This is a genomic window from Rhizobium sp. AC44/96, assembly GCF_001692185.1.
Classification (GTDB): Bacteria; Pseudomonadota; Alphaproteobacteria; order Rhizobiales; family Rhizobiaceae; genus Rhizobium.
This window is the reverse complement of the sequence record NZ_LXKO01000025.1, coordinates 57,037-172,379: the sequence shown is the minus strand read 5'-3', so window position 1 is coordinate 172,379 and position 115,343 is coordinate 57,037. Positions and strand designations below refer to the sequence as shown.

General features: G+C 60.6%; 103 protein-coding genes and 3 pseudogenes (2 of these 106 only partly in view). 70 read left to right on the top strand and 36 right to left on the bottom strand.

Annotated elements, in window-relative coordinates; translation table 11 throughout:
• From guaD to A6U87_RS18335, 8 genes are all read right to left on the bottom strand, one after another.
• Nucleotides 1–815 carry the 5' portion of a guanine deaminase gene (guaD, locus tag A6U87_RS18370; protein ID WP_065692979.1) on the bottom strand. 553 nt of this gene lie to the left of the window's left edge, so only the first 815 of its 1,368 coding nucleotides appear in the window; the start codon lies at nucleotides 813–815; the stop codon falls past the left edge of the window.
• Nucleotides 816–831: 16 nt separating this feature from the next.
• Complete coding sequence (locus A6U87_RS18365) at nucleotides 832–2,163, bottom strand: amidohydrolase (RefSeq protein ID WP_065692729.1); 1,332 nt, start codon at nucleotides 2,161–2,163, stop codon at nucleotides 832–834.
• Between the two features lie 4 nt (nucleotides 2,164–2,167).
• Nucleotides 2,168–3,025, bottom strand: a complete 858-nt coding sequence (locus A6U87_RS18360) for an aromatic ring-hydroxylating dioxygenase subunit alpha (protein WP_065692728.1) — start codon at nucleotides 3,023–3,025, stop codon at nucleotides 2,168–2,170.
• Between the two features lie 13 nt (nucleotides 3,026–3,038).
• Nucleotides 3,039–4,439 carry an 8-oxoguanine deaminase gene (locus A6U87_RS18355; RefSeq protein ID WP_065692727.1) on the bottom strand — a complete coding sequence of 467 codons (1,401 nt, stop codon included), beginning with the start codon at nucleotides 4,437–4,439 and terminating at the stop codon, nucleotides 3,039–3,041.
• A 15-nt stretch (nucleotides 4,440–4,454) separates the two neighbouring features.
• Nucleotides 4,455–5,390: an ABC transporter permease gene (locus A6U87_RS18350; protein ID WP_065692726.1), complete on the bottom strand. Its 936-nt coding sequence runs from the start codon at nucleotides 5,388–5,390 to the stop codon at nucleotides 4,455–4,457.
• Between the two features lie 10 nt (nucleotides 5,391–5,400).
• Nucleotides 5,401–6,444: an ABC transporter permease gene (locus tag A6U87_RS18345; RefSeq protein ID WP_065692725.1), complete on the bottom strand. Its 1,044-nt coding sequence runs from the start codon at nucleotides 6,442–6,444 to the stop codon at nucleotides 5,401–5,403.
• Between the two features lies 1 nt (nucleotide 6,445).
• Nucleotides 6,446–8,020 carry an ABC transporter ATP-binding protein gene (locus A6U87_RS18340; protein ID WP_065692724.1) on the bottom strand — a complete coding sequence of 525 codons (1,575 nt, stop codon included), beginning with the start codon at nucleotides 8,018–8,020 and terminating at the stop codon, nucleotides 6,446–6,448.
• A 74-nt stretch (nucleotides 8,021–8,094) separates the two neighbouring features.
• On the bottom strand, nucleotides 8,095–9,216 hold the full coding sequence (locus A6U87_RS18335; RefSeq protein ID WP_065692723.1) for a BMP family ABC transporter substrate-binding protein: 1,122 nt from the start codon (nucleotides 9,214–9,216) through the stop codon (nucleotides 8,095–8,097).
• Nucleotides 9,217–9,656: 440 nt separating this feature from the next.
• Here A6U87_RS18335 and A6U87_RS18330 point away from each other — a divergent pair, with 440 nt between their 5' ends.
• From A6U87_RS18330 to A6U87_RS18270, 13 genes are all read left to right on the top strand, one after another.
• On the top strand, nucleotides 9,657–9,902 hold the full coding sequence (locus A6U87_RS18330; RefSeq protein ID WP_244499529.1) for a hypothetical protein: 246 nt from the start codon (nucleotides 9,657–9,659) through the stop codon (nucleotides 9,900–9,902).
• A gap of 13 nt (nucleotides 9,903–9,915) precedes the next feature.
• Nucleotides 9,916–10,584, top strand: a complete 669-nt coding sequence (locus tag A6U87_RS18325) for a Rieske (2Fe-2S) protein (protein WP_065692722.1) — start codon at nucleotides 9,916–9,918, stop codon at nucleotides 10,582–10,584.
• The gene (locus tag A6U87_RS18320; RefSeq protein WP_065692721.1) at nucleotides 10,584–11,216 is read left to right on the top strand and encodes a glutathione S-transferase family protein; all 633 of its coding nucleotides are present in this window, start codon (nucleotides 10,584–10,586) and stop codon (nucleotides 11,214–11,216) included. Before A6U87_RS18325 ends, A6U87_RS18320 begins: the two co-directional genes overlap by 1 nt.
• Nucleotides 11,217–11,235: 19 nt before the next feature.
• Nucleotides 11,236–13,038 (top strand): adenine deaminase, encoded by a 1,803-nt coding sequence (locus A6U87_RS18315; RefSeq protein WP_065692720.1) that lies wholly within the window; start codon nucleotides 11,236–11,238, stop codon nucleotides 13,036–13,038.
• Nucleotides 13,038–13,967 (top strand): LysR family transcriptional regulator, encoded by a 930-nt coding sequence (locus A6U87_RS18310; protein WP_065692719.1) that lies wholly within the window; start codon nucleotides 13,038–13,040, stop codon nucleotides 13,965–13,967. The genes A6U87_RS18315 and A6U87_RS18310 overlap by 1 nt, the downstream gene beginning before the upstream one ends.
• Nucleotides 13,968–14,060: 93 nt before the next feature.
• The gene (locus tag A6U87_RS18305; RefSeq protein WP_065692718.1) at nucleotides 14,061–14,561 is read left to right on the top strand and encodes a thiamine pyrophosphate-binding protein; all 501 of its coding nucleotides are present in this window, start codon (nucleotides 14,061–14,063) and stop codon (nucleotides 14,559–14,561) included.
• Nucleotides 14,558–15,166 carry a thiamine pyrophosphate-dependent enzyme gene (locus tag A6U87_RS18300; RefSeq protein ID WP_065692717.1) on the top strand — a complete coding sequence of 203 codons (609 nt, stop codon included), beginning with the start codon at nucleotides 14,558–14,560 and terminating at the stop codon, nucleotides 15,164–15,166. Before A6U87_RS18305 ends, A6U87_RS18300 begins: the two co-directional genes overlap by 4 nt.
• 31 nt (nucleotides 15,167–15,197) lie before the next feature.
• Entirely contained in the window at nucleotides 15,198–16,760 is a 1,563-nt protein-coding gene (locus tag A6U87_RS18295; protein WP_065692977.1) for a GMC family oxidoreductase, read from the top strand.
• A gap of 44 nt (nucleotides 16,761–16,804) precedes the next feature.
• Nucleotides 16,805–18,187, top strand: a complete 1,383-nt coding sequence (locus A6U87_RS18290) for an amidohydrolase family protein (protein WP_065692716.1) — start codon at nucleotides 16,805–16,807, stop codon at nucleotides 18,185–18,187.
• Nucleotides 18,188–18,197: 10 nt separating this feature from the next.
• Nucleotides 18,198–19,067, top strand: a complete 870-nt coding sequence (locus A6U87_RS18285; protein WP_065692715.1) for an aromatic ring-hydroxylating dioxygenase subunit alpha — start codon at nucleotides 18,198–18,200, stop codon at nucleotides 19,065–19,067.
• A 2-nt stretch (nucleotides 19,068–19,069) separates the two neighbouring features.
• Nucleotides 19,070–22,216, top strand: coding sequence for a molybdopterin cofactor-binding domain-containing protein (locus A6U87_RS18280; RefSeq protein ID WP_065692714.1), 3,147 nt, complete (start codon nucleotides 19,070–19,072; stop codon nucleotides 22,214–22,216).
• Nucleotides 22,213–22,731: a (2Fe-2S)-binding protein gene (locus A6U87_RS18275; RefSeq protein ID WP_244499528.1), complete on the top strand. Its 519-nt coding sequence runs from the start codon at nucleotides 22,213–22,215 to the stop codon at nucleotides 22,729–22,731. Before A6U87_RS18280 ends, A6U87_RS18275 begins: the two co-directional genes overlap by 4 nt.
• On the top strand, nucleotides 22,728–24,242 hold the full coding sequence (locus tag A6U87_RS18270; RefSeq protein ID WP_065692713.1) for an aldehyde dehydrogenase: 1,515 nt from the start codon (nucleotides 22,728–22,730) through the stop codon (nucleotides 24,240–24,242). Before A6U87_RS18275 ends, A6U87_RS18270 begins: the two co-directional genes overlap by 4 nt.
• On the opposite strand, the gene gcvA is transcribed toward A6U87_RS18270, so the two are convergent.
• A complete protein-coding gene (gcvA, locus tag A6U87_RS18265) occupies nucleotides 24,206–25,147 on the bottom strand; it encodes a transcriptional regulator GcvA (RefSeq protein WP_065692712.1) in 942 nt (313 codons plus the stop codon). The two genes, A6U87_RS18270 and gcvA, sit on opposite strands and share 37 nt — an antisense overlap.
• 124 nt (nucleotides 25,148–25,271) lie before the next feature.
• On the opposite strand from gcvA, the gene A6U87_RS18260 reads away from it, so the two are divergent.
• From A6U87_RS18260 to A6U87_RS18245, 4 genes are all read left to right on the top strand, one after another.
• Nucleotides 25,272–25,976, top strand: a complete 705-nt coding sequence (locus tag A6U87_RS18260) for an SDR family oxidoreductase (protein WP_065692711.1) — start codon at nucleotides 25,272–25,274, stop codon at nucleotides 25,974–25,976.
• Between the two features lie 202 nt (nucleotides 25,977–26,178).
• On the top strand, nucleotides 26,179–26,742 hold the full coding sequence (gene ahpC, locus A6U87_RS18255; RefSeq protein ID WP_065692710.1) for an alkyl hydroperoxide reductase subunit C: 564 nt from the start codon (nucleotides 26,179–26,181) through the stop codon (nucleotides 26,740–26,742).
• Between the two features lie 102 nt (nucleotides 26,743–26,844).
• On the top strand, nucleotides 26,845–28,425 hold the full coding sequence (ahpF, locus tag A6U87_RS18250; protein WP_065692709.1) for an alkyl hydroperoxide reductase subunit F: 1,581 nt from the start codon (nucleotides 26,845–26,847) through the stop codon (nucleotides 28,423–28,425).
• Nucleotides 28,426–28,432: 7 nt separating this feature from the next.
• On the top strand, nucleotides 28,433–29,350 hold the full coding sequence (locus A6U87_RS18245) for a LysR substrate-binding domain-containing protein (RefSeq protein ID WP_065692708.1): 918 nt from the start codon (nucleotides 28,433–28,435) through the stop codon (nucleotides 29,348–29,350).
• Between the two features lie 19 nt (nucleotides 29,351–29,369).
• Here A6U87_RS18245 and A6U87_RS18240 read toward each other — a convergent pair whose 3' ends face one another.
• Together A6U87_RS18240 and A6U87_RS18235 are read right to left on the bottom strand one after the other, a co-directional pair.
• Nucleotides 29,370–29,897 (bottom strand): hypothetical protein, encoded by a 528-nt coding sequence (locus A6U87_RS18240; protein ID WP_065692707.1) that lies wholly within the window; start codon nucleotides 29,895–29,897, stop codon nucleotides 29,370–29,372.
• Nucleotides 29,898–30,335: 438 nt separating this feature from the next.
• Nucleotides 30,336–31,136: an inositol monophosphatase family protein gene (locus A6U87_RS18235; RefSeq protein ID WP_065692706.1), complete on the bottom strand. Its 801-nt coding sequence runs from the start codon at nucleotides 31,134–31,136 to the stop codon at nucleotides 30,336–30,338.
• A 226-nt stretch (nucleotides 31,137–31,362) separates the two neighbouring features.
• Here A6U87_RS18235 and A6U87_RS18230 point away from each other — a divergent pair, with 226 nt between their 5' ends.
• From A6U87_RS18230 to A6U87_RS18175, 12 genes are all read left to right on the top strand, one after another.
• On the top strand, nucleotides 31,363–32,367 hold the full coding sequence (locus tag A6U87_RS18230) for a LacI family DNA-binding transcriptional regulator (protein ID WP_065692705.1): 1,005 nt from the start codon (nucleotides 31,363–31,365) through the stop codon (nucleotides 32,365–32,367).
• Between the two features lie 124 nt (nucleotides 32,368–32,491).
• Nucleotides 32,492–32,740 (top strand): type II toxin-antitoxin system ParD family antitoxin, encoded by a 249-nt coding sequence (locus A6U87_RS18225; RefSeq protein WP_065692704.1) that lies wholly within the window; start codon nucleotides 32,492–32,494, stop codon nucleotides 32,738–32,740.
• The gene (locus A6U87_RS18220; protein WP_065692703.1) at nucleotides 32,740–33,033 is read left to right on the top strand and encodes a type II toxin-antitoxin system RelE/ParE family toxin; all 294 of its coding nucleotides are present in this window, start codon (nucleotides 32,740–32,742) and stop codon (nucleotides 33,031–33,033) included. Before A6U87_RS18225 ends, A6U87_RS18220 begins: the two co-directional genes overlap by 1 nt.
• A gap of 88 nt (nucleotides 33,034–33,121) precedes the next feature.
• Complete coding sequence (locus A6U87_RS18215; RefSeq protein WP_065692702.1) at nucleotides 33,122–35,482, top strand: LuxR C-terminal-related transcriptional regulator; 2,361 nt, start codon at nucleotides 33,122–33,124, stop codon at nucleotides 35,480–35,482.
• Nucleotides 35,483–35,695: 213 nt separating this feature from the next.
• Nucleotides 35,696–37,264 (top strand): ABC transporter substrate-binding protein, encoded by a 1,569-nt coding sequence (locus tag A6U87_RS18210; RefSeq protein WP_065692701.1) that lies wholly within the window; start codon nucleotides 35,696–35,698, stop codon nucleotides 37,262–37,264.
• Nucleotides 37,265–37,369: 105 nt separating this feature from the next.
• Complete coding sequence (locus A6U87_RS18205; protein WP_198928726.1) at nucleotides 37,370–38,434, top strand: ABC transporter permease; 1,065 nt, start codon at nucleotides 37,370–37,372, stop codon at nucleotides 38,432–38,434.
• Nucleotides 38,434–39,321 carry an ABC transporter permease gene (locus A6U87_RS18200; RefSeq protein WP_065692700.1) on the top strand — a complete coding sequence of 296 codons (888 nt, stop codon included), beginning with the start codon at nucleotides 38,434–38,436 and terminating at the stop codon, nucleotides 39,319–39,321. The genes A6U87_RS18205 and A6U87_RS18200 overlap by 1 nt, the downstream gene beginning before the upstream one ends.
• The gene (locus tag A6U87_RS30485; protein WP_065692699.1) at nucleotides 39,321–40,163 is read left to right on the top strand and encodes an ABC transporter ATP-binding protein; all 843 of its coding nucleotides are present in this window, start codon (nucleotides 39,321–39,323) and stop codon (nucleotides 40,161–40,163) included. The genes A6U87_RS18200 and A6U87_RS30485 overlap by 1 nt, the downstream gene beginning before the upstream one ends.
• The gene (locus A6U87_RS30480) at nucleotides 40,160–41,086 is read left to right on the top strand and encodes an ATP-binding cassette domain-containing protein (protein WP_065692698.1); all 927 of its coding nucleotides are present in this window, start codon (nucleotides 40,160–40,162) and stop codon (nucleotides 41,084–41,086) included. The genes A6U87_RS30485 and A6U87_RS30480 overlap by 4 nt, the downstream gene beginning before the upstream one ends.
• Nucleotides 41,083–42,627, top strand: coding sequence for a hydantoinase/oxoprolinase N-terminal domain-containing protein (locus A6U87_RS18185; protein ID WP_065692697.1), 1,545 nt, complete (start codon nucleotides 41,083–41,085; stop codon nucleotides 42,625–42,627). Before A6U87_RS30480 ends, A6U87_RS18185 begins: the two co-directional genes overlap by 4 nt.
• Nucleotides 42,620–43,699, top strand: coding sequence for a DUF917 domain-containing protein (locus A6U87_RS18180; RefSeq protein ID WP_065692696.1), 1,080 nt, complete (start codon nucleotides 42,620–42,622; stop codon nucleotides 43,697–43,699). The genes A6U87_RS18185 and A6U87_RS18180 overlap by 8 nt, the downstream gene beginning before the upstream one ends.
• 14 nt (nucleotides 43,700–43,713) lie before the next feature.
• Nucleotides 43,714–44,796 carry a DUF917 domain-containing protein gene (locus A6U87_RS18175; RefSeq protein ID WP_065692695.1) on the top strand — a complete coding sequence of 361 codons (1,083 nt, stop codon included), beginning with the start codon at nucleotides 43,714–43,716 and terminating at the stop codon, nucleotides 44,794–44,796.
• A 74-nt stretch (nucleotides 44,797–44,870) separates the two neighbouring features.
• Here A6U87_RS18175 and A6U87_RS18170 read toward each other — a convergent pair whose 3' ends face one another.
• Complete coding sequence (locus tag A6U87_RS18170; protein WP_065692694.1) at nucleotides 44,871–45,608, bottom strand: EF-hand domain-containing protein; 738 nt, start codon at nucleotides 45,606–45,608, stop codon at nucleotides 44,871–44,873.
• A 457-nt stretch (nucleotides 45,609–46,065) separates the two neighbouring features.
• On the opposite strand from A6U87_RS18170, the gene A6U87_RS18165 reads away from it, so the two are divergent.
• The 6 genes from A6U87_RS18165 to A6U87_RS18140 all read left to right on the top strand — a co-directional run bounded on the left by A6U87_RS18165 (nucleotide 46,066) and on the right by A6U87_RS18140 (nucleotide 52,918).
• A complete protein-coding gene (locus A6U87_RS18165; protein WP_065692693.1) occupies nucleotides 46,066–46,956 on the top strand; it encodes a substrate-binding domain-containing protein in 891 nt (296 codons plus the stop codon).
• A 112-nt stretch (nucleotides 46,957–47,068) separates the two neighbouring features.
• Nucleotides 47,069–48,586, top strand: coding sequence for a sugar ABC transporter ATP-binding protein (locus A6U87_RS18160; RefSeq protein ID WP_065692692.1), 1,518 nt, complete (start codon nucleotides 47,069–47,071; stop codon nucleotides 48,584–48,586).
• A complete protein-coding gene (locus tag A6U87_RS18155) occupies nucleotides 48,583–49,545 on the top strand; it encodes an ABC transporter permease (RefSeq protein WP_065692691.1) in 963 nt (320 codons plus the stop codon). Before A6U87_RS18160 ends, A6U87_RS18155 begins: the two co-directional genes overlap by 4 nt.
• 22 nt (nucleotides 49,546–49,567) lie before the next feature.
• On the top strand, nucleotides 49,568–50,512 hold the full coding sequence (locus A6U87_RS18150; RefSeq protein ID WP_065692690.1) for a sugar kinase: 945 nt from the start codon (nucleotides 49,568–49,570) through the stop codon (nucleotides 50,510–50,512).
• Between the two features lies 1 nt (nucleotide 50,513).
• Nucleotides 50,514–51,794 carry a D-tagatose-bisphosphate aldolase, class II, non-catalytic subunit gene (locus A6U87_RS18145; protein WP_065692689.1) on the top strand — a complete coding sequence of 427 codons (1,281 nt, stop codon included), beginning with the start codon at nucleotides 50,514–50,516 and terminating at the stop codon, nucleotides 51,792–51,794.
• 107 nt (nucleotides 51,795–51,901) lie between these two features.
• On the top strand, nucleotides 51,902–52,918 hold the full coding sequence (locus tag A6U87_RS18140) for a LacI family DNA-binding transcriptional regulator (protein ID WP_065692688.1): 1,017 nt from the start codon (nucleotides 51,902–51,904) through the stop codon (nucleotides 52,916–52,918).
• 67 nt (nucleotides 52,919–52,985) lie between these two features.
• On the opposite strand, the gene A6U87_RS18135 is transcribed toward A6U87_RS18140, so the two are convergent.
• On the bottom strand, nucleotides 52,986–53,696 hold the full coding sequence (locus tag A6U87_RS18135; protein WP_065692687.1) for an SDR family oxidoreductase: 711 nt from the start codon (nucleotides 53,694–53,696) through the stop codon (nucleotides 52,986–52,988).
• Nucleotides 53,697–53,779: 83 nt separating this feature from the next.
• Here A6U87_RS18135 and A6U87_RS18130 point away from each other — a divergent pair, with 83 nt between their 5' ends.
• The gene (locus A6U87_RS18130; RefSeq protein ID WP_065692686.1) at nucleotides 53,780–54,700 is read left to right on the top strand and encodes a LysR family transcriptional regulator; all 921 of its coding nucleotides are present in this window, start codon (nucleotides 53,780–53,782) and stop codon (nucleotides 54,698–54,700) included.
• 89 nt (nucleotides 54,701–54,789) lie between these two features.
• Here the strand turns inward: A6U87_RS18130 and A6U87_RS18125 are convergent, their stop codons facing one another.
• Entirely contained in the window at nucleotides 54,790–55,218 is a 429-nt protein-coding gene (locus A6U87_RS18125; protein WP_065692685.1) for a plastocyanin/azurin family copper-binding protein, read from the bottom strand.
• Between the two features lie 1,089 nt (nucleotides 55,219–56,307).
• Here A6U87_RS18125 and A6U87_RS18120 point away from each other — a divergent pair.
• Nucleotides 56,308–59,169: an IPT/TIG domain-containing protein gene (locus tag A6U87_RS18120; RefSeq protein ID WP_158007286.1), complete on the top strand. Its 2,862-nt coding sequence runs from the start codon at nucleotides 56,308–56,310 to the stop codon at nucleotides 59,167–59,169.
• Nucleotides 59,170–59,264: 95 nt separating this feature from the next.
• Here the strand turns inward: A6U87_RS18120 and A6U87_RS18115 are convergent, their stop codons facing one another.
• Nucleotides 59,265–60,470: a DUF3422 domain-containing protein gene (locus A6U87_RS18115; RefSeq protein ID WP_083199535.1), complete on the bottom strand. Its 1,206-nt coding sequence runs from the start codon at nucleotides 60,468–60,470 to the stop codon at nucleotides 59,265–59,267.
• A 235-nt stretch (nucleotides 60,471–60,705) separates the two neighbouring features.
• Complete coding sequence (locus A6U87_RS18110) at nucleotides 60,706–63,093, bottom strand: hypothetical protein (protein WP_065692682.1); 2,388 nt, start codon at nucleotides 63,091–63,093, stop codon at nucleotides 60,706–60,708.
• 128 nt (nucleotides 63,094–63,221) lie between these two features.
• On the opposite strand from A6U87_RS18110, the gene A6U87_RS18105 reads away from it, so the two are divergent.
• Nucleotides 63,222–63,716 carry an Lrp/AsnC family transcriptional regulator gene (locus tag A6U87_RS18105; protein ID WP_065692681.1) on the top strand — a complete coding sequence of 165 codons (495 nt, stop codon included), beginning with the start codon at nucleotides 63,222–63,224 and terminating at the stop codon, nucleotides 63,714–63,716.
• A 37-nt stretch (nucleotides 63,717–63,753) separates the two neighbouring features.
• Here A6U87_RS18105 and A6U87_RS18100 read toward each other — a convergent pair whose 3' ends face one another.
• The 3 genes from A6U87_RS18100 to A6U87_RS18090 form a co-directional block, all read right to left on the bottom strand.
• Entirely contained in the window at nucleotides 63,754–63,975 is a 222-nt protein-coding gene (locus A6U87_RS18100; RefSeq protein WP_065692680.1) for a hypothetical protein, read from the bottom strand.
• A 126-nt stretch (nucleotides 63,976–64,101) separates the two neighbouring features.
• Nucleotides 64,102–65,328, bottom strand: coding sequence for an enhanced intracellular survival protein Eis (eis, locus tag A6U87_RS18095; RefSeq protein WP_083199533.1), 1,227 nt, complete (start codon nucleotides 65,326–65,328; stop codon nucleotides 64,102–64,104).
• 111 nt (nucleotides 65,329–65,439) lie between these two features.
• The gene (locus A6U87_RS18090) at nucleotides 65,440–66,573 is read right to left on the bottom strand and encodes an LLM class flavin-dependent oxidoreductase (protein WP_065692679.1); all 1,134 of its coding nucleotides are present in this window, start codon (nucleotides 66,571–66,573) and stop codon (nucleotides 65,440–65,442) included.
• Between the two features lie 581 nt (nucleotides 66,574–67,154).
• Between A6U87_RS18090 and A6U87_RS18085 the strand changes: the two genes are divergently transcribed.
• The 10 genes from A6U87_RS18085 to A6U87_RS30700 all read left to right on the top strand — a co-directional run bounded on the left by A6U87_RS18085 (nucleotide 67,155) and on the right by A6U87_RS30700 (nucleotide 81,326).
• Nucleotides 67,155–68,912, top strand: coding sequence for an ABC transporter substrate-binding protein (locus A6U87_RS18085; protein ID WP_065692678.1), 1,758 nt, complete (start codon nucleotides 67,155–67,157; stop codon nucleotides 68,910–68,912).
• A gap of 5 nt (nucleotides 68,913–68,917) precedes the next feature.
• Complete coding sequence (locus A6U87_RS18080) at nucleotides 68,918–70,531, top strand: ABC transporter ATP-binding protein (protein ID WP_065692677.1); 1,614 nt, start codon at nucleotides 68,918–68,920, stop codon at nucleotides 70,529–70,531.
• Nucleotides 70,521–71,453: an ABC transporter permease gene (locus tag A6U87_RS18075; protein ID WP_065692676.1), complete on the top strand. Its 933-nt coding sequence runs from the start codon at nucleotides 70,521–70,523 to the stop codon at nucleotides 71,451–71,453. The genes A6U87_RS18080 and A6U87_RS18075 overlap by 11 nt, the downstream gene beginning before the upstream one ends.
• Before the next feature lie 2 nt (nucleotides 71,454–71,455).
• Nucleotides 71,456–72,457, top strand: a complete 1,002-nt coding sequence (locus A6U87_RS18070; RefSeq protein ID WP_065692675.1) for an ABC transporter permease — start codon at nucleotides 71,456–71,458, stop codon at nucleotides 72,455–72,457.
• Between the two features lie 108 nt (nucleotides 72,458–72,565).
• Nucleotides 72,566–73,816: an acyl-CoA dehydrogenase family protein gene (locus A6U87_RS18065; RefSeq protein ID WP_065692674.1), complete on the top strand. Its 1,251-nt coding sequence runs from the start codon at nucleotides 72,566–72,568 to the stop codon at nucleotides 73,814–73,816.
• Nucleotides 73,817–73,828: 12 nt separating this feature from the next.
• Nucleotides 73,829–74,752, top strand: a complete 924-nt coding sequence (locus A6U87_RS18060; protein ID WP_065692673.1) for an LLM class flavin-dependent oxidoreductase — start codon at nucleotides 73,829–73,831, stop codon at nucleotides 74,750–74,752.
• Between the two features lie 22 nt (nucleotides 74,753–74,774).
• A complete protein-coding gene (locus A6U87_RS18055) occupies nucleotides 74,775–76,064 on the top strand; it encodes an NtaA/DmoA family FMN-dependent monooxygenase (RefSeq protein WP_065692672.1) in 1,290 nt (429 codons plus the stop codon).
• 264 nt (nucleotides 76,065–76,328) lie between these two features.
• The gene (locus tag A6U87_RS18050) at nucleotides 76,329–79,301 is read left to right on the top strand and encodes an autotransporter domain-containing protein (RefSeq protein ID WP_065692671.1); all 2,973 of its coding nucleotides are present in this window, start codon (nucleotides 76,329–76,331) and stop codon (nucleotides 79,299–79,301) included.
• 271 nt (nucleotides 79,302–79,572) lie between these two features.
• Complete coding sequence (locus tag A6U87_RS18045; protein WP_141683992.1) at nucleotides 79,573–80,034, top strand: hypothetical protein; 462 nt, start codon at nucleotides 79,573–79,575, stop codon at nucleotides 80,032–80,034.
• 896 nt (nucleotides 80,035–80,930) lie between these two features.
• A complete protein-coding gene (locus A6U87_RS30700) occupies nucleotides 80,931–81,326 on the top strand; it encodes a DUF6678 family protein (protein ID WP_354666053.1) in 396 nt (131 codons plus the stop codon).
• Here A6U87_RS30700 and A6U87_RS29365 read toward each other — a convergent pair.
• Nucleotides 81,297–81,560 carry a helix-turn-helix domain-containing protein gene (locus A6U87_RS29365; protein ID WP_083199530.1) on the bottom strand — a complete coding sequence of 88 codons (264 nt, stop codon included), beginning with the start codon at nucleotides 81,558–81,560 and terminating at the stop codon, nucleotides 81,297–81,299. The two genes, A6U87_RS30700 and A6U87_RS29365, sit on opposite strands and share 30 nt — an antisense overlap.
• Before the next feature lie 104 nt (nucleotides 81,561–81,664).
• Between A6U87_RS29365 and A6U87_RS18035 the strand changes: the two genes are divergently transcribed.
• Nucleotides 81,665–82,552, top strand: a complete 888-nt coding sequence (locus A6U87_RS18035) for a LysR family transcriptional regulator (RefSeq protein WP_065692668.1) — start codon at nucleotides 81,665–81,667, stop codon at nucleotides 82,550–82,552.
• 256 nt (nucleotides 82,553–82,808) lie between these two features.
• Nucleotides 82,809–83,108, top strand: a complete 300-nt coding sequence (locus A6U87_RS18030; protein WP_065692667.1) for a transcriptional repressor TraM — start codon at nucleotides 82,809–82,811, stop codon at nucleotides 83,106–83,108.
• Nucleotides 83,109–83,113: 5 nt separating this feature from the next.
• Here the strand turns inward: A6U87_RS18030 and traR are convergent, their stop codons facing one another.
• Complete coding sequence (gene traR, locus A6U87_RS18025; RefSeq protein WP_065692666.1) at nucleotides 83,114–83,818, bottom strand: transcriptional regulator TraR; 705 nt, start codon at nucleotides 83,816–83,818, stop codon at nucleotides 83,114–83,116.
• Nucleotides 83,819–84,189: 371 nt separating this feature from the next.
• On the opposite strand from traR, the gene A6U87_RS18020 reads away from it, so the two are divergent.
• Together A6U87_RS18020 and A6U87_RS18015 are read left to right on the top strand one after the other, a co-directional pair.
• Nucleotides 84,190–84,369 carry a hypothetical protein gene (locus A6U87_RS18020; RefSeq protein WP_065692665.1) on the top strand — a complete coding sequence of 60 codons (180 nt, stop codon included), beginning with the start codon at nucleotides 84,190–84,192 and terminating at the stop codon, nucleotides 84,367–84,369.
• Nucleotides 84,366–84,989 (top strand): hypothetical protein, encoded by a 624-nt coding sequence (locus tag A6U87_RS18015; RefSeq protein WP_065692664.1) that lies wholly within the window; start codon nucleotides 84,366–84,368, stop codon nucleotides 84,987–84,989. The genes A6U87_RS18020 and A6U87_RS18015 overlap by 4 nt, the downstream gene beginning before the upstream one ends.
• A gap of 17 nt (nucleotides 84,990–85,006) precedes the next feature.
• Here A6U87_RS18015 and A6U87_RS18010 read toward each other — a convergent pair whose 3' ends face one another.
• The 4 genes and pseudogenes from A6U87_RS18010 to traA form a co-directional block, all read right to left on the bottom strand.
• Nucleotides 85,007–85,624: a TraH family protein gene (locus tag A6U87_RS18010; protein WP_065692663.1), complete on the bottom strand. Its 618-nt coding sequence runs from the start codon at nucleotides 85,622–85,624 to the stop codon at nucleotides 85,007–85,009.
• Nucleotides 85,625–85,641: 17 nt separating this feature from the next.
• Nucleotides 85,642–86,807: pseudogene (locus tag A6U87_RS18005) on the bottom strand (conjugal transfer protein TraB).
• A pseudogene (gene traF, locus A6U87_RS29360) lies at nucleotides 86,797–87,362 on the bottom strand (conjugative transfer signal peptidase TraF). The pseudogenes A6U87_RS18005 and traF overlap by 11 nt, the downstream one beginning before the upstream one ends.
• The gene (traA, locus tag A6U87_RS17995; protein WP_065692661.1) at nucleotides 87,359–90,940 is read right to left on the bottom strand and encodes a Ti-type conjugative transfer relaxase TraA; all 3,582 of its coding nucleotides are present in this window, start codon (nucleotides 90,938–90,940) and stop codon (nucleotides 87,359–87,361) included. The pseudogene traF and the gene traA overlap by 4 nt, the downstream one beginning before the upstream one ends.
• A 253-nt stretch (nucleotides 90,941–91,193) precedes the next feature.
• On the opposite strand from traA, the gene A6U87_RS17990 reads away from it, so the two are divergent.
• The 16 genes from A6U87_RS17990 to A6U87_RS17920 all read left to right on the top strand — a co-directional run bounded on the left by A6U87_RS17990 (nucleotide 91,194) and on the right by A6U87_RS17920 (nucleotide 102,367).
• Nucleotides 91,194–91,427 carry a TraC family protein gene (locus A6U87_RS17990; protein WP_065692660.1) on the top strand — a complete coding sequence of 78 codons (234 nt, stop codon included), beginning with the start codon at nucleotides 91,194–91,196 and terminating at the stop codon, nucleotides 91,425–91,427.
• 31 nt (nucleotides 91,428–91,458) lie between these two features.
• On the top strand, nucleotides 91,459–91,770 hold the full coding sequence (locus A6U87_RS17985) for a type IV secretory system conjugative DNA transfer family protein (RefSeq protein WP_065692659.1): 312 nt from the start codon (nucleotides 91,459–91,461) through the stop codon (nucleotides 91,768–91,770).
• Nucleotides 91,771–91,901: 131 nt separating this feature from the next.
• Nucleotides 91,902–92,099 (top strand): hypothetical protein, encoded by a 198-nt coding sequence (locus tag A6U87_RS17980; RefSeq protein WP_065692658.1) that lies wholly within the window; start codon nucleotides 91,902–91,904, stop codon nucleotides 92,097–92,099.
• 333 nt (nucleotides 92,100–92,432) lie between these two features.
• Nucleotides 92,433–92,837, top strand: a complete 405-nt coding sequence (locus A6U87_RS17975) for a hypothetical protein (protein WP_065692657.1) — start codon at nucleotides 92,433–92,435, stop codon at nucleotides 92,835–92,837.
• A 130-nt stretch (nucleotides 92,838–92,967) separates the two neighbouring features.
• Nucleotides 92,968–93,459, top strand: coding sequence for a hypothetical protein (locus A6U87_RS17970; RefSeq protein WP_065692656.1), 492 nt, complete (start codon nucleotides 92,968–92,970; stop codon nucleotides 93,457–93,459).
• An 89-nt stretch (nucleotides 93,460–93,548) separates the two neighbouring features.
• On the top strand, nucleotides 93,549–93,713 hold the full coding sequence (locus A6U87_RS29945; RefSeq protein ID WP_158007283.1) for a hypothetical protein: 165 nt from the start codon (nucleotides 93,549–93,551) through the stop codon (nucleotides 93,711–93,713).
• Nucleotides 93,714–94,058: 345 nt separating this feature from the next.
• Complete coding sequence (gene pmtA / locus A6U87_RS17965; RefSeq protein ID WP_065692655.1) at nucleotides 94,059–94,661, top strand: phospholipid N-methyltransferase PmtA; 603 nt, start codon at nucleotides 94,059–94,061, stop codon at nucleotides 94,659–94,661.
• A 133-nt stretch (nucleotides 94,662–94,794) separates the two neighbouring features.
• Nucleotides 94,795–95,418 carry a GntR family transcriptional regulator gene (locus A6U87_RS17960; protein WP_065692973.1) on the top strand — a complete coding sequence of 208 codons (624 nt, stop codon included), beginning with the start codon at nucleotides 94,795–94,797 and terminating at the stop codon, nucleotides 95,416–95,418.
• Between the two features lie 202 nt (nucleotides 95,419–95,620).
• A complete protein-coding gene (gene bioB, locus A6U87_RS17955) occupies nucleotides 95,621–96,595 on the top strand; it encodes a biotin synthase BioB (RefSeq protein ID WP_065692654.1) in 975 nt (324 codons plus the stop codon).
• Complete coding sequence (locus A6U87_RS17950; protein WP_065692653.1) at nucleotides 96,592–97,737, top strand: 8-amino-7-oxononanoate synthase; 1,146 nt, start codon at nucleotides 96,592–96,594, stop codon at nucleotides 97,735–97,737. The genes bioB and A6U87_RS17950 overlap by 4 nt, the downstream gene beginning before the upstream one ends.
• A complete protein-coding gene (bioD, locus tag A6U87_RS17945) occupies nucleotides 97,734–98,372 on the top strand; it encodes a dethiobiotin synthase (protein ID WP_065692652.1) in 639 nt (212 codons plus the stop codon). The genes A6U87_RS17950 and bioD overlap by 4 nt, the downstream gene beginning before the upstream one ends.
• Nucleotides 98,369–99,637 (top strand): adenosylmethionine--8-amino-7-oxononanoate transaminase, encoded by a 1,269-nt coding sequence (locus tag A6U87_RS17940; RefSeq protein WP_065692651.1) that lies wholly within the window; start codon nucleotides 98,369–98,371, stop codon nucleotides 99,635–99,637. The genes bioD and A6U87_RS17940 overlap by 4 nt, the downstream gene beginning before the upstream one ends.
• Complete coding sequence (locus A6U87_RS17935) at nucleotides 99,634–100,623, top strand: beta-ketoacyl-ACP synthase III (protein ID WP_065692650.1); 990 nt, start codon at nucleotides 99,634–99,636, stop codon at nucleotides 100,621–100,623. The genes A6U87_RS17940 and A6U87_RS17935 overlap by 4 nt, the downstream gene beginning before the upstream one ends.
• Before the next feature lie 107 nt (nucleotides 100,624–100,730).
• Complete coding sequence (gene panD, locus A6U87_RS17930) at nucleotides 100,731–101,183, top strand: aspartate 1-decarboxylase (RefSeq protein ID WP_065692649.1); 453 nt, start codon at nucleotides 100,731–100,733, stop codon at nucleotides 101,181–101,183.
• 511 nt (nucleotides 101,184–101,694) lie between these two features.
• Nucleotides 101,695–101,955 carry a type II toxin-antitoxin system prevent-host-death family antitoxin gene (locus A6U87_RS17925; RefSeq protein WP_065692972.1) on the top strand — a complete coding sequence of 87 codons (261 nt, stop codon included), beginning with the start codon at nucleotides 101,695–101,697 and terminating at the stop codon, nucleotides 101,953–101,955.
• The gene (locus A6U87_RS17920) at nucleotides 101,945–102,367 is read left to right on the top strand and encodes a hypothetical protein (RefSeq protein ID WP_065692648.1); all 423 of its coding nucleotides are present in this window, start codon (nucleotides 101,945–101,947) and stop codon (nucleotides 102,365–102,367) included. Before A6U87_RS17925 ends, A6U87_RS17920 begins: the two co-directional genes overlap by 11 nt.
• Before the next feature lie 238 nt (nucleotides 102,368–102,605).
• On the opposite strand, the pseudogene A6U87_RS17915 reads toward A6U87_RS17920, so the two are convergent.
• Nucleotides 102,606–103,184, bottom strand: a pseudogene (locus A6U87_RS17915) (electron transfer flavoprotein subunit alpha/FixB family protein); the annotation flags it as partial.
• On the opposite strand from A6U87_RS17915, the gene A6U87_RS29755 reads away from it, so the two are divergent.
• Nucleotides 103,086–103,427 (top strand): hypothetical protein, encoded by a 342-nt coding sequence (locus A6U87_RS29755; protein ID WP_141683991.1) that lies wholly within the window; start codon nucleotides 103,086–103,088, stop codon nucleotides 103,425–103,427. The pseudogene A6U87_RS17915 and the gene A6U87_RS29755 sit on opposite strands and share 99 nt — an antisense overlap.
• Nucleotides 103,428–103,496: 69 nt before the next feature.
• Here the strand turns inward: A6U87_RS29755 and A6U87_RS17905 are convergent, their stop codons facing one another.
• The 7 genes from A6U87_RS17905 to A6U87_RS17875 all read right to left on the bottom strand — a co-directional run bounded on the left by A6U87_RS17905 (nucleotide 103,497) and on the right by A6U87_RS17875 (nucleotide 110,656).
• Nucleotides 103,497–104,357, bottom strand: a complete 861-nt coding sequence (locus tag A6U87_RS17905) for a D-amino-acid transaminase (RefSeq protein WP_065692646.1) — start codon at nucleotides 104,355–104,357, stop codon at nucleotides 103,497–103,499.
• Nucleotides 104,358–104,418: 61 nt separating this feature from the next.
• Nucleotides 104,419–105,336 carry a serine hydrolase gene (locus A6U87_RS17900; RefSeq protein ID WP_065692645.1) on the bottom strand — a complete coding sequence of 306 codons (918 nt, stop codon included), beginning with the start codon at nucleotides 105,334–105,336 and terminating at the stop codon, nucleotides 104,419–104,421.
• 28 nt (nucleotides 105,337–105,364) lie between these two features.
• Nucleotides 105,365–106,330: an ABC transporter ATP-binding protein gene (locus A6U87_RS17895; protein WP_065692644.1), complete on the bottom strand. Its 966-nt coding sequence runs from the start codon at nucleotides 106,328–106,330 to the stop codon at nucleotides 105,365–105,367.
• On the bottom strand, nucleotides 106,317–107,312 hold the full coding sequence (locus tag A6U87_RS17890; RefSeq protein WP_065692643.1) for an ABC transporter ATP-binding protein: 996 nt from the start codon (nucleotides 107,310–107,312) through the stop codon (nucleotides 106,317–106,319). Before A6U87_RS17890 ends, A6U87_RS17895 begins: the two co-directional genes overlap by 14 nt.
• Before the next feature lie 3 nt (nucleotides 107,313–107,315).
• Nucleotides 107,316–108,137, bottom strand: a complete 822-nt coding sequence (locus A6U87_RS17885; protein WP_065692642.1) for an ABC transporter permease — start codon at nucleotides 108,135–108,137, stop codon at nucleotides 107,316–107,318.
• Between the two features lie 3 nt (nucleotides 108,138–108,140).
• On the bottom strand, nucleotides 108,141–109,076 hold the full coding sequence (locus A6U87_RS17880; RefSeq protein ID WP_065692641.1) for an ABC transporter permease: 936 nt from the start codon (nucleotides 109,074–109,076) through the stop codon (nucleotides 108,141–108,143).
• A gap of 71 nt (nucleotides 109,077–109,147) precedes the next feature.
• Nucleotides 109,148–110,656: an ABC transporter substrate-binding protein gene (locus A6U87_RS17875; protein WP_065692640.1), complete on the bottom strand. Its 1,509-nt coding sequence runs from the start codon at nucleotides 110,654–110,656 to the stop codon at nucleotides 109,148–109,150.
• A 149-nt stretch (nucleotides 110,657–110,805) separates the two neighbouring features.
• Here A6U87_RS17875 and A6U87_RS17870 point away from each other — a divergent pair, with 149 nt between their 5' ends.
• Nucleotides 110,806–111,678, top strand: a complete 873-nt coding sequence (locus A6U87_RS17870; protein ID WP_065692639.1) for a LysR family transcriptional regulator — start codon at nucleotides 110,806–110,808, stop codon at nucleotides 111,676–111,678.
• Between the two features lie 138 nt (nucleotides 111,679–111,816).
• Here the strand turns inward: A6U87_RS17870 and A6U87_RS17865 are convergent, their stop codons facing one another.
• From A6U87_RS17865 to yghU, 3 genes are all read right to left on the bottom strand, one after another.
• Nucleotides 111,817–113,250: an NAD(P)(+) transhydrogenase (Re/Si-specific) subunit beta gene (locus tag A6U87_RS17865; protein WP_065692638.1), complete on the bottom strand. Its 1,434-nt coding sequence runs from the start codon at nucleotides 113,248–113,250 to the stop codon at nucleotides 111,817–111,819.
• Between the two features lie 15 nt (nucleotides 113,251–113,265).
• The gene (locus A6U87_RS17860; RefSeq protein WP_065692971.1) at nucleotides 113,266–114,840 is read right to left on the bottom strand and encodes a Re/Si-specific NAD(P)(+) transhydrogenase subunit alpha; all 1,575 of its coding nucleotides are present in this window, start codon (nucleotides 114,838–114,840) and stop codon (nucleotides 113,266–113,268) included.
• A 439-nt stretch (nucleotides 114,841–115,279) separates the two neighbouring features.
• On the bottom strand, nucleotides 115,280–115,343 hold the end of the coding sequence (gene yghU / locus A6U87_RS17855) for a glutathione-dependent disulfide-bond oxidoreductase (protein WP_065692637.1). It continues 833 nt past the right edge of the window; 64 of the gene's 897 nt are visible here — the last part of the coding sequence; the start codon falls outside the window, past its right edge — the gene reads right to left on this strand; it ends in the stop codon at nucleotides 115,280–115,282.

The following is a 115,343-nucleotide window of genomic DNA, read 5'->3' as shown; positions in this document are numbered from 1 at the left end:
CGGCCGAGCAGGCCGAAGCGATCGAGCGTTTCGGCATCCGTTACGCCATAGCGGGACAGGACGTAGCCATGCGCCCAGTCGCTTTCCGAGCAATGCGTCTGCACGTGGCAACCGCATTCCTTCACCAGTTCCCCCAGCCCCTCGAGCGTGGCATCGGTGCAGGATGGAATGAACCGCGGTGTCACCACAGGCAGCACGCGCCCCTCGCCATTATCAGCATGCCCGCGAACATAGTCGATCAGTTGACGCGTCCCCTCGACGGCAGCCTGCGGAGAGGCGTCGCGATAGTATTCCGGGCATTCATCGGCATTATCCATCGCCACCTTGCCGATCAGCGCACGCTGGCCTTTCTCAAGGCAGACATCCACGAGGGCACGGGTCGCTTCCTGATGAATGGTCGCGAAATAAAGCGCTGTCGTGGTGCCATTCGCCAGAAGGTCGTCGACAAGAAGTCCATAGCTTCGCTTAGCGAAGGCCATGTCCTGGTACTTTGCTTCCAGCGGAAAGGTGTACTGCTGCAGCCAGACTTCCAGCGGCACGTCGAGCGCGCTTCCCAGCTGCGGGTATTGCGGCGCATGGACGTGGAGATCGACAAAGCCTGGAAGGAGATAAGAGCCGGATGGAAGGATAACCAGCTCGCCAGTCTCCTCGCGCGCATCGCGAATGCTGCGGTAGTTCGGCTCGCCCGGCCGGTGGATGGCCTTGATCGCGCCATCGGCGCCGATATCGATGAGAACGTCTTCCAATATGTCGATATGTCCGCGTTCCGGGGCGTGAAAGCCGGAGGCGCAGAGCGTCTTGTTACGCAAATCCACAGCAATGTCCTTAAATTCAGTCCAGGCTTCGATGTCTGAGCGCGAGCGCGCCCTCACGAAATCTATGTCGGATTTCCGCCTCGTCTATACCAGGAAGCACATGGTCTTCCATCACAATCCGGCCGTCGCATATGGTCGTCACCACATCGTCGGCGCGGGCCGAGTAGACAAGCGCGGCCGCCTCGTCATAGACGGGCAGACAATGCGGCCGATCAAGATCAACAATGATCACATCAGCCTTCATGCCCGGCGCCAGCCTGCCTGTTTCCGGGCGGTTCATCGCCGCGGCGGCTCCTGTTGTCGCCATTTCCAGGAGTTCGTTTGTCTTCAGGAACTCCACGTCGCCGGTCTTGTCTTTGTGAATCATGCCGGCAAATTTCATCTCCTGGAACATGTCCAAGGAGTTGTGGCTGGCCGGGCCATCCGTCGCCAGGCCCGCCGTCACCCCGGCCTCGCGCACAGCGCGCAAACGCAGCGTACCCGAGTTGAGCTTGGCATTGCAGCACGGGCAATGGGCGATCTTCGTACCCGTTTGCGCCATGATGCGAATATCGTCGTCGGTGAGTTGGGTGCAATGAGCAGCGGTCACGTCAGGCCCAAGGAAACCCAGCGAATGCACCCATTGCATGGGCGTCGTGCCATAGGTCTCCTTCACATACGCCACCTCCTGCGGCCCCTCGGCCAGATGGGTATGGATCACCACTTTCTGGGCGTCAGCGACCTCGCGGACAAGCTTGAACATCTCCGCGCCGCATGAGTACGGCGAATGCGGCGAGAGAGCGACGTGGATGCGATCGTTGCCGCTCCTGTGATGCCGGGCGACCGTATCGCCAAAGCCGTGGAGCGCCTTCCACGACCAGTCGGTGATCGGCGCGTAAAGACCGCGATCGGCAAAGCCGTAGCCGAGCGTGGCCCGCAACGGCAGCTTGCCGAGCGCGGCAATCTGAGGTGCCACCCGATAGGCGTCGAAATGCTCGTTGAAGGTCGTGATGCCGGCCCTGGCCATCTCGACGAGACCCATGAGGCTCGCCCAGTAAAGCGTCTCTTCATCGAAATTGCGCTTGAGCTGCCACATCGTCTGCAGCCACTCGAAGAGCTGGACGTCCTCCAGCAGGCCACGCAGCAGCATGTTGGAGGCAATGTGCGTGTGGCAATTGACGAAGCCCGGCATGACGACGCGTCCCCTTGCGTCGATCACTTTCCTTGCGCCGTCCGTTGGCACCGAGGCAGCTGGCCCCATCGCCGTGATGCTGTCGCCCGTAATCGTCAGGCTGCCGTTGGTAATCTTCTCCGCGCCGCCCATCGGCAGGATGGTGGCGTTGATAATGGCGATATCGGGATGGGGCATGCTGTCAGGCTGCCATCGCGGTGGTGCCGTAGGTGATGCCCTTCTCCTTCAGCCAGCGGCGATAGGCGATCGAGCTTGCGTCGGCGCGCGTCGGGATCTCCGCCCGGGCTTCCATCGGCAACAGCGACGGACGCTGGTTTTCGAGGATGATGCGGTCCTGCAGGAAGATCAGCTGCTGGAAATGCACGAGCTCGGTCGTGGTCGAGACGTCATCGATCAGGAACATGACCGGATGGGCGATGCAACGGTCAGGGTCAAGCGGCTGCACGAACAGGCAAATCACATCCCAGCGATTGGCTGAGTTCGGGCAGGTCTTGTAGAGCAGCGTGGTGAACGGCGTCATGACCCGGTAGATGTAGTCGGTCATGATCCCGTCGGTTGCCGAAAGGGCTGCCTGCGGCTGAAAGAACTGGCAGTTGGTTGCCCAGACCTCGTCGACGTCGCGACGGATCTCGGCATTGTAGTGCATGACCTCCGTATGCGGCTCAGCCCCCAGAATGTCCGTATGAACGAACGGGAAATGCGCCATGTCGAGGAAGTTCTCGATGATCCGAAGTCCTGACGCGCGCACCATGACCGCACCGCAATTGACCACCCGGCGGTCGTCTTCATCGGCCTCCGGCAGCGCGAACAGGCCGCCCTTGGGTTCGCCAAGCGTTGCCCAGACAAGGCCGAAGCGCTTGATGATTGGAAGAGGCTCAGCACGGCCTTCCGCCGTCACGGTCACCGTTCCGTCCGGCGATCTCTCCAGGGAGAGATCGGTGCCGAGCAGGCGCGTGGTGGAGTGACCGTATGCAATTTCCGTCTCGGTGCCGAGCGGATACCACTGGTCGAGGGCAGCCTTGTCCGAACATTGGCTCATGGGACGCTCACTTTCATTGGTCATAGATACGGTCCATCACAGTTTGGTGGCTCGCCAGCAATCCGTCCACATCCAAATGACGAAACTGGCCGTCGGCGATGATTTCGCGGCCGTTGATGAAGGAATAGTCGACCTTGAACGGGCCGCACATGACGAGCGCCGCCAGGGGATCGCGCTGGGTGCCGGAAAGGCCGAGCTGGTTCAGCTTCACGGCGATGAAATCGGCGCTCATCCCGGGCGCGAGATAGCCGATATCGTCGCGGCCGAGGACTTTGGCGCCGCCGCGCGTTGCCATCGTCAGCGCCTCGCGGGCCGACAATGCCTTCGGCGTGCCGCCAAAGCCGCCGCGTCCGCCTGGCGTCTCAGAGAGATACTTGTTGGGCGCGACACGCTGCAGCATCATGGCAAGGCGGGCTTCCATGAACATGTTCGAGGTATCGTTGGAAGCAGAGCCGTCAACGCCGAGGCCGACATTGACGCCGAGATCGAGCATTTCCCGGATCTTGGCGATGCCTTGTCCACAGCGCATGTTGGCGGAGGGGCAATGGGCGACACCGGTTCCGGAATCCGCAAACAGCCTGATCTCGTCCGATGTCATGAAGATCGAGTGCGCGAACCAGACATCCGGCCCGAGCCAGCCAACGGATTCCGCAAAGCCCACCGAGCGCATGCCATAGACGTCATGGCAATAGTCTTCCTCGAAAAGGTCCTCTGCCAGATGCGAATGCAGATGGACGCCCTTGTGGCTGCGGGCAAGCGCTGCTGCATCCTTCATCAGGCCTGGCGTCACCGAAAATGGCGAGCAGGGCGCCAGGATGATACGGCTCATCGAATGGCGCGTGTTGTCGTGGTAGGTGTGGATCAGCCGCTCCGCGTCCTTGAGGATATCCTCTTCCTTCTCGACGCAATTATCCGGCGGCAGGCCGCCCTGGCTCTGGCCGCGCGACATGGCGCCGCGCGCGGCGTGGAAGCGCAGGCCGAGGTCGCTCGCCGCGTCGATCGTCGCATCCAGCGTGCAGTTGTTCGGCAGGATATAGAGATGATCGGAGCTCGTCGTGCAGCCGGATGCGATCAATTCGGCCATGGCCACGCGGGCCGATACGCCGATCGCATGATCATCAAGCGCCGACCAGATCGCGTAGAGCGTCTTCAGCCAGACCAGAAGTTCGTCGTCCTGAACCATGACCCGGGTGAGGTTCTGGTACATGTGGTGGTGAATGTTGACCATGCCCGGCATCACGATATGCCCGGATAGATCCAGCACGCGATCGGCCGCGGCACCCTCGAGTTCTGCCATGGTGCCGACAGCCTCGATGACGTTGTCGCGCACCAGCAGCGCGCCGTCCTTTATCTCGCGCGCCTCGTCATCGAAGGTTGCGAGGTAGGCGATGTTTTTAATGAGCATCGTGGTCATGGCATTCCCGGTATTTTAGCGGACATCGCGATAGTAGGGCACGCCGATTGCAGCGGGAGCCGCCATTATCCGACGCATGCGCTGCCAGGCAAGGACCGGCACGATGATGAAGGCCATGGTGCCGAGGTATGGCAGCATGGAAAGGAAGGCCGGCGCAACCGGCCAACCGCGCGCCTGACCGACGAAGCCGAGTGCGGTGATGAAGCCGAATAGCAGGCCCGATAGTACGGCCGGGATCGGCCGATATCCGGCGAAGATCACGAGTGCGACGGCAATCCAGCCACGACCCGCGACGACGCCATCCGACCAGGACGGTACGAAGGTGAGCGTCAGGTAGGCACCGGCGCCTGCTGCCAGCGCGGAGCCGGCAGTCACATAAGCGAAGCGGATGAGATTGACCGGGATGCCCGCGGCATCCGCCGCAGCCGGGTTTTCGCCCACCGCACGCAGGTTGAGACCGTGACGGGTGCGGAACATGAGGTAGCTCAAACCGACCGGCAGGATGATGAAGATCAGATAGAGCAGGATGTTCTGCGAGAAGAAGGCCGGGCCGATGACCGGGATCTTGCTCAGGAGCGGCACCTCGATCGGCGCAAAGGTTGCGCGAGCCGGCATGCCGGAATAGGCACGCCCGATGGTGGAGGCGATGCCGCTGCCCATCAGCGTGAGTGCCAGGCCGCAGAGCACCTGATTGGCGCGCAGGATGACGGTTGCAAAGGCAAACAGCGCGCCGAACAGGGCGCCGACCGCGAGAGCGGCAACGAAGCCGATCGTGGGCGAGGGGATCGCGGCAACCGTTGCGATTGCCGTCAGTGCGCCCATCGCCATCAGGCCTTCGACGCCCAGATTGACGACGCCGACGCGTTCGGCAAGAACCTCGCCGAGCGCCGCGAGCGCCAGGACACCGCCTGCCAAGAAGGCCGTGGTGAAGAGGCCGGTCAAAAGATCCATGTCGCTCTCCTCAAGCCTTGTCGCGCGCAATGCGGTAATGAGCGAGTTCGTCGCCAATTGCCGTCAGAAACAGAATGAGGCCGGTGATCGCCAGAACCGTCGAGGTGGTCAGGCCCTGCGTCTGCAGGATGATGCCGGAGTTCAGGATGAAGGCCATCAGTGCAGCCGAGAAGATGACGCCGACAGCGGAGCTTCTGGCGAGAACAGCCACCATAATGCCGAGGTAGCCATAATTGTTGGAGATGCCGCCCTGCAGGCGGTGCACCGTGCCGGCGATCTCCAGCATGCCGGCAAGGCCGGCGATCGCGCCCGAAAGCAGCATGACGGTGATCAGGTGGCGGCGCACCGGCATGCCCGCGTATTTCGCAGCCGACGGATTGGAGCCGACAAGCCTCACTTCATAGCCCCAGCGGGAGAAGGCAAGCAGACCGGCGACAAGCAGGGCCACAAGAATTGCGATCGGCAGACCCCAATGGATCGAACCCCATAACTCCGGGATTTCGGCGGAAAGGCGCGGCGTCGCCGAATTCGCCATCTTGTCGCGCCAGGCGTTGGTGGAGACGAAATAGACGAGCAGGATTGCAACGAAGTTCAAAAGGAGCGTGGTGATCAGTTCGTTGACGTTGGCATAGGCGCGCGCAAGCGTCGGAACGAGGATCCAGACGGCGCCACCGATCAGGCCGGCGAGAAACATCAGCACGAGAATGAGGGCAGGCGGACCCGGCACAAAAAGGCCAACGGCCGCGGCCGCAAAGGCACCGGCATAGAACTGCCCTTCCGCGCCGATGTTCCAGGCACCGATCTGCTGCGCGACGGCAACCGACAGACCGGTCAGGATCAGCGGAATGACGAGAACGCCGAGGTCTTCCATGCCGAAGCTGGAACCGAAGCTGGCGTCGACAACCTCGGAAGCGAGTTCAACCGGATTGGCACCGGTCATCGCCAGAATGATGCCGGCAAAGACGAGCGCCAGAACGATGGCGGCGGCGCGCGCAGCCAGCGCGATGCCGGGCGAGGCGGATGGCAGGCGCTGCAAACGGAAGGAACCTGCCATGCTATGCGACCTCACGGACCTGGGTACGGCCACCCATCAGCAGGCCGATTTCGTCGATGTCGGTCTTGTCGTTGTCGACGATCCCCATGATCTTCCCTTCATAAAGCACGGCAATGCGGTCGGAGAGGTTGAGCAGCTCTTCGAGTTCCTCGGAAATCAGAATGATGCCGGCGCCGGCATCGCGTAGCTCGACGATGTAGCGCAGCATCGTGTTGATCGCGCCGACGTCGAGGCCACGGCTCGGATAGGCGGCGATCAGAACCTTGTCGGCAATGCGCATCTCGCGCCGGGCGACAAGGCGCTGCTGGTTGCCACCCGACAGATTGCGGATCGGCATCGCGAAATCGGGAATGGCCACCTCGGCCGCCGAGGCGATCTCCTTGGCAAGCGCCGTTGCCGCGCCCGGCTTGTAGCTTCCGCCTGATGAAACCGGCGGCTTCTTGTATTCGCGCATCACGGCATTGACCGTGATGCTGAGCGCCGGTGCAAGGCCGCTATGCAGACGGTCTTCGGGAATATGACCGATCCCGCTTTCGGCAAAGGCGGCGGCATTGCTCTTGTCGACCGGTTTGCCGGCAATCAGGATCCGGCCGGCGCTCACCGGGCGGATGCCGGTCAGGACTTGGCTGAGCTCGCGCTGACCGTTGCCGGCGACACCCGCGACGCCGACGATCTCGCCAGCCCGGACATCTAGCGAGATGCCATGCAGCGCTTCGTTGCCGCCGTCGCCAATCGCCGAGACGTTTTCGAGGGAAAGGACAGGCTGCGCCGACATTGGGGCCGCCCCCGGCGGGCGCTGGCGCATGTCGGCCAGCACGATGTCACGGCCAACCATGAGCTTGGCAAGCATGCGCGGGTTGCAGTCGGCCGTGTTTTCAGTGGCGATCTTGCGCCCGCCGCGCAGAATGCTGATGCGGTCGGAAATCTCCAGGACTTCGTCCAGCTTGTGGCTGATGAAGATGACGGCATTGCCGGCGGCCACGAACTCGCGCAACGCCTTGAACAGTTCGCGCGCTTCGGCCGGCGTCAAAACGGCTGTCGGCTCGTCGAGGATGAGAACTCGTGCCTGTCTGGCGAGAACGCGCAGGATCTCGACGCGCTGCTGTTCACCGGTCGACAGATCGCTGACGCGGGCGCCCGGATGGGTCTTGAGATTGAATTTCTCGGCCAGGGCGGCGGTGCGCTGCTCCAGCACCTGCGCGGAGGCGCGGCGCGGCGTTTGCGACCAGCCAAGATGGATGTTCTCGGCAACCGTGAAAGCCTGAACCAGCTTGAAATGCTGATGCACCATGCCGATGCCTGATGCGATTGCCTGCAGCGGCGTTGCAAATTCCTTGGCATAGCCGTCGATGATGATCTCGCCCGCGTCCGGCTGGTAGATGCCGGTCAGGATGTTCATCAGCGTCGATTTGCCGGCACCGTTTTCGCCGAGCAGGGCATGGATTTCGCCCGGCATGACGTCCAGATCGACATTCTCGTTGGCGATGACGCCTGGAAAGTACTTCGCGATGCCCTTCAGCTGGACGAGAGGCGGGGACCCCGCAGGGGGCGTGTAACGGGTCGCATTTTCAGTCATGGAATGGCACCGGAGCTTGAAGGCGGGGAGCCCGGCCGGCTGGAGCGGCCGGGCGCTTGGCTTGGGAGGCCAGATCAGGAGGTAAGGCCGGTCACACCCTCGACCGACCAATCCCAGTTATAGAGCTCGAGTTCGGTCATCGTCTGTCCGGCAGCGACACGCACCTTGCCGGTGGAATCCTTCAGCTCGCCGGTGAACGGCGACCAGCCGCCCATGATCTTTTCACGCACTGCATCGGCAGCGGCGGCGACGTCTGCCGGAACCTTCTCGCCCCACTTGTCGCGATCAACGCCGGCGCCCATCGCAAACAGCTGCTCGCTCGGCGCCCAGGTGCCGGCAAGACGCTTGCCGACCTGATCGACGTAGAACTTGGTGAAGTCGATCAGGATCGACGAGACGTAGGAGTTCGGGCCATAACGACGGATATCGGTGTTCCACATGGCCGCCCAGACGCCGCGCTTTTCTGCGACCTGCAGATAGCCGGCTTCGTCCATGATGCCGAAGAGGAAGTCGCAGCCATTGTCGATCAAGGCCGTACCGGCCTGCGTTGCCGCCTGCGGGTCGAACCAGGAGTTGATGACGATCGTCTGCACCGTTGCATTCGGGTTGACGGTGCGCGCGCCCATCAGGAAGGCGTTGGTCGAAGCGTAGACGGAAGCAACCGGGAAGGAGGCGACATAGCCGAGCTTGCCGGTCTTCGACAGATGGCCAGCGGCAACGCCGAGGACATAAGTCGGATACCAGTGGGCAAGGTAATACCAGCCGAGATTGTCCATCGTGATGTGGCCGTTGCACTCCATGAAGGCCACATCCGTCGCGCGCTTGACCACTTCATGCAGGAAGTCGCCGTTCGAGGACGTGTCGAAGATCATGTTCGCGCCTTCGGAGACGAACTGGCGATAGGTGCGCGTGGCGTCGGCAGAGTAGGGGATGTTTTCGACTTCGAGGATCTTCTTGAGCTTCGGATAGGCTTCCTTGACGGCCAGCAGGCCCTGATGGTGCGCCCATGTCCAACCTTCGTCGGAGATCGGCCCGACATGCCCGAAGCCGATGACGGCGTCTTCTTCCTTGATCGCAGGCAGCGGCGAGGCGGCGAGAGCCTGCCGGGCGAGGCCGGCCGGAAGCATCATTGCCGCTGCACCGGCAGCACTCATGTTCAGAAATCCGCGGCGGGAAAGCGTACGCAAGTCAATCATGTGATCCCCTTCTGGTTTTGACGCGGACGACCGCGCTTATGATCTGTGACCGTTCGGCCCTGTTGTCTTCCACGCAACAATTATGCCAGTTCCCGCACACCAACCGACTCGCCCTACGCAAAGCCTAAAGAGTGGCTTTCCGGGCTCGGCCGGACGCTGCTGGCATCTGGACGGCGACGTTGCGAAATATCCTCCGCTCAAGGCCTTTTCAGGCCGGAAACGTCGAGACGAGGCGAGACTGGCAAATCGCCAATGTTCCGAATAGAGCGAATTTTCTGATGATGCCGATGCGCAAAAGGCAACAAGGCGGAACGGAAAGTGGCTTGAATTTCGTTCCAGACAATGCGTAAAATGCCCAAAAGTAAAGCATGATTATTTTTTATGCATTACGCTCTAATTTTGAGCGCAGGAAGAGGCAGAGTGCAGACGATGGGCGAGCAATGTCCGGTATAATTCAAGGCGCACATTTTACCTTCCGGGGACAGATGGTGTGCGAGAGCTTCACCGAGTTCGCGCTTCACCGCGCCCGACGGCTGGATCTGGAGATCAGCATGGGCGCTTGCGACACCGCGTCGGCCACCCTGTCGGTCAGGGGACAGGAAGATCTGGTCGACGCGTTCGAAATGGCCTGCAGCCTCGGCCCCTACGATTGCATCATTCTCGATATCGAGCGCGCAACCGCGTGAACAGGAGTGGACTATGAAACTGAATGAGGGATGGGTGCCAGTCGGGCTGTCCTCGTCGATCGAAGCCGGAACATCGGCAGGCGCGACGATCGAGGGCAGCGAAATCGTCGTCTGGCGCGACAACAGCGGCAATGCACATGCCTGGGAGGATCGCTGTCCGCACCGCGGCATGCGCCTGAGCTTCGGGTTCGTCCGCGGCGATCACATCGCCTGCCTCTATCATGGCTGGCAGTACGATACGGCAGGACAGTGCCGCTACATCCCGGCCCACCCCACGCTCGACGTCCCGCAAACGATCAAGGTACCGATCTACCGGGTCGAGGAGAAGTACGGCATCATCTGGACGACGACGACAGACGATGCGGCAATCCCGGATGCCGATGCGACGGAGATCACGCCGGTTCGCAGCCTCTATGTCGATCGACCGATCGATGACGTCGTTGCTGCCTTCAAGACGGCCGGAATGACAGCCCTTGGCATCAATGCCGGCAAATTCGTCAATGGCGACGATGTCGTGTTTGTCGCATTTCAGGCAAGCACCGAAGCCAGGACTGCCGCGCACATCGTCCTTTTCGGCTCTGCCGCGGTTTATGGCGGCGCGAAACAGAAACACTACGCGCAATGGGCCGAGGGACTGCGGTTCGAGCTCGAGGCCTCGCAACGCGTGGCGGAGGTCGCCTGATGCCTGATATCACGCTCTACAACTACGAACTCGACGAACAGAGCTATCGTGCGCGTCTCGCGCTTTCGATGCTAGGCATCGAGTGGACAACAATTGCAGTCGACATGTTCCCGGGCGCGGAGCAGAAAAAGCCCGCGATGCTGGCGCTGAACCCGCTGGGCACGCTCCCCGTTGTTCGCGACGGCGACCTTGTGCTGCATGGCACCGCGGCGATCCTGTTATACCTCGCCAAGGCATATGATCCGGCTGGAAAATGGCTGCCTGAAGAACCTGCGTCCTTCGGCGCCGTGGCGAAGTGGCTCGGCTTCAGCGAGACGGCCATCGCGCCGGCTATCGAAGCCCGACTGCAAGCGCTGTTCGACACATCAGGCGATGCCGCCGCACTGCGGCAGGCCGCGCGCAAGGCGTTTCGCATCATGGACGACCACATGACCGCGCGTCACTTCGACGGCAAGGAATGGTTCGTTGGCGACGCACCCACGCTTGCGGATCTGGCGCTCTTTCCCTCCTTCGCGCTCAGCCGCGACTATGGTGTCGACCACGACGAATATCCGGCTCTTCGCCGCTGGATCCGCCGTTTCCGCACATTGAAGGGCTTCCACACGATGCCTGGTATTCCTGACTACCATTGATTTTCAGATCGGAGTTTTCATGAGCACTTTGACCCGTTTTTCCGTGAAGCCACTGTCGACACTGACACGCAACCTGGCCGACGTCGCCTTCGGGCGGTCCGATCCGGACTTGGTCATCCAGGGAGCTCGCGTCCTGTCGACCTATTCCGAGCGCATCCTTGGCGACAAGGAAATCTGGGTCTCGAATGGCCGTATCGCGGCGGTGAAGCCCTCGGGCACCTACCGCGGCGGGGCGGCCAAGCTTTACGACGCGCGAGGCGGCATCATCGCGCCGGGTCTGGTCGATCCGCATATCCACATCGAATCCAGCATGGTGACCGCCTGCGCCTACGCGGAAGCGGCACTTCTCAACGGCACAACCACGATCTTCTGCGACAGCCACGAGATTGGCAACGTCATGGATGTCGCCGGCGTCGAGGCGATGCTGGAAGATGCGCGCCATGCGCCCTTGTCGATCTTCCTCACGGTCCCGAGCACCGTGCCGGCAACATCCCCTCAGCTTGAGACTGCCGGTGGCGATCTGACGCCGGACAAGATCGCCGCCCTGTTCGACAGGTGGCCGGAAGCCGTGGCCCTGGGCGAGAAGATGGACTTTGTACAGGTGGCGATGGGCGACGAGCGCAGCCATGCGATCCTGGCCGCGGCGCTGCAGCGCGGACGCCCGGTCTCCGGCCATGTCTACGGCCGCGAGTTCGTGTCGGCCTACGCCGCAGCCGGCGTCACGGACACGCATGAAGCGATCGACCGCGACATTGCAGACGACCTGCTGGAAGCCGGCATCTGGCTGTTCCTGCGGGGTGGTCCGCCGACGACGCCGTGGCACAGCCTGCCGCACGCGATCAAGACGATCACCGAGCTTGGCTCTTCGCACAAGCGAATTGCGGTCTGCACCGACGACCGGGATGCCGACGACCTGCTGCTCTTTGGCCTTGACTGGGTGACGCGCGAAGCCGTCAAGGCGGGCATGACGCCGGAACAGGCCTGGGCCATGGGCTCACTGCACGGCGCAACGCGCTTCGGCATGGAAAACGAGATCGGCGGCCTTGGCGGCGGTCGGCGCGCCGATCTCGTCCTGCTCACCGACGACCTGAAGCCGGTGAACACCTGGTATGGCGGCGAACTGGTCGTTGAAGACCGCAAGGTCACGCCTATCCTCGAGGAGGCGCTCTCCAAGCCCTATCGCTATCCCGATGTTGCCTATCACACGGTCAAACTGCCCAAGAACCTGAAGCTCACCCCTGACCTGCCGACCGAAACGGTCATTGCCCACACGATCAAGACCGAACTGCCTGGCATCACGCTCGGCCATTCCAAGCTCACGCTTGAGCCGGCCAACGACTGGCAGACCCATTTCGATCGCCACGGCCTCTGCTTCGTCACCGTCGTCGAGCGCCACGGCAAATCCCCAGGCAACGTCGCTCACGGTCTGCTGCACAGTTTCGGGCTCAAGAGGGGCGCGGTGGCCTCGTCTGTCGGACACGACAGCCACAACATCATCGTGGCGGGCACCAACGAGGCAGATATGCAGGTCGCCCTGCAGGCGATCGAGGAAAAGCAGGGCGGCGTCTGCGTCGTCATGGACGGCAAGGTCACCGCCATGGTGCCATTGCCGATCGCAGGACTTCTCTCCGACAAACGCGTTCACGAAGTCGCCGAGGAGGTCAAAGCGCTCAAGATCGAATGGGAAAAGGCGGAGTGCACGATCGCCTACATGGGATTCAACCTGATCCCCCTGTCGGTCATCCCCGAGATCCGCATCACTGACAAGGGTCTCGTGCTGGTGCCTGAAATGGCGATCCAACCACTGTTCGAGACGATCTGATGGATCCATACCGCCTGGGCCTTGTTGCCACCCGCATCCACTATTTCCAGCTGGTTGCAAGGCTTGGCTCTATCCGCCAGGCAGCCCAGGCCCTCAACGTCGCGCCGTCCTCCGTCAGCCGCATCCTGCGGCAGTTGGAAGACGAGCTCGGTACATCCCTGTTTGAGCGCGTGCGCCAACGTCTCAAGCTGACGAGTGCCGGTGAACTCATGCTCTACCGCGCCCGTCTCAGTCTCTCCGAGCTGAACCGTGCCTGCAGCGAAATCACCGATCTGCATGGCTTGCATCGCGGCACGGTATCCGTCGCCGTGATCGAAAGCGTGTCGCGCGGCGTGATGCCGGATGCGCTTCAGGAATTCTGGCAGCGCCACCCAGGCATTACCGTCAATGTCCGCGTTATGGGCTCGCAGCAAGCCGTCAATGCCGTGGCGGAAGGCGAGTGCGATCTCGCCGTAGTGTTCGACATCAAGGTACCACGCAATGTTCGACGGATTGCAACAGTGTCGTTGCCGCTCGGCGTTCTCGCCTTGCCCAACAGCCGCTTTGCCGAAAAGAAGGAACTGCGACTGTTCGACCTCGCCGGTGAACGGGTCATTTTGTCGGACTCCAGCCTGACACTTGGCGCCTGGATCGAGGAGGCCTTCAGCCGCTCGCTGGTCGATCTCACGCAACGCAGCCGTACGAACTCGATCGGTCTGATGGTGGATCTGGCCAAGCGCGATCTCGGCACGGTGCTGCAGACACGCGTCGGCATCGAGCAGGAGATTGCCGACGGCACGCTGACGTTCATACCGTTGCGCGATCCCAAGCTCAGCCCCCGCAAGCTGATGCTGCTCTCCCGATCGGAAAAGGAGATGTCGGACGCCGCCTCAGCTCTCGGCAAGTTGCTTTCGCAGGCGATCGAGCGCTCGGGCGAACAGGCAGCATGAGTTGTTGCGTTTAACGCATCACTTCGATCAAAAAATACAGACTATTCGGAACATCTTCAGTCTGCGACCTTCCCCCGGAAATGAGGACGCACAATGAAAAAATCTGCAGTTGATGCCGTCATCCGGGGCCTGAAGAAGGCCGGCGTGAGCATCGTTTGTTACCTTCCCGATTCCCTGTTCAAGGAATTGTACCCGGCGCTCGACGCCGACCCGGATATTCGCACCATCCGCGTCACCAATGAGGGTGAGGGCGCAGCCATCTGCGGCGGCGTATTCCTGTCCGGAAAGCGCGCCGCGCTGATCATGGAAAACTCCGGGCTTCGCGCTTCTGTCGAACCGCTCGCGCGCATGGGTCTTGGCGCTGGCATCCCCGTCGTCATGCTGATGAGCTATCGCGGCGAGATGGGTGAGAACAACTGGTGGGCCATTCCTCACGGCATCACCATGGAGCCAGTGCTCAACGCGCTGCGCATTCCCTATCAGGTGGTGCGAGAGGAAGAACGCATCGAGCGCGCGATCGCTGACGCGTATGAATGGTCCTACGCCGCCTATTACCATTCGGCCGTGGCTCTGGGCGGGGAGATCGTTCGATGAAGCGCTTCGATTGCATGACGGTCCTTTCGGCCCGGCTCAAAGACGAACTGGTCATTCTCTCGCTCGGCGCCAGCGTCGACGAATGGTACAACGCCGCACCGCACATGCGCGAGGCAAGCCTGTTCCAGCAGCAGCTCGGCTGCGTCACGCCGCAGGCCTTTGGCCTGGCAGCCGGTCTACCGCATCGCCGCATCATCTCTCTCGATACCGATGGCGGCATGATGTTTAATCTCGGCATTCTGGCGACGCTCGGCAACGAGCAGCCGAAGAACCTCTTCGTCGTCGTATGGGACAACGAGTGTTACCAGTCGATCGGCGGCCCACCGACCCACACGGCCTTCGGCCGCGTCGACATCGCCGCCATCGCGCGCGGGGCAGGGGTCGAACAGGCCCATACCGCTCGAACGCTAGACGAATTCGAGGCGCATTGCGAAGCGGGTCTCAAGGCCGACGTTCCCTATGTCGTCGTCGCCAAGGTCGCTGGCACGGTCCAGCCGGATATCAAGCGCAAGCACAGCGACGGTCGCGAGGACAAGTACATCTTCGTGCGCCATGTCGAGGCGACCGAAGGCATCGTCATCATGGGCCCCAGCGAACACAACTGAGACCCAGCGAAGATAAGGAATGCCGCATCCAATGCCTGCTCCAAGCATCCCGACAAAGCCCATTGCCGCAGCCTACGACTATATCGTCGTCGGCGCCGGCTCGGGCGGTTGCGCGGTTGCGCGTCGACTGATCGACGGCAGCGATGCCACCGTCCTGCTGATCGAAGCAGGCGGCCCCGGCATCGGCATTGCCGAAATCGACAATCCGGCCTCTTGGGTGCCGCTCGGGCGCAGCAGCTATGATTGGGGATACGACTATGCACCAAACCCGCGCGTCAATGACCGGACCATAGGCATTCCGCGCGGCAAGGTGCTTGGCGGTTCAAGCAGCATCAATGCAATGATGTGGTATCGCGGACATGCGCGCGACTATGACGGATGGGAAGCGGCCGGTGCGCAAGGCTGGTCGTTCAAGGACGTTCTTCCCTATTTCAAGCGTGCCGAGGACTGGGAAGGTGGAGCGTCCGAACTGCGCGGCGCCGGCGGCCCTCTTCGCATCGAGCGCAGCAAGGCGCCTCATCCCGTCGCGGAAGCCATGCTCGGCGGCTCGGCAGAGCTCGGCATCCCCGTCATCGACGACCCCAACGGCCCGTCCAACGAAGGGGCAGCGCTCTCCAACCTCAACATGTCCGCGGGCGAACGCTGGAGTTCGGCGAGAGGCTACCTCTGGCCGATCTTCGACAACGAAAGACTGACGGTCCTGACCGATGCCCTGGCGATCGGTCTCGGGATTGAGAAAGGCCGATGCGCCTCGGTCAAATACCTCCGCGCGGGAGAGGTGCGGGAGATGAAGGCGACCACCCACGTCATCCTGGCGCTTGGCGCGATCGACACCCCGCGGCTCCTCATGATGTCAGGCATCGGCGATCCCGCGGAGCTGAAGCGGCTCGGCGTCGATGTCCGTGCTGCTCTTCCCGGCGTCGGCCAGAACCTCCAGGATCACCCGCTGGTCCAGGCCTGCGTGTTCCGCGCCAAACAGTCGCTCGGTCCAGTGCGCGACAATGGCGGCGGGGCCGTCATCAACTGGAAATCGTCTGCAGCCCTGGCCCAGCCTGACCTCCATGCCTTTCCGGTGCAGGGCAACAGCGCCGAACCGCGCATTCGCGAACTCTACGACCTCTCCGGTGATGTGTTCTCGATCGGCTGCGGCCTCATGCACTCGAAGAGCGTCGGCTACATGCGGTTGCTGTCTGCGGCACCCGGCGGCGCGGTCGAGATCCAGCCAAACTATCTGGCGGAACAAGGTGACCTCGATGCGCTTGTAACCGCTGTCGAAACCATGATGGAGCTCGCAGCAACGCGGACCTATGCCGATTGGTTCGGCGGTTACGCGGCGCCCTCGCGGCGGCTCTCCCGGGCGAAAATCGTCGACTACATCAGGAACGCCTGCTCGACCTTTTTCCATGTAAGCGGCACCTGCGCGATGGGCAGCAGCGAGGCAGCCGTTGTCGACAGCAGGCTGCGGGTGCGCGGCATCGATGGGCTGAGCATCGCCGATGCCTCCGTTATCCCGATCATTCCCACCTGCCATACCCATGCGCCGGTGACGATGATTGGCGAACGCGCCGCCGACTTCGTTCTAGAGGAGGCCTGAAACTTGCATGCACTGCATGAACCCGAAACGAACTGGATGATGGCATGACCACGGATAAGCAGATTGTCGCCGGCGACTACCTTTTGACGATGGACGCTGAAAACCGCGTCGTGTCTGATGGCGCCGTCCTGATCGATGGCAGCGTCATCGAAGCAGTTGCCCCACTTGGCGAGCTTGTCGCGGCCAATCCCGACGTCCCCGTCCGGAAAATCGCAAACTCCGTAATCATGCCAGGACTGGTCAATGCTCATGCGCATTCCGGCTTTCTACGGGGCACGGCGGAACACCTGCCGGTATGGGATTGGCTGACGCTGCATATCAACCCGATGCATCGGGCACTTCAGCCGCATGAAGCCGAGGCCGCGTCTTGGCTCTGCTACGCCGAATCCGTTCTCGCCGGCACGACGACGATCGTCGACATGTGGCGGTTCATGGAGGGCAGTGCCAAGGCCGCCAGCGCAATCGGCAACCGCCTTGTGGCCGTTCCTTACGTCGGCGAACATCCGGAATATAACTACTTCGATACGCTCGACATGAACGAGGCGATGATCGAGGCATGGCACCGCAAGGCAAATGGCCGCGTGAATGTCTGGGTGGGATTGGAGCACCTATTCTACGCCGACGAGGCGGGCCAGCAGCGCGCAATCCAGCTCGCCAAGACCCATAACACCGGTTTCCATACCCACTGCAGCGAAGCAGAGATCGAACTGGCCGAATTCGACAAGCGCTACGGCAAGCGGCCGATGTACGCGCTGGCGGAGCTCGGCTTCTTCGAGGCACCGCGCACAATGATCGCTCATGGCGTCTGGCTGAATTCCGCCGAAGTCGAATTCATCTCGAAATACAACGTGTCGATCGCCCACAACCCCGTCAGTAACATGAAACTCGCCAGCGGCATCGCCCTCGTGGGAGAGATGCTAGCCGCCGGCGTTCCTGTTGGTATCGGCACGGATGGCGAGAAGGAAAACAACAACTTCGACATGTTCGAGGAGATGAAGGTTGCTTCCCTGCTCGGCAAGCTGAAAGACCTCGATGCCGCCGCCATGGACAGCTGGGACGTGCTGCGCATGGCGACCATAACCGGCGCCAGGGCGGTCGGCCTCGACCACGAGATCGGCTCGCTCGAGCCGGGCAAGCGAGCCGATCTGATCGCGGTACGCACCGACACTCCGCGCATGACGCCGCTTTTCGGCGAGGGACCATACTTCAACCTGCAACACAATCTCGTCCATGCCGTGCGTGGCGGCGACGTCAGCCTCACCATGGTCGATGGCAAGGTCCTTGTCGAAGACGGTCAGCTGAAGACCGGCGACCTCAAGGAGATCATCGCCGAGATCCACCGCATTGCACCGCCGCACTTTGCCCGCCGCGCCGCATGGCTGGCAGAGAACCGCGACGGCACCGCGCAATGGACCAAGGTGAGCTGAGGAGGCAACCATGGCGAAGACGACCGACCGCGCGGCACTGAACGAATGGTACGCCGTCGAAACCTCGACGGAGCTGACTACCAAGCCGATCCGCACACGCCTGCTGGGACAGGACATCGAACTTTTCCGCCGAGAAAACGGCGAAGTGGTCATTCGCGAGATCGATGCCGGCTGGCCTTCCGGTCCAGCACTTCCGGTCCGCGAGAAATATGGTTGTGTATGGACGACGCTCGGGCAACCCAACAAAGAGGTCTTTGACATCGCTGAAGCTTTCGAGAGCGACCGGCGTTTCGTGCCGTGTGGCTGGGTGAAGATGCGCGCCTCCGGACTGAGGGTCGTCGAGAACTTTCTCGACATGGCGCATTTTCCATTCGTCCACACGGATATCCTCGGATCCGAACCGCATACCGAGGTTCCTGGCTATCTCAGCGAGATCCGCCGCGACGTCGATGAGGTCTGGGCGACGAACTGCACGTTCTTCCAGCCACGCATTGCCGCAACCGAAAGCGAGGGCGCTTTCGTGCAGCTTACGTATCGCGTGCCCACGCCCTTCGTCGTCATGCTCTATCGGGTATGTCCGACTGCACCCGACCGGCTCGATGCAATCGCGCTCTTCATCCACCCGATCGAAGAAGACCTCTGCCGCGCACAGCCGGTGATGTATCTCGTCGACAGCAGCTCGACGCAGACGGCTTTGCTCAATTTCGAGCAGGTCATCTTCCTTCAGGATCGCATCATCGTCGAAAACCAGCGCCCGCTACTTCTGCCGCTCGAGCCGCGGCAGGAAATTCCGACACGCGCGGACAGCTCCTCCGTCGCCTACAGGCGCTGGCTTAAAGAAAAGGGCGTGCGCTTCGGCACGACGGCGGGAGCGCCCTGAGCATGACAGCGGGCCAACTCTCGGTGCTTCGTCCGACATCCTTGCGGCAATCGCTGCAAATGATGCTGGAACACGAGGGTGCCCGTTTCGTTGCCGGGGGAACCGCCCTGCAGCTGGAATGGGCGAAAGGGTTGCCGAAACCACCGACGATGATCAGCCTCGGCGACATCACCGGTCTCACGGGCGTCTCGACATGCGGCGGCACCATCCGCATCGGAGCGCTGACACCCCTGTCGACGCTTTGCTCCGATGCCATGATCAACGCCGACCTGCCGATGCTGGCGGCGGCAGCACGAACGGTCGCCGCACCCAGCGTCCGCAATCTCGGGACCGTCGGCGGTAATATCGCGGGCAGAGCAGGATGCCTTTTGCCGGCCCTGCTTGCACTCGATGCATTTCTCGAGGTCTCAAGGCCCAGTGGCAGGGCGCACGAAAGCCTGCTGCATTGGTTGTCGCTTCCGGTCCGTCAGGATGAGGTTGTGGAAGCCATTTACCTCTCGTCGATGGCGAGGGGGTGTCGCTGGACCCAACGCAAGACAGGCTTGCGGGCAGCGTTCACGCCAAGCATGATCGGCGTTGCCGGCCTGATCGAACTCGATGGAGACCACGTGCGCACAGCGCGCTTTGCTGTCGGTGGCGGTATCGTGCCACCGGCACGCTTGCATCGGGCCGAGACACTGGTCATAGGCACATCCTGGAGCGACATCGACTGGGATAGGCTCAACGCAAATCTACTCGAAGAGGTTTCCGCACCCGGCGATGCGTTTCGATCTGCGCGCTATCGGCGCTTGGTTGCGGCCAACGCTTTGACCCGGGGGCTGCGACCGGCCGCGCAAAAGCGCCCGCCATCAAACACGGTAGCCGAAGGCACGCGCATTGCAGGCGAGATCCGCCTCAGCCGTCCCGACCAGCCGCATCGCTGGCATCGGCGCCCCGATGTCGCGCCAAAGATTTCGGGCCAGATGCCATACCTGACGGATAAGCGCTCCCCCGACATGCTGGTCGGACGCATCCTCCGTGCAGGCCTCCCACACGCCCGCATCATCTCGATCGATACCAGCGCCGCCGAGGCGCTCGACGGCGTCATCGCCGTGGTAACCCATCGCGATATCCCCGGCGAAAACGCCTTCGGTATCGTCGTGCAGGATCAACCCGCCTTTTGCTTCGACAAGGTGCGCCATGCTGGCGATATCGTTGCCGCCGTCGCGGCCCTTGATGCCCAAACCGCCGAGGCGGCTCTGGCGTTGATCAAGGTCGAATACGAACCGCTTCCCACCGTGGCCGACCCGGAGGCAGCCCTGGCCGAAGACGCGCCGACAGTGCATGCCGGCGGCAATCTGCAGACTATCCTGGATTTCTCCCGCGGTGATGTCGCAACCGGCTTCGAAAAAGCCACTCACATCATCGAGCGCACCTATGTGACGTCGCGCCAGATGCACGGCTTCATGGAGACCGAAGGGGGCTATGCGCAGCTCGAGCCGGATGGAACCCTTGCCGTTTTCGCCGGCGGCCAGCATGGCGCCCGCGACCGGCTGCAGTTGTCGCGCATCCTGGCAATGCCGGAAGACAGGATCCGCGTGGTCACGAGCCCGACCGGGGGCGCTTTCGGCGGCAAGGACGAGCTGACGGTCCAGCCGGCGCTCGCGCTTCTGGCGATGAAGTCGGGCCGTACCGTGCGCATCCAGCTTTCCCGTGCCGAATCCGTCGTCGCCGGCATCCGGCGTCATCCAATGACGATTAGAATGCGGACCGGATGCGATGCCAACGGTCGGCTCGTCGCGCAGGAGGTGGACGTGCTTGCCGACGCGGGTGCCTACGCCTCGCTTGGACCCGGCGTGCTCGAAACGGCACTCGAACATTCCGCCGGCCCCTACGTCGTGGAGAATGTCACGACCCGTGGCCGGCTGGCATACACCAACAACGGCTTGTGCGGGGCCTTTCGTGGCTTCGGCGCCAACCAGATGACCTATGCCATCGAGTGCCAGATGGATCTGCTCGCCGAACGCTGCGGTCTCACTCCGCTTGAAATCCGCCGCCGAAATCTTCGGCAAGCCGGAACGCCTGGTTATCTTGGGCAGGTGGTCGCACCTTCCGAACGTCTGGCCGAGATGCTCAGTGCCGCGGCGGGAAGCCCGCTCTGGAGCGCGGCGATCGACCATGACGATCCCGACGAAATCTCAGGTGTCGGGATGGCGCTGAACTATCAGGGGAATGGTCTCGGCTCGGTCGTACCAGACCCGGCGGGCGGACGCTTGAGATTGACCGAGAGAGGCACAATCGAAGCAGCCTATGGACTCGACGAAATGGGGCAGGGGTTGCTGACCTCGATCAAGGCTGCGGTCGCCACCGAGCTTGGCTGCCACCGGGATGACGTGGAACCGTTGATCGGCGACACCAAGCTCGCCCCCGATTCCGGTTCGACCACGGCATCGCGTGGCGGCTACGTCGTCTGGCAGGTTGCGAAGACAGCTGCAAAGCGCTTCGTCCCCGACCTGCTGGCCGCCGCATCCGGCCTCCTTGGGCGCCCGGCCGAAAGCCTGAGGCTGGGACCTGGCGGTTTCATAGACGTCGGCAGCAACAGTGGCGACCTGCTGTTGAGCTACCGGGATCTTGCACGGTCGCTTGCGCCAAGCGACTTGCCCGAAGCCACGGTGGCCTTCGATTTTCCGAAAACGGACTACACCGCCGGGAACGCGCGATACATCTTCGCCTTCGGGGCTTGTCTCGCCCGTGTCGCCGTCAACCGCATCACCGGCGCGGTCCGCGTGCTCGATATCCACCAGCACACGGCAGCCGGTCCGATCATCGATGTCGCGGCCTATCTCGGGCAGATGGAAGGCGGAGCGGTCCAGGGCCTGGGATTCACCCTGACGGAGAATGCGATCATGGACAACGGCCGCTACCTCACGACAAATCTCGATACCTACATGCTGCCGGGAATACGCGACACCGCGGCAAACATGTCGGTCTTTGCGCTTGAGGATCTCGACGAAGGGGACGAGCTGGGACCGCGCGGCGCCGGTGAATTGGGCATCGGGGCCATCACCCCGGCGATCGCCAATGCGGTTGCCGACGCCATCGGTTTTCGGCCCCAGACGATACCGTTCTCGCCCGAAGCGGTCCTCGACGCCATGAGGGAGCGCAAATGAACATGATGCTCACCGCGCCGGTGTCGTTCCGGCTTAACGGACACGACCGCGTCATCAACGTTGCGCCCGACATGCGGCTTTCGGATATCCTGCGTGAGGAAATGGGGCTGACGGCCAGCAAGATCGGCTGCGGCATAGGGCGTTGCGGTGCCTGCACCCTGTTGATGAACGGGCGAGCCGTCAACGGCTGCCTAGTCATGGCCTGGCAGTTGCAAGGAGCCGAGATTACCAGCCCCGAAGGGCTGCATAACCTCGAGACCGCCGCCATCGTCATGGCCGCGCTGGCCGAAGAAAATGCCTTTCAATGCGGCTACTGCGCGCCCGGTTTCGTGATGGCGCTGACCGCACTCTTCATGGCAAACCCGCTGGCGGCAGAGCCGGAGATCTTGACGGCACTGGAAGGCAACATCTGTCGCTGCACCGGCTATCATTCCATCATACGCGGCGCGCTCAACGCCGCAGAGAGACTTCGTGCCGCCCGATCGGTCGAAGGCACCGGAGATTATCAATCATGACCTTGTCTATCCCCTCCCTTGAACCGTCGAGCCAAGGTGCTCGCGCCTTCCTGTCCAAACAGCGCAAGACGCTTCTGATCGACGGCACATGGGTCGACGCATCGTCTGGCCAGACCTTTCCGACATACGACCCCGCCAATGGCCGCCTGCTGGCGAAGCTGGCAGCAGCAAACGAGGCGGATGTTGATGCCGCGGTTGCCGCTGCCCGGCGCGCTTTCGAGAGCGATGCCTGGCGCGGGCTTACCCCATCGGCCCGCGGCAAATTGCTGTGGCGGATCGCGGATCTCATCGATGCACATGTGGACGAGCTTGCCGAACTGGAAACGCTTGATCAGGGCAAGTCTCTGAAAACCGGTCGCTTCGGCGAAATCCCGGCGTCGGCCGAGCAGTTCCGCTACTTCGCCGGATTTGCCAGCAAGATCCTAGGCACGACCATCCCGACGTCGATCGGGTACCAACCTGCCGGCAAGAAGATATTCGCCTATACGACGCGGGAACCGATCGGCGTGGTCGCGGCGATCACGCCGTGGAATTCGCCGATGCTGATGGCGGCAATGAAGCTTGCGCCGGCACTGGCGGCTGGTTGCACGGTCGTTCTCAAGCCCGCCGAGGAGACATCGCTGACGGCTCTGAGGCTCGGCGAACTGATGATAGAGGCCGGATTGCCGGCCGGCGTTGTCAACATCGTTACCGGCCTTGGCGAAACGGCCGGCGCGGCTCTCACAGGTCATCCCGACGTCGACAAGGTGGCCTTCACCGGCTCGACCGAGGTCGGCAAGCTCATCGTCGGCGCGGCGCGGGGCAACCTCAAGAAGCTGACGCTTGAGCTCGGTGGTAAATCTCCGGCGATCGTCATGCCAGATGCGGACATGAACCTTGCCATACCCGGCATAGCGCGAGGCATCTTTGCCAATGCCGGTCAGGTCTGTGTGGCCGGCTCAAGGGTCTATGCGCATCGCGCTGTCTACGAGCGCCTTGTGGAAGGACTTGCTCGGGAGGCCGACAAGCTGAGGCTTGGGCACGGTCTCGATCCGCAGACCGATCTGGGGCCGCTGGTCAACCGCAAGCAGGCCGATCGTGTTGCGGGCTTCATCAGCGAAGCGACGACCGAGGGAGTGGAGATTATCGCCGGCGGCGCGCAGGTGGGCGAAGAACAGACCTTCTATCGACCGACTGTCGTAACAGGCGTGCGCCAGGACATGCGGATGATGCAGGAGGAAATCTTCGGACCGGTGGTCGCGGTCACGCCGTTCGATGATGTCGATGAGGCGATCAGCTACGCCAACGATTCGCCCTATGGACTTGCCGCCAGTGTCTGGACCGCCGATCTCAGCGCCGCGCATCGGCTGTCCGCCCGCGTCCGTTCCGGCACGGTCTGGATCAACTGCCACTCCTACTTCTCGCCGGAACTCCCCAAGGGCGGACACAAGCAATCGGGCTGGGGCTACGAGAACGGCGCTCCCGGGTTGGAGAACTACCTCGAGCTCAAGACTGTCTGCGCGGTCATCTGAGCTTCGGATCCATCGACGCCAATTGAAGCATGACGCAGAAGCCAGTCCCGCACGTTGGCAACAGGCTGGGCATGCTGCGGCCGGCGAGGAGACACCACGTAGAAATCCGAGGTCGCGCGCATCGTTTCGGAAAACGCCTGCACAAGTCGCCCGGCGGCGATGTCCTCGCGAACGAATATACTGCTTGCCAGCGCCATTCCCTGACCCGCGATGGCCGCCTCGATCGCATGAGAGGTGTGGTTGAACCGAACGCTCTTCGATGCGGCCGCAGGCGCGCCGCCGTCGAGCTTTTCAACGAACTCCGGCCACTGATTATGCGTATCGTGGAGCAGGACAAAGCGTGCGAGGTCGGCCGACGTCAGAGCTTGGCGGCCCGCAAGCAGAGCCGGGCTACACACGGCAACGAGTTCCTGCTCAAACAGGAGGTCAGCGACCAGACCGGCGCCGAATGGCGGGTGCCCGAGGCGCACGGCGATATCGACCGCGTCAGACTGGAAATTCGAGATCCTTTCGCTGGCAAGAATCCGCATGTCCAACTCGGGATGAGCCGCCAGGAAATCCGGCAAACGCGGAATCAACCATTTGGAGGCAAAGCTCGGCGTCACGCTGATGGTGAGGTGAAGCGGTTCGGGACGGATCGTCGCCGTCGCCTCGGCAACCAGATCGAAGGCGCGACGTATGTGGATCGCATAGGCGCGGCCGGCCTCCGTGAGCGCCAGGGTGCGCGGCAAGCGGTCGAACAGCCTGATGCCAAGCTCCGCTTCCAGCCCGCGAACCTGCTGGGCAACGGCACCCTGCGTGACACCAAGCTCTTCGGCTGCAATCCTGAAATTGAGATGGCGCGCGGCAACTTCAAAGGCGCGCAGGCCATTGAGGGAGGGGAGGCGATGAAGCGGCTCTGCCATTCGATAGATTTTCTACTGTCACGTGGCAATCAAATTGGCTCGAATAGCCCACGGGACGATGCTAGCATAGCGATCACAAAGGCGAAACCAGGCGTCGCGCACGTCACAGCGAAAGGCAACGATCATGGCAGTAGAAAAAGTAGCACTGGTAACGGCCGGCGGCAGCGGCATGGGAGCCGACGCGGCGCGCCGCTTGGCAGCAGATGGCTTCAAGGTCGCGATCTTGTCCTCATCCGGAAAGGGCGAGGCGCTTGCCGGTGAACTGAACGGGCTTGGGGTCACCGGCTCCAACCAGTCGAACGCCGACCTTCAACGCCTGCTCGACGTTGCGATGGAAAAATGGGGGCGCATCGACGTTCTGGTCAACAGCGCCGGCCACGGTCCGCGCGCACCCATCCTCGAGATCACCGACGAGGATTGGCACAAGGGCCTCGATGTCTACCTGATGAACGTCATCCGCCCGACAAGACTGGTGACGCCGATCATGCAGGCGCAGAAATCAGGGGTTATCGTCAACATCTCCACCGCCTGGGCCTTCGAGCCATCTGCCATGTTCCCGACATCGGCCGTGTTCCGCGCCGGTCTCGCTTCCTATACGAAGATCTTTGCCGACACCTTCGCCGCCGATAATATCCGCATGAACAATGTCCTCCCGGGTTGGATCGACAGCTTGCCGGCCACGGAGGACCGCCGCGAAGCCGTCCCGATGAAGCGCTACGGCAAGAGCGAAGAGATTGCCGCGACGATCGCCTTCCTGGCTTCGGACGGGGCCGGCTATATCACCGGCCAGAACATCCGCGTCGACGGCGGCCTTGGCCGTTCCGTCTAGAAAATCACGAACGAAAAACGGCTGCTTCCGTCTCTCGGCGAGGGACGGAAGCAGCCGTTCGCGCGTGTGATAGCGCCACGATCGCCGATCGAGAAAATCTATCGAAAAATAATAGTTTATCTATTTCATTTATGGGGGACGCCTATTTATGTTGCGGCGCGAAAGCGTTATCTCGCTTCGCAGCATTTTCACAGGAGTCCCCATGTCCCTTATCAATACCTCCATCAAGCCCTTCAAGGCGCAGGCCTTCAAGCAGGGCAAGTTCGTTGAAGTCACCGACGCCGACACCAAGGGAAAATGGGCAGTTTTCTTCTTCTATCCCGCCGATTTCACGTTCGTTTGCCCGACCGAACTCGGCGATGTCGCTGACCATTATGCCGAACTCCAGCGCCTTGGCGTGGAAGTCTACTCGGTCTCGACCGACACCCACTTCACCCACAAGGCCTGGCACGACAGCTCCGAGACCATCGGCAAGATCCAGTACACGATGATCGGCGACCCGACCGGCACGATCACCCGCAACTTCGAAGTCATGCGCGAAGCCGAAGGCCTTGCGGATCGCGGCACCTTCATCGTCGATCCGGATGGCGTCATCCAGGCGATGGAAGTCACCGCTGAAGGCATCGGCCGTAACGCCGTCGACCTGCTGCGTCGGATCAAGGCCGCCCAGTATGTTCGCGCGCATCCGGGCGAAGTTTGCCCCGCCAAGTGGGAAGAGGGCGAAAAGACGCTCGCACCATCGCTGCACCTCGTCGGCAAGATCTGACACCTCATTTGAAAAAGCCGCCCTCTCCACAGAGAGGGCGGTCGTTGCCATTGCGACAGCGCCGGATGCGGTGACTGACATTTCATTTTAGCGGAGTGCCCGATGCTCGACGAAAACCTCAAGTCCCAGCTCAAGAGTTATCTGGAGCGGGTCGTACGCCCGATTGAGATCACCGCCTCGGTGGATGACAGCGCGAAGTCGCAGGAAATGTCGGGGCTGCTTCGCGAGATCGTCGAGCTTTGTGACAAGATTTCCGTGGTCGAGCGGCGCAACGACGGCGAGCGCGCACCCTCCTTCGCATTGAACAGCCCCGGCCACGATATCCACCTGCGTTTCGCCGGCATTCCGATGGGCCACGAGTTCACCTCGCTGGTCCTAGCCCTTCTTCAGGTGGGTGGCCATCCGCCACGGACCGAACAGGCGATCATCGACCAGATCAAGGACCTCGACAGCGACTTGACCTTCGAGACCTATTTCTCCCTTTCCTGCCAGAATTGCCCTGATGTCGTGCAGGCCCTCAATCTGATGGCGGTCCTCAATCCTCGCATCCGTCACGTGGCCATCGATGGCGGTGTCTTTCCGTCCGAGGTCGAACGCCGCCAGGTCATGTCGGTCCCGACCGTCTACCTCAACGGCGAGATCTTTGCGCAGGGTCGCATGGAAATCGAAGAGATCGTCGCCAAGCTCGACACCAATTCCACCGCCCGCGCCGCAGAGCGGCTGAACAAGCGTGAGGCCTACGATGTGCTGGTGATCGGCGGCGGACCGGCCGGCGCAGCCGCAGCCATCTACGCCGCGCGCAAGGGCATCCGCACTGGCGTTGCCGCCGAGCGTTTCGGCGGGCAGGTCCTCGATACCATGGCAATCGAGAACTTCATCTCGGTGCGCCATACAGAGGGGCCGCACTTCGCCGCCGCCCTGGAAGAACACGTCAAGGAATATGACGTCGACGTCATGAACTTGCAGCGCGCCGAAAAGCTCATTCCTGGAAAAGGCGAGATTGCCGTTGAGCTCGCAAACGGCGCCACGCTGCGCTCCAAGACGGTCATTCTGTCGACAGGCGCCCGCTGGCGTCAGATGGGCGTTCCGGGCGAAGACCAGTACCGCAACAAAGGCGTTGCCTATTGCCCGCATTGCGATGGCCCGCTGTTCAAGGGCAAGCGCGTGGCCGTGATCGGCGGCGGCAATTCCGGCGTCGAAGCTGCAATCGATCTCGCAAACATCGTTAGCCATGTCACGCTGATCGAATTCGACAACAAGCTGCGTGCCGACGGCGTCTTGCAACGCAAGCTTCTGAGCTTGCCGAACGTCGATGTCCTGTTGTCGGCGAAGACGACGGAAGTTCTGGGAGACGGGCAAAAGGTGATAGGTCTCGTCTACGAGAACCGCGTCGCCGGGCAGCGCCATACGCTTTCGCTTGACGGCATCTTCGTGCAGATCGGCCTGCTGCCGAACACGGAATGGCTGAAGGGCGCGGTCGAGCTTTCCCCACGTGGCGAAATCGTCGTCGATCATCACGGGCAGACCTCGGTTCCCGGCGTTTTTGCTGCAGGCGACTGCACGACCGTCCCCTACAAGCAGATCGTCATCGCAGTGGGCGAGGGCGCAAAGGCCTCGCTTGCTGCATTCGATCACCTGATCCGCAATTCCATGCCTGACGCACAAGCGGTGAAGGCGGCTTGATCGCCGCATGACACTGCGTGAACTGGAATACCTGATCGCCCTGGCGGACCACCGGCATTTCGGGCGGGCCGCCGAGGTGTGTCTCGTCACCCAGCCCACGCTGTCAATGCAGATCAGGAAGCTTGAAGAACATCTCGGCGCGCCACTGATCGAGCGGACGCCGCGTTCAGTCATGCTGACAACGTTTGGCCAGGAGGCGGTTGAACGTGCGCGCCGCATCATGGCCGAGGTGCAGGAAATGAAGGCCGCAGCGCTGCGCAGCCGCAATCCCGAGGCCGGCACGCTGCGCCTCGGCATTTTCCCGACGCTGGGTCCTTATCTCCTACCGCACGCGGTGCCGCGGATACGCGAACGATATCCGGACCTCGAAACTCTGCTGATCGAGGAAAAGAGCGATGGCCTGCTTGCACGCTTGCGCAGCGGCAACCTGGATGCCGCAATCCTTGCACTTCCCGTTAATGGCGATCACCTGAAGACCGAGACGCTGTTTGAGGAACAGTTCCTGCTCGCCGTGCCGCCCAGCCATGCGCTGGCGGAGCGCCAGTCGATCCGGCTCGGTGAAATCAGCGGTTACGATCTCATGCTGCTCGAAGAAGGCCACTGCCTCCGCGATCAGGCGCTTGAGGTATGCCGCCTGTCAGGCGCCAGCGAGCGTGCGTCATTCCGGGCGACAAGCCTCGAGACCCTTCGTCAGATGGTCGGTGCCGATGTGGGGATCACCTTGCTGCCGGAGCTTGCGACGCAACATCCGATTTCCGGCAACATCCACCTGCTGCGCTTCGACGGATCAGCGCCCAGCCGCCGGATCGGATTGTGCTGGCGCAGCGGCTCTGCGATGGGCCATTTCCTCAAGGAGATCGCGGCTCTTTTGCGAGACGTCTCGCAACAACTGCTTGCCGATACGTCAGGGCGGATCGGCGTCTAGCGGCCGGCGATGCCGCAGGTCATTTCCATTCCCATAAGACCGGCGAGGAAAAAGGTCGCGCGGTCACCAGAAGATCGTCGAGAGCGAGCGCCTGTTCATAGGTTGCCGCATCGGCATCGCCGTTAAGCCCGATGAACAGCATCTTCATCGACGCAGCCTTGGGCTGGCCTCTTTTGCGATAGGCGAAGTGCACCGCGCATGTCGGGTATTCCCAGCCCACCGTGAGCGCCTCGGCGAACTGCTCCTCTGCCAGACCTGCCGTGCGCCCGGTGGCCGCCAGGAATTGCCCCAATCCGAAGAAGCCTGCAAAAACAGCATAGGCCGTCTGCTGTTGCATCTGTGCAGCCTGACCGGTTGCCGTGTCGCGACGGTAGAAGAGGCTATCCGTTTGCCCCTTCTGCCGCTTCCAGGAATAGCTGACCAGGCTCTTGCGGGCGAGAATCTCCATCGTCAGATCATAGGTCTGAAATGCTTCGGGGTCTGCGTGGAGTGCATCGATCCTGGCCTTCAGATCGACGACGTAATCTCGGTAGAATGCCGCGGTCATGGACACGTCCTTTTCATTGTTGGCCGCGTCCTAGCAGAAAATCGCCGCTTTCCAAAGTGTCGCCCGGAAAGGCGTTCGCACTGCGCCGCTGGCCGCTTGCATGCCGTTCCGAAGCGAAAAAGCGGGCGTCAAAGCACTCAGCTACGCGCTAAGCGCATAACGCATGGCTGCCCTGCATATTTATGCCTATCATTTGAGCGAGTATGTTGTATGTTCATAGTCATCGAAGCGATGCACCTCCTCCCGCAGAGCTTCGTGTTTGCAGGCGGCCTATCCTCCTCCCAAGGGCGCCTGCGGGAATAGCAGCACTCCTCCTCCCAGCTGCTATTCGGTTATTTTCGGAAAGCCTGCCGCACCTCCTCCCGCGGCAGGCTTTTTCGTTTTGGGGGCCCTTACCCAAGCCAAGGCAGGAGGCTTTACAGCCTCCCAAGTCCCGGATCAGACGCCGGCAATCCTGCGCAGATCGTCAATCGCGCCCGGTGACGCGGCAACGACGGGCGAACCCTTGGTCAGCCTTTCACCCTCGGTCGGAAACGGATGGAACCAACCGCCGGCTTCCTTGACGAGGCAATAACCGGCGATGCAATCCCAAGCATGCATGTAGGGCTCGTAGTAGCCGACCAGCCGACCAGCCGCCACATAGGCGAGCATAAGGGCGCCGGAGCCATTGCGGATGAAGTTGCCTCCCGCACTCAACAGATCCTCGACGATCTTGGCGACCACAGCCGGCGTGACATGCGAGTTCGCACCAATGCCGGTCACGGCGTTGACGATGGTGCGCGCCGGGTCGAGCACAAGGTTCTTGCCGTTCAAGGTTGCTCCCATTTCGAAAGCGCCGGCGTAGAGTTCGTCATGGCATGGCGCGAAAATCACACCCACAACAGGCGTGGAATTATGCAGCAACCCGATCGAGATGCACCAGTTCGGCATGCCGTTGACGAACGGGCTCGTCCCGTCGATCGGATCGATGACCCAGGTAAACCCTGAGGTCCCGCGTTCCAGACCGTATTCCTCGCCTAGGATGCCATCAGTCGGATAGGCCTCGTGCAATCGTGCCCGAATCATCGTCTCGACCTCACGGTCGGCGATCGACACCACATCCTGCGGATCCCTCTTGGTCTCGACGACAAGCGTTTCGTGGCGCTTGAAGTAGTCGAGCGCGATTGCGCCGGCTTCCCGGGCGACAGCGCTGGCCAGCGCAAAGCGGGCTTCAAGCCCTGGAACCACATGGGTCGTCATTTCGATGCTTCCTCTATGATAGAAAATTGGCATGCTTTCGACAGTTGGCGATCGCGAGCTTAAGCTGCTCCACCGGCTGCCGCCTGTCGGCATTGCAAACGCGTGCAAACCTGCCCAGCGGCGCGCCGTATGTCAACCTCTTCAAACCTACATGCGGCGACCGCCCACGTCGGTCATTGCACACACGTGCAGAATCGTTCAGATGTCGTGCAACGGGAGAACGATCATGTCGTCCAAAGTGTTCGTCAGCGCACAGGAAGTTGCCGAAAGGGCCGGCGTCTCACGATCGGCGGTATCGCGAACGTTCACGCCGGGTGCAAGCGTGTCCGCCAGTACACGCAAACGGGTGCTCGAGGCGGCCGAAGAGCTGGGCTACCACGTCAACCATCTCGCCCGCGGACTGATGCGCAACGAGAGCGGCATCGTCTGCCTCATCATCTCGGATGTCGCGACGCCTTACAGGTCGGCTCTGCTGCGCGAACTGACGCAGCAGCTTCAGAATGCCGGCAAGATCGCAATGCTGATCAATACCGACCGTTCGGATGGCAGCGTCGACCGGGCGTTGCAGCAGGCGATCCGATACAGGGCCGACGCATCGGTCATTCTTTCCGGCCATCCCGACAAATCGATCACCCAGCTATGTCTTCGCAACGGCCAACGGCTCGTCCTGATCAATCGCGATGACGATCAGCTGGGGCCGCTGAAGATAAACCTCGATGATGACGAGTCAGGCGGCAGGATCGCGACGGCCTTTGTCCGGGCCGGCTGCCGGAAACTCGCCTTTGCCAATTCCGAGGCGGGAACGCCGAGCCTGATGGGACGGGAGCGGGGCTTTCTTGCCATGGCCGCCGAGCTTGGCATGAATGTCATCGTCGAGCGTTATGGCTGGACAGGATATGAAGCTGGCAAGGTGCTGGCGCAACGCATGCTGACGCGCAGCGATCGGCCGGACGCGGTCTTCTGCGCCACCGATCTTCTGGCCTGCGGCTTCATGGACGCCGCGCGCCACCAGTTCGGCCTCTCGATCCCGGAGCAACTATGTATCGCAGGCTTCGACGACATCGAACAGGCCTCATGGTCTTCCTATAATTTGACAACCTTTGCACAACCGGTCTCGCAGATTGCAGCCCATACCGTCGAATGGCTGGGCCAACCTCAAGAGGACGCCGGAGACCATTCCATCAAGCTGAAAGCAGAGCTGGTCTGGCGAAGCTCGATCCGGGGCGGCTGACCGAAAACTCCCTTCACGGCGGGGATCGCTGTGGCCCACCCTCGACCGCTCTTGCATAGACTCGACCCTTGAATTTGACAAACTTTGCCAAACTCCGTTACGCTAAGCACCTATGGAGGCACGAATGGCCACGATGAACGTATCTCTACCGGACCCGATGAAAGAGTGGGTCGAGGCGCAAGCAAAGACCGGGCGCTATTCAAACGCGAGCGACTATGTGCGGGACCTTATCCGCAGGGATCAGGCGCGTAGCGACAAGGTCGCCGCCATGCAACGCTTCGTCGATGACGGCCTCAAAAGCGGTATTGGCGGCAGGTCGAAAGAAGAGCTGTTCGCCGCAGCGGTTGCGCGTGCGGAAATGACGCGCAGCTGATGCTGTTCACCCTATCTGTCGAAGCGGAAGAGGACATCATCGCAATTACCGAGCAAGGATTGCTCTTGTTCGGACCTGCACAGGCCAGGCGTTATCATGACGAACTGTTCGCGATACTCGATCTGATCGCCGCAAATCCGCGAATGGCGCGCGAACGGGAGGAGATTTCGCCGCCGGTCAGGATCCATCCGTTCAAAGCACATCTTGTTGTCTACCGGATAGAAGATGCGGGAACCATTTTCATAATCAGGGTAAGGCATGCGCATGAGGAATGGGACGGCGGGCTCACCTAGCCTCCTTTGATTGAACGATCACACGGCACACGTGATCGGTGTTGCTCGTGGTTGCGCCGCCCCCGCAAATCGGACGATAACAAGCGTCATGAATTCAGTCTTTTCGCGCGCGAAAATTGTCGACCATATTCTGGGCCGCCCTGAGCCGATCGTCGTTATCGAGGCTCCGGCCGGCATGGGCAAGTCTGTTATCCTGCGCCAGATCGCTCAGCAAGGACGGTTCAAGCTGCACGCCGCTGCAGACGCCCCGGACCTTCGCCCGGGTAAGACGGTGTTATGGGACATCCCGCCCCATACAGTCGCGGGCGCATTGCCCGAATTGTTGGTTTCGGGCGAGTGCCGCATCATCATAGCGAAGCGGCCTGAGACGAAATTGCCCGGCCTCTCGCGAGCGCTTGCCTATGGCGCAGCCTATGTGCTCGAGCCGGAGCAATTGCTCCTCTGCGATGAGGAGGCAGCCGAGTTCTTCGGAGCGGACAATGCTGCAGGCATCATGGAGGCTTCCGGCGGTTGGCCGTTGGTTGCGTTTCGCGGCCTCGGTTCGGGCAATCTCTCGGCGTTCCTGCAGTCCGAGTTCCTGGAAACCTTGCCTGATGAGCAACTTGTCGATCTAAAGCTGCTTGCGGGCGGCTCGGACTTGCCGATCCCAATCACCAACCGGCTCTTTCCAATCGCGTCTATTGGTGAGAAGCGCAGGCTGCGATTGCGCGCGCGTGGACTTGGCGACCACCTGACATCAGCGGTCAACGCTGCAATCGCCCAACGCCTGATCACCCCTGCCGGGGCAAACGCCATCGCCGAAGCCTACGCAACCCACGGAAAGCCGGTGGATGCGATCGTCACCTACCAGCAGGTGGGTTTTCACGATAAGGCCTACCAGCATTTCCACCAGGCTGGCGGGCTGTTCTTTCTCTACTACCACGGCCCGGACGCGTTCGACCGGGTGCTCGGTGGCTTCCCTTCGCTATATGCGCATCAAAGCGAAGTTCTGGTCTTGTCGCTCGCCCTGCAGGCGTTGAAGCGTGGCGACATCTCCCGTGCCCGACGGCTGCTGGTCGACCGGTTCGGCGACTTCGCCAATGATTTCGAGGCGGTCTTCAGCCCGCGCTCGATCTTCTCGCGCGAGTTCCGGGAATTCCGCTTCCTGATGCTGATCTACGAAGACTACCAGTTTACCGAGGAAATGCTGAAGGCGCTCTTTGCGATCAATGCGGAGTTTCCGGGCGACGCACATCTGTTCCGCGGCAGCTTCTACAATTCGGTTCTCGAGTTCTACATAAGGCGGCGGCAGTTTGCCGAGGCAGAAGAGGTGGCACAGCGCGCGATGTACCACTACGAGTCGGCCAAGGCACCGATGCTCTGCTTCTATATCAGCTTGCATCAGGCGATGATGGCCTTGATGAAGGGAGATACGGTCACCGCCCGCAAGCACGCGGGACTTGGCGCGAAAAGCCTGTCCGAAGTGCCGTTCGACACTCCAAACGACGTACGCCTGCAGACGCTGCTGGAAGCGTGCATCGAATATGAAGGCGGCCGCGCCGAGCCGCTGGCGCGCTTCCTGAACATCGAGATCGATGATTTCTCCCATGGCGAGATCTGGCCGAGCCTGATGGAATTCACGCTGCTCTACGGTAGCCAAGCCATGGCGACGCATTTCTCGCTGACGGCAGCGCGCGGCTTTCTGGAGCGATGGCGGGTCTACCAGCTTTCCAACCAGGCCTTTCAATCGATGGTCAGCATACGCGAGGCAATCGTTCTTCAGAATGCCAACCGGTGGACGGAAGCCGCCGCAATGCTGAAAACCGTGGAACTGCCGATCAATCGTGAGCGGATGGCGGCCAATCCGGATGCACTTTCACGCCTTCGCGACCGCGACGAAATCGGTCTGGCGCTGGCATGGCTGCGTCAGATCCTCCACGAGCAACCTGATATGCCGCAGTTGCACGACCTCCTCGGGGCCGCCATGGGGAACCTGAACATCACCGATCGCCAGCGATTGTGCATCGCGATCTGGCTGGCGAACCTCCACAAGCGTCGGCAAGACCTGACCAAAGCCCGCGCGGTCCTCCTCAGGCTATTCGAGGACGCAGCAAGGCTCGGCTCCATTGCGCCATTGGCCGAGGAAAAAGTGTTTCTTGCCGAATTGCTCGACAACAAGCGGATCAGCGAATTCCTCTCAGCATCGTCCCCAGCCCGGCAGGTGATCCGAAAGTTGCGCGATAGCGGTCATCTCGCCCGCGCGTCCGGTGTGCGCAGTGAACTGTCACGGCGTGAGAACAAGATACTGGTGATGATATCAGAAGGCGCAGCCAACAAGGCGATCGCCGCCATGCTCGGTGTCAGCGAGGCGACGGTGAAGTTTCACCTCGGCAATGTCTACCGAAAGCTCAACTGCAGGACGCGCCAGGAGGCGATCAGCACGGCACGCGCAGCGGGCATCGTCGGTTGATCCGCCACCAATGGAGAGACGCAGGTCCAGTTCTCTCTAAACTCTCTTTCAAAACCTATACCATTTACGCAAAAACCTAGACCTTCATGACGTTGTCATGACGAAAAACCGCGTGCAATCTCCCCGGGACTTGAAGGGCTATGGTCCCGCAAGCGACCAAGCACGACGGCCCGTCCAGGGTCGCACTGGGAACCCAACCAATCGGGAGACAAGATGAGCAAGCTCAGGATTCTCGCAGCCACCGCCCTGGCCACGACGATGATAGCCGGCACCGCAGGTTTCAGCGCAGCACGGGCCGAAACGGTTGTGACGATGAACACGGTGCAGATTTTCGGCACCATCGATCCGGCAAAGATCTCCGACTACACCGACTACATGGCGGCAGTGAACCTCTATGACGGCCTGATCACGGTCGACTCAAAGGGCAACCTGCTGCCTGAACTGGCCGAGAGCTGGACGGTCTCGTCCGACGCTAAAGAGGTGACCTTCAAGCTGCGCGCGGACGCCCATTTCAGCGACGGCTCACCTGTGACGGCCGCCGACGTCGTCTATTCCGTCGATCGTACGCTGCGGATCAACCAGGGGCCGGCGACCCTTTTCGAGGGCATTCTGAAACCGGGTTCGGTCGTTGCGGTCGATGACAAGACGGTCAAGTTCACGCTGGAAAAGACGTTCTCGCCGTTCCTGACCACGGTGCCGGCCATCTTCATCGTCAATTCGAAGATTGCCAAGGCCAACGAGGGTAGTGACGACGGCCAGACCTATTTTGCATCGCATGTCGCCGGTGCCGGTGCCTATACGCTGAAGGACTGGGATCGCGGCGCGAAGATGACGATCGTTCGCGACAAGAACTACTACAAGGGCTTTGGTGAAGGGCCGATCGACGAAGTGCGCTGGATCATCACCAATGACGAAGCTACGGTGCGCTCGCTTGCCGCGTCCGGCGAACTGACCATGTCGAGCCAGTTCCAGTCGCCCGAGACCTACAAGGCGCTCGAAGGCATGGGCCGCTTCAACGTCGTGACCCAGCCGACCACCACGGCCTTCTACCTCAAGCTGAATACCAAGGCTCCGCCGACCGACGACGTCCACATCCGCCGCGCGATTGCGCTCGCGACCGACTACAAGACGATCCGTGAAGTGGTCTTTCCCGGTGGCGAGATGAATGGTCCGCTTCCGTCGGGCTTTGCGGATTTCTATGCCTCGGATCTGCCGGAACAGAAGTATGACCTGGAGGCAGCGAAGGCGGAGATCGCGCAGTCGAAATATGCCGGCCAGGAAATTCCGATCACACTCGGCTATGTCGCCGGAACCAAGTTCGAGGAAGAAATCAGCCTGCTGATGCAGGCCAATCTCGAGCAACTCGGCTTCAAGGTCACCCAGCAGGCCGATCCGTGGAACCGCGTCACGGAAATCGCCTCGAAGGTCGAGACAACACCGGCGGTCAACCAGATCTTCTTTGGCCCGACCTATCCGTCACCGGACTCGATGTTCTACGCACAGTACCACTCCAAGTCGGCCGGCACCTGGATGTCGATGGAGTGGCTGCAGGATCAGACAATCGACAAGCTGATCGACGAAGCCCGCGAGACCGGCGACAGCAAGAAGCAGGCCGAGATCTACAAGGACCTGCAGCACAAGATCGTCGAGATCCAGCCCGACGTGTTCCTGCTGACCCAGAACGTGCAGCATGCGATGGACAAATGCCTGACCGGCTTCAACGCCGTGCCCATGCAGTCCTTCGACTATGACTTCACGCGCTATCACTGGACTTGCAAGTAACAGGAACGACGGATCCCGGCTTCGCATCCATAACCGAAGCCGGGATCGGGCGGGCAACAGCAAGGTAAAGGCCAACAGTTTGCGGCGGCAACGCCAGGCAATGCTATGGCCGATTTCGCAGGCATCCAACAACAAGAGGTCGGTCAGTTGGAGTTCCTTCTCTTCCTCCTTCGGCGCGTGGCATGGTCGCTTCTGGTCCTGGTGGGACTATCGGTGGTGATCTTTGCCATCGCGCGCGGCATGCCCGGCGATCCGGCGCGGCTCGCCCTTGGACCCCGCGCCACGCAGGAGCAGGTGGATCAGCTCTCCCACAGCCTCGGCCTCGATCGGCCGCTCTACGAGCAGTATGGACTGTTCGTCACGGGACTGGCCAAGGGCGACCTGGGCAAATCCCTGCTGACCGAGCGCCCTGTCAACGACGACATCCGCGACACGTTCGCGGCGACCTTCGAACTCGTCCTCTTCACCATCACGATCGCGTTCATTGTCGGCGTGCCGCTTGGCGTCGTCGCGGCTCGGTGGAAGGACAAGTGGCCGGACAATCTGGTGCGGATAGTCGCCATTGTGTCCGCCGTGATGCCGAGCTTCTTCCTGGCGTTGCTGCTGCAGATCCTTGCCGGCTACGTGCTGCATATCCTGCCAACCACCGGTCGCCTGCCGCCGAACATGGTGTTTTCACCTGACATAACCGGCCTGATCACCATCGATTCCATCCTCAAGGGACGGTTCGACGTGTTCGGTGAGGCGATCCGTTATCTGCTCCTGCCGTCAATTGCGCTCGCGGCGGCGACAATGGGCCAGATCGCCCGCATCACCCGCGCGTCAATGATCGACGTATCGAGCCAGGATTACATCGAGGCAGCCCGTGCCTTTGGCGTGCCCGAACGGATCCGGGTCTTCAAATACATGCTGCGGCCGAGTTTCGTGCCACCCATGACGATCATGGGCCTGGAATTCGCCTCCATGATCGGCAACGCCTTTGTCGTCGAGCTGGTCTTCTCCTGGCCTGGCATGGCTGCCTATGGCGTCAGGACGATCATCCAGAAAGACCTGAATGCCGTCATGGGCGTGGTCATCGTCTCCGGCGTATTCTTCGTCGTCGTCAATCTCATCATCGACGTTCTGGTCGGCTTCGTCGATCCCCGCGTCCGCATCCGGGGGCATCGCTGATGGCCAAGCTTGAGACCTTTGTCGCCGAGCCGGCGCGCCTGTCGAATGCCTACCAGAACTGGTACCGCTTCTCGCGCAATCCCACGGCCGTAATCGGCGCAGCGATCGTCATCGTCTCGATCCTCGCGGCCATTTTCGCGCCCTACATCACGCCTCATCCCGAGCATGTCGGCGCGGTCGTCAATTTCAGGGCCCGGCACCTGCCGCCATCGACGGAATACTGGTTTGGGACCGACAACGTGGGGCGCGACATCTTTACCCGCGTGATCTTCGGAATGCGCATATCCCTGCTTCTGGCGCTCGTCGTGCTGGGCACCGCCGTTCCCTTCGGCACGATCATGGGCCTTCTGGCCGGCTACTTCGGCGGCTGGGTCGAAACCGTGATCATGCGTCTCACCGACATCGCGCTTGCCATTCCGCCACTGGTCATGGCGCTCGCAGTCGCGGCCGTGCTCTCGCCGGACCTCATCAATTCCATGCTGGCGATCGCAGCCCTCTGGTGGACCTGGCATACACGCCTGATCTATTCCATCACACGCCAGCTCCGGACGCACGAATTCGTTGAAGCAGCAGAAACACTCGGAGCATCGAAGTTCCACATCCTGTTCCGGGAAATCCTACCCAACTGTGTCTCGGCACTCGCCGTGAAGACATCACTCGATTGCGGCTTTGTCATTCTCGTCGGCGCCTCGCTTTCGTTCCTCGGCCTCGGCATCCAGCCGCCAACGCCCGATCTCGGCACGATGGTTTCGCAAGGATCCGCCTTCCTGCCCGACTACTGGTGGGAATCGATCATGCCCGGCTGCGCGATCCTGTTCATCGCCTTGGGCTTCAACCTGCTGGGCGACGGTCTGCGCGATCTTTTCGATGTTCAGGAGATCAAGTGATGGATGCGCTTCTTTCCGTTCGCGATCTCTCGGTCGAATTCTCGACCTATGGCCGCACCAACAAGGTGCTCCACAAAGTCTCTCTCGACGTGCCTGCCCGTTCGCAGGTGGCGCTGGTCGGCGAAAGCGGCTCGGGCAAAACCGTGACGATGAAGGCGATCATGGGTTTGCTGCGTGAGCCACCCGCGCGGATCACCGGCGGCCGCATCCTCTATGACGGCGCAGATCTTTTGACGATGCCGGCGGCCGAACGGTTGAAGCTGCGCGGCACGGCGATGTCGATGGTCTTCCAGGACCCGATGAGTTCGCTCAATCCTGTTTTCACCATTGCCGACCAGATGGGGACGATTCTGAAATATGCCGACAGGCGCCTCGGGCGCAGCCGTTCCGGCCGCGAGCGGATGGCGCGGGTGCACGAAGTGCTGACGCAGGTGCGCATGCGCGATCCGGAACGCATTTCGGCATCCTATCCGATCCAGCTTTCCGGCGGCATGCGCCAGCGCATCCTGATCGCCATGGCGCTGCTCAGCGAACCGAAACTCCTGATCGCCGATGAACCGGGCACGGCGCTCGACGTCACGACGCAGGCACAGATTCTAAAGCTTCTCAAGGATCTCGTGGAGGAGCGGGGGCTGGCGCTGCTGATGATCACCCACAACCTCGGCGTCGTCCGTGAGACCTCGCAACACGTCTATGTCATGAACAAGGGGGTCGTGGTCGAGCAGGGACCAACGAGCGCCATCTTCGACGCGCCGAGGGACGAATACACGCGCGGCCTGATCGCCGCGGTGCCGCGCCTGACCGGCGGAACCTCGTTCGGCGCACGGGAGCTTGGCGCATGACCCCGATGCTCGAAGTCCGCAACCTCTCCAAGTTCTTCCCGGTACGCAACGCGTTTGGCCGCCAGGTCAGCGAGGTCCGCGCTGTCGACGACGTTTCCTTCTTCGTTCCACGCGGCTCGGTCTATGGCCTTGCCGGTGAAAGCGGCTCGGGCAAATCGACGATCGCCCGCATGATCATGGGCCTCGCGCAGCCGACATCGGGCCAGATCCTGATCGACGGCGAACCTGTGCAAGCCGGCCATGGCGTGAGAACGCACGGCAAGAAAGTGCAGATGGTTTTCCAGAACCCGGGTTCGTCGCTCAATCCGCGTCGGACTGTCGGCCAGTCGATTGCCGTGCCGCTTGACGCGCACGGGCACCCGTCGTCCGATCGCCGCCGGCGTATCGGCGAGTTGCTCGAGATGGTCCAGCTTCCCGCCAATTTTGCCGAGCGTTTTCCGCACGAGCTTTCCGGCGGCCAGAAGCAGCGCGTGGCGATTGCGCGTGCGCTCGCCGTCGTGCCTCGGCTTGTGGTTCTGGACGAGCCGACCTCGGCGCTCGACGTCTCGGTTCAGGCGAGGGTGATCGACCTTCTTGTCGACCTCGGTCGACAGCTCGATCTGACCTTCCTCTTCATTTCACACGATCTCAGCCTGATGCGCAATTTCGCCAGCGAGGTCGGCGTCCTTTATCGCGGCAAGCTCGTCGAGACCGGCTCCACGGCCGATGTCTTCGGCAACCCGCAACATGTCTACACGCAGTTGCTTCTGTCCTCGGTGCCCGTGATCTCGGCCGAGGAGGAGGCGATGCGCCCCAAGATTCCGCTGATCGATGGTGAGATTCCAACGGCCGAGAAGCTCATCGAATTGCGGTCTGGTGGCCACCAGGCAGCAGGTCAGACGTCGAATACCAAACAAGGTTTCAATGAGGAACAACCAAGATGATTAGAATTGGGATCGATGTCGGCGGCACCAATACCGACGCCGTCATCATGGACGGCACGCAGGTGGTGGCCGGCGTGAAGTCCGCAACGACGGCCGATGTCATGAGCGGCGTGGTCAATGCGCTGAGGGACGTGCTGGCGGCATCGGGCATGGCGGCCAGCGCTGTCGACGTCGTGATGATCGGCACCACGCATTTCACCAACGCCGTCGTCCAGCGTCGCGACCTCGCGCAGACCGCGGCCGTGCGTCTCGGCCTGCCCGCGACCTCGTCGCTGCCGCCGATGGTCGACTGGCCCGAGGATCTCAAGACCGCGATCGGCAACCATGCCTATCTCGCCCATGGTGGCAACGAATTCGACGGCCGCGTGATCTCGCCGCTCAACGAGGAAGAACTCCTCGGCATTGCGGCCGACATCAAAGCCAAGGGCATCAATTCGATCGCGATCACCTCGGTCTTCTCGCCGGTTTCCAACGAATTCGAGAAGCGGGCCGGCGAGATCTTCGCCAGTGCGATGCCCGATGCTCATATCACGCTCTCCAGCGAAATCGGCCGCATCGGCCTGCTGGAGCGCGAAAACGCCGCGATCATGAATGCCTGCCTGCGTGATCTTTCTGCACACGTCATCGACGCGTTCCGCAATGCCATTACCGAAGCCGGCATCAAGGGCCGCTTCTTCCTGACGCAGAACGACGGCACGCTCATGGATGCCGCCTTCGCCGAAAAGTTCCCGGTCCTCACTTTTGCATCAGGCCCGACGAATTCCATGCGCGGCGCCGCCTTCCTGTCGGGCGTCCACGACGCGATCGTCGTCGATATCGGGGGCACGACCTCGGATGTGGGCTCGCTGCAGAAGGGCTTCCCGCGCCAGGCAACCGTCGCCGTGGAAGTCGGTGGCGTTCGCACCAACTTCCGCATGCCCGACGTCTTCTCGATCGGCCTTGGCGGCGGTTCGCTGGTGGTCGAAGACGCAGCGGGCCTGAAGATCGGCCCCACCTCGGTCGGCTACCGGATCAAGACGGAAGCCCTGATTTTCGGCGGCGACACGCTGACGACGACGGATATCGCCGTTGCCGCCGGCCATGCCGACCTTGGCGACAAGAGCAAGGTCTCGGGCCTTTCCGGGCAGTTGCTGGAACGCGCACAAAGCAGGATGATCGAAATGCTTGAGGATTGCGTAGAGCGTTCCCGACTGTCGCCGGAACCCTTGCCGGTCATCGTCGTGGGCGGCGGTTCCATTCTGGTCAACGGCCGGATCGGTGGGCTGGACATCATCAAGCCGAGCCACTTCGGCGTCGCAAATGCCGTTGGGGCGGCGATTGCCCAGGTCTCCGGCGAAATCGATCGCGTCTACGCACTGGCCGAAATCGGCCGTGAGCAGGCGCTCAGCGATGCCAAGGCGCGCGCCGTCGATGCTGCCGTCGCCGCGGGTGCCGCGCGCGACAGTGTCGAGATCGTCGATGTGGAGGATGTGCCGCTCGCCTATCTTCCGGGCAACGCAACGCGCGTACGCGTCAAGGCTGTGGGTGAACTCCATGTCTGATTTCAAGCGACTCGAAGAAGCCGACCTGATGCCGCTTGCCCTGGGGGCAGCACTGCTGGGAACCGGCGGTGGCGGCAATCCCTATGTCGGAATGCTGCGGACGCGGGAACTGCTGCGCAAGGGCGCCAAGATCGAGATCATGCCGCTCGAAGCCTTGCCCGATGATGCCTGGGTTGCGGAATGTGGCGGCATCGGTGCGCCTGTCGTGGGCGTCGAGAAGATCGAGGAGGGCGGCGAGTGCCACCGTGCCGTAATGGCCGTCGAGGAAACTATGGGCATCAAGTGCTCAGCGGTGATCTCGGCTGAAATCGGTGGCGCCAATTCGATGGAGCCGATCATCGTCGCCGGCCTAGCCGGCATCCCGGTGGTGGACGGCGACGGCATGGGCCGTGCGTTCCCCGAAGTGCAGATGACCACGTTCTTCATCTACGGGGCCGAACCATCGCCGGCAGCGATTGCCGACGAGAAGGGCAATGTCGTCGTCTTCCGGCATGTCATCGACATGTTCTGGCTGGAAAAATTTGCCCGTGACGTCTCCGTCGACATGGGGGCAGGGGCCGGCTTTGCAACGGCACCGATGCGCGGCGACTTTGTTCGCAGGACCGCAGTTCCCGGAACGGTTACGCAGGCGATCAATATCGGCAACACGGTGTTGCGCGCACGCGCAAAGCATCAGAACGTCGTCGAGAAGATCGTTGAAGAGACCGGCGCCAAGCTGTTCTTCACGGGCAAGATCTCCGACATCGAACGATCGCTGTCCGGCGGTTTTTCGCGCGGCAAGGCGAAGATTTCGGGGATAGGCGAATGGGCTGGTTCGGAGGCTGAAATCGCCATCCAGAACGAGAACCTCGTGTTGTGGGTAGATGGCGTTCCCGTCATCATGGTTCCGGACCTGATCATGAACCTCGAACTGGAAACGGGAGAACCGATTACCACCGAGATGCTGCGCTATGGGCAGCGTGTCGCGGTCATCGGGTTGCCGGTCCACGATCTCATGAAGACGCCAAGAGCGCTTGAAATTGTTGGTCCCAAGGCCTTCGGCTATCCGGACCTCACCTTCAAACCGCTCTGACAGGGGAGAGAGCTATGAAGATCCTGCGCACAGTCTACGCAGAGGACTTGGAAGACATCGCCATCGGCGGCGCCATTCTCGGCACCGGTGGCGGCGGCGACCCCTATGTCGGCAAGCTGATGGCACAACAGGCGATCCGTCAGCATGGACCGGTCAAGATCGTCGATGTCGAAGAACTACCGGACGACGCGCTCGTCGTTCCCGTCTGCATGATGGGCGCACCGACGGTCATGACCGAAAAGCTGCCCCAGGGCGAAGAACTCATCAATGCGTTCCGCCAGCTTGAGCAGTTGATGGGCCGGAAGATCGACGCGGTCCTGTGCGGCGAGGCCGGTGGCGTCAATTCCACGACGCCATTCGTCGTGGCGGCGATGACCGGTCTGCCGCTGGTCGATGGAGATGGCATGGGCCGCGCCTACCCGGAACTCCAGATGGTGACCTTCACTATGCACGGCGTTTCGGCCACACCCATGGTGCTTTGCGACGACAAGGGCAACTCGATCGTGCTCGAGACCGTCAGCAACGCCTGGACCGAGCGGCTCGCCCGCGCGGCGACGGTCGAAATGGGCGGGTCGGCGCTGCTGGCCTTTTATCCGATGAGCGGAGCGGTCGCGAAGAAGGCGGTTGTGCGCGGCACGCTCACCCTTTGTGCCAATCTTGGCCTGACACTTCGCCAGGCACGCGCGCAGCATGCCGACCCGGTCGATGCCATCGTCGAAATGCTGGGCGCGAAAGTGATTTTCCATGGCCGCGTGCGCGACATCGATCGTCGAACGGTAGGGGGCTTCGCGCGTGGATCGGCTCGGTTCGACGGCGTGGAGGATTGGCGTGGCCACAGCTTCAAGCTCGACTTCCAGAACGAGTTTCTGATGGCCGAGCGCGATGGCGAGATCCTGGTGACAACACCTGAGCTCATCACGCTTCTCGAGGCAGACAGCGGCAATCCTGTCACGGCCGATGCCTTGAAATACGGGCTGAGACTGGTAGCGCTGGCCTTCCCATGCAACGAGCAGTGGCGTACGCCCGAAGGTATCGCGCTCGTCGGGCCACGCTACTTCGGCTACGACATCGACTACAAGCCGTTCGATTTCGCCTGAGGCGCCGCGGCCGGTACCCCTTTTCAAACGATGGGCAGGCCAGTTCACGCTAGCGCGAACTGGCCTGTTCTGCGTCATATGCTGAGGAGTTCCTCGGTGGTGCTGCCGGTATAGTCATCGGCATAGCTGAATGGCGAAGCCAATGCCTTTTGAATGGCAGAGGTGAACTGCTCTTCCGTCAGCGATCCGCTGCTCTCGGTGTCGAGGCTTTCGAACAGGTCGGACGCCTGCGGCTCACTCATGTCATCAGGCCGCGCAGCAACGAACTCAGCTTCGCTGACCGTACCGTCGCCATCGGTGTCAAGCGCCGAAAACGCTTCCGACAGGTCATCGTCGCTTGGCATCGGCGGCGGCGGAGGCGGCTGTGAAGGGCGCTGCATGAGCTCGGCCAAAGCGTCGGTCGACAGCGATCCGGTGCCTTCCGTGTCAAAACTCGAAAACAGGGCGGACGCCTGGTCTTCGCTGACATCAGACGGCCGCGCCGCGACGAATTCCGCCGCGGTGATGCTGCCGTCACCGTCAGTATCCATCGAGGAGATCATGTCCTGCTGAGGATTGCTCTCTGAATTGCTGCTGTCGGTCGATCCACCGCTCTGCAGGTTGAGAATGAGCGACATCAGCTGCGAAATCAGTGTCGCGGCGGCATTGGAATAATCGGTATCGCTGTCATCGGTGCTCGAGGATGTCGAACTGCTGCAACCGGTATTCGACGACAACAGCGACGAGACGGAACCGGAACTGTCCGTCGAACTCGTGGACGTCGTCAGGTACTGGCGGTAACTGCTACTTGATACGGATGAGATGCTTGTCACGGGGGGCGCTCCGGCAAAGGCGTGAGAAGGACATGCGTCGAATGGTTCGCCGACGCGACAACAGCACCAATTCATCGGTGAACGCTTAAGTATTTATGAGAACCATCAGTACTGTAATTAATTGCGGCCCAAGCTTGTGCGAACATTGCGAGGCGTTGGGCTATCAATTGCCCCAATCCAATGCGCAGTTCACAAGGCTATGCGACGTCGCTGACGCCATGAGCACGAACCCGGTGCCACGGGCGAAAAGCCCCTTCACTGCTTGATTCTTGAGCCATGCCGAACCACGGCCTGGCGCTGATTGAGAGTTGGCCTAACCACAATTAATTTTACGCGCAAATATTTTAAAATTGACGCGCGCAAAGTTTGATGATGAATAGGCGACGTCGGTTGGCGAGGAGGCCGCCAATGTCGACGGTCTGCCAACTGGCCTCATTCAAAGTTCCGGGAGGAAATCTTGCTCATTTCTCGTTTCGCAAAGTCGCTTTTGGTATCCGCCGCATTCGTGATTGCTGCCGCCGGCGCCCATGCCGAAGGTATTGGAGCGTCCCTGTTGACGCAGCAGCATCCGTTCTACAACGAACTCGCCAAGGCGATGACGGCAGAAGCGAAAGCCAAGAACGTTCCGCTCGAAATCTCGATCGCCAATCAGGATCTCAACAAGCAGCTCGCCGACATCGAAGACTTCATCGTCAAGGGCGTCGATGTCATCGTCATGTCTCCCGTTGACAGCAAGGGCGCGCTCGCTGCCGTCATGCGCGCACAGGCCGCTGGGATCAAGGTCATCACGGTCGACGTTCCGGTCGAGGGCGCTCAGGTTGCTTCCTACATCGGCACCGACAACTATGCAGGTGGCGTGAAGGCTGGCGAACTGATGGCCGAGCAGCTCGGCAACAAGGGCAACGTCGCGATCATCGACTACCCGTTGGTCCAGTCCGTCGTCAACCGCGTCAACGGCTTCAAGGAAGCCATTGCCAAGCACCCCGACATGAAGATCGTGTCGATCCAGACCGGCATCACGCGCGCTGAAGCGCTTGCCGTCGCACAGAACATGCTGCAGGCAAATCCCGACATCAACGGCATCTTCGGCTTCGGCGACGACGCAGCGCTTGCCGCCGCTGTCGCAGTCAAGTCCGCCAACCTGTCGGGCAAGGTAAAGGTCATCGGCTTCGATGGCATGCCTGAAGCGCTCGGCGCCGTGGACAAGGATCCCGACATGGTCGGCGTCATCCAGCAGTTCCCCGATCAGATGGGCAAGCTGGCTGTCGACACCGCGATCAAGGTCTCGGCTGGCGAGACGGTTCCTGCCGAGCAGCCGATTGTCCCAGGTGTCTACACCAAGAAGTAAGTCTGTCGTTTAAACGCCCTCCCAAGGCGCCTCGCTCAAGGGCGAGGACTGCTTGCCCCGGCGGCTTGCTCACACGAGCCAGGCCGCCGGGAAGCAGGTGAAAGGTGATGACATGGATAATACCGGCGATGCCGCCATTCTTGAGATCAAGAATGTAACGAAAGTCTTCGGCGCGGTGACTGCGCTGAAAAACATGCAGCTGACGGTTCGGCCCGGGCGCGTTCATACGATCCTCGGCGAAAACGGCGCCGGCAAGTCGACCCTGATGAAGATACTTGCAGGTGTCTACCAGCCGACCACGGGCGACATCAGGCTTGATGGCAAGCCCTACGCGCCGGCCAACCCCCAGGACGCCGCAAAAGCCGGTCTCACGATCGTGTTCCAGGAACTCAGCCTGTGCAACAACCTGACGGTTGCCGAGAATATCCTGGCGACCCGCGAGCCTTCCAAGGCTGGCTTCATCAACGACAAGGCACTGGCACGCAGAGCAGCAGCGATCGTTGCGGACCTCAAGTTGCCCGTCTCGGTCGACGACAAGGTGGGGGATCTCTCGATTGCCCAAAGACAGCTTGTAGAAATCGCCAAGGGTCTCAGCGTCGATGCCAAGGTCGTCATCCTCGACGAGCCCACGTCATCCTTGAGCGACAGCGAAGCCGAGATCCTGTTCGACATCATCGCGCGGCTGAAAGCGCGCGGCGTGGCGATCATCTACATCTCGCACCGCATGGAAGAAATCATGCGGCTCAGCGATGACATCACCGTCGTTCGCGATGGCAGCTACATCACGACGCGTGAAAAGAAGGACGCGACCATCGAGGCGCTGATTGCGATGATGGTCGGTCGCGACATGAACGAGATCTACCCGCCTCGCGACGTGCCCGCGCCGGAGCAGACCGCGCCGGCCGTTCTTGCGGTCAAGAACCTGTCGCGCGCGGAAGAATTCGAAAACATCTCGTTCGACGTGCGAGCCGGGGAAATCGTCGGCTTCTTCGGCCTGATCGGGTCCGGCCGCTCCGAGGTCATGAACGCTCTCTTCGGAATGAAACAGATCTCCGGCGGATCCATCGCCATCGACGGCGTTGAGATCGACATTGGCTCGCCCGTCGAGGCGATCAATCGCGGCATCGGCTTCGTCACCGAAAATCGCAAGGAAGAGGGGCTGGTCCTCAGCCACAGCGTCGAAGCCAATATTTCGATGGTGGCGCTGAAGCACTATGCGAACCCGCTTGGCTTCCTCAAGCGGAGAAGCGAACGCAACGCGGCTCTGGACGAGGTGAAGCGCCTGGCGATCAAGACGGCTTCGCTTGATACCGCCGCAGGATCCCTTTCGGGCGGCAATCAGCAGAAGATCGTGCTGGCCAAGTGGCTGCTCACGAAACCCAAGATTCTGATCCTCGACGAACCGACGCGCGGCGTCGATGTCGGGGCCAAATTCGAGATCTACAAAATCATTCGCCAGTTGGCGGCGCAGGGCACCGCGATCGTGCTCATTTCCTCCGAACTTCCTGAGATCATCGGCATGAGCGACCGCGTCGTCGTCATGAGCGAGGGTCGCACGACGGCGACAATGTCGCGCGACCAGATTTCTCCGGAGACCATCATGAGCTTTGCGACGGGAGTTGTATCATGAGCGAGAAGACTGCAGCCAACGCTGCCTTTGTGAAAGTGATGAAGCAGTATGGCGGCATATTCCTGTCGCTGATTGTCCTGTGCATCATCTTCTCCGTCATGAACCCGAGGTTCATGTCGGTTGCCAATTTCCTCAACGTGCTCCAGCAGGTGGCTGTCATCGCCATTGCCGCTTTCGGCATGACCTGGGTAATCCTGCTTGGCGAAATCGACCTGTCGATCGGCTCGATCATCGCGCTCGCCGGCATGGTCGCAGCGCAATGTTTCGCCTTCGGGCTAGGCTTCCTGCCGACGTTCGTGCTCACCCTCATCGCCGGCGCCGTTCTCGGTCTGGCCAATGGCGTGCTGACCGCAAAGTTCCTGCTGCCCTCATTTATCGTCACGGTGGCGACGATGGGCATCTATCGTGGTCTCGTCAGCCTGCCGACCAACGGTGCGCCTGCGATGATCACCGATGCAACGTGGACGGCAATCGGCACGCAGAGCTTTGTCGGCATCCCGATCGTGATCTGGTTCGTGGCCATCTTGTTTGTCTTCAACCACGTGCTGCTGAGCAAGACGACCTTCGGTCGCCGTGCCTACCTCACCGGTGGCAACCGCGAGGCCGCGCTCTACTCCGGTATCAAGGTCGATCGCCTGAAGATCATCATCTTCATGATTTCCGGCGTCATGGCTGCCATCAGCGGCATCCTCCTGTCGTCGCGCCTGTTCTCAGCGCAGACCAATGCCGGCATGAGCTACGAACTGGACGCGATCGCCGCGGCGGTCCTCGGCGGCACAAGCCTTTCGGGTGGCGTCGGCACGATGATCGGCACGCTGATCGGCGCATTGATCATTGGTGTGCTCAACAACGGCATGAACATGCTGTCGGTACCGTATTTCTACCAGCTCATCGTCAAGGGCGTGGTCATCCTCATTGCCGTCGGGCTCGACGTCCGCGCCAAGCGGGCCAAGCAGTAATTTCAATCCAAGCGGTATTTCCATGTCGAAAATCCTGACCATCGGCGAGATCCTCGTCGAGATCATCGCCACGAACCGCGGCAACGGCTTTCGCGAAGCCGTTCCGCTGATCGGTCCCTTTCCGTCTGGCGCGCCGGCGATCTTCATCGATCAGGTCGGCAAGCTTGAACAGGACTGTGCCATCATCTCGCGCGTCGGCGACGATGATTTCGGCTGGGTGAATATCGACCGCCTGACCACCGATGGCGTCGATGTCTCCGGCATCGACGTTGTGCCGCAGGGCACAACCGGCAGCGCCTTCGTGCGATATCGCGAAGACGGAAGCCGCGCCTTCGTCTTCAATATCCGTCACAGCGCCTGTGGGGTGATCGATCTCTCGGACAAGATGCTCGCACTCATCGACAGCTGCACGCACATGCACGTCATGGGGACGGCGCTTTATGCCCCAAGTGTTGTCGCAAGCATCCTGACGGCCGTTGAACGCATCAAGGGTGCCGGCGGCACCGTGTCCTTCGATCCGAACCTGCGGCCGGAGATCCTCGACAGCCCCGGCATGCGCGAGGCCCTGCAGACCGTTCTGTCGAAGACGGACCTTTTCATGCCGAGCGGCGAGGAGCTGTTCCTGTTTGCTGAGGCAAAGACCGAGGCGGATGCCGTTGCCGAACTCCTTGCCAAGGGGATCAAGGCGATCGTCGTCAAGCGCGGCGCCAAGGGTGCCACCTACTTCGACAGCAAGACGACATTGAGCCTTGATGGCTTCGAGGTCGAAGAGGTCGATCCGACAGGAGCAGGAGACTGCTTCGGCGCGACCTTCGTCACCTTCTGGCTGCGCGGCGCGAGCCCGGCCGATGCGCTTCTCTACGCCAACGCCTCGGGCGCCCGTGCCGTCACCAGGGCCGGGCCGATGGAAGGCGCGTCCACCAAGGCGGAACTCGATTCCCTGATCAAACTGCAAGGTAAGGCCTGACATGCAACAGAGCTATCTCTCGGACATCGCATCGTGGCGCCAGCGCGCCGGCTCAAAGGGAATTCCGTCGATCTGCTCGGCGCATCCTGTTGTGATCGAAGCGTCGATGTTGCACGCATTGCGCCGCGGCGAATATCTCCTCGTCGAAGCGACTTGCAACCAGGTCAACCAGGACGGTGGCTATACCGGCATGACGCCAGCCGATTTTCGCGCCTTCGTTGAGAAGATCGCGGCCAAGACCGGCTTTCCGCTTGAGAAGCTTATCCTTGGCGGCGACCATCTTGGGCCCAACCCATGGAAGAGCCTGCCCGCAAGCGAAGCGATGGAAAAGGCCAAGGTGATGATCAAGGCCTATGCCGAGGCCGGCTTCACAAAACTCCATCTCGACACCAGCATGGGATGCGCCGGTGAGCCCGTCGCCCTTCCGGATGTCTTGACCGCCGAACGCGCCGCCAGCCTGGCTGCTGTTGCCGAAGCCGCGCTTGACGGCTCTGCCGGCATCAAGCCGGTCTACATCGTCGGCACCGAGGTACCGATCCCGGGCGGTGCCATGGAAGAACTCGAGGTTCTCGAAGTCACCAAGCCGGACGCGGCACGCGAAACCATTGCCGTGCATCGCAAGGCATTCGAAGCAGCCGGCGTCGGATCGGCATTCTCGCGCGTCGTCGCGGCGGTCGTCCAGCCGGGTGTCGAATTCGGCAACGAGAACGTCATCGCCTATGAGCCGGAAGCGGCCCGCGCACTCAGCGCGACGCTGTCAGATGTGCCAGGATTGGTATTCGAAGCGCATTCGACCGACTATCAGACGCAGGCAGCGCTGCGCCAGCTCGTGCTCGACGGCTTTGCCATCCTCAAGGTCGGGCCCGGGCTTACCTTTGCCCTTCGCGAAGCACTCTACGGCCTCGATCAGATCGCCGCCTTCCTGTTCCCTGGCAAGCGCAAGGAAACACTCGTTTCGATCATCGAGCGCGTATTGACGCAGGAGCCGGGGAATTGGCAGAAATACTATCACGGCTCCATGGATGAACAGCACCTGCAGCGCCATTTCAGCTACAGCGACCGTATCCGCTACTACTGGCCGCACCCGGAAATCAATGCCGCAGTCAGCGAGCTCCTCGCCATTCTTGAGGGCGTCGAGATCCCCGAAACCTTGATCAGCCAGTACCTGCAGGGCAACTATCCCGCCGTGCGCGACGGCCGGGTGAAGCCACAGGCCCAGGATCTGGCGCTCGCCGCCGTCGACCGCGTCCTCGACGACTACTTCACAGCCTGCCGCGCCTGATCGGACGCGGCTTGCGCCTTGCCAGAAGTTTTGGTTGATAACTCGAATAGTTTAAATCGATTGACACGGGGGTGGACGCGAATTTGTCAGATAAACCCATCAGAACTATGGAAGACTTCTCCGAGTTTGTGGGCTTGTCGCGCCCGACGGTCTCGAAGTACTTCAGCGATCCGGCGTCTGTCCGGCGGAAGACCCGTGACATCATCGAGGCTGCACTCAAGCAGAGTGGGTTTCGACCCAACCTCTTTGCGGTAAACCTCAACCGCAGACGCAGCAACATCATCGGGATCATCATCCCGAATTCGACCGATCCATTCTACATGGCCCTGACCCGGCGCGTGGAGCTGATTGCGAATGCCGCCGGTTTTCTCGCCTTCGTGCTGTCTTCCGACGGCAACGCGGAGATGGAGGCGCGCGCCATCGAGACGCTGAAGTCGATGAACGTCGCCGGTGCCATCATTGCCCCGCTGGGCGTGCAATCCCAGCACAAGACGCTGCTCTCGCTCTCTGCCTCGATCCCGCTCATCTTCGTCGATTCACCCCTGGATGATGTTTCGCCCTTTGTCGGCACCAACAATCGCCAGAGCTTCCAGCTGATCGTCGACTACCTGTGTCGCTCTGGCGAACCGCCCTGCTATCTCGGCATGCCGCCGGTAAACACCAATGCCGTCACGCGCGCCTCGGCTTATGGGGAGGCCATGTCGCAGCTGCGAATGGAGCCCATCGTGCTTCCGATCGGCAAACCAACGGACTGGGACTTCGAGAAGTTCGGCTATGAGGAGACGACCCGCATCCTCCAGGGCGGCGGCTTCCCGACATCGACGGTGTTGTGCGCAAACGATCGCATCGCCTTCGGAGCCATTTCGGCAGCCTATCATGCAGGGATAAAGGTCGGCCGGGCGGCCGGCAGCCAACTTCGGATAGCCGGGCACGACGATCACCCATTGTCGCGCTATGCCTGCCCACCGATCACCACCGTCGCCCAGAGCTACAATGAGATCGGTCGCATCGCCATGCAGCTGCTCTTGCGGAAGCTTGGCGAAGAGGATGACGAAACCAGCGGCTCGGCGCTCGATGAGCAGGTGCTGCTGAACGCAGAGATCATCCTGCGCGAATCGGCATAAGGCCGCTGCCCGCGAAGCGGGCACCGGCACCATTTCAGAAAAGTGAGTTGACGCCGCCGACGCTGCGTTAGCGGAAGGTATAGCCGCCGTCGCAGAAGAGCGTGCTGCCGGTGACATTGGTATTGTCGAGAAGGAACAGCGCGGCGTGCGCCTGTTCTTCCGACGTCGCCGGTCGCCCGACAATGCAAAGCTTCTTCCAGTAGTCATATGCCGGTTCGCGGACGCTATCGGGCCGATTGCGCCAGAGCTCGCTGTCCGTGGTCCCCGGGGAAAGGCAATTGACCCTGATCGGGTTGAGCTCGATCGCCAGACCCCGCGCAAGTCCTTCCAGCGCCGAATTGCAGGCGGCGTAGGCCGGTGCGCCGATCGGCCGAACGGAGGCAGCACCAGACATGAGGACGACCGATGCCTCCGGCAGGAGATGCCGAAGGGCTGCGTGCACCGCCCAGTACTGGCCCCAGAATTTCGCCTTGAACAACCCCTCGCTTGTTTCCAGGTCGCCGTCGGCAAAGCTGCCGGTCGCATAGGACGCGGCCGGGGTAAAAAGACCTGACAGGGCTGGCCCTTCGGAGAAGAAGCGCTGCAGCGATGAACGGTCGGTGATGTCGACGGTGACGCCGGAGGCGTTCGGCCCCAGCGCCGTCAGTGCTTGGCCAAGACGCTCGGGGGAACGTCCGCCAAGGACGACGCGATCGCCTCGATCGACAAGATTGCGGGCGAGGGCAAATCCGATACCGGACGTTCCCCCGATGATGGCATAGGTACGATTGTTGTTCATGCTCTCAACCTAACAAGGCCCAGGCTTCCGCAAAAACACCAAATATTCCTTCAATTGATGACATCATTTCGCTAATAGGAACCATGCGACACCAACCCGGCGATGACATCCGCGTATTCCTGGCCGTCTGCGAGGCGGGAAATTTTGTCTCGGCCTCCACCAGGCTCAGGCTTACCTCATCGGCAGTGGCGAAGGCCATTGCCCGCCTGGAGGACAGATTGGGCACGAGGCTTTTCCAGCGTACGACACGCCGCGTGAGCCTGACGGAGGAAGGTCGGATCTACCGGGATGTCTGCAGCCGCGCGCGCCTTGATATCGAGCAGGCCGAGGCGACGATCTCTGGGCTTGGCCGCGAGCCGGCCGGCAAGCTCCATGTTACGCTTCCGCCATTGTTTGGTGCTGAGGTCGTTGCCCCGGCGCTCTATGAGTTGTGCAGGCAGTACCCTGGCCTGGAGTTGGAAATCTCCACCTCGACAGAGGCGGTCGATCTCCCGGGGGAGGGGGTCGACCTAGCCGTGAGGATCGGCGAACTTCCCGATGTGACCGGCTTGATGGCGCGACGACTTGGCACGCAGGATATCGTCCTATGTGGCTCTTCGACATATTTCGAAAAGCGCAAGCGGCCTGTCGATCCCGGCGATCTGTCGGGTCACGAGATCATCGGCGCGCCGGGGAACGGAAGGCCCGCTCCATGGCAATTCCGACACCCCGATGGCAAGCTGGTAAGCTGGGAGCCGAAGGCAAGACTGCTGCTTGACGGGAGCCTGTTGGCGCTTACCGCGATCCGGGGCGGACACGGGCTTGGCCTCTTGCCACGCTGGCTGGTCCAGGACGATCTCGACACCGGGCTGCTTTTATCTGTCCTTGACGATCACATTGCCGGCCACCGTCCCGTGCATGTGATCTGGACAGCGTCGGCAGTCATGCTCCCGCGCCTGCGCGTGGCCATCGATGCCATTGTGAGGGTTAGCCGGCCTTTGCTGCTGGGCAGCAAGCATGGCTAAGTCAGGAGCACAAGGATGTAACCGCTGTGAAAAAGGCGCCGCGGCCTTCACGGGCCGCGGAGCCTTGATGTGCCCATATTACAGCTGGCTTATTCCGTGACCGTCAGAGCGGCATGCATGCCGGCCTCGTAGTGGCCCTTGATATTGCAGAACAGGAGGTAGGAGCCCGGCTTCAGCTTGGCTTTCAGCTTGCCATCCGCACCAGGCTTCAGGTCCGACACTTCACCGAGGCTTTTCAGCTTATTCTCGTCGATGCGATGCTTCGACTGAACAACCGGGATCGTCTGGTCCGCAGACTTGAGCTTGACCAGCACCATTTCGTGTTCCTCTGTCATAGCATCGTTGTGAACCGAGAAAACAACGTCACCGGCCTTCACGGTCGGCTGGTCCAGCGAGATTGTCATGGGTCCACCGCCTTCGCCGTTTTCCATCACCTTGACCGTAGAGGTCGCAGCAAATGACGGAGAAACAAGAGAAATCAGAGCGAGTGCAGTCAGCGTATTTCGACGAAATGACATACCGTTGATCCTTTAAATGCCAGCCCGATCCGCGATCTAGCGGCTCTTGCTGACGGACAACTGAATGTCATGTATTACGCTCGCCGGCCCGAGAAGCCGAGCGCTGGCGATAAACAGCTGGGCAACGGCGCCCATCCCCGGTTGAACGCGCCCCCTACAAGGGCCGCAGGCAATTGAGACGCTGTGGACATAGATTTCTCGAGCCGCATTACCGAACAGATACGTTTCCTTGGTAAAAAAATGCGTCTTTGGAGTAACATCCAATCAAAGACGCGACGGAATATATCGCGCATAGCGTGAATTAAGTGGATATTTTCTTCTATAGCCCTGATTAAAGATTCGGGAGGGGGCAATGCTGAAGGCGGATCTTTGCGATCCGACGAGGCGTCATTTCATCGCAATGCGATCGTTGCGCAGCAAGCGCATATCCCGCGCCGACATTTTAGATACCGATAGTCAATTTTTGACACAAAAGTGATAGATATTAAGATGTTGCCAAGAGTAGCTCGTGCCGCATTCACGTTCCTTGCCATCATGAGCGCCATGTTGGCGGCGCCCTTCCGGTCAGTTCGAGCAAGGTTCCCGCGCACTGGGTATGGTGCTCATTTGGGGCGACTAGCCCGACAAACGGCATCGCTCTGCAGCGGAGCAATTGCGCGGATTCGCCGGACCGTCGCGGTATTTTTATTAACTTCATTGCTGACGCCAGGCCTGGCATTGGCGTCTTCCGGTTGTGACGCCGTCAACAGTCTTTGGTCGTCGGGAGTCACGTACGCGAACCAGCTCGAGTTCTGGCAGAACATGGATTTCGCGCCAGGCGACGTAATCAATTACAGCGTGCAAACTACGGGGAGCACAAATGATTACAACTCGAATAAGTACATGGGCGGTGGATTCGCCATCTACAAAGACAGCGAACACACCATAATCTATGAGGAATATGCCGGGGCGGGTCGTGAAATCTCTCTATCGCAATCCTATACTGTTCCGGAACCGGCAGGAAACTACTACAATATTTACCCGTGGTCCGGATCTAGCGGCGCCACGGTCACCTTGACGGCCACATGCGCCGCCGCTCCTGGACCAATCTTGAGCGGAATTACACCAGCTACTGGCAATGAGGCCGGCGGCACGTCGGTAACCATAACCGGCACTCACCTTTCTGGCGCGACAGCAGTCACTTTCGGCGGAACCGCGGCCACAAGCTACACAGTTGACAGCGCCACACAGATCACCGCAACGACACCCGCCCACGCGGCCGGTTCCGTGGACATTGTCGTCGCCACGCCAGCTGGCAGCGGGACACTGACGAGTGGGTTCACCTACCTCGGGCCGCCCATCGCCTCGAACGTGACCGCGACGGTCCCGGCGAACGCGGCCACGCCGATCACGCTAAACCTCTCGGGCGGCACGGCGATCTCTGTCGCTGTGGCGTCGGCCGCAAGCCACGGCACCGCAACTGCATCGGGAACCACGATCACATATACCCCGGCGCCCGGCTACTCCGGCCCGGACAGCTTCAGCTACACAGCGACCAATGAGTTCGGCACGTCTACCGCCGCCACGGTCACCATTACAGTCATTCCTGCAACTCCGACAGTGAGCAGCATCTCTCCGGCCTCCGGCACCACGGCGGGAAACACGTCGGTTACGATCACCGGCACCAGCTTATCGGGCGCCACCGCCGTGACCTTCGGCGGAACCGCAGCAACCAGCTACACGGTCAACAGCCCTACGCTGATCACGGCAACGACGCCCGCCCACGCAGCTGGTGCTGTCGATGTCGCCGTCACCACCCCGGGTGGCAGTGCGATACTTAGCAACGGCTACACCTTTAGCGCTCCAACAGTGCCCGGCGCACCGACGATCGGCACGGCTACGGCGGGCGATGAACAGGCCTCCGTTACCTTCACGGCGCCGGCAACCAACGGCGGTTCGGCGATCACCGGGTACACGGTCACGTCCAACCCGGACGGCATCACGGGCTACGGCGTGGCAAGCCCGATCACCGTGGCGGGGCTAGCAAACGGCACCAGCTATAGTTTTACCGTGACAGCCAGCAACAGCACCGGCATGGGCGCAGCGTCGGCGGCATCGAACTCGGTCACGCCGTCCAATCTGGCCGCGCCCTTGGCGGGCAACGTCAACGCCACGGTAGCAGCCAATTCGACTGCCAACCCTATCACCCTCAATCTTTCGGGCGGCGCTGCCACATCCATTGCCGTTGCATCAGGGCCATCGCACGGCACGACGAGCGTGTCTGGAACCACGATCGCCTATACGCCGACGACCGGCTACTCCGGTTCGGACAGCTTCACCTACCATGCAACGAATGCCACCGGCACATCCGCACCAGCGACGGTGACGATTACAGTCTCCGCCCCCGCTATAACCTTGTCGCCTGCGGGCGGAGCGCTGACCGAGGCGATGGCCGGTGAAGACTATAGCCAGCCGATCACGACGACAGGCGGCGTAGCGCCGGTGATCTACAGCCTTGCATCCGGAGCCTTGCCGGACGGCCTGACGCTGAACATCTCCACCGGAACGCTCACAGGACCGCTGGCAGCCGGCAGCGAAGGAGATTACTCCTTCACCATCCAGGCAAGGGACAATACCGGCGCCATCGCGGTCGCGAGCTACACTCTGAAGGTTAAGCCCAACGAGGTCACCGCCCCAGACAAAGTCGTGAACGTCCCAGCCGGATCAACGCCCCCTGATGTCTATCTCAACCGCGGTGCGACGGGCGGCCCGTTCGTCTCCGCAAATGTGAATTCGGTGGAACCTGCCAATGCAGGCACCACGGCCATTGTTCGCGGCGTTGTTGCCCAGGCCGGGCCGGTTACGCCGGTCGGCTGGTATCTGCAGTTCACGCCCAACCCCGCCTATTCCGGACAAGTCCGCGTTCGCTATACCCTAACCAATGCCTCCGGCGCTTCCAGTTCAGGATTTGTGACCTACAATCTCAGCTATGATCCGGCCGAGGTCGCGTCGCAGATCGACCAGCTCGTGCATGACTTCGTGCGGGCGCGCCAGAACATGATCTCTTCGTCAATCAAGGTTCCCGGCCTGCTGGAACGCCGACAGATGGAACAGGCAACGGATCCCGTCAGCGCCCGCATGATGCCCTCCGAGAACGGCTTGACCGTCGGCTTCTCGACCAGCTTCGCGCAGCTGAGGGCGACCGGCGGCGATCCGGATGCGGCTGAGGCTCCGTTCAATATCTGGATCGACGGTGCGTTTCTCGCACACAGCGGCGGGGAGGGGAGCGATAGCAAATGGGGCAGCTTCGCCCTTCTCAACCTCGGAGCGGACTATCTGCTATCAGAAAAGGCGCTGGTCGGACTGTCTTTCCACTACGACCGAACGACGGACCCGACGGACGAAGACGCCGAACTGACCGGCAACGGGTGGCTTGCGGGTCCCTATGCCTCGCTCGAACTGGGCAAGAACGTCTTCTGGAATGCCAGCATGCTCTACGGTGGCTCCTCCAACGATATCGACACGGCATTCTGGGACGGTACCTTCGACACGCAGCGCTGGATGATTGACACCTCGCTTGAGGGACAGTGGACGCTTGACGAGGACACCGTACTGACGCCGAAGCTTCGGGCAGTCTACTTCTCCGAAAAGGTGGATGATTACACCGTCAGGAACAGCGGCGGCGACGCGCTCACGATTGACGGCTTTGACGAGGAACAGTTCCGCCTCAGCCTGGGAGCCGAAATCGCGCGATCCTTCACACTCGAAAGCGGGGCCACGCTGACGCCAAAGCTCGGCCTGACCGGAGGCTTCTCCGGGCTCGACGGTTCCGGCGCGTTCGGGTCGGCCACCGCCGGTCTGACCCTGCAGACCATGGACATGTGGATGCTTGAAGCAAGCCTGCTTTTCGACATCGAGGGTGACGGTGAAAAATCCGCAGGCGGTCGGGTCGGCGCAAGCAAACGGTTCTGACGCGCAGGGCGAACCGAGGCGGTGACACAGTGACATTTCACCGCCGGCGGCATGTGCGGACGATCAGCCGATTTAAACGATGAGCGCGTGAGCCTCTACGCCGTTTCAAGTGCATGCTTGACCCGCCACACCGCGATGAACACGGCGCAGATCACGATCGGGATCGACACCAGCATGATCAGCGGGCTGAGGTGATAGCCGGCATGGTCCAAGGTCTCGAAGCCGGTCTTCAGCAGGCTGAGGAGGTAGTAGCTGATTGCGATGATCGAAAAGCCTTCAACGGCCCTTTGAATCTTCACCTGCGTCGCTGCGCGATCGGCCATGGCCTGGATCTGAACGGCGTTCTGGTATTCGATCTCCACTTGTATCCGCGTCTGCAGGAGATCGATCAGATGCATGGTCGCGTGGGATAGCTTGTCCAGGCGCACTGCAGTGGCTGCGCATGTGCGAACTGCGGGCTTGAACCGGCGTGCGACGAATGTGCCGTACCGCTGAAACCCTTCAACGTGCGTTTCGCGCAATTCCGCAATGCGTTCTTCCACGATCTGCGCGTAAGCAGCCGTTGCGCCAAAGCGATTTCGTGTTGCCGCAGTTGCCGAAATGATCTGCGACGAGAGCGCGGTGATTTCATCCAGCAGCGCCTTGTGCTCGGACGAGGGCGTGGCCACATTGCGATCTGTCAGTTCCACAAGCTTCGAATCGAACCGGTCGAGCCGCGGCGCAAGCCGGCGCGCTTCGGGCAGTCCAAGCAGCGCCATCGAGCGGTAGGTTTCGATTTCATAGATCCGCCGGACCATTCTACCCAGCCGATAGGCGTTCAAGTCCTTGTTGAACAGGATAACGCGGCTTGCTTGATCGGCCCGCACGCGAAAGTCTGAGCATATCTGCGCAGCTCCGCCCCCGACAGACGAGGCTGCGGTATCTCCAAACCCAAAGGCCCTCAGAGTCTGCCCGAGGTTCGAAGGAGCCGGACCGGCGACAAGAATTGACGTCCTGCAGACGAGCTCGGCCCCTGGTGCGCCGGCGAGCCGCTGCGCCTCTGACAGCGAAAGGCTTTCACCGGGCCACTCGGTGGCTTCCGTGTCGAGCTCCCTGACAACGGTGAGGGTAACAAACTCCGTATGATACTCGACCTGCCTGTGAATCTTTTCGCTTTGGCCGACCGTGGATGCGACCGCATTTGCCGTTTCATGCAGCCCCGATCGCTCAACCGGCATGAGAGCAATGTGCTCGACGAGCGCCGGACCATTGAAATAGATCGACGGTCGAGCATGTAGCTCTGAATTGAAATTCTCAGACATCTGATCCGCCCCCAACGTTACCGGCATCAGACCGCTTAGCAAGACAGGGATCGGTTGGCCAAATCTTTTAGCCGCTGCGACCCCATGTCACCCACACTACATCGAAAAGTTCGCGCGGGGTGGCAACCCGGGTTCCTGGCTAACCCCGGTGTGACAGACTTCAACGGGTTTGGCGTCATCCATGGACGAGCAGCCTTGCCGACCGCTCGTCCAGGCTTAGCCCAAGTCAGCTGACCTATACTGCGGTCGGCAAACGCCGGCCACGTACGCTTGCGTCAGCAGCGTCCATGATGGAAGCCGCGTCTATCCCGAAATGCGCGTAGAGATCGGCGATCGTACCGGTTTGTCCGAAATGCTCGACCCCGAGACTGGTCGTGGCATGCCCGTGCACCGAACCGAGCCAGCCGAGCGTGGCGGGATGCCCGTCCGTGACCGTGATCAGGTGCGCATGCTCGGGAACTTGTGCCAACAACCGTTCGGCGTGGCTCTGGGCCTGAGCGAAGCCGTGCCGACGGGCCCTCTGGGCAGCAGTCCAACCGGCGTTCAGCCGGTCGGACGACGTCACCGCCAGCACCGCAACGTCGCGGTGTCGCTCCGCAAGCCGGCCCGCCGCCATCAGGACTTCGGGCGCCACGCAGCCCTGATAGGCGAGCACGAGCCGCGTATTGTAACTCGGTTCGCGAAGCCAATAGGCTCCGTCGACGACACCTCTGCGGAACTGCGCCCCATCCCGTCGCATCGGCTGTTCGAGCGGGCGGGTTGTCAGCCGAAGATAAACGGAGCCTCCGGCCTCGTCGCGCAACCACGTGTGTGGGTCGTGATCGTTCTTTCCCTCGCGCTGCATATAGTCGAAAGACCAGTCCATGATGATCGACAGCTCGTCGAGGAAGGCCGGCTCGAAACTTGCCAGTCCATCCTGGCTCATCCCGATCAACTGCTGCCCGATGGACTGGTGGGCGCCGCCCTCCGGCGCCAGCGTGACCCCCGAAGGCGTGCCCACGATCATGAAGCGCGCATCCTGGTAGCAGCCGTAGTTCAACGCATCGAGCCCGCGTGCGATGAAGGGATCGTAGACCGTGCCAATCGGGATCAATCGCTCTCCGAACAGCGAATGCGAGAGCCCCGCAGCAGCGAGCAGCAGGAACAAATTCATCTCGGCGATGCCAAGTTCGATGTGCTGTCCGCTAGGTCCGAAGGCCCATTTCTGCGTCGATGGCACCTTCTCGTCCTGGAAGGTGTCGGCTCGCGGGGCACGCGCGAAAAGCCCCCGTCGGTTGACCCAGGGACCGAGATTGGTCGAAACGGTGACATCAGGGGCTGTGGTCACGATGCGGTTCGAAAAATCATCGTCGCGTCGCGCCATGGTGTCGAGGATCTTTCCGAACCCCGCCTGCGTCGACAGCTCACGATCATCAAGGAAGACCGGGCCCTGTGAACCGATCTTGGCCGAGGCGTAGCGCCGCGGGCCTTTCGCGAAAAACGGCACCGACTCCAGGTAGGTTTTCACAGGGGCCGGATTGTCGATCGCCCCGAACAACTCCCATTCCCGTCCCGGCGCCACGCCGACACGCTCCTGGAAGTGCTCCATCTGTGCCTTCGTCATCAAGCCGGCGTGGTTGTCCTTATGGCCGGCGAGCGGGGTGCCCCAGCCCTTGATGGTATAGGCAAGAAACACGGTCGGGCGATCGTGATCGATCTCCGCGAAGGTGCGGACAAGCGTATCGAGGCAATGGCCCCCAAGGTTGCTCATCAGCGCGGAGAGCTCATCGTCGGTCCGCGCGCTGAGAAGGCGGCTGACATCTCCCTGATCGCCGATCTCGTCGTTGAGGCGCTTGCGCCATGCCGCGCCACCTTGAAAGGCGAGCGCCGAGTAGAGTTGGTTCGGGCAGCGGTCGATCCAGTCGCGCAATGCCTCCCCGCCGGGCTCGCGGAAGGCCGCCTCCTGCATTGCGCCGTAGCGCAGAACTTTCACGTCCCAGTCGAAGGCCTTGAAAATCGTCTCGATCCGCTTCCACAATCCTTCATGCACAATGCCATCAAGGCTTTGGCGATTGTAGTCGATGATCCACCAGGTGTTGCGCAGGTCGTGCTTCCAGCCTTCCTGCAGGCATTCGTAGATATTGCCCTCGTCAAGTTCGGCATCGCCAACGAGCGCGACCATTCTCCCGTTCGGGCGTGTCGTGGCGAAAGGCTTGGTGGCAATGTAATCCTGAATGATCGAGGCAAAGGCGGTGATCGCGACACCGAGACCGACAGAGCCGGTGGAGAAATCCACGTCGTCAATGTCCTTGGTGCGGCTCGGGTACGACTGCGCTCCACCGAAGCCACGAAAATTGACGAGCTGCTCGCGTGTCTGGTTGCCCATCAGATACTGGATGGCGTGGAATACCGGCGAGGCATGCGGCTTCACCGCAACCCGGTCCTGCGGCTTCAGCGTATGGAAATAGAGCGCCGTCATGATCGATACCAGCGAGGCGCACGACGCCTGATGCCCGCCAACCTTCACCTCGCCCTTTTCGCGAATGTGATTGGCGTTGTGGATCATCCAGCAGGCATGCCACAGGACCTGCTGTTCGAGATCTTTCAGGACACGCAGGTCTTCCCGCGACAAGGCACTCGTCATTGATGCTCCTCCTCCAGAACAATGACGGAAAGCTAGCATAGTGACCGGGGAAACTTTGGTCTTTCTCACTTGAGAAAAGCTCTCTTCTCGGTCAACTTCACCCCAACGACAGATCGAAGAGGTATTTCATGCCGGAAATTGCGTTTGACGCGGCAACGCTCAAGATCCTGGATCTCCTTCAGCAAAATGCGGACCTGAGCACGGCCGAACTCGCGACCGCCGCGGGTCTTTCGGCCTCACCGTGCTGGCGGCGTGTCAACGACCTGAAGGAGAATGGGGTCATCAAGGGGACGGTGGCATTGGTCGACGCCCAAGCCCTTGGACTTGCCGTCAACGTCTTCGTTCATATTTCCCTGAAGCAGCAGGACCGAGCCTCGCTTGAGGTTTTTGACCAAGCAGTCCGCTCGATGCCGGAGGTCATGGAGTGCTACCTGATGACCGGTGAATCTGACTACCTCCTGCGCGTGGTTGTCGAGGATCTCAGGAAGTACCAGTCCCTGGTGATCGACCGTCTGACGATCATCGAGGGTGTTGCGAGCATTCGATCGAGCTTCGCGCTCGGGCAGATCAAGTACACCACGGCGCTTCCGACGGATCATCTGCGCGGCAAGACCAGGATCTAGGTCCCAATCCGGCAATTGCCCGTCATTCGCTTCGCCATCACGCGTTCCGGCGAAGCGACGCCGCTTCGGCCAGGGTACTTCTGGCAAGCTCGACAATGGTCTTCTGGTCGCGAACGCCTTGCTTCCAGAGGGACATCAGCAAGGTCGCCACCTGCAAGACCTCGCGTCGATCCCGCTCGATTCCAGCTTCGCGGCACAGGATCTTGAGCGCCGAGTTGATCAGGCCGAGGTCGGCGATGGGTTCAATAGGGGCTGGCATATCTCAAGCTCGCACGGCACGTTCAATAAGTGAGGAAATATCTGATTCCCTCTCGGCGCGCCTCACCTGAATGATGCCACAGGCCAACGACCCGCAATTGCACGTCCTGCGAAGGGCCACCACGCACTAGAACGAGATCCCGGAGTGGGGCTTCAGATCCGTTGCGAACAGGAGGCTCAGTGCCTCGATCGTCGCCTGATCTGCCTGTACCCGGCCTGCTGCCGCAAGCGCCGTCGGGGGCTGTGCCCCAAACGCGAGTTCCGCGATCGTCTCCACCGACAGTTTCAATGACGGCCTCTCATCGGATCGCGTGGCGCCATCTGCCCCGATGGACCAGACGCCGTGGTTCGCCGCGATCAGCGGATCGTCAATCTGGATCACCACGCGGTCAGAGCCGCCAAATTTCCGAGCGTTCAGGAATTTTCCCAGGTCCAGCGGCCGTATCCAGCTCTCGTCGCGGAGTTCCGACGTCTGAACGGCACGTGGATTGTCGACGAGCACCGGTAGCGGATCATCCACGGGACGCGACGGCAGGATTACCTTGTGCAGGATATCTTGCGACAGGACATGGCCCAGCAATGCACGCCAGGCATCGCCGTCATACGCGATGAAATCATCGACGATCACGGTTCTTTGCGGCGAGGTGAACCAATTGTCGGACGGCTGGACATGGAATCTCAGATACCCGCGTTCGGCTCCCTCTGATCCCACGACGACCGCATAGTGCGGGACAGAAGACAATCTGGTTCGAAACTCCTGGATCGTCCACCAGGCGTCCCAGCGCACGAGCGTCGCAGCGCGCGAGGCGGGCGCGTTTTTGGCGATCCGGCGAAACAGGTCGAAACTTGCCAGGGCGTCAACGCGTCTCACATCGCCGCGACGTTCCGGAAAGAACTGCCCGCCATTGGAGAGGTCAACCTCCTGGCGCACGGACCAGGACGCAATGCCATAGCCATATCGGCCATATATCCGGGCGTCCGAGGCACGGAGGCCTGCCACGACGACGCCCTGTCGGTGAGCGCGGCGCAACTGCTCGGTCAGGAGATGGCGGGCAACCCCACGCCGCGTGTGCATAGGCGAGACGCCGACATGGGTCACGGCCAGATGGCTGACGAGATTGCCGCCTGGCAGCACGACAGCACTGTCGTAGCCATTGACCACGCCCTGGAGCTCACCGTTGATGAACCCACCAAGGGGCTCACCGCCTGCAAGATATGCGGTTTCGGCATCGGCGCTTGAGCGCGCGATATCGGGGATGCCCAGCATGGATTGCCGAAACAGAGCGAAGGCCTGGCGACGTCCTTCGTCGCCCGCAAGTGATCGAACCTCGACGTTCGCGATCCGGTCGGTCATCTGGATGTCTCCCGCCGGCACAGAAGGTCAACTTGGGAAGTGTCTGCGTGGAAATCGTAGGTTCTGGGCGTTGCGAAGCCGGATGACATCGAATGGTCCTTGAGATTTCAGTTAAACGGGAGCCAGAAGGCCACGCGATTTCAGAAGGGCGGCGGCGCCCTCGCCAAAATGCCATGCCTCTTCGAGGTGCGGCTGGCCCGAGAAGATGAAATGCTCGAAACCTGCATCGTGATAGGCTTGAATGAGGTCTGCGACCTGGCTGTGGCTTCCGACGAGAGCTGTGCCGGCGCCGCCGCGCACGAGCCCGTAACCTGACCAGACACCCGGATGGATCTGCAGGTCGCGTGCCGATCGCGGCAGGCTGTCGTGCCCCTGAAGAAGCGCCGACATGTGGCTCTGCCCAACGGACTCGGATTTGGATGCAAGGTCACGCGCCTTGGCAACCTGCTCCGGAGAAACCCAGCTGAGGAGTTTGTCTGCGACTGCCCAAGCCTCGCTCTCGGTGTCTCTGGAAATCACGTGCAGGCGAATGCCGAACTTCAGATGGCGGCCCTTCTTGGCAGCCCGGGCTTTCAGCGTTGCGATATTGTCCGCCTCAAGCTCGGGTTGACGGCCCCAGACGAGGTAGACATCCGCGTGCGACGTCGCGACCTCCGTCGCAGCGCTACTCGCCCCGCCAAAGAAGATCTCCGGGAGCCCATATGGATCGGCGCTGATGCGCGCATCGCGGATATCATAATGCTTTCCCTTGAAGGAAAAGGGCTCCTGCCTGCTTTCATCCGTAGCGCCGCGAAGCACCTGAATGAATTCCGCCGTGCGCTCGTAACGCGCATCGTGGTCGAGATGATCGCCAAAACGCGCCTGCTCGAAGCGATCGCCGCCGGTGACGACATTGAGCAGCAATCGGCCCTGCGTCACGCGTTGGAATGTCGCCGCCTGATGCGCGACGAGGGTTGGCGAAATCAACCCCGGACGAAAAGCGACGAGAAATTTTAACCGCGTCGTCTCGCGGGACAATGCCGCTGTTGCGATCCAGGCGTCTTCACACCAAGTGCCGGTGGGTGTCAGCACGGCGTGAAACGGCTGTGCTTCGGCGGCCCTTGCCACCTCGCCGAGATAGGAGAGGGTAGGTGGCCTGTGGCCACCCGCAAAATCTATGATGTGGCTGTCACTGCCGGAACCGGTCAGGCCGCGGCTGTCACCATTCGTCGGCAGATACCAATGCAGATGGATATTGCCGCTCATGCGCGCGTCTCCCGCTTGCTGCCCATGAGGCAATGGGCCCGCCTGAGGAGAGAGGAAGGAAAGGCACTGGCATTGGCGGTGTCACTCATACTGTTTCTCGGCGAGAGGGAAGGGACGCACGCCTTTTGCTCTTGCCGGTTCATTTCGGCACGGAGGCGATAAAGGCGCACGCGGATGCGGATTTCGGCAGGTGGATGAGCACGTCCGCGCAGAATGCAATTGGTCGAAAGGCCCGCCTACTAACTGCCGAATCCCACATTAATCTACATCATTCATAGATATGCTATAGATCGACACTGGAAGCGCAGCACGTTCATTCTAATTTCCGGCCCCGTGGCGAAATCCTCTGCCGCCAAAGCGCCGACCGGAAATGATTTTCGCCTCCAAGGCTCCGTCGGCGCGCCTCCTTCGGTGCATCTGGCGGCTCATTCCGGAACGATCGACCAGCAGCGTTGTTTCGCAGCCGGCACTGAAAACAGCCGAATATTTTCTTCGCGGAACCGAACTTTGGAAGTTTCCACCGTTTTCCGCGCACCGAATATCTATAAATCTTATAGAGATTATCAATAAAGGTCTCACCAATGACGCATTCCTTCTCCCGTTCTGCGACACGACTGGCAGCCTCTGCGCTTGCGATAAGTGCTGCGCTTTCGTCGCAAGCCTCGGCCGGCGAACCCAAGTACGGAGGCACCTTGCGGATTGCCTCCTTGCAGGCGGATCTCGACGCATTCGATCCATTGACGGGTTACAGCACTGATTCCTGGGAGGTTCTTCGCGCGGTCACGCGCCAGCTCGTCACCTACCCAGGCTCGCCGAAGGACATCAAGGACGACACGACGCTCGTTCCCGACCTCGCAAAGTCATGGGATATTACCGACGACGGCAAGACCTATACCTTCCACCTGAAGGACGACGTGTTCTTTTCCGGGCCAATCGAGCGCAAGATCGTTGCTAGCGATTTCGTCTACGATATCAAGCGCTTCTGCGATCCCAACAAGCAGGTCGCGGCAATCAACTATTTCAACCTCGCCATTTCCGGCTTCAAGGCCTACTGCGAGGCGTTCGCCAAGGTTCCGACCGGCGACCTCGCAGCCACCAAGGCATTCATCGACAGCCATGAAATCGCAGGCGTAAGTGCGCCCGACGAGAAGACGCTCGTCATCAAGTCCGACACGAAGAACTACGACTTTCTCAATATTCTTTCGATGAACTTCGTCTCGCCGCTGCCGCCCGAGGTCGCGTCGAAGTACTTCCCGGACTCTGCCGAGTTTCGCAAGAACTTCCCGTCAAGCGGTCCGTACTACGTGGACTCCTATCAGGATGGGCAGAAGCTGGTCCTGAAGAAGGCCAAGAACTTCAAACCGGAGAGCGACGAAGCCCGCAAGGCCTATGTCGACGAGATCATCGTCGACTTCACCGCCAACAGCGAAGACAGCATCGTCCAGAAGATCGAAGCGGGCGAGGCGGACCTCTCGCTCTATCTCGATACGCCGCCGCGCAGCGCCATCAAGCGCTTCCAGACGCAGAAGGCAGAACAGCTGCACTCGTCCAACAGCGGCGCTGCAAACTTCATTACCTTCAATGCCCGCCCAGAAGCCCAGAGCGACGGCGCAAATGCACTGCGCAAGCCAGAAGTGCGCCAGGCACTGACCTACGCCGTAAACCGGGCGCACCTCGTGCAGGTCCAGGGAGGTCCGATTGCGGCGGTTCCGCTGTCGCAGATCATCACCTCGACGATCCTTGGCTATGAACACTTCGATCCCTATCCGACGGAGGGTAGCAAGGGCGACAAGACAAAGGCCAAGGACCTTCTTGCGAAGGCCGGCTATCCGAACGGCGTGAAGCTCGACGCCATCTATCGTACCACCGCACAGTTTGAGGCAATCGCCGTTGCCGTGAAGGAAGATGTCGCGGCTGCCGGAATCGAACTCAATCTGATCCCGATCCCGCCCACACAGTGGTACGCGTTCATCCAGGACGCAAAGAGCAGATGGGATATCTCGCTCGGCAGCCAGTTCGCTCCCGACTGGCAGGGCCCAAGCACCCGCATGCTGCTTGGCGGCTGGCTGAACTCGGATGCATCGCCGTGCGGTACCGGCAACGTCAGTTCGATTTGCTACAGCAATATCGAGCTGAACAAGCTTGCAGCTGCGGCTTACCCCTCGGACGAGCCAGGCCCGATCTGGGCGAAGGCAGACAAGATCGTCTCTGCAGATCTGCCGTGGATCCCGTTGTTCGAGAAGCGAAAGATCGCCATCACCTCCGACCGCATTACGCACTGGGCGTGGTCGTCGCTGGCGGTGCAAGCCGACATCACCAATATCGCTGTCAAGAACTAAGCGTAATGAGCGTCTTTTCCGTTCGCGATTTGCAGGTTCGCTTTGGCGCCGTCGAAGCGGTGCGAGGTGCGTCATTTGATGTCGAGGCGGGAAGGACGCTGGCAATTGTCGGTGAATCCGGCTCGGGCAAGAGCGCCAGCCTTCTCGGGGCGGTTGGTCTCTTGCCTGCGTCGGCATCGGTCAAGGGTAGCGTCCTCTATCAGGGGCGCGAGATCCTCAGGGCGCCCTCGGCCAACCTGCGCGAGATCTGGGGGGCGCAGATCGGCTTCGTCTTCCAGGACCCTTTGAGCAATCTTCATCCCCTGAAGACGGTCGGCGATCAGATCGGCGAGGCGATATCGGCTCATCGCTCCATCAGTCGAAAAGAGAAACGCGAGCAGGTACTCGCGCTTCTCAACGACGTTGAAATTTCCAATCCGGCACAACGGTTCAGCGACTATCCACGGCATCTGTCGGGTGGAATGCGCCAGCGCGTCATGATCGCGATGGCAATTGCGCTTAACCCTAGCCTTGTCATCGCGGACGAGCCGACCACGGCCCTTGATGTAACCGTGCAGGCATCCATTCTCGAGCTGCTGAAACGGCTGCAGGAGCGGCATGGAACCGCACTCGTCTTCGTCAGCCACGACCTTGCCGTCGTCTCCGACATTGCCGACGACGTGGCGGTGATGCGCGACGGGCTTGTCGTCGAGCGCGCCTCTGCCGACGCGATTTATTCCAGCCCGACACATGCCTATACGCGCCAGTTGCTCAGCGCTGCACGGTTGGACGGCCCGAGACACTACACACAGTCCGTCTCGGCCAGTTCGCAGGAGACCCTGCTCGACGTCAATCGGCTCGGTCGGTCCTTTGTTGCACACCAGACGGTTCTCGAGGACGTGTCGTTCTCGATCGCCAAAGGTGAGATACTGGGATTGGTCGGGGAATCGGGCTCGGGAAAGTCAACCATCGGTCGCCTGATCGCTGGCCTGGACCGCCCGGACGCAGGGACAATCGCACTTGCCGGCCAACAATATGCGAAACCGGGGCGCGTCGGCCCGCTGACCGACGATCTGCGCCGAGCAATACAGGTCGTCTTCCAGGATCCCTACGCAAGCCTCAACCCCCGGCGATCCATCGAAGCCATTCTCTCTGACCCATTCGTGATCGCAGGCGAACGAGACCGCGCCCGGCTGAAACAGATGGTCCGGCAACTGCTGGCCGACGTCGAACTGCCAGAAGACATGCTGTCGCGCTTTCCCTCGCAGCTATCAGGAGGCCAGCGACAGCGCATTGCAATTGCGAGAGCCATCGCATCCCGACCGTCCCTCGTCGTTGCCGACGAGGCCGTTTCGGCGCTCGACATCACCACCCAGGTAAAGATCGTTGAACTTCTACGTCGTCTGCGCGATCGGCTTGGAACCTCGTTCCTGTTTATCTCCCACGACCTCGGCGTGGTCGGCGAGCTGTGCGATCGCGTCATCGTGCTGGAAAAGGGCCGGATCGTTGAGGCCGGTCCGACAAGACGGATCTTCGAACGCGCGGAACACGAATACACCAGACGCCTGCTCGCCTCGATGCCGGGTCGCAAACGTCAGTCGGAAAGCTTCATCTCCAAGGCGGCTTCGTATGGCCATTGACGTGATCGCAGAGCCCGCCCCTCGTAACTGGGCCGGCGACATTCTAGCATTGCTGTGGCGCGAGCGCAGCATACGCATCGGCGCCAGCATCGTTATCCTGATGCTTTCGGCGGCCCTCCTTGCGCCGCTGGCCGCGTTCTTGTCGGGGCATGGACCTACCGATCAGTTTCCTGATGTGGCGCTCGATGAGATGGGGCTGCCGGTGGGCCCGTCACTGGCGTTTCTGCTCGGTGCCGACGGAAACGGACGCGATGTGTTTATCCGCACGCTTTACGGTGCGCAGGTCTCGCTGCTTGTCGGAGTTCCAGCAACGACGGCCGCGATGATCATCGGAACCATCATCGGAACCATAAGTGGATTCTTCGCGGGCCGTGTGGACCGCATCGTCAGCCAGGCGATCGACGTGGCAATGTCGTTTCCGTTCGTCGTAACCGCCCTCAGCCTCCTGTCCCTCAATCGAGGCGATCAGGGCCTGCCGCTGATATCGCCAGTCCTCGTTGTCATCCTTGTGATCACATTGTTCTCGTGGACCTACTTCGCCCGCCTGAGCAGAGGCCTGGTGCTGGAGCTGCGATCAAGTCCGATGGTCGAGGCTTCGCTGGTTGTCGGGGCCTCGAAGGCACGGATCATCGTTCTCGATATTCTGCCGAACATCCTTCCAACATTGCTCGTGTATTGGGCAGTGCAGCTTCCAGCCAACATCGTAGCCGAAGCGACGCTGTCGTTTCTGGGGGTCGGCATCCAGGCTCCCGTGCCGAGCTGGGGCAATATGATCGCGGAAGCACAGAGGACCTCACTCTATCAGGACCAGCCATGGTTTCTGGCCGGTCCGGGCCTCGCGCTGTTCCTGACAGTGGTGGGTTTCAATACGCTGAGTGCGGGGTTGCGGTCCGTGCTCGATCCGCACCAGAGGCGCTCCTAGTCATGACAAAGAATATCGTCTCAACCCTTTTCCGGTCGGCGTCGACCCTTCTCATCGTGCTGGTTCTGTCATTCTTCATCACGAGAGTTGCCTACCGCAACCCGGCGGCAATGCTCGCGCCTCGCAATGCGACACAGGAAACGATCGATGGCGTGGCTCGGGCGTTGCGTCTCAACGAGCCCTGGTACGATCAGCTCTGGTATTACCTTTTCCGTGGCCCCGATATTCAAGGCGCGCCGATGGGTCTGCTGCATTGGCCACCGGCGCTTGGCTACTCCTTCAGAAAGCAGGCGCCGGTCACCGACCTTATCCTCTCCAAGGCTCCTGTGACGATTTCGCTGGCGCTTGGCGCGCTGGTCATCTGGATGGTCATATCGATCATTTCCGGTGTTGTCGCAGCGCGATGGCAGGGCCGCCTCATCGATCATGTGCTGGCGTTCTTCGCCTATGTCGGCTTGTCGGTGCCAACTTTTCTGAGTGGCATCCTGATATCCTATTTCTTCTTCTTTCAGCTCACGAACCATGGCTTCGCCTGGTTCCCAAGCAGTGGTTACGTCCCGCTGTCGGAAGACCCGTTCGAATGGGCGAGACATCTCGCTCTGCCGTGGGCGACGCTGGCGATCGCCGAGATCGGCATCTTTCAGCGGATCGTCAGAGCAGGGATGCTCGACGTGCTGGGTCAGGATTACATTCGAACGGCGCGCGCCAAGGGACTGACGGAGACCAGGATCTATCTCTCGCACGCGCTGAAATCGGCTCTCAATCCCATCATCACGCTGGGGGGACTCGAGCTCGCCGTTATCATGGGCGGCGCGATCGTCACCGAGACGATCTTCGGGCTGGACGGCGTCGGGCGGATGGCAATTACCGCAGCCCTGGATGGTGATTTCCCGCTCGTGATCGGAACGACGATCTTCGCGGCCTCGGTCTTCGTCGTCTGTACCTTGGTCGTCGACCTCCTCGCACAATGGCGCGATCCCAGCCAATCCAGCTCATCTCGCTAGAGGCTGGAGCATCTCGTTCAACCAGACACCAAGGCCGGAACGCGCCGCCGATCCGGACAACACCCCATCACAACTCATGACGCAGCGCCACTAAGAAGGAGAACAAACATGACAGTAGTGGATGCCCCCGCTTCACTGACCTATCTGCGCCCCGCCACCGCAGAAGAAGACGCCCTTGTTGCGCGCTTCCAGCCGGTCTTCGATCGCATCGCCGCGGGCAATGTCGAGCGCGAGCGCAATCGCACCTTTCCCTTCGAGCAGGTTCAGTGGCTCAAGGACGCCGATTTTGCTCTCGTGCGCATCCCCGAGGAATTTGGCGGGTGGGGTGCCTCACTTGAGCAAACCTACTACCTGCTGGCCTTGCTGGCCGAAGCTGACGCGAACGTCGCCCACATCTGGCGAAATCATCTCGCATTCATCGAAGATCGCCTGAACGCGAAACCCTCGCCAACCAACGACCGCTGGTTCCAACGCTTCCGTGATCGAGAATTCGTCGGCGGCGGCTGGACGGAAGCCAACAACGGGACCTACGCTACCATAAAGACGACCGTGACGCGCGAGGCTGATCACTACAAGGTCACCGGCGCGAAATTCTATGCCACCGGCAGCCTCTATGCCGACTGGCTCGACGTCATCGGCAAGGACGAGAGCGGCTCGCTCATCACCACCTTGGTCAACCGTCACCAAGCGGGCGTCGCGCTGACGGACGACTGGCCAGGTTTTGGCCAGCGCACCACGGCCAGCGGTAGCGCGACCTATCAGGAGGCCATCGCGCACGAAGGGGATGTTTTCCCGGCGAGCGAGCGAGTGGTTTATCAGGGGCACTTCTACCAGACGGCTCTGCTGGCCGTGCTGACCGGCATTACGCGCGCAATTCTGCGCGACGGTATCGCCGCGCTCAAGTCGCGCGGGCGAAACTACCCGCAAGGTCTCGATCCGGTTCCCGCTCTCGATCCGCAATTGCTGCAGGTCATCGGCGAGGTGTCGGTACGGGTATTCTCGACCGAGGCCGCGTTGCGTCGAGCGGCACACTCGCTTGACCTGATCGCCGGCGCTCACGCGGCCGGTGACATTGCCTTGCGTGACAAGCGCGCCCTGGCGGGGGAGGTGGCTGTTTCGCAGGCGCAACTGGCAATCATCGATGGCGTCCTTTTCGCAGCCACACACGTCTTCGGCGCCCTTGGCGCATCGGCGACCTCCGAGGAAACGGCACTCGATCGCCATTGGCGCAACGCGCGTACGCTGGCGTCCCACAACCCCGTTGCCTACAAGGCACGCATTCTCGGCGACTACCTAGTCAACGACAAGTCGCCGGTCTCTAGCATCGGTCGGCTCGGTCGCGGCGGGCAGGGCAACTGAGGAGGCTGCACCATGGCTCAACCGTATCTTGCGCTTGGTCTTGCCGGACCGCACCTGGTGGAACTCACGGCAAGTCGCGAGCTGCTGTCCCGGTGGGATGCATTGCCCGTTGCTTTCAGTGTTTTGGGAATCGACCGCATCGACGGAAGCCCACCGGCATCGGCCACGCTCACCAGCAGTGCCGTCGGCGCCACCTTGGCCGGCGTCACGAAGCACGGCCGCTTCCTCATCACGGCAACGCCGCAACGTGACCACCCGTACAACCTGGCACGCCGGGTCGCCTCGCTTGCCCACCTGTCTCATGGCCGCAGCGGCTTACTGATCGGGGTGCGGGACGCCTATGCCCCCGAAGGTCCAAGGGATGCCCCTGCCTGGGGTGGAGCGGGTCTTGGCGGCGGCGCGGCGCTCAATGCCCAGACCGCTTACGATGCAGCCCGCGCGGTACGGGCGCTCGAGCAGAGTTGGCCACACGACACGATTATCGGCAACCGCGAGACCGGCATTCTGGTGCAGTCAAACCGCATCGTGCATGTCGATATCGACAACAGCTTCTCGATTGCCGGGCCATTGAACACCCCCGAGCCGGCGACAGGCGCGTCCGTGATTGCCTGGTACGCCTCAAGCGTGGCGGACAACCCGCCGGCAGGTGATGACGATCCGATCGATCTTGTCCTCGGTCCCGCTGGTTCCGTCCCAGTGGTAGCGCTGGGCGATGCGCCGCCGGCCGGTTCGTTTACTGGTGTGGTGTTGCGCGCAGGCCTTGAGCAATCGGTAGCCGCCCTTCTCGACACTGCCGAGCAGTGGCTCGCCGACGGCTTCGCCTCAAGGCCGCTCGGCGTGCCTCTGCGCGCCGCACTCGCCCTGCCGGCACCCACGCCGCTGCCGTCCACCGCACGCGCCGCTTTTCCTGTGCCGCAACCGCACGTCTCTCTATAGGACGGCGACGGAGACATCTCGCATGACAAACAAACGATCTGGCCACGTACTCCTCGGGATCAACGTTCTGGTGTTGGGCTATCTACCCGCAGCCTGGAAGACGCCGCTGCTGGAGAAAAACGCCTTCATTGACCCAGACTACTGGGCGAACATCGGCAGGACCGCGGAACGCGGCACACTCGACGCGCTCTTCCTCGCCGACGGACCGCTGTTGAACGATCCGGCTTATGACGCCAATCCGATCCGGCTTGAACCCAGTGTGAACTGGGGCCAGGTAGCCGCAGCGACTTCACGGGTCGGCCTGGTTGCCACTGCCTCGTCGACGTTCAACGATCCCTTCGAACTTGCCGAGCGCTTTCTCTCATGGGACCACCAGACGGGCGGGCGCGCGGCGTGGAATGTCGTCACCACCCGCGGGGTATCTGCGGCACGCAATTTCGGCATGCCGGATATTCCGTTTCGCGACGACCGCTATGAACGGGCCAGCGAGTTCGTGGACGTCGTGCGGGCGCTGTGGGACTCTGCTGCCACGAACCGCGACGTGCATCATCACGGCGAGTTCTTCGACATCGACGGTCGCTTGCGCGTGCCGCCATCCAGGCAAGGCCATCCCATCATTTTTCAGGCAGGTGGTTCGCCGCAAGGTCGCGCTTTGGCGGGGCGCGTGGCCGAAGGCGTGTTCGCTGCTGAACTCACCAAGAACCAGGCCATCGAGCACTACCGCCTGGTCAAAGGTTTCGCACAGAGCAATGGCCGCTCACCTGACGATATCAAGATCCTTCCTGGCCTGTTGCTGAGCCTGGGCAGCACTGAGGAGGAGGCGCGCCGCCGCAGCGATGAAATCCATGACGCCGGCCCGCCATCCTATTCGATCGGCTGGCTCTCACAGGCGATCGGCTATGACGCCTCGAAGCTCGAGCTCGACGAGCCTTTCCCCGAGGACGTGCTCGGCCCCATCAAGGACCCCAAGACCTTTCTGGGGAGCATCGGCTTTCGGGAATCGATCATCACACAGATCCGCAAGACCAATCCCACCGTGCGCGACTACCTGAAGCAGACGCGCTACACCGGCTCAGGCCACGCCGGATTTGTCGGAACGCCGGAACAGCTTGCCGATCACATCGAGGATTGGTTCCACGCCGGCGCCATAGATGGCTTCAACCTGCAGCCGGATCGCCTGATTGACGGATTGGCGGTGATAGTCGACGAACTCGTGCCGATCTTGCGCAAGCGCGGTCTCTATCGCCACGAATACGAGACCGAGACCTTGCGCGAGCACTTCCGCGCGGCATCACAGACGCCGCCGTTCTAGAAGAGCGGACGGTATCCAATCGAAGGCGGCATACGCTCCTGGACGAGCGTTGCCGCGCAACCAATCGCGGCCGCTTCGATATCGGCTCCGGCGTGCCTCGGTCTTGGACCGATACGAACTCCCCGAACCCATCAAGACAACTAACGAGCTGCCCCGACGATATCTTCTATGTGTACGAGTAATAATTTGTTAACCAGGCTTGGATAGGAATCGTTAACCGTCCCGCCGATGTATGGCGGTGCCTGTTAGCGTCGGTCGATCCATATGAAACCACTGCTCCCGGCATTTTCCCGCCGCCTCGGCTTGTTCACGGCATTGACGGCCGCCGTTATGCCTGTGCATGGCTTCGCCCAATCGGCCTGGACCGGCAGCACAGACAACGAGTTCAGCAATTCATCGAACTGGACTCCTGCAGCACCCGGGGCAGGCGATGCGGCGAGCGTCGATATGGGGTCTCCACAGGTTACAACCGATGCGACAGTCGGCAGTCTGGATGTGGACGGTGGAAACGTCACCGTCACGAACACCGGCACGTTGAACACGACGTCGGGCACCACCATCAGTTCGGGCAGTCTCAGCATCAATGCAGGCGGGGTGGCGAACTCGGATGTCAGCCTCGACGGCGGCAGCCTCTCCGTTGACGGTGACCTCAATGGCCGGCTGGAGCTCAACAATGGTAATGTCACCGTTAACGGCACCCTCGGCAGCGCCGAAGTGGGAGCCGGCACCGCGCTCTCCAACAATGGCTCCACCGGCGCGGTGGATGTGTCCACGGGCGGCACCTTCGTCAACAACAGTGGCGCGACAGTTGACACGGTCACCAACGCCGGCACCACATCCAATTCCGGAACGATCGGCAGCCTCATCAACACGGCAGGCACCTTTACCAACAACACTGGCGGCACGGTAACGGGAAGGACGACCGTTTCGGGTGGAACCGTCACCAACAACTTCGTCATTACCGACGCGGATGTAGCGGCAGTCGCGACATTCGTGAACAACAATGGTGCAACTGCTGGCGCGATCGGGAATTCCGGCACGGTCACGAACGCAGGCACGATCGCCTCCGTCCAGAACGACGGCGGAACGTTCACCAACAATGCAGGCGGCATCGTCACCGGCAGCACCAACGTCAGTGGCGGCAGCGTGACGAACAACGCCACCGTGAGCGACGTCAATGTCAGTACCGCTGGTACATTCACGAACACGAGTGGCGCCTCGGCCGGCGCCGTGACCAACGCCGGCACTTCATCCAATGCGGGGACGGTCGCCAGCCTGACCAACACGGCCGGTACTTTCACCAACAATGCCGGTGGGACAGTGACGGGAACCACGACTGTCTTGGGCGGAACGGTCACCAACAACTTCGTCATCACCGACGCCGATGTCGCCGCAGTCGCGACATTCGTCAACAACAGCGGTGCCACTGCCGGGAACGTGAGCAATTCCGGCACCGTCATAAACGCGGGCACGATCGCCTCCATCGAGAACGACGCCGGTACGTTCACCAACAACGCTGGCGGCTCGGTGACGGGGACGACAACCGTGACCGGAGGCAATGTCGTCAACAATGCGACATTGGCTGATGTCGAGGTCGGTAGCGCGGGCACCTTCGTCAACAACAGCGGCACAGTGGCAGGTGCAGTGACAAATGCTGGAACAGCTACAAACGACGGAACCGTCGCGACCCTCGATAACGTTGGCGGCACATTTTCCAACACCGGCACGATCGCTGGAACGGCAACGGTTTCGGGTGGCTCGCTGATCAACGATGGAACCATTGCAGGAACGGTCGCCGTCGATGATGGCGGGCTCCTGTCGGGTAGCGGTGTCGTCGGCGGCCTCGTCGTGAACGCCGGCGGCATATTGGCACCGGGGCCGGGCATCGCAACGTTCGGTGTCAACGGTGACGTGACGTTCGCTGCCGGCTCAACCTATCAGGTGGACATCGACGCCAACGGCCATTCCGACAGCGTCGCTGCAACGGGAACCGTTTCCATCTTGGGCGGCACGCTGAATATCACAGCAGCCGGCGGCAACTACAATACGACGACCAGCTATACGATCCTGACTGCCGGCAGCATCACCGGCACCTTCGACACGGTTTCCAGCGACTTTGCCTTCCTGTCGCCGACGTTGATCTACGACGCCACGGAAATCGACATGCAGCTCGATCGCAACAGTGTCCAATTCGCCGATGTCGCCGATACGGCAAATGCCAGGGCAACGGCTGCGGCGGTCGAAGCATTGGGTTCGGGAAACGCGGTATACGACGCAGTCTTGTCGCTGAATGCCACCACGGCGAACGAAGCCTTCTCACAGTTGAGTGGCGAGGTTCACGCCTCGCTCAAGAGCGCGCTTCTGTGGGAGAGCCGCTTTACGCGCGAGGCAATCCTCGACGAAATCGCCTTCGACACCGATAGGCGAAACGACGAGGCGACGTTCTGGACATCAGGCTATCTGTCCTCCAACCGGTGGTCGAGCAATGGAAATGCAGCCGGGATCGATACAAGTCTCGCCGGTGTTGTGTTTGGAGCAGACGCTCCGATCTCCGATCAATGGCGGCTCGGCGCGATCGCGGGTTACAGCGAGAACTCATTCGATCAGGCGAGCACAAATTCCTATCACGCCGGTCTCTACGCCACCGGCGACTTGGGGCCGGTGACCCTCGTTGGCGGCGCTATCTACTCGCATAACGAAGCATCAACCCGGCGTGACATCTCGTTTGGTAGGTTTTCCGATCGGCTGAGCGCGAACTACGCGAGCGCCACCAGTCAGGTTTTCGCGGATCTCTCTTGGATGCACGAGTGGGATGCCGTCAGGTTCCAGCCATTCGCCAATCTCGCCTACGTCAACCTCAAGACCGACGCGTTCCAGGAAGGTGGCGGAGATGCAGCTCTGTCGGCGGCAGGGAGCAACGACGCGATCGCCGCCTCCACGATTGGGCTGCGCTGGTCTACCGACTGGTCGGAAAACGACGTGCCGGTCATGGTCTCAGGCATGCTGGGTTGGCGGCATGTCGCAGGTGACGCGACACCCTATTCCAGCCTGGCCTTTGCGGGCGGCTCGCCTTTCATCATCGAAGGTGTCGAGATTCCAGGAGATTCCCTAGTGGCGCAGCTTGGCGTTTCCGCAAAAATCTCGAAGTCAGCTCGCCTGACGCTGAGCTATTCCGGCGAGTTTGGCAGTGGCCTCCGCTCCAGCGCGGCGCAACTGAACCTGGTGACGCGCTTCTAGGGAAGCTTTCCATGCAAGGGATTTCGCCGCAAGCCCCGCATGTCATGCAGATTGAGGCTTGATAACGACGTGCCCGGGTTTCGTCCACATAGCCGGAGTGAACCGCGAGGCGCACTCCGCATACTGCATGGCTGAGCGCTCGGCACAGTACCACGAGATAAAGGCGGACCGCTCTTCAAATCTACGAAGCGAACTGGGCTTCCGAGGGATCTTCAGGCTGGTGTCAGATTCTGACTGCAAGTGTCCCACAGATGAAGGAGTTGGGACCGTTATGTATGCTGTAGCGACTTGGGCAGGTTCTGTTACGGATTATACCGCCAATTTCGACCGGATCGCGACATTGACTCCTTCAGCAGCAATGGGAGTTTTCGTCGGCGCGGCTTTGATCCTTTGGTGGTTGGGGACGAGCAGAGACTACGGCCCTTATGTCCCACTGACGGCCTTGATTTCGGTATCGATCACACTCCTTGCAGCGTCAGTGGTTCCTGTTGCGAGTTCGGTCGCAATCGCGGCTACATTTCTACTCAACGGAAACTTCAGGACTTTTGCCTTTTTTTGTGTCGGCGCATTCTTTATCAGTATTGCTGTCGTTCTGACGGGCTCTCATAGTATCATTACGCTTCTAGGCGATGTCGTCATTGGTGCGTTTTCCGCGCTATTGGCAAATCTGGTTTTCGCCGGATTAATCTTGGCAGTCTTGCTGCGTGCATGCGATTCTTCAGACCGAGAATAGCGCCAGAAGATCGCAAGGCGACGGCCTTCAATGGGTAGCAAGCGGGTCCTAAAGCTCAAGCGGCATTCTCGAGCAGAACCCGAAAAGTTGCTTGGTTCGATGTCCAAGCGGAGCCGACGTAACTACAAAGAAATTAGCGCCTTCTTTCAATGCACGGGAAAGCGAGTGAGGCGCCCGCTGTCGGATCCTGCACGCGCAAAAAGCAATGCCTTGTGCCGGTCCCCAATCTAGCCCAACGGCTGAGCCTCGCTGGCGGCGCCTCCTTGACCACTTCGATGTTGAGTTTTGTCTCTAAGTCGGCCCTGAATTTCGCGGCGTTGCGCGCGCCCCAGATACCAAAGAAGCACATCCCAGTTTCATCGTTCTTGTATATAGCTGCACCACCGAACGCATCCGAAAGTCCGCCTTCCCCAGGGCCGCCGGGGCCGTAGACTGAGATAACCGCCTCCATTGGCGCTACAGCCACAACGGTATTAGGCGACCGGGAGAAACCTTCGCTTCGGAACTGATACACAGGGATGATAGCGTGGGCATGATCGAACTATACTCGTGGCAAGCGGGGCCACAAGTCCGCTTCGGGCGATAGTCGACGTTCTCATATTCCCGCCTTGGGCCGGCAGCAGCCATAGGTAGATGACAATCTTTCACCAACAGCCACATCAAGCTGCCTTCGACAAGTCAGGCTTCGTGGCGATATTCCCACTTGCCTTCGGAGCTTAGTCGTCGCCACGTCTTGCCGCTCTTCGGTGTCCACGTGCCATCAATCGTCTTTACGGGGGCCGATGTGTAGCATCGTCGCCAATGTTGTAGCTGATCGAGGCCCCAGAAACTGCGGAGAAAGTTGAAGAGCAAATTTAGCATGGCAACAATTATGTCCGTCTAGTCGGCTCTGTCGCGTGACATCGGCGCGACGCCTACGCCTCCACCGCTCCGCATCGCATGTGGACGATACCAAATGGCGAGAACTCCCTACCGCGGTGTCTGATGAGCTACCGTTCCCGCCACCTTATCAGGCGAGATTCGTCCTTTCAGGCAGTGCCGATTTCGAGGAACTTGAGGCCGCTCCCTCGTATTATGGCGACTGGGCCAGGACGCCAGAGGCGTCCATGGGGATGGTGGCCACGCTCACATTCCCACACAGGCCGTCATCCCCCTCAGCGAGTAGTATCATTGGTCTGGAATGCAACAGTCCGTTCTCAGCCACGCAATCTCGCACGGCTGAGAGGAACTCATTCACAGCGTCACCGGTAGGACATGCAAGCTTACCTGTGAGATTTTCGACCCGGCTTTAATGGTTCAGGCTTTGATTGATCCTGATCGGGTATTGACAAAAGGTCCCCAACATCAACTTGAAGTGCTCTCGCGAGACGATCAAGAAGGTCAATTGAAGCGTTATGCTTTCCCCGCTCAAGATCACTGATAACTGTTCGATCAACAGTCGCATCGACCGCCAAGTTCTCTTGCGTGACGCCTCGCGAAGAGCGAACTCGTCGAAGATTCCAGGCTATGCGAGCTCGCGTGTCCATTATTGATGGGCACCATCTTGCATTGCATATATCCATCGGATATATCCGACATATATTGTTTTTGGTACTCTTGGGGTCCGTCAAGACCAAAATAGGCGGTATCAGTGGAACTGCGCCAACTATCCCTTTTCAGAGCCGTCGCCGAGGAGCTTCACTTCGGTCGGGCTGCGATCAAGATGAACATTGCACAGCCAGCCTTGAGCAATCATGTCATGGCGTTGGAAAAAGAGCTTGGTTGCCCGTTGTTCATCCGCTCCACTCGCCGCGTGGAGCTGACGAGGGCAGGGGAGACGTTTTATGATCGGGCTGTCCGCATCCTCAGCGAGATGGAGCTCACGACCGAACTGACCCGAGCCGCCGGCGGCAGCCGCATCCGTCAGATCAAGATCGGTACCGTCTATCCAGCCACCATGGGCATGCTGCCTTTGTTCCTCGGCAAGATCGCCCGCAAGTTTCCCGATGTCCGCATACACATCGCCTCCGGCAATACAGGAGACATCATCCGCGGGTTGGAGACCGGACAGCTGAACCTGGGCTTCATCAGGCCTGTTGAGAACATCGGCTCACTGCGCTTCTTCTCCATTGCGCATGAGCGCTATCTTCTCGCAGTTGCCGAGAGCAATCCCCTGGCCGCGCTCAACGAGATCTCAGTCGAAGATTTGCGTGATCAGAAGATCATTGCCTTCGACCGGCAGAACCTCTCCTTCACCGAGCGGTACTTCAATGAGAAATTCGAGGAATACGACCTGACGAAGAACGTTGCCTACAGCTGCGATGACACCTATTCGCTGGTCTCCCTCGTTTCTGCCGGGCTCGGCATCGGCTTTGCACCAGAATGGACGATGGGTATCCCCAATCGCACCTTCGTCCTGAAGAAGGTGAGGGGGATCGACTTCAAGATCGGGCTTGGAATTGCCTGGTCGAAGGAGGATCCAACGGCGTCGCGTGATGATATCCTGGAGATCGCCAAGTCGCTGGTGCGGAAGGGGTGAAGCGACCTCGAGAGGGGAGCGCGACTGACATTCAGGTCAGTGGGCGTAATGAGTTGGTGCAAATCTGCATTAGGAAATGTGCCGATATCTATGGCCATAAAGCTACAACAACGACAAGTGTATATGGTCGCAGTATTCGAATGACGGCAATCACCCGTTCGCGCCGGCGCCATATTCACCACGTCGACCGAACAGCGCGGCCTTTGCTTATTTATGGAAGGTGAGAGCGTATCGCGCGAAATGCACGGGAGATAAAATGATCAAGACCGACCATACTGATCTACGCGATTTGACTTTGAGACCGGTTGCCGGGCTCCTAAAGGGTGTGCCGGAAGACGTGGTTGAACAGCTGACGGTGACAGCGATCAAAAGACACCGCGATCTGGTGAGCAAAGCCGATACGCTGTTTCATAAGCTCCCTCCCGATATCAAGGCAGGCAACGAGCCAACCGGACTTGACCATGTTGAATATCTTGACGCAGCAATCGAGATGCATTCGCAAATGTCGGCGCTAACCACGCTTTTGGATATTCTCGGCAGGACCCCAAAAGTCTGACCGGATCAAATCAAACCACGTCTGATAGCCAAAGCCACCAGCTGCGTGTTGTTGCACAGATCGTATCGGCCCCTCAGCTCCTCCATTGTCTTGCGGACCGTATTGTATTTCACCTGTTCGACATCGGCGACATCCTGGACCGTTTTCCCGAGTTCGAGCCAACGCGCGAAAATCACTTCCTTCGGGCTGAGATAAAACGGTTCCTCGACCGAGGGAGTTGCTTGCAGCGCTTCAATGCGGGCATGGATCTGCGCGACGGTAGAAGCCGCCATTATTGCATCAACCTCGTGATCCACTGCCAGCTGCGGCTTCCTTGAGGCGAAAGTGAGCATAGCAGCCCCCCGGTTCGGGAGCGTGATCGGAACGGTTATTCCCGATCTGATATCAAAGTCGGTGGCATCGGCGAAGAAAGCCAACTCGCTCTTGGACATGGATCCCATATCGGCTTCTGCTGACCATGAGAAAGTACGGCGCAACTTCTTTGCCCGCCGGATGACCGGGTCCACCGATTTTAGATCGCTCTTGAAATAGTGATCCTGCCACTCGGGATGATAGTTCGAAATAGCAAAGGTCCGACCGAAACGGAGATCGATGTAGGCGTAGCCCGAAAATTCGAAGCGTTCGGCCAGATCAGAAAGTGCGGACTTGAGTGTCTTTTGGTCGCGAGCGATGACGGTGATATCGAGTAAGCTATCAAGCCAATGAGACAAGGTGAGGTTCCTTTTCTGGTGGCGCCCGTGTGCAAGCGGGGTATTTTAACTTGCATCTTACAACATATGCCTATTAACGCGAGCATTTTGCTAGCCGACGGATTGTCGAACTGAGAGGTGACTGGCCCTGAGCAGTCTACTCGCCGACTTTTCGACGCTGGGCCGCCTCAAATGAGTTCGAGACGTGGTGGGGTAGAGAGGTTCTGTCTCGCCGAGGTTAGATCGCAAGCGGGCGACTTAGCGCCTGCTGTGGGCCCTTTTGCGGTGGCAATCAGGAGGCACATTTCAACGCCGCGCCCCCGTCCAAGTTTGCGCTTTTGCGGGAATCCGTGTAATAAATGGCAAGTAGTTGGCTCAGGAGGGCCTCGACGATGACAGACATCCAGCTGGAGGCGCTTATCGCGCTCATGGAAAAGCGGGCAGAAGACGCCGCCAAGTCTCCAGACGATGCACGCCGTCATCTGATGGACGCCGGCATTGTGTCTGCCGATGGCAAGCTCGCCCCAGAATATGCGCGCGACGACAACGCTGAGGAAGCGGCTGCCGCTTGAGTTCCAATTACCCTGCATACGTGCTCGGCTACCACGGCTGTGATAAGGCGGTGGGGATCGCTGCATTAACTGGCGCGTCTCCCCTTCTTCCGAGCGAGAAGGCGTATGACTGGCTTGGCTCCGGTATCTATTTTTGGGAAAATGATCCTGAGCGTGCCCTAGAATGGGCGACGCAGAAAGCTGAGTCCGGCGCCTATAAAGAGCCCTTCGTGCTTGGCGCAATTATCGATCTCGGCAATTGCCTGGACCTCATTACCCGCAAATACGTTCCCCTGATCCAGACCAGCTACCGCATGCTGAAAAGCCAGATCGAAGCCACCGGCGGAAAAATGCCGGTGAATTCCGATGCCAGAGGCGATAAGAATTCCGACAAACTGGTTAGGAAGCTGGATTGCGCTGTTATCCACTACGTTCACCAGCTCGCCAAGGAAGCCGCCCTTCCAGCATTCGACACGGTTCGAGGGCTTTTTCCAGAAGGCGATGAAATCTACTATGGCGCTCGCTTTCACGAGCGTACCCATACGCAGATCGCCGTTCGCAACGACGCGTGCATCAAAGGCTTTTTCCTTCCACGGGGAGACGCGCCGGCGCTGACTTTTCCGGTTTCGCCACAGCGTTAACTCATTTCCACCGCTCGTTATTTTTGTCCGCCTATCCTTGAAAGATCGATCCTAATTCCTGCCTCGGTGGGCTTACCCGGCTTGGCTGATTGGGAGCTATCTTCACTCTCGGGAGGAGGTGCTGCAGGTTCACCATCGTCAGCCGGCTTTTCTGAGCTTCTATTCATGAAGGTCGCACCACCGGGATCGTTGGCTCGGAACACGTTGTCGCCCTCGAAGGTTCCTGTCTTCCAAGCATAGATCGTATCATCGACCAACTGCGGAAGGAGCTCGCTGTTCGTGGGACGGCCATACCACTTGGTGACGATGCGGGCGACCTTCGCAAATATGCCCGTCCCCGTTCGCAAGTTCGCGCAAGTGTCGAACATGTCTGGCTGAAGCTGTGACGGGTCGCCAACGCCAACGCCCGCGGGAAACTGTGTGATGCCGACGCGAACGATTGCATGACTGACATAGTCCTTGACCACAGCCATCGCCTCGTCGGGAGAGCGAGGCTTGGGGATGAGAACCAGCCGACCATCCGCCTTCACGGTTACGGCCAGTGGATCGTCGGAACCGACGGCCGAAATGAACTGTTCGACGATAGCAGAGGCAAGACTTGGGTCGGCGCATTTCGCGATAAAGGCTGCGTCCATGACGATGGCTCCAAGGATCAGGTGTTGAAAGACATCACGAAAGGCTTGCCGAACAGCCGTGCCCAGGCTTCTGTGCCGGCACGCTGGATGGCGATGATGGAGGTTTCTTTGGTCCACCAGCCATTCCCGATTGCTATGATGAGATCAGGATCATGAAGCATCGACTGCAGGATGGGCCAAATGACAGCTGCTCGTAGCAGATGAGTGGGGCCAAGCGCTGGCCGCCAACTGATACGATCGGGTTTGCAAAGAAGTCCGCTCGGGCTCCGCCGCTCCTTCCAATCAGAGGCAACCAGGGCTGCCACATGGAGCCAGGCACTGGCATGCGTTGGCGGCAGAGGATTTCGCTCTCAGTGGCCGAGATGCGAACCAGGACGTTGTCATAGCCTTCCGGATCGACGACAGCCGCGCCGGCGATGACGTCTAGATCAGTCCCGGCAAGCTGCAGCCTCCACAGGCGTTCGGCCGATGGCGTCCAAAACCCGAGAGCACTTTCAGCCAAAATCACTTGGGTGGTGTCTGTGCGACGCTGACGGCGCAGCGTTGCAACAAGGTCACTATGCCGAACAAGACTATTATCTCGACCAAGACTATTTCCGAGCTGCAGGTCGACGCCTTGCCAGCCCCGCCCTATGTCGGGAGCGGTCCAGAATGCGGCGGACCAGAGCCAGAAGCCTACGAGGGCCATGGCTGCAGCCGGTCGATAGAGTGTCGTCATGATCGCGAGACCGGCTGCCATGCCCGCCAGTCCCGCCCAGCCCCATCCTGGAAAAAGTGCGCCGGCCGTCGTTATTGGATGCGCCCAACCGACAATCCCAAAAGGGGGGACCGCCATGAGGACCATCACGATCGTATATCGCAAGGCTTTCCACCCCCTTGACTGGGGCGACCACAGGGCGGCGTGGACGATAACGAAGCCGCTTGACGCGACGATCCACAAGATCAGTCCCGGCCAGATGTCCGATTGATAGAAGGCAGCCACGCCTTGTGGGAGACCACGCGACGCCGCCAGAAAATAGGACGCCGAAACGATACCAGCGGTGCGGCGACTGCGTGCGAGCGACCAGAGAGCGGGAAAGGCGATTGCTGCGGGAAGCGCCAGCACATGTCCGCTCCAAGCAAGGTATCCTGTCGCTACAGAAGCCATTGCGAGGGAAAGGGGTTGGAGCAAATCACGGCGCATATGTGAGCACCTGCTTTGCAAGGCCGAGGACGCCGGAGGCAGGGACCGGCCCGAAGTATCGCGAGTCCCGCGATCCGGGAAATGGCGAGTGGAGGAACAGGAAGCCGGCTGGAATCGTCCCTCCCGAAAAAGCGCGCTGCCGCCGCCCCGGGCCGTCCTGAGCCACGAGGTCGGAGTTCGCTATCTGCCGTCCATCGATCGTGACGGCCTCGGCGACATCGATGCGTTGACCGGCAACTGCCGCTACCGTCTTGATGAGGGGACCAAAGTTGCCCGGGCAAAGACCCGAACGCAGGTAGCCTCGTTTAACCCCCTCGGAAATCGCATCGGTCTGTGGCGGGCAACGAACACCATGTCGCCGACCTGAACCGGACGATCAAGGGGCGCGATACGCCAGAGACCGAGCGGCTGGCTAGGTGTGGTGTTGATCCGCAGTCCGCCAATAGTGCCGCCGACGATCACCGCTAGGGCAGTGCCGCATGAGGCTGCGAGAAGAGCGAGGGCAGGGCGTCTCTGGTGCACTATGGCAGGGGTGGGTTTTTCGCGAGACGTCATTTCAGCGACAAACCTTTCGTTTGGGTTTGGCGCATGGTTTCCGCCTGTTTCAGCGCCACAGCTGTCCGTTCATGCGCGGCCAATTGCTGAACAGTCCGGATCGTGTCCCAAGCCGACCGCAGCTCTTGTCTCTGCGCTGGCTGCATACCCGCGGATGCTGTCTCGAACGCCTTCCCCTCCGCTGTCTTTGCCGCGAGCGGAAGGAAGGTTCTCTCTCCGAAGCGTTCCGACACCGCCTTGGCGAGACCTGCGAGCTCGGCCTTCACTTGTTTGTCGGCCAGGGCAAACTCAAGACCTGCGGGGATATCGTTTCGATCGATCGCATCGCGCACGCGCTCGAGCACCTGCTTTGCCGATGCGGAGAGTGCGGGAATATCGAGCGAGAGCTTGGCGCGGACCGCACGTTCCTCCTCTTCATAGCGGCTGCCTGCCTCGGCGCGTTTTGCAATGAAGTCCTGAAGATCGCGGGCAAGCGCTGGGGCGTTGAGGAGCGCTCTATGACGCGCCTGCTTGTCGGCACTGCCGGCAAAAAGTCCAGTCTTCCCCTTCAACGCACCGAAGCTTTCCGGCCGTTCTGCAATCCGCACAATCGCGGTTGCCGCCACTGTCCCATTCGCCAGCATCGCGTCAACATTGACCACCTTGAAGGCGGCCTGCGGATCCGCAAAGACGTGATGGAAGCGAGCGGAAACTAGCCTCCAGCTATCCTTCAGGCCAGCGTCGGCCGAGAGCCTGTCTTCGACCACCTGACTGATCGATCTGGGGAAGATCGTCGTGCCTGAGACCATCGGTTTTGGCTCCTTGATTGCAGGCAGTGTCGATGGGGTCGATCTCGCTCCGCCAAGGCCGAGCTTCACTGCGGCGGCGGCAAGGCGCGCGCCAAGCGCGGCGAGTTTCGATGATTGCCGAATGGTCCATTGGAGCCGATCGTGCGCGATGGTGCGGGCAACATTCATGAGATGGAGGCCGCGCGCCTCAGCGAACCGAAGCGCAGCGCGATAGTGCGAGGCGTCCTGATAGTCGAGCGTCGTTGCCTTCGATCCGGCACGCGCGAGCCGCTCATGAAGGCGGGCCATCGCCAACTCCTCGATCGAGACAACCTTCCAGGAATTCCGGTCGACCTCTGTTCCGTCGGGAAGCGTGACCCGCTGCGATCCGACGTGTTTCAGGCCGATGCGATCACCGATCTCGGCTTTCGATTCATTCATCGCTCGCGCGAGATCGACGCCCCAGACGGTGCGCTCCTGGCCATCAGAATGACCGAGCGTCACATAGTAGCTGCCCCGGTTGCCAGGCTTGTGCTCGTAGGGCGCTTCGCCATGGGCGATCAGCACGCCGCCACGCCGTTGCGCGAACTCTTCCAGCCCGACATAGAGCTCCGCCGTCTCGCGGTGGCGGGTCATCGCGACATAGGAGAGGTGCCGGTCCAGCGTGTTCGACGCCAGCACTTTGACGCGGTCGACGGTGGCGCCCTGGCTCTTGTGAACCGTAGTGGCGTAGCCGTGATCGACATTGGCGTAGAAGCGCTGTTCGATGACGACTTGGCGCCGATCGTCGCCATTCCCGATCTCAGCAACGATGCGCCCTGGCTGGGCCGCGACGACACGCGCCAACATGCCGTTCTTGACGCCGAGCGATCCTTCATTCTTCAGGAAGACGATCTGATCGCCGGCTGCAAACTGCCTCGTCCCGTCTTCGGTTTTGAACGCATGGCCGGCCTCGATCACGCCTCGCTCGACCAGCTTGCCGCGCGCCATCTCGTTCAACAGCCGCACATCGACACGGCGATGGGCGAGGATCAGGGTTGCCTTGGCCGGATCGTGTTCGCGGTCCCAGTCGGCGATCAAGGAGGTGATCGCCTCGTCCCTGGTCCAGGCGGTCCGCACCATATCGCGATCCGCATAGGCGTCGAGCGCAGCCGAGACGTTTCCGCGCGCCAGATCGAGCGAGGCATCGCGCATCCATTGTTCGCGCTGGCGGTAGATCGTCCCGAGTTCCGCATAGCCGATCCGCTCGGCAATGGCGCGGAAGGCAGCTCCGGCTTCGATCGGCTGAAGCTGTTCAGGATCCCCGACCAGGACGAGCTTCGCACCTGATGTCGTGACCGCATCGACGAAGCGCGCCATCTGGCGGGACGAGACCATGCCCGCCTCATCGAGGACGAAGACGCTCCTCTCATCAAGCCGGTCTCGCTGCTGATCCCATCGCAGCTCCCAGGCCGATAGCGTGCGGGAGACAATGCCGGCATCCTTCTCCAGGCCTTCTGCCGCCTTGCCGGCAAGCGCGCCGCCGACGACCCGATATCCGGCCGCTTCCCAGGCTTCGCGCGCCGCCTTCATCATCGTCGTCTTACCGGCGCCGGCGCGACCGATCACGGCGGCAATCCGCTCCGGACCGGCAACATGTTCGATTGCAGCTTTCTGTTCGTCCGACAGGCGCTCATTTCGAGAAAACACGCCGCTCAATACTGCGGGTTTGACGGCATGGGAGGATCGCTGCGACAACCAGATCGCCTGATTGGCCATCTGTGCTTCAACGCGGATCAGCTCCCGCGTCGTGTACTTTGCCGCTGCCCTGACGCCGGTGATGAGATCCATACGCTCACGGTCGAGCCGTAGCGTCTGCGGGCTCTGCAGAATCCGCGCCATCAAGTTCTGGAAGAGCGCCGCATCGTCGATATAGCGATAAAGAACCTTGGCGACATCGCGTTCCTCGAAGACGCTTTTCTCGCGGGTGATGAGGTCGAGCACGATCTCCGGATTGCGCTGGATCCGCATGGCATTCTCCGCACGCCTATCTTCCTGCAGCTCCAGCCGCTCGAGCGCGACCTTCTCTTCCCCGCCGTCGCCTTTCCGTTCGATCGCCTTGGTCCCGACGCCGAGATGGATGGTCGGCGTCAGCTCGATGCCTTGCTTCTCGAAGGACCGCCCATCGACACGAATGTCCAGCCCGGCAAGCGCCAGATGCCGGTTCTGGATCGCAAACCATCCATCCCGAAAGGCATTGAAATCGTCGGCTCCGCCAGCCCAAAGCTCATAAACGATCTTGCTGGCATCGTTGCGAAGAGGATTGCCGTCAGGTCCCGAGACCGCAACCTTCTTGGCCCCGAACCCATCCTCGGTCAACGGCCGCAAGGTCGTCATCAGGTGGATGTGCGGATTGCCCGGGGCATCGTGAAACACCCAGTCGGCAACCATGCCCTTGGCGGTGATATGGCGCTCGACAAAATCACGGACGAGGGCGATGTTCTGATCGGCGGAAAGCTCGATCGGCAGGGCAATCGTCACATCCTTGGCGAGCTGTGCGTCACTCCGCTTCTCGAATCCCTCGACCTTGTTCCAAAAAGCCTCGGAGGCACCAGAGACCGAACGATCGGCAATCATCGCCTGCAGCCATTCCGGTGCGTCTTCGGGGATCACGAACTCCTCATACAGCAGCCCCTGCTTACTGGAGTAGTCGATCGTCCTGGCTTCCCGCTCGAACTCCATCTTCGCGCAGTGCCGATAGGCCGCCGACAGCAAAGCGCTGCGGCCAGAGCCGCGGGCAACGATGCTGACTGAGAAATGCGGAACGGCCACGAGTAGAACTCCCCCTTTACACAAATGATTCCAATCAGTTCGAAGATGACGGCGGCCCCGCTCGGCCGCTCTTCCGAGCACGTCGCGTCAGCGACGTATAATTGCGCCCTTCGGATCCGCTTCTTCGAAACGGCGGGATCATTCGCCAAAAGCTGGCGCTTTGGCGAGGTGCAACATTGCACCTTTCCAGCGGGAGAAAATTCGGGGCAGGGTTCGTCTTCATCGAACTATCAGCAACGAAGAAGCCACGCCCATGAAGAAGCCAACTGCCAAAATTCGGGAAGAAATTGCTCGCCTGCAGGAGAAGCTGAAGGAGGCGGAAACACGTGACGCCGAGCGCATCGGTCGGATCGCGATACGGGCAGGGCTCGGAGAGATCGAGACCGAAGAGGCCGACCTTCTGTCGGCATTCGAGGAGGTCGCCGGCCGGTTTCGCGAAGGAACGAAACCCGCCCAAGGACGCAAGCCTGCTGGAGACAGCGCGTGATGCCGGCCGAAAGTACGGCATCACGCTGACGATGATCTATCAGTCCATCGGCCAGCTCCGAGAAACCTATGGTGGGCGCGACGCGTCCAGCAAGTGGTTCGAGAGCGCCAGCTGGATCTCGTTTGCGTCAATCAACGATCCGGAGACAGCTGACTATATCTCGCGTCGGTGCGGCACGACCACGGTCGAAATCGACCAGGTCAGCCGCAGTTTCCAATCGCGCGGCTCATCGCGGTCACGCTCGAAACAGCTTGCCCCGCGCCAGTTGATCCAGCCCCACGAAGTCCTGCGCATGCGCGCTGACGAGCAGATCGTCTTCACGGCGGGCAATGCGCCGCTGTGATGCGGTCGCGCGATTTGGTTCCGTCGGCCGGACATGACGTCGTGCGTGCGGAAGAACAGGTTTCAGCAACGCGAAGCGGATGTCGACGAACCTGTTTCTCCCGAAACAATCTGAGCGCAGGAGGATCGTCGATGCGATATTGGGAAGCCTGCGAGGCACAGGTTACGGCAGACGAGGCCATCGAGGAATGCCGCATCCACGAAGTCGCGGCTGCGGTCCGCGGCGACGACAAGGCATTGGTCGATGAAGCCACCGGCGAGGTCATCGCCGATGCCGACGAAGAGGGTGAATATTATAGCGCGGATATCCTCGGCTATCTCAGGTACTGAAGGCTGCCGCATTGCCTGCGAGAGGATCGTGGTCCGAATGGGCGGAGACCGCTTGCGGGCTTCGTTTCCCTCGGCGAGTAGAGCCGTACGCCGAAGGCGGATCGCCCAACACCTCCCTCATGGAATGCTTCACCAGATTGAATCGATCACGCGACACCGATTCATAATTGTCGTTGGACCGCAGGCGCCGAAATGCTTTTCGGAACTCGATCCGACGACGGCCACCTCTCCGTGATGTCCTTTGAACACTCCGAAAAGCAGGGGGATGAAGCGAAACTGTTGACACCTGCGACGGCTCAGCGAAAAACTGCCTCGCCACTACAGGAGAGAGATATGGCCGACGAAACAAATGCAGTCGTGACCCCGGAAAGCGCAAGCACGGATACGGTATCGCCAGTCCCGGAGAAGAAACGCCGTGGCCCGCGTCCAAAGAGCGCAGCACTTGACGCAGCTTCAGAGATGAGTGCGGCGCCCGAGGACGAAAAGCCGGCCAAGAAACCGAGAGCAAAGCGAGCAAAGTCCGCGGCTAGTGCTGCCGAAACGAGTGCTGCGGTGAAGAAGCCACGCAAGGCGCGGACACCGGCGCCGACTGTTGCAGCGAAAGCGACAGCGAACGCAGGCGACGAGATGGCGGATCTCCTTAAGCTGGAAGAGGAAAATCGGAACCTCCGGAAGCAACTGGCCGATAAGCTGCGCGCTGAAAACGCCGATCTTCGTAAGCGCCTCGGCCACTCCTAAATTCCCTTAGGACGCGCGCTCGACCGGGCCGGTGAAATCCAGATTCGCTTTTGCTGAACATTCCCGGCGATAAGCAATTGTTGCCGGGGTAGTCGTCTCCAGTGACGATAGAGGAGGGTGCGCAACGAAGATGAAGTCTCCGTGGAAATTTCTCAGCGGCCTTGCCAGGCGACACGACAAGCAAGACGCGCCAGACGTCGACGTTGCGTCGAGCGATAGCGACAAGTCATCTCCTGTCGAGCAGGCCATAGGTCCAATCGAGCCTGAAGACGCCGCCGTCCTGAAGGAAACCGATCAGGGCGGAGCCGACAGCACGACAAGGGAAGAACCTCGGCGCGACGAGGTATTGGTTGCACCCGTTTCAGCGACCAAGCCCGAAGAAGTGGAGGCAGTTGAAAAGCATGCTTCCAAGGAGAGAGCCGCGATAAGAACGCGCGGCAATAAGGCCGTCCGCCATAGGCGGGCGGAGAGCACGAAAGTCGCTCCGCCGCCAGTGGCGACGCCAAGTGAAAGTGCCCATGAACTCGATAACGAGATCAACGAACTGCGAACGCAGCTGGCGAAGAAATTGGAACTGCAGAATGCCCAGTTGCGACGCATGCTGGCACGGTTTGAGAATTGACCCCGCGAGGGAATGGCGGGCAATGGAGCATCGGTTAGAGTTATCGGTAATCAATGCTGCATTGAAGGTACTTTGCAAGGAGTACGGTGTTGAGCGCGACAGAAAATGCGTCCTTCAAATTTGCTGCCCTCCTCATGCGGCTTTCGCAAGAAGGTGTTCGCGAGGCGGAAGAATTGGCGCACAAGGCGCGACAGCAGCTCGGCACCAATTTTGGAATGGATCGCACCGGGGACGAAGAACCCATTTCGATTTAGTCCGTATTTCTCACCCGAGGCTGACGCGTAGGTCGTTGCTCGCGACTGTGCGAGGGGCAGGACACTAACGCTATATCCGCGGCCGCCAGCCCCTTTACGAATGCGCAGTCCGGCAAGGACCGCGCCCACCGATATGCCTCGCAATCGGGGACGTCTGCGCTCTTCTCCACATGGGAGTGTTGGTAGGCAGCGTTTTCTAACCTCGAGAGCCCTTTCGGCTTCCTGCGTTGCTTCCAGGAAGTTGAATGGTTTCCCCGACAAGCGAACTGAATTCGTCGTTTGTGGACTTGTATTTGTCGTTATTAAAATATCTGTTCGCGCCTCCTAAAACAGAGGAGTCAAACATTGGGCATACGGCAACGCGTGGGTTTGAAGTTCAAGGACGAGATCGAATTCTTGAAGGGATGGAAACGTGACCGTACCGCGGTCGGAGCAATCACGCCCACGTCTGTTGCGACAGCCCGAAAGATGGCCAGCGTTATACGACCGGACAGCGGACTTCCGGTTCTTGAACTCGGACCGGGAACGGGAGTGATCACCAAGGCAATTCTGAAGCGGAGCGTTCACCCCCGCGATCTCATTTCCATCGAGTATTCGCCGGAGTTCTGTCGCCACCTGCGCCATCAATTCCCGGAAGTCGACGTGAGATGCGGTGACGCCTTTGCGCTTGATCTTACGCTTGGAGCACAACGGCAGGCCAAGTTCGATTGCGTGATCTCGGCCATCCCGCTTCTTCACCTGCCGCCAGAAAAGCGGCTCTCGCTCGTGCTCGACCTGCTTGAGCGTGTTCCCGTCGGCAGGCCCGTCGTCCAGATAACCTATGGGCTGCTGTCCCCGGTCGTTGCGCTGCCTGCGGGATACGAAATCCGCCACCTCGCGTTCATGATGAGGAACATTCCTCCCGCACAGCTATGGACCTATACAAAGCGACCGGAGCGGAAGAATTGAAAGCGGAAAGTTGAAGGTGACGGGCGTTCGGAACCCACCGCTCGTATCCGCAACGTTCGCCCTCACTTCCGATTTCGGTGGGTGACCGACAGGCACGCTCGACAGCGAGTTCGACAGCTTTTATCTATAAATGATGACTGCTGCCACTGAAGACACAATCGCCAACCGGATCAGCCGCGTTCTCGCGGAGCGTATCATCACAGGTGCGCTCGAAGCTGGCAGCAAGCTCAGGCAAGACCACATCGCCGACGAATTCGACACCAGCCACGTTCCGGTGCGCGAAGCATTCCGGCGCCTTGAGGCTCAGGGCCTTGCGATTAGCGAAAGCCGCCGCGGCGTCCGCGTCGCCAGCTTTTCCAGGGCTGCGGTGGAAGAGGTTGCCCTCATGCGCTCGGTTCTGGAGGGACTGGCATTGCGCCACGCGGCGCCGCACCTGACGGCATCCATTCTGGACGAGGCAATGTCAGCCATGATCGCCGGTGATACCGCACCGGACGCGCGCACCTGGGATGAGGCAAACCGGCGTTTTCATCATCTGTTGCTGGCGCCATGCAAAATGCCGCGCCTGCTTACCACGATCGATGATCTGCAAATGGTGGGCTCGCGCTATGTGTTTTCAGCCTATGGCACGGACTGGACCCAGCGGATCGACTTCGATCATCATTCGATTCTCGACCATCTGCGAAAGGGCGAGGTCAACCAGGCCGTCGTCGTCCTGGAACGACATGTGCAGCGGATTGGTCCGATCCAGCGCTGATCCGGGTCTCGTGTAGAAAATCAGACGCCTAGTGCCCGAGGCCCTTCGCCGCACTCGCGGCTCAAAGAACTCGCCTCCAATTCGCGCCAAGATTGATTTTGAACCACCGATATTCCCCGGCTGGTTTGTTGCGCATCCTCTGCACGTTCATTTTTATAGATAATTATAGATTCTATCTATCATTAACGAAGAGGAGCATGGAATGGCGCAGGCAGACGCGGAGATAAAATCCAGAGTAAGCGAAGAAGCGGCCACTATTATCTATAATCTTCCATTCAACGATCTCCTTTTCCGCGCCCAGCAGGTTCATCGCGAGACCTTCGATCCAAACACCGTGCAGATGAGCCGTCTGCTATCCATCAAAACGGGCGGCTGCGCCGAGGACTGTGGCTACTGCAGCCAGTCGGCTCACTACCCGACGGGCCTCAAGGCTTCCAAGCTGATGGAGGTCAAAAAGGTGCTTGACGAGGCGCGCCAGGCTCGCGACGGCGGTGCGACACGCTACTGCATGGGTGCGGCGTGGCGCAGCCCGAAGGACCGCGACATGGACACGCTCGTCGCGATGGTTGAGGGCGTCAGGGCCCTTGGCATGGAAACCTGCATGACGCTTGGCATGCTCAACCCTGAGCAGTCCGCACGCCTCGCCGACGCCGGCCTCGATTATTACAACCACAACATCGACACCTCCGAACGGTACTACCCTGACATCATCACCACCCGCATTTTTGAAGATCGGCTGGAGACGCTCGTCAATGTCCGCGACGCGGGTATCAAGGTGTGCGCTGGGGGTATTATCGGCATGGGGGAGACTGTCGGCGACCGGATCTCCATGCTGGTCACGTTGGCCAATCTTCCCGCGCCACCTGAGAGCGTGCCAATAAACATGCTGATCCCGATCCCCGGATCGAAGCTCGCGAACGCCGCGCCGGTCGATCCGATCGACTTTGTGCGCACCATTGCCCTCGCTCGTATCCTGATGCCGAAGTCCCATGTCCGCCTGTCGGCCGGGCGTACTGATATGAGCGACGAGATGCAGGCGCTCTGTTTTTTTGCCGGAGCCAATTCGATCTTCGTGGGCGATACGCTCCTGACGGCTGACAATCCTGGCGAGGACAAGGATGCCATGCTGTTTCGACGCCTGGGTCTGCAGCCAATGGCTCTGGGGTCCCGCTCTTGAGCGCGGCGGCGCTCGCCCGGTTTGAGAAGACGCTCGCAGGCCTGCAGCGAAAGTCCCGCTTTCGCTCCCTCGTCGTGGGATCGGGCATCGATTTCGCCTCGAACGATTATCTCGGACTCGTCAATTCTCCCCGCCTAAAGGGGGCAATCACCGCGGCAATCAAGCGAGGCGTGCCCGTCGGCGCGGGTGGCTCGCGGCTGCTGCGCGGCAACCACATCGAACACGAGATGCTCGAAGCGGAGGCCGCGCAGTTTTTCGGCGCGGAGAGGGTGCTCTACTTCGCGAACGGCTATGCCGCGAACTCCGCGCTCTTTTCCACACTTCCACAGCGCGAGGACCTGATCGTCTACGATGCGCTGCTCCACGCAAGTGCGCTGGAGGGCATTCTCGCCAGCAAGGCCACGACATGTGCCGTGCCGCACAACGATGTCGGCGCCTTCGAACAGGCAATCCGGGATTGGCGCACGCGGGGTGGAAAGGGCGTGCCATGGATCGGCGTCGAAAGCCTCTATTCGATGGATGGCGATAGAGCGCCCTTGCGAGAACTGGCCGAACTTGCCCAACGATACGACGGCTTCCTTGTCGTCGATGAAGCGCATGCGACCGGCGTCTTTGGCAAAGATGGTCGAGGGCTTGCTGCCGATCTCGAGGTGAGAAGCAACATTCTGACGCTGCACACCTGCGGCAAGGCGCTCGGGGCCAGCGGTGCGCTGTTGGGTGGCCCCACCATCATGATCGACTACCTCGTCAACCGCGCCCGCAACTTCATCTACTCCACCGCGCCGTCGCCATTGACGGCCGCTGCTGTGCGCGAGGCGATCCGTATCGTTGCCGATGAGCCGGAGAGACGGACCCACTTGGATAGGCTCACCGGCTATGCAGGGGACCAACTGCAATCGCGGTTGGCCAAGATGCCAAGCGGCTCGCAGATCCTTCCTGTTGTGATCGGTGACAACGGACGCGCAGTTTCGATCGCCCGCCGGATGCAAGCCGAGGGGTTTGACATCCGTGCAATCCGCCCCCCCACCGTCCCCGAGGGGACGGCACGATTGCGGATCTCCATCACGCTGAATGTCGACGAGGAAAAAATTGCAGCGATGTTCGAACGGCTCTCAAAAGCACTGCAGGAACATGCACTATGACGGCTCGTTTTGTTATCAGCGGCACCGACACCGGAATCGGCAAGACCGTGTTCTCGGCGGCTCTCACCAACGCTTTGGGCGGCTATTACTGGAAACCTGTGCAATCCGGCCTCGATGAGGAAACGGATGCCGAAACTGTGGCCCGATTGGGGGCCGTGCCAGTAGAGCGCATCGTGCCTGAGGTATACAAGCTCGCAACCCCTGCCTCGCCACATCTCTCGGCCCGAATTGACGGAGTCTCAATCGACCCGCAACGGCTCGTGCCGCCGCAGGTCGACGGACCTCTCGTCATCGAAGGGGCAGGGGGCCTGATGGTTCCGCTCTCTGAGCGCCTGCTATTTGCCGATGTGTTCGCGCAGTGGAGAATCCCCGTCATCCTGTGCGCACGAACAGCGCTTGGCACGATTAATCACACGCTGTTGTCCATTGAAGCCATGCGGCATCGCGCGATCCCGATATTCGGCATCGCCTTCATCGGTGAGGAGAACCTGGAGACCGAGACGATCATCATCGAGTTGAGCGGTGTTCGGTCGCTCGGTCGATTGCCGCTCCTCGCGAGCCTGACGGCGACGGCTGTGAGCAAGGCCTTCCACGAGAATTTTGATCTCCCCACATTTTTGGAAGCCCGGCCATGACAAATCCGATCATCTGGCATCCGTTCACCCAGCATGCGCTGGAACCTCCCATGAAACGGATTGTCTCGACGGAGGGAGCCTATCTCTTCGACGAAGACGGCAATCGAATTCTCGACGCCATCTCGTCATGGTGGGTGATAACCCACGGCCATAGGCATCCTGTGATCATGCAGGCCATCCGCGATGCAACCGAGGCCTATGACCAAGTCATCTTTGCCGAATATTCCCATGAGCCCGCGGAACGCCTGGCCGAAGGGTTGGTTGCGGCTGCGCCACCTGGACTAAGACATGTCTTCTATTCCGACAGCGGCTCGACCTCCGTCGAGGTCGCTTTGAAGATGGCGCTCGGCTACTTCCACAACATCGGTGAGGCGCGAGACCGCATCGTCGTGATGGAGTACGGCTACCACGGGGATACGATCGGCACCATGTCCGCCGGTGAACGTGGCGTGTTCAACGCCGCCTATGCGCCACTGCTCTTCGGCGTCGACCGGATACCATTTCCCGAACCGGGGCTCGAGCAGCAGACGCTCGACGCCTTCGACGCCGTCTGCCGGAGAGGCAACGTCGCGGCCATCCTGCTCGAGCCGCTGGTTCTGGGTGCAGGCGGCATGAAGATTTACGCCCCTGACGTCCTCAGAGCTATCAGGCAAATCGCTGACCGGCATGGGTGCCTGGTCATCGCCGACGAGGTGATGACGGGATGGGGGCGAACGGGAACAATGTTTGCCTGCGAACAGGCAGGGGTTTCGCCGGACATATTGTGCACGTCGAAAGGATTGACCGGCGGCGCCCTGCCGCTGGCGGCAACACTTTGCACTTCCGATATTTTCAACGCACACCTGTCGACGGATCGGCGCAAGACGTTCTTCCATTCCAGCTCCTATACCGCGAACCCCATTGCCTGTGCCGCCGGTGTCGCGAACCTCCACGTGTGGAAGCATGAAGACGTCGGCGCACGTATCGAGGCGCTGGGAGAGCGCCATCGTGAGAGCTTGCAACGATTTGAGGGTGACGACCGGTTCTCCGGCGTCCGACAGGCGGGAACGATCGCAGCGCTCGACCTGAACGTGGCTGCCGGTGGCTATCTGGCCGATGTGGGTCCGCGCATGCGCAAGCTGTTTCGCGAGCGTGGTCTGCTCATCCGTCCGCTCGGTAATGTGATTTACCTCATGCCGCCCTATTGTGTCAGCGCTGCAGAGCTTACCAACGTCTATGATGCCATCGACGAGGTTGCCTCCATCATTCTCGGGAGGTCACGATGAGACCAGCCGCTTCCGCCCGCATGGCCGGGTTCGGGCACGCGGTGCCCGGTCGTTGTGTCTCCAATGCCGAAATCGAGACGACCTTGGGCCTCGAGCCAGGGTGGATAGAACGGCGGACAGGCATTCGCACCCGCTACTGGGCAAATGACGGCGATACTCTGAGCGGTCTCGCAGCAGAGGCTGGCCGAATGGCACTCAACAACTCGGGCGTTGCGTCGGATGATGTCGCCTTGACCCTGCTTGCGACCTCGACTCCGGATCATCTCCTTCCGCCCTCCGCACCACTGCTCGCCCATCACCTGGGCCTCAAGCGATCTGGCGCGATCGATCTTGCCGGCGCGTGCTCGGGCTTTCTCTACGCACTGACTTTGGCCGACGCCTTCGTGCGCCTGCATGGTCGCTCGGTCCTGGTGGTGGCGGCCAATATCTTGTCACGCCGTATCAATCCCAATGAACGTGCGACGGCCGTCCTGTTTGCCGATGCAGCAGGCGCTGTCGTACTGTCCCCATCCGATTATGGCGAAAGTGGACTGAGGTCGGTCGAACTCGCCGCCGATGGCAGCGGTTATGACCTGATCACCATTCCGGCCGGCGGTAGCAATCGACCGTTCACGAGTGAGATTCCTGGCGAGGAGTTTCTGATGTCAATGAAGGACGGGCGAGAGGTGTTTTCACGCGCCGTCGAAATGATGTCGCACTGTTCACAGCAGGCGCTTGCGAGGGCAGGACTGACAGCATCGCAACTCCACCGGTTTATTCCGCACCAGGCCAATAGCCGGATCTTCGATGCCATCTGTAGCAAGCTCGGCATTGAGCCATCGAGGACCGCGCGAACGATCGAGGCATTTGGGAATTCGTCGGCTGCGACGATCCCGCTCTCCCTGTCCGTCGCCAATTCGACAGAACCATTTGTTCGTGGTGAACAGTTGCTGCTTGCGGCAGCCGGTGCAGGGATGAGCGGCGGCGCCTGCCTATGGGTCACATGACCAACGAAGACGGGGCCGGTTTGGCCGATGCACAGCAGACACCAAATCCTCGTCGCAATTCTTTACACGCCCCATGAAGTCGAACGAAGAAAGACAAGGTTGAGAACATGAGAAAACTGGTCGCCGGCAAACTGCACGGCATTTATGTCACGGAAGCGAACCTCAACTATCATGGCTCAATTACCCTGGATCCGGATCATTGCGAGGAGGCAGGGATCCTGCCGATGGAATTCGTTGAGATCTGGAACAAGAATTCAGGTGCAAGAATTTCCACCTACGTCATCTTGGGAGAACGTGGCTCAAGGTGCTGCATTCTGAATGGAGCAGCGGCCAGAACCTGTCAGCCCGGCGACCAGATCATTGTTTGCAATTCGATCTATCTCGGGGAAGCGGAACTCACATCGCTGAAGCCGAGGATTTTGACCTTCGACGAAAACAACAATGTTCGCGACAGACTTAGTTACTCGGTAGCCCAGGAACACAACGGTCGCTACCAGTTCAGTATTCGCGACGAGAACAGCAATCTTCTTCCCATACCGGCATTGGTGTCGGACCGGTAGGGCAGAGCCCAACAGAAGCCGTGTCACGGGATCCGCACCTTATAATATTCAAATGGCACGGTCGCCAAGAGGGCGGGCGGCTCCCGGCGCGAAGGTATTCTGATACCACATTTGTGGCATAAGACAATTTATGGAACTTTTGCAGCTACATCAATTGAGAGGTGAAACGCTGCGCCCAACTACCCCTCCGCGCCATTCAAGAGGTGCTGGAGCGGAATGGTATCGAGTTCATTGCCGAAGACGGCCATGCAGGTGTTGGCGTGCGTTTCTCACAAGCCAAGAGCAACGGCGTTTAGAATCGAGTTGTTCCGGAGTTGTGCCTTCTGACTTGCGCTTGCGCGCGCCAGCGTTGAGGAATTCCCTCCTAGATTGTCGTGTAGAAATGCGCCGAAGCCAGTGCGGTGGCCCGGATTATCCGCATCGCAGTCTGGTATGACTTACGCCATCAAGCATTTTTCTTGCAAATATAGGAAATATGGATATTCTGGAAACTTCTCTCGGGGGTCGTTTCATGCGCCAGTTCACGACGGGTGACTTAAATAAACAGGTTGGTGACGTCACCGATGCTGCCAGCCGCGAGCCGGTCGTCCTGACGAAGCATAGGAAGCCGCGCTTTGTTCTTATGAGCTACGATCACTACGAGCGCCTGCGCACCGGCGGCGATAGTCGCAAAGTATATCGTGCGTCGGAAATGCCCGCTGATCATATAGACCTGTTTGAGGCGGAAATCGATCGTCTGGCGCGTGGCGAGGGCTACGGCGATGAGCCGTGATTTTCTCCCCGGCCAGATCATCACCTATCCGTATCTCTGGGCTTGGCAGAACGACCGCGGAGAAACAGAAGGACGCAAGTCGCGCCCGACGTGCGTCGTCGTCGCGGTCCGCAGCGCCAAGGACGGCCTCACGCACCTTGCTCTTCTCGCGGTCACGACGAAGCCGCCGCTTTCAGATCGAGTAGCCATTGACGTTCCTGATACGGAAGCACGCCGAGCAGGCTTGAGCGACCTGAAGCGCTGTTGGGTAATGATCGACGAGTACAATTACGATATCGCTGAGCGGTCGTGGTATATCGAGCCCGATGAAAACGTTATCGGCCGTTTCAGCAAAGCGTTCATGATGAAGATCGCAGCGTCGTTTGGCGAAGCCTCCAGAAAGTCGGGTCGCCGAATTAGCCGACTTGATTGATCTACCCGACAAGGATTCGGCAAGCAGGTGCGCTCAACTCAAGCAGATTTATTGGCCGTGATGGGATTCGAACTCAACGCCCAACAGGAAACATCCTAGCGCCTGACCCTTCTATCTTTTTTCCGGCTAGCAATTTTAGACTTCAGGTTGGATAGCGGGACGCTTGTCTCCCACCGCTCTCTCTTTCAAGAAAATGGACCCGCTATCATCGGGTTCACAAATACGTCAGGTCTGGAGCCTAGATGGTGTCACTCAGAACCGGCAATACATCGAAGATGTCCGCGACGAGGCCATAGTCGGCGACCTGGAAGATCGGCGCTTCTTCGTCCTTGTTGATGGCGACGATGACCTTCGATTCCTTCATGCCGGCGAGGTGCTGGATCGCACCCGAGATGCCGCAGGCGATGTAGAGGTCGGGGGCAACCACTTTGCCGGTCTGCCCGACCTGCCAGTCGTTCGGGGCATAGCCGGCATCGACGGCGGCGCGGCTGGCGCCAACGGCGGCACCAAGCCTGTCGGCGACCGGCAGGATGACTTCCTGGAATTTCTCGGCCGAACCGAGAGCACGGCCGCCGGAGATGATGATCTTCGCTGACGTCAGTTCCGGACGGTCGGAGGCCGAGAGAGAAGAAGAAAGGGCTGCCGTCGAGATAACCTCGACGACAGCAGCTGGGCCTTGGGAGGCCTGGGAGAACGAAGCCGTACGCACGGTGATGACTTGTCTGGCATCGGTCGATTGGACCGTCTGGATGGTGTTGCCGGCATAGATCGGGCGCTTGAAGGTATCTGCCGAGACGACTTCGATAATCTCGGTTATCTACGGCAGTTGATCTGGAGTCGCAAATCAGCAAAAGCCGGGACAAATCACGGCCGCAAAGGTCACGGAAACCGCTGGTTTGAGGGCAGGAACCGCACGATAGATCTGACGCTGCAACTGACACGCTACCCCGGCCTCGATGATCGCATCACCATCCTGTGCGCCGCCGACGAGGTCGATGCCGGACGATTGGGAAAGCGCCATCTGCGCGTTATTAATGCGCGCACACACGACCATTGCTGAAAAGATCGCCTTCACGTTCGATCCGTTGGTCGTCCACATGCATAAGTAGCGCTCGGGCCTCTGATTGCGTTACACCGCAGTCTTGCGCGCCTCGTCGAGATAGATCTCGCGGAGGCGGGTCGCAATCTGGCCGGGGGCGCCCGTGCCGATCGTCGCGCCGTCGATCTCGACCACCGGCATCACGAAAGTCGATGCGCCAGTGATGAAGGCTTCGTCAGCGCTCTGAGCTTCTTCGACGGTGAAGTTTCGCTCGATCACTTCCATTTGCGCTTCCTTGGCGTAGCGCAGGAGACTGGCGCGGGTGATGCCATGCAAGATGTCGTTCGACAGCGCGCGCGTGATGATCTTGCGACCCTTGACGATATAAGCGTTGTTCGCGGTGCCCTCGGTCACATAGCCGTCCTGCACGAACCATCCGTCGTCAGCGCCAGCCGTTTTTGCCATCATCTTGGCCATCGACGGGTAGAGAAGTTGTACCGTCTTGATATCGCGACGGCCCCAGCGAATGTCGGGGATCGAGATCACCTTGATACCGGTCTTCGCCTTCGGCGCGTTCACAAGAGTGGGAACCGACTGCGTGAAGAGGACGACAGTGGGCTCGACCTCATCGGACGGGAAGGCAAAGTCGCGATCACCCGGGTTGCCGCGCGAAATCTGCAGATAGACGACACCCTCGTTCAGGTCATTTCTCGCGACGAGCTCCCGGTGTATGGCGAGCAGCGCATCGAAAGACAGCGGATGGCGAATGCCCAACTCCGCCAGCGAGCGCTCCAGCCGCGCGACGTGGCCGCCGAAATCCAGAAGCTTGCCGTCGACCACCGAGGTCACTTCGTAGACGGCGTCTGCAAAAACGAACCCGCGATCAAAGATCGAGATCTTCGCTTCGTCTTCGGGCAGATATTCCCCATTCAGATAGACAATTCGGCTCATGTGTACAGCACTCACTCCAGGTGTCTGGTCGATCGGATCAGGCGCGTTGCCGTGCCAAGTGTCAGTTCAACAGCGCGTCGCAGAAGATGGTCCCCATCTCCGGCAGCACATTCGGATAGTCCTCGCATATCCCCTTGCCCTGCGTCATCAGGCAAACGATGATCGGGGCCTTTCCTTCGACAGCAACACGTATCAGATCGTGTTTGTAGTACGAAGCCCGCGGATCGCCCGTCCACGAATTCTGCCCAGCTTTGCTCCACAGCCGGGCGTCAGCGAGCACGCCGCCACCGAGGAACTCCGCGACCTGGAAATGCGGTTGCTTCGCTTCCATGCTGGCGCGATCGCGCAGGAGGATCGCCTGTGCCCTTTCACGCGCCTGGCCGGAGAGCGGAACCGTGCCGGCGAATATCTCATGGAACAGTCGTGCAGCCGCAAGCGGGGTCAGTGCATTCAGATATTCGCCCGAGCGGCCAGCATACTGAGCCTCGCGGCCATAGCGGATATCGTCCATGAGCTTCTGGGTAATGTTGCAGTTTTCGAATTCTGGCCAGCCAAGTTCATGGAAAAACTGGTTCAACCGCTCACGCTTCCGGCGCCATGTATCGAACTCCGGACCTTCCAGCAGCGTATCGCCTGTTGACCCGGTGATCAGATCGATCACGTAGTTCGTCCCCGTGTTCGACGACCACAGGATCATGTCACGCATCGCACGCGAGAGCTCCTCGTGATCGGTCACCCGGCCGGAGTCGATTGCATGCAGCACATGCACCAGATGAAAGGCCTTGACCAGGCTGCAGGGATAGCAACGCCAGTCACCGCGATAGGAATATCCGTCGGGCGTGTTGCCCGGACCATTTTCGCGCAGAGCGACGTAGCCGAAATTGTCGGCCGTAAGACCCCGATCTGCAAAGCGCTGGAGGAGCTCCGCGGTAATGCGTTCACAGCGGCCGGACCAATCGGCGTCGGATTTGAAAAACATCAAGAATACCTTCTGATAGACAAATGGGTCACCCGGCAGTGCGGGCGGATTTCCAGCAACGGACGAGACCGCCCTCACCGACCGGCTGCATGGCCTGCGGCGATTGGCAGCCTACTTCCGCCAGCGAACAGCGTGGAGCAAAGCGGCAACCGGGAAGCACGGCGAAAGGGTCGGGAATCTCGCCTGCGATCGGCTCACGCACGGATTGCGAACGCCGCACATCCGGCACGGCCGCGATAAGCGCTTGCGTGTAGGGATGCCGGGGCGCGGCAAACAGGCTGGCGCTGTCCTGCAGCTCGACGATCTCACCCAGATACATCACGGCGACACGGTCGCAGAGATAACGGACGACATTCATATCGTGCGAGATGAAAATGATCGTCAGCCCTTTCTCGCGGTTCAGGCGCTTCAGCAGGTTGATGATCTGCGCTTGCACCGAAGCATCGAGCGCCGAGACGGGTTCGTCGGCAACGAGCACCTGCGGATCGGCGCACAGAGCTCGCGCGATCGAAACGCGCTGGCGCTGGCCACCGGAGAGGGCGTGGGGAAACTTCAGCGCAGTTTCGGGGACGAGACTGACCTCTTCCAGGACCCGCTGAACATCGGCTCGACGCTCACTGCGCGTCGAGCCGGGGTGATAGTGAGCGATCACCTCTTCGAGCTGAGCGCCGATCGTGATGCGCGGATTGAGCGAGGAGTACGGATCCTGGAACACCATCTGCAGGCGGCCGTCGCGATCAGGGCCGTCCAACGGCTTGCCGTCGAACACAACGCGCCCACCATCGCTGGCCTGCAGCCCCACGCCAATGCGCGCCAGCGTGCTCTTGCCGCAGCCGGATTCCCCGACGATGCCCAGTATTTCACCGGGTTCGACGCCCAGATCGACGCCACGGACGGCGTGGAGATAGACCTTTTCGCGCCCGGCAAGCATGTCCAGAAGACCCCACTTGACCGGAAAGCGCCTCTCGACCTTCTGAAAATCAAGCAGCGACATGAGAGACCTCATTCAGAATGCAGGCGTCGAGATGACCCTCGGCAGCACCGGGACGCGGATGCAGCGCCGGCGCCGTCCCGACTACGCACTCCTGCCGAACGTACGTACAGCGCGGAGCGAAGCGACAGCCGTCGGGCGGCGAGATCAGGCTGGGAGGAGCACCCTTGATCGGAACCAGTTCGCTCTCCCGACTGACCTGTCCCGGCAATGCGGCCAACAGGGCGCGGGTGTAGGGATGCGAGGGCGCATCGAGCACTTCACGTACCCTGCCCGTCTCGACCACGCGCCCGGCATACATCACCGCCATCCGGTCGCAAATCTGGGAGACCACTCCCAGATCATGCGTGATCAGAATGATCGACGTGCCCAGGCTGTCGCGCCGTTCCTTCAGCAGCCGCAGGATCTGATCCTGCACTGTTACGTCGAGCGCGGTCGTCGGTTCGTCGGCAATGATCAGGCGCGGGCGCAGAGCCAGCGCCATGGCGATCACGACCCGCTGCCGCAACCCGCCCGAAAGCTCATGCGGATAAGCGTCAAGCCGTCGCTCCGGCGACGTGACATGCACATCACGAAGAAGCTGCAGTGCCGCTTCCCGGGCCTGCGCGCGGGTTACCTTGCGATGACGCCGGATCACTTCGGCAATCTGATTTCCGACGCGCATGGTAGGGTTCAGCGCCGTCAGCGGGTCCTGGAAGATGAACGCGACGTCGCGCCCGCGCACCTTCGCCAGTTGGCTCTCGCTCATGCGTGCCAGATCGCCGGCCCCTTCGAGACATATTTCGCCGCCTGCGATGCGAGCCGAGGCGCCGCCGAAAAGACGCACGATCGAGCGACAGGTCGCCGACTTGCCACAGCCGGATTCACCGACGATGCCGAAGATCTCGCCGGGGTGGACATCGAAGCTTACCCCGTCCACCGCCCGGGCGACACCGGACGGGCTGCGGAACTCGGTGACAAGGTCGCGGATGGTCAGAAGGCTCATGACTTACCCCTTCGGCTTGAGTGCTGCGGCAAGCCCCTCGCCCGAAAGCGAGAAAGCAATGCCGATCCAGACGATGGCGAGGCCGGGAAAAATGGTCATCCACGGGGCTTCGCGCATGTAGTCGATGCTTTCGACGATCAGCAGCCCCCACTCCGGCGCTGGTGGCTGTACGCCAAGCCCGAAGAAGGACATGGCAGCGACCGCCTGTACGGTCAGAACCACGTCGGACATCGAGTAGACCAGAGCAGGCGTAACCGTGTTCGGCAGAATGTGGCGCAGCATGACGCGCGACTTGCCGAAACGTAGAACGCGCGTCGCTTCGATGAATTCCAGCCGCGAAACCAGGAGCGTCTCGCCGCGCACAATGCGGGCATACCCGATCCAGTTGACGATAAAGAAGGCGATGTAGAGATTGCTCTCGCTTGGGCCCAACACGCCGACGATCGCCAGGATCAACACGTAGAAGGGAAAAGCCCATACGATATCGGTAAGGCGCATCAGCGCGGCATCGACACTGCCGCCGAAAAAGCCGGCGACGAGCCCGATCATGATGCCCATGACCATTGGCCCGAAGACACAGATCAACGCCAGCCGCAGATCAAAGAGCGCGCCGGCCATGATCCGCGTGAATATGTCACGGCCGAAATTGTCGGTGCCGAACCAATGCGCGGCGGACGGCGGCTGCATTGCATTGCCGAAATCGAGTGCGAAGGGATCATACGGGGAAAGCATCGGGGTGAGGACCGTTGTTGCGACCGTCACCGCCAGCATCAGCAGTCCGATGGCACCGGCAGGGGTGCTCAGAAATTTGCGAAGGATGTGCATTGTTCAATCCAGCCGGACGCGTGGATCTGCCAGCGCGTAGCAGATGTCGGTGATGAGGTTGACGAGGACGACCAGGATGGCAAAGAACACCGTCAGGCCCCTGATCACCGGCAGATCTCGCGAAACGATGGCGTCGATCAGCAGGCTTCCGAGGCCCGGCACCGAGAAGATCTTCTCGACCACAACGGTGCCGCCGACGATCCAGCTTACCCGCACCCCGATGATCGAGATGGTGGAGATCAGGCTGTTCGGCAGGACATGGTGCAGGAAGACTTCATACCCGCGCAGCCCCTTGGAGCGTGCGGTATCGACATAGTCGGCCTTCATCGTGTCGATGAGGGCGGCACGCAGGCTCTGTTGGATCAGCGCCGCCGTGGACAGGCCCACCACCAGCGAGGGCAGAAACAGTCGATGCAGATTGACGAGGAAACCATCGCCGACACCACCGGTCGAAAACCACCCCATCCCGAGAGCAAGCCAGATGATCAGCACGTAGCAGAGCCAAAACGGCGGCATCGCAATCAGCACGACGAAGATCTGGCGGATGACATTGTCGATCAACCGACCGCGGTTTGCAGCCGCCAGAATGGCGAAAGGCAACGCGATCAGCAGCGCGATGACGGTGGAATATCCGACGATGGCGAGCGTGTACGGCAGGCGTTCGGCCACAAGAGTGATGATCGGCTGCTTGTGGAAGATCGAGATGCCGAAACTGCCGGTCAGGCAATCGTGGAGGAAGTACAGATATTGGACCCAGAGCGGCTTGCCGAGACCCCAGAGCTCCCGCATCGCCTGCAACTCTTCAGGGCTGGCTCTCGTGCCCATGGCACGTGACGCAGGATCGCCCGGCATGATCTGGAGAAGAAGGAAGCTGGCCAGTGTGATCCCGATCAACACGGGTATCAGCATGAGCAGACGTTTGAGAATGGCGAGTATCATGGTCTTCCGCTGGCAAGGGGCACGCTAAGGCTGGCAGATGCCCCCGCCACTATCAGGCGGGGGCACGCGTATCAGTTGGCGATCTTCACGTCTTCAAGCCGGAAATTCGAGGTCGGCAGGATCTCGAAACCCTTGACCTTGTCCTGGACGGCCCAGGCAGAGGCGGGATGATAGAGGAAGACATAGGGCGCGCCGTCATGCAGAATCTGGATCATCTGCTTGAACATCGCCCCGCGTTCAGGGCCGTTCACGGTCTTGCGCTCATCGGCGTAGAGCGCGTTCAGGTGATCGTCCTTCCACTGCGTGTGGTAGGCGTTCGCACGTTCCGGGTTGACCCCGACGAAGCCGATGATCTGGTCTGGGTCGATCGTGTCCGATGTCGTGTAGGAGACCGACATGTCGTAGTTGCCGGCCTTGGTGGTTTCCCACTGCGTGCCGCCCTCCAGCATCTGCACCTTCAGCTTCACGCCGACCTGCTGCAGCATCGCCTGCAGCGCGATCGCCGCGTTGCGGCTGGTTGCGGCACCGGAATCGACCACGACCTGCGCCTCAAATCCGTCCGCATAGCCTGCCTCGGCAAGCAGCTGCTTGGCTTTAGCAGGATCGTAGGCGTAAGGCTGGAGGCCCGGATCGGCAAAGGCCATGACCGGCATGGCGGAAGCGGCAGGTTTGCCCGCGCCGTAGAGCACGCCCTTTACCAGCGCATCCTTGTCAACGGCGTAGTTCAGAGCCTGGCGCACCCGGACATCGTCAAAAGGCCTGCGCGTGGTGTTCAGCTGCACGAAGTCGGCACGGTAAGGGATGGTCTGACCGACGGTAATGCCGTCCTTGGCATCCAGATCCTTGAGCTGGTTCAGCGGCGGGTCGAGCGCCACGTCCACTTCGCCGGCTTCCAGTTTCATCACGCGGGCAGATGGCTCGGTGACGACTTCCAGCACGGCTTCGTCGACGTACGGCTTTCCTGTTTGCCAGTAGTTCGGATTCTTTACCAGGTCCACGCGCGAGCCGCGCACCCGTGACTTCAGCATGAAGGGACCGGAACCGACCGGCGCTTCGAAGAATGCATCGCCTTTTGCTTCAACCTGAGCCTTGGGGAGGATTGCTGCGGCAAAGAGCGCCAGATTATTGAAAGCGGGGGTAAATGGCTGGGCAAGCTTCATCGTGATCTCGTGCTCGTTGCGGATCTCGAAGCTGGTAATCGGACGATAGAAACGTCCCCAGCCCGAAGCTTCAGATGCCGCGCGCTCGATCGAAAACTTGACATCTTCCGCCGTGACGGGTGTGCCGTCCGAGAACTTTGCGTCGCGGAGCTTGAAATTCAGCGTCAACCCGTCGTCCGAAATGGTCCAGCTTTCGGCCAATCCCGGCTCCAGCCCCTCGCCTGTCTTGTCGGGGCGGATCAGGGTGTCGAAGATCAGCAATTGCGTCCAGATCGATCCGTTATCGCTCGAAGCGATCGGATCGAGGCTGACCGGATCATAGCCCATCGCGACGTGCAAAGTCTGCGCATGAGCTGCCGCCCCGGCGAACGCAAACGCCGAAGCGAGAAGCAAACATTTCAAATTAAATCTCTGGATCATGAAAGAGGTTCCTAACCTTTCGTGGAGGACGCGTTCTTTTGAATCGGTCCCGGGCGATCGCGCAGTCGCCCCGGGTTGAGATGGATGTTAGACAAGCGCCCCCTACACGAATAATAATAAATAACTGGCCACCTATCAGCAGGTTGATAATGGATCTTCGCGAACTTGAACTCTTCGGAACCCTGATGCGGGTTGGAACCACAACCGAAACCGCCCGGCTGCTCGGGATATCGCAGCCCGGCGTCAGCGGACAGTTGAAGCGGTTGGAAAGCCGGCTCGGAGTTTCGCTGTTTCACCGCACCGGAAACCGCCTCGAACCGACCCATGAGGCGAATGAACTCTTTGCGCTGGCCGTGCCCATCTTCAACACGCATGCGCTGATCCGCTCCAAACTGCCCGCGTTGCGCAATCTGGCGTCCCGCCCGGTGTCGGTCTCCGCCACCCCGGCGCTCGTTGAAGGTTTTATCGGCCCGATCCTGATCCGCGCCGGATATCGCAATTGGAAAAAGCGGATCGTGCTCAGGGTCCACTCCCCAGAGGATGACTTGCGTAGCGGCGAAGCAGACATCGGCTTGCAGATGGCTCTACCGCCCAAGGCCGAGTTCCAGGCCTATAAGATCGGCCACATTCCGCTTGTCGCTGTCCTGCGCAAGGATCATCCCTTGGCGCAGATGAAGGAACTCACATGCGCGACAGTCTCAACGCATCCGTTGGTCTGCTACAACGCCGACTGGTCCCCGATGGGCGGCACGATCCGCGCTGCTTTTACGGCCCAAGGGCTCAGCTACGATCCAGCGTGCGTGGTTCCATTCTGCGCGAATGTCTGCAGCATGGTGCGCGCCTGCGGTGGAGTGGGGATTGTCGATGCCATGACCGTGCGGGACTACGTGATGCAAGGGCTTGTTTCGAGGCCGATCACCGACATTCCCAACGTATCCATCATAGCGTTTCACCGGCGCAACGAACCCTTGAGGGCGCCGGTACAGGATCTGCTGACCGCGCTAAGAAAGCCGGTGGCTTAGCTGCGCCGGTTAGGGCAGTTCGTCAGGGTGGGCAGTCGGCTGCACCGCGCTGAAGCGCCACCGGCGATCCCGGTCAAAGTGAAAGAGAGCCGCCGCTCACGCTGATGAGCGTCGGCCCTCGTATCTGGAAACTCTACACTATGCGATCTTGGGGATCAGATCTCCGACGGACTTTTTCGCATCGCCGTAGAACATGCGGGTGTTCTCCTTGAAGAAGAGCGGGTTCTCGATGCCCGAATAACCAGTCCCCTGGCCGCGCTTTGATACAAACACCTGCTTTGCCTTCCAAACCTCGAGCACTGGCATGCCAGCAATCGGAGAGTTCGGATCTTCCTGCGCCGCGGGATTTACGATGTCGTTCGAGCCGATGACGATCGCAACGTCAGTTTCAGGGAAATCCTCGTTGATCTCGTCCATCTCGAGAACGATATCGTAGGGAACCTTCGCCTCGGCCAACAGCACATTCATATGGCCCGGAAGACGGCCTGCCACCGGATGAATGGCGAAGCGAACCTCCTTGCCGGCAGCCCGAAGTTTGCGGGTCAGCTCGGAGACGGCTTGTTGAGCCTGGGCAACGGCCATGCCGTAACCCGGCACGATTACGATGCTGTCGGCGTCGTTGAGCGCGGACGCCACGCCTTCCGCATCGATTGCGACCTGTTCCCCTTCAATCTCCATTGCCGGTCCTGTAGTGGCGCCAAAACCGCCAAGGATGACAGAGACGAAGGAACGGTTCATCGCCTTGCACATGATATAGGAGAGGATGGCGCCTGAGGAGCCGACCAGTGCGCCGGTGACGATCAGGAGGTCGTTTCCGAGCGTGAACCCGATCGCAGCTGCAGCCCATCCGGAGTAGCTGTTCAGCATCGAAACCACCACCGGCATGTCGGCGCCGCCAATCCCCATGATGAGATGATAGCCAATGAAGAAGGCGGCAAGCGTCATGACGACGAGCGTCCAGGCGTCAGCGCCATTCACATACATCAGTAGCAGCATGACGGAGAGGATGGCGGCTCCGGCGTTCAGGAAGTGGCCGCCGGGAAGCTTCTTTGCCTTGCCGTCGACCTTTCCGGCCAGCTTGCCGAACGCGACAACCGAACCGGTGAAGGTCACTGCACCGATGAAGACGCCGAGGAATACCTCAACCTTCATGATGGAAAGCTCGACAGGTGTCTTGTGGGCAAGAATGCCGGCGAAACCACTGAGTGCCGCCCGTGCAGCCTCGTCGAGGCCTGCCACACTTTGAGCCTCGAGATGGGCGTTAAAGCCGATGAAGACCGCCGCCAGTCCCACGAAGGAGTGGAGAGCAGCCACAAGCTGGGGCATCTCGGTCATCTGCACCCGGCTTGCCACGTAGTGTCCAAGGACGGCGCCGCCGCCGATCATCAAGACGATGACGAACCAGTTGCCAACGCCTGGTCCGAAGACCGTCGCAACAACGGCCAGTGCCATTCCTGTTATGCCGTACCAGACGGCACGCTTTGCGCTTTCCTGCCCGGACAGACCGCCGAGCGACAGAATGAAGAGGACAGCCGCCGAGATATAGGCAGCGGAAACGATACCAATGGTCATATGATCCCCTACCGATCAGGACTTCTGGAACATGGCGAGCATGCGCCGTGTCACGAGAAAACCGCCGACGATGTTGATTGTGGCCACCAAGACAGACAGGGCGGCAAGTGACATGACGAGTTGGCTGCTGGAGCCGATCTGCAGCAGCGCTCCAAGGATGACGATACCGGAGATCGCGTTCGTCACGGCCATGAGCGGCGTATGCAGCGAGTGCGATACGTTCCAGATCACCTGGAAGCCGACAAAGCACGCAAGGACAAAAACCACGAAATGGCTCATGAAGCTTGCCGGAGCGTATGCGCCGACCAGCAGAAGCAGCGCCGTGCCGAAGACCAGGAGAAGGCCAAGATTCTTCGTCTGCTTCCTGAAAGCAGCAAGTTCCAACGCCCGCTTTTCATCCAGCGTCAGTTCCTTTGCCTTCTCCTTCGGCTTCTGAGCGGCGATCGCCTGCACTTTCGGTGGTGGCGGCGGATAAGTGATCGCACCTCCAAACGCGACCGTCGCCCCACGGATGACGTCGTCCTCCATGTTGTGAACGAGCACCCCGTCCTTGCCGGGTGTCAGGTCCGCGACCATGTGGCGGATGTTCGTCGAGTACAGCGTCGAAGCCTGCGCCGCCATGCGACTTGGGAAGTCGGTGTACCCAATGATCACCACACCGTTTTCCGAGACAGTGCGCTGATCGGGAATGGTGAGATCGCAATTGCCGCCGCGTTCGGCCGCAAGATCGACGATGACCGAGCCCGGTTTCATCATCGCAACCATGTCGGCCAACCAAAGTTTTGGCGCATCGCGACCCGGGATCAGTGCCGTCGTGATGACGATATCGATCTCTGGCGCCAGTTCCCGAAACTTCGCGAGTTGCGTCTCCCGGAATTCAGGCGACGAAGGCGCTGCATAGCCGCCGGTCGCAGCTCCGTCCTGCTGTCCCTCGGCAAAATCCAGGAACACGAATTCCGCGCCCATGGACTCGATCTGCTCTGCCACTTCAGGACGAACATCGAAGGCATATGTGATAGCACCGAGCGACGTCGCCGTCCCAATCGCGGCAAGGCCGGCGACACCAGCACCAATGACCAGAACCTTTGCGGGAGGGACCTTGCCCGCGGCCGTAACCTGCCCAGTGAAGAACCGGCCGAAATTGTTGCCGGCCTCGATGACCGCGCGATAGCCGGCAATATTGGCCATCGACGATAACGCATCCATCTTCTGGGCGCGCGAAATTCGCGGAACCATGTCCATGGCGATGACATTGGCACCCTGGTCTCGGGCCAGCCCCAAACCCTCGCTGTTTTGCGCTGGATAGAAGAATGAAATCAGCGTCTGATCCTGCCGAAGCGCTTTCAGTTCCGTCGCTTCTGGAGGACGGACTTTCGCAACGATATCGGCTTTGTCAAATAGCTCGTCGGCGGTCTCGACGACAACGACTCCGACGGCGCGATAAGCATCATCCGTGAAGCCGGCGGCCTTCCCCGCCCCGGCTTCCAGCAAGCACTGGTATCCCAACTTCTGAAGTTGTTGTGCACTATCTGGCGTCATCGCGACGCGCGCTTCCGCCAGGGCAATCTCCCTGGGAGAGCCAATTCTCAACACCATTCAATCTTCCGGTCGCCCGGCCCCTCTGCTCCAAAGACGAAACAAGTTTCAAATTCGGGCGATCAAGGATCAAGCTGCGGCGTTCTTGTCCAGTGCATGGACAGCCTAAGTCGAGGAATCTAATCGATATTAGGTCTCTTCAATCGATTTTATTTTGTGCTAAAATAGCGACATCGGGACGGTGATATATCTGTAGTCGGGTTTACTTCGCCGAACCACATGACTGCCAATCCCGCGAGTTGCCTCCAAGGGCGTCACAAACGAGCCCGGAATTCCGCACAGCAATCTCTCAACTCGATATAGGCTTGGTGGAAGGCGGTCCGAGCTCCGGGAGAAAGCGATCCTAAACGCACTTGCGACTCCGACGCCTTCATCCAGCGTGGAGCCGCAAGTCGATCTCTTGATTATCGTCGACTACGGGCGGCGTCGGCGATCAGGCTTGGCCGATCTTGTCCTGTGTCCTCGTATCAAAGTCGGAAGCGTCGTGGCGCTCATGC

Coding starts and splice junctions, on each gene's coding strand:
- A6U87_RS18365 (WP_065692729.1), bottom strand. CDS start 2,163: ATGCCCCATCCCGATATCGCCATTATCAACGCCACCATCCTGCCGATG.
- A6U87_RS18360 (WP_065692728.1), bottom strand. CDS start 3,025: ATGAGCCAATGTTCGGACAAGGCTGCCCTCGACCAGTGGTATCCGCTC.
- A6U87_RS18355 (WP_065692727.1), bottom strand. CDS start 4,439: ATGACCACGATGCTCATTAAAAACATCGCCTACCTCGCAACCTTCGAT.
- A6U87_RS18350 (WP_065692726.1), bottom strand. CDS start 5,390: ATGGATCTTTTGACCGGCCTCTTCACCACGGCCTTCTTGGCAGGCGGT.
- A6U87_RS18345 (WP_065692725.1), bottom strand. CDS start 6,444: ATGGCAGGTTCCTTCCGTTTGCAGCGCCTGCCATCCGCCTCGCCCGGC.
- A6U87_RS18340 (WP_065692724.1), bottom strand. CDS start 8,020: ATGACTGAAAATGCGACCCGTTACACGCCCCCTGCGGGGTCCCCGCCT.
- A6U87_RS18335 (WP_065692723.1), bottom strand. CDS start 9,216: ATGATTGACTTGCGTACGCTTTCCCGCCGCGGATTTCTGAACATGAGT.
- A6U87_RS18330 (WP_244499529.1), top strand. CDS start 9,657: ATGTCCGGTATAATTCAAGGCGCACATTTTACCTTCCGGGGACAGATG.
- A6U87_RS18325 (WP_065692722.1), top strand. CDS start 9,916: ATGAAACTGAATGAGGGATGGGTGCCAGTCGGGCTGTCCTCGTCGATC.
- A6U87_RS18320 (WP_065692721.1), top strand. CDS start 10,584: ATGCCTGATATCACGCTCTACAACTACGAACTCGACGAACAGAGCTAT.
- A6U87_RS18315 (WP_065692720.1), top strand. CDS start 11,236: ATGAGCACTTTGACCCGTTTTTCCGTGAAGCCACTGTCGACACTGACA.
- A6U87_RS18310 (WP_065692719.1), top strand. CDS start 13,038: ATGGATCCATACCGCCTGGGCCTTGTTGCCACCCGCATCCACTATTTC.
- A6U87_RS18305 (WP_065692718.1), top strand. CDS start 14,061: ATGAAAAAATCTGCAGTTGATGCCGTCATCCGGGGCCTGAAGAAGGCC.
- A6U87_RS18300 (WP_065692717.1), top strand. CDS start 14,558: ATGAAGCGCTTCGATTGCATGACGGTCCTTTCGGCCCGGCTCAAAGAC.
- A6U87_RS18295 (WP_065692977.1), top strand. CDS start 15,198: ATGCCTGCTCCAAGCATCCCGACAAAGCCCATTGCCGCAGCCTACGAC.
- A6U87_RS18290 (WP_065692716.1), top strand. CDS start 16,805: ATGACCACGGATAAGCAGATTGTCGCCGGCGACTACCTTTTGACGATG.
- A6U87_RS18285 (WP_065692715.1), top strand. CDS start 18,198: ATGGCGAAGACGACCGACCGCGCGGCACTGAACGAATGGTACGCCGTC.
- A6U87_RS18280 (WP_065692714.1), top strand. CDS start 19,070: ATGACAGCGGGCCAACTCTCGGTGCTTCGTCCGACATCCTTGCGGCAA.
- A6U87_RS18275 (WP_244499528.1), top strand. CDS start 22,213: ATGAACATGATGCTCACCGCGCCGGTGTCGTTCCGGCTTAACGGACAC.
- A6U87_RS18270 (WP_065692713.1), top strand. CDS start 22,728: ATGACCTTGTCTATCCCCTCCCTTGAACCGTCGAGCCAAGGTGCTCGC.
- gcvA (WP_065692712.1), bottom strand. CDS start 25,147: ATGGCAGAGCCGCTTCATCGCCTCCCCTCCCTCAATGGCCTGCGCGCC.
- A6U87_RS18260 (WP_065692711.1), top strand. CDS start 25,272: ATGGCAGTAGAAAAAGTAGCACTGGTAACGGCCGGCGGCAGCGGCATG.
- ahpC (WP_065692710.1), top strand. CDS start 26,179: ATGTCCCTTATCAATACCTCCATCAAGCCCTTCAAGGCGCAGGCCTTC.
- ahpF (WP_065692709.1), top strand. CDS start 26,845: ATGCTCGACGAAAACCTCAAGTCCCAGCTCAAGAGTTATCTGGAGCGG.
- A6U87_RS18245 (WP_065692708.1), top strand. CDS start 28,433: ATGACACTGCGTGAACTGGAATACCTGATCGCCCTGGCGGACCACCGG.
- A6U87_RS18240 (WP_065692707.1), bottom strand. CDS start 29,897: ATGACCGCGGCATTCTACCGAGATTACGTCGTCGATCTGAAGGCCAGG.
- A6U87_RS18235 (WP_065692706.1), bottom strand. CDS start 31,136: ATGACGACCCATGTGGTTCCAGGGCTTGAAGCCCGCTTTGCGCTGGCC.
- A6U87_RS18230 (WP_065692705.1), top strand. CDS start 31,363: ATGTCGTCCAAAGTGTTCGTCAGCGCACAGGAAGTTGCCGAAAGGGCC.
- A6U87_RS18225 (WP_065692704.1), top strand. CDS start 32,492: ATGGCCACGATGAACGTATCTCTACCGGACCCGATGAAAGAGTGGGTC.
- A6U87_RS18220 (WP_065692703.1), top strand. CDS start 32,740: ATGCTGTTCACCCTATCTGTCGAAGCGGAAGAGGACATCATCGCAATT.
- A6U87_RS18215 (WP_065692702.1), top strand. CDS start 33,122: ATGAATTCAGTCTTTTCGCGCGCGAAAATTGTCGACCATATTCTGGGC.
- A6U87_RS18210 (WP_065692701.1), top strand. CDS start 35,696: ATGAGCAAGCTCAGGATTCTCGCAGCCACCGCCCTGGCCACGACGATG.
- A6U87_RS18205 (WP_198928726.1), top strand. CDS start 37,370: ATGGCCGATTTCGCAGGCATCCAACAACAAGAGGTCGGTCAGTTGGAG.
- A6U87_RS18200 (WP_065692700.1), top strand. CDS start 38,434: ATGGCCAAGCTTGAGACCTTTGTCGCCGAGCCGGCGCGCCTGTCGAAT.
- A6U87_RS30485 (WP_065692699.1), top strand. CDS start 39,321: ATGGATGCGCTTCTTTCCGTTCGCGATCTCTCGGTCGAATTCTCGACC.
- A6U87_RS30480 (WP_065692698.1), top strand. CDS start 40,160: ATGACCCCGATGCTCGAAGTCCGCAACCTCTCCAAGTTCTTCCCGGTA.
- A6U87_RS18185 (WP_065692697.1), top strand. CDS start 41,083: ATGATTAGAATTGGGATCGATGTCGGCGGCACCAATACCGACGCCGTC.
- A6U87_RS18180 (WP_065692696.1), top strand. CDS start 42,620: ATGTCTGATTTCAAGCGACTCGAAGAAGCCGACCTGATGCCGCTTGCC.
- A6U87_RS18175 (WP_065692695.1), top strand. CDS start 43,714: ATGAAGATCCTGCGCACAGTCTACGCAGAGGACTTGGAAGACATCGCC.
- A6U87_RS18160 (WP_065692692.1), top strand. CDS start 47,069: ATGGATAATACCGGCGATGCCGCCATTCTTGAGATCAAGAATGTAACG.
- A6U87_RS18155 (WP_065692691.1), top strand. CDS start 48,583: ATGAGCGAGAAGACTGCAGCCAACGCTGCCTTTGTGAAAGTGATGAAG.
- A6U87_RS18150 (WP_065692690.1), top strand. CDS start 49,568: ATGTCGAAAATCCTGACCATCGGCGAGATCCTCGTCGAGATCATCGCC.
- A6U87_RS18145 (WP_065692689.1), top strand. CDS start 50,514: ATGCAACAGAGCTATCTCTCGGACATCGCATCGTGGCGCCAGCGCGCC.
- A6U87_RS18140 (WP_065692688.1), top strand. CDS start 51,902: ATGGAAGACTTCTCCGAGTTTGTGGGCTTGTCGCGCCCGACGGTCTCG.
- A6U87_RS18135 (WP_065692687.1), bottom strand. CDS start 53,696: ATGAACAACAATCGTACCTATGCCATCATCGGGGGAACGTCCGGTATC.
- A6U87_RS18130 (WP_065692686.1), top strand. CDS start 53,780: ATGCGACACCAACCCGGCGATGACATCCGCGTATTCCTGGCCGTCTGC.
- A6U87_RS18125 (WP_065692685.1), bottom strand. CDS start 55,218: ATGTCATTTCGTCGAAATACGCTGACTGCACTCGCTCTGATTTCTCTT.
- A6U87_RS18115 (WP_083199535.1), bottom strand. CDS start 60,470: ATGTCTGAGAATTTCAATTCAGAGCTACATGCTCGACCGTCGATCTAT.
- A6U87_RS18110 (WP_065692682.1), bottom strand. CDS start 63,093: ATGACGAGTGCCTTGTCGCGGGAAGACCTGCGTGTCCTGAAAGATCTC.
- A6U87_RS18105 (WP_065692681.1), top strand. CDS start 63,222: ATGCCGGAAATTGCGTTTGACGCGGCAACGCTCAAGATCCTGGATCTC.
- A6U87_RS18100 (WP_065692680.1), bottom strand. CDS start 63,975: ATGCCAGCCCCTATTGAACCCATCGCCGACCTCGGCCTGATCAACTCG.
- eis (WP_083199533.1), bottom strand. CDS start 65,328: ATGACCGACCGGATCGCGAACGTCGAGGTTCGATCACTTGCGGGCGAC.
- A6U87_RS18090 (WP_065692679.1), bottom strand. CDS start 66,573: ATGAGCGGCAATATCCATCTGCATTGGTATCTGCCGACGAATGGTGAC.
- A6U87_RS18085 (WP_065692678.1), top strand. CDS start 67,155: ATGACGCATTCCTTCTCCCGTTCTGCGACACGACTGGCAGCCTCTGCG.
- A6U87_RS18080 (WP_065692677.1), top strand. CDS start 68,918: ATGAGCGTCTTTTCCGTTCGCGATTTGCAGGTTCGCTTTGGCGCCGTC.
- A6U87_RS18075 (WP_065692676.1), top strand. CDS start 70,521: ATGGCCATTGACGTGATCGCAGAGCCCGCCCCTCGTAACTGGGCCGGC.
- A6U87_RS18070 (WP_065692675.1), top strand. CDS start 71,456: ATGACAAAGAATATCGTCTCAACCCTTTTCCGGTCGGCGTCGACCCTT.
- A6U87_RS18065 (WP_065692674.1), top strand. CDS start 72,566: ATGACAGTAGTGGATGCCCCCGCTTCACTGACCTATCTGCGCCCCGCC.
- A6U87_RS18060 (WP_065692673.1), top strand. CDS start 73,829: ATGGCTCAACCGTATCTTGCGCTTGGTCTTGCCGGACCGCACCTGGTG.
- A6U87_RS18055 (WP_065692672.1), top strand. CDS start 74,775: ATGACAAACAAACGATCTGGCCACGTACTCCTCGGGATCAACGTTCTG.
- A6U87_RS18050 (WP_065692671.1), top strand. CDS start 76,329: ATGAAACCACTGCTCCCGGCATTTTCCCGCCGCCTCGGCTTGTTCACG.
- A6U87_RS18045 (WP_141683992.1), top strand. CDS start 79,573: ATGTATGCTGTAGCGACTTGGGCAGGTTCTGTTACGGATTATACCGCC.
- A6U87_RS29365 (WP_083199530.1), bottom strand. CDS start 81,560: ATGGACACGCGAGCTCGCATAGCCTGGAATCTTCGACGAGTTCGCTCT.
- A6U87_RS18030 (WP_065692667.1), top strand. CDS start 82,809: ATGATCAAGACCGACCATACTGATCTACGCGATTTGACTTTGAGACCG.
- A6U87_RS18020 (WP_065692665.1), top strand. CDS start 84,190: ATGACAGACATCCAGCTGGAGGCGCTTATCGCGCTCATGGAAAAGCGG.
- A6U87_RS18010 (WP_065692663.1), bottom strand. CDS start 85,624: ATGGACGCAGCCTTTATCGCGAAATGCGCCGACCCAAGTCTTGCCTCT.
- A6U87_RS17990 (WP_065692660.1), top strand. CDS start 91,194: ATGAAGAAGCCAACTGCCAAAATTCGGGAAGAAATTGCTCGCCTGCAG.
- A6U87_RS17985 (WP_065692659.1), top strand. CDS start 91,459: ATGATCTATCAGTCCATCGGCCAGCTCCGAGAAACCTATGGTGGGCGC.
- A6U87_RS17980 (WP_065692658.1), top strand. CDS start 91,902: ATGCGATATTGGGAAGCCTGCGAGGCACAGGTTACGGCAGACGAGGCC.
- A6U87_RS17975 (WP_065692657.1), top strand. CDS start 92,433: ATGGCCGACGAAACAAATGCAGTCGTGACCCCGGAAAGCGCAAGCACG.
- A6U87_RS17970 (WP_065692656.1), top strand. CDS start 92,968: ATGAAGTCTCCGTGGAAATTTCTCAGCGGCCTTGCCAGGCGACACGAC.
- A6U87_RS17960 (WP_065692973.1), top strand. CDS start 94,795: ATGACTGCTGCCACTGAAGACACAATCGCCAACCGGATCAGCCGCGTT.
- bioB (WP_065692654.1), top strand. CDS start 95,621: ATGGCGCAGGCAGACGCGGAGATAAAATCCAGAGTAAGCGAAGAAGCG.
- bioD (WP_065692652.1), top strand. CDS start 97,734: ATGACGGCTCGTTTTGTTATCAGCGGCACCGACACCGGAATCGGCAAG.
- A6U87_RS17940 (WP_065692651.1), top strand. CDS start 98,369: ATGACAAATCCGATCATCTGGCATCCGTTCACCCAGCATGCGCTGGAA.
- A6U87_RS17935 (WP_065692650.1), top strand. CDS start 99,634: ATGAGACCAGCCGCTTCCGCCCGCATGGCCGGGTTCGGGCACGCGGTG.
- panD (WP_065692649.1), top strand. CDS start 100,731: ATGAGAAAACTGGTCGCCGGCAAACTGCACGGCATTTATGTCACGGAA.
- A6U87_RS17925 (WP_065692972.1), top strand. CDS start 101,695: ATGCGCCAGTTCACGACGGGTGACTTAAATAAACAGGTTGGTGACGTC.
- A6U87_RS17920 (WP_065692648.1), top strand. CDS start 101,945: ATGAGCCGTGATTTTCTCCCCGGCCAGATCATCACCTATCCGTATCTC.
- A6U87_RS17905 (WP_065692646.1), bottom strand. CDS start 104,357: ATGAGCCGAATTGTCTATCTGAATGGGGAATATCTGCCCGAAGACGAA.
- A6U87_RS17900 (WP_065692645.1), bottom strand. CDS start 105,336: ATGTTTTTCAAATCCGACGCCGATTGGTCCGGCCGCTGTGAACGCATT.
- A6U87_RS17895 (WP_065692644.1), bottom strand. CDS start 106,330: ATGTCGCTGCTTGATTTTCAGAAGGTCGAGAGGCGCTTTCCGGTCAAG.
- A6U87_RS17890 (WP_065692643.1), bottom strand. CDS start 107,312: ATGAGCCTTCTGACCATCCGCGACCTTGTCACCGAGTTCCGCAGCCCG.
- A6U87_RS17885 (WP_065692642.1), bottom strand. CDS start 108,137: ATGCACATCCTTCGCAAATTTCTGAGCACCCCTGCCGGTGCCATCGGA.
- A6U87_RS17880 (WP_065692641.1), bottom strand. CDS start 109,076: ATGATACTCGCCATTCTCAAACGTCTGCTCATGCTGATACCCGTGTTG.
- A6U87_RS17875 (WP_065692640.1), bottom strand. CDS start 110,656: ATGATCCAGAGATTTAATTTGAAATGTTTGCTTCTCGCTTCGGCGTTT.
- A6U87_RS17870 (WP_065692639.1), top strand. CDS start 110,806: ATGGATCTTCGCGAACTTGAACTCTTCGGAACCCTGATGCGGGTTGGA.
- A6U87_RS17865 (WP_065692638.1), bottom strand. CDS start 113,250: ATGACCATTGGTATCGTTTCCGCTGCCTATATCTCGGCGGCTGTCCTC.